The sequence below is a fragment of the Robbsia andropogonis genome, assembly GCF_000970345.1.
Taxonomy (GTDB): domain Bacteria; phylum Pseudomonadota; class Gammaproteobacteria; order Burkholderiales; family Burkholderiaceae; genus Robbsia; species Robbsia andropogonis.
Genome location: NZ_LAQU01000020.1, coordinates 1 through 97,935 on the forward strand (window position 1 = coordinate 1; position 97,935 = coordinate 97,935).

The window sequence follows — 97,935 nt, forward strand, 5'->3', positions numbered from 1 at the left end:
ACGTTTACTTGTAGATCGCCAGGGATCCTTGCGCCTTTACAGCACGCATGGATTCAGCGCCATCGCCACGCCGGACGGTCACACGCCCCCGGGCAACACCCATAATGCGCTCCACGCAGCTAATTTGTCCGCATACCGCATGCCGGCGTACGCTGGACTGCTTGAAGGCAGGCGAAGGATCCGATAACGTCGCGCCCATTCACCCAAGGCCTTTTCGCCGATTTTTGCGGCCGTGCCGCCGTTGAAACCGATGGTATGAAGAAGCGGTAGACTTGCCAGCAAGGCGTGCAAGTCATTGCTCATATGATTCCGGATCGCACTATCGAGACTGCCGTCGCGTTGCGCTTCGGCGATGACATCCCAGAGACCCACGCCATGGGCCAATACAGTGGCCAGGCGTTCGTCATACGGCAATGGCCGCAATGGTGAGCCAATCACATCGCCCAGCAAATCCCAAAACTGATTTCGCGGATGCGCGTAATACTGTGCCGCCGACAACGACATGACGCCGGGGAGACTGCCAAAAATCATGATGCGCGTCTGCGCATTGCAGACGGCGGGGAAACTTTGGAGGGGTGATGATGAGGAAGGATTCATTGAAAAGCAGGTACTTGCGAATGCTTGGGAGAGGTGCGACCTCCTTCGCCGCGGCCGCGCGCCTGCCGTCATCTACCGTCAGTGCGATCCAACAACGTCCAAAACGCTGGCAAAAAACACTCAGTGATGATCAATGGCGCGCCGTGCCGTTCGAAAACGGAACGACGTGCGACCAACGGCATACGGACATCCGCCGGCATCTCCAGCAGGCTGTCAGCGCCGGAACGATGCGCTTCCCGCGCTTCGCCGACGTTGCCCACCCTGGCGGCTATCCGCATGCGTTGACCCGCATATAACCGTAGCACGGGGTCGGAACCACGCGCCCGCATGCCGCCTGCCAGCGGCACTACCCGCGACGTCAACATCGATCGCCGCACCATCGGATCGCGATAAAGCAAAATGGCGAGCGGACGCGTCCGCAATGTTCGCATCGCTCGCCATATACCTCGGCTGTGTGCCAGTCCCGTCACGCTATGGGCGACGACGCACGGAATATCGTCAATCGCCAGCACGACCTCCCGCACCCACGCCATGCCGCGCGCCGGTGTGCCCAGCAGCGGTGCCTCATCGGCCCACGGGTTTTCACGCCGCTCTTTCAGCACCTGGACAGTGACCTGACAGGCTGGTGTCCCTGCGCGTTCAACCGTATCCATCCTCGCGATCGAACGCGCGAGATGCGAGGTCAGCGCCCCACCCGCCGTCAACCAGAGCCGCTGATCACGCGGCACGGACGCCGCAGGTGATACGCGCCACCGGCGGCGCTTGCCGCGCGCGACCGGATCATCGGTGCCGGACATCCGCCCCGCCCGTGCGCCCGCGCGCGTTGGCGCCCGGCGCGTGGATACCCGCGTTCGACGTCGTGCCTCCCGCAGCCCGGCTTCAGGCACGCCCGGCTGCGCCCAACAGCAGGGTGTTGGTCCGCCGGACATACGCCGCCGGGTCCTCGAGGCTACCGCCTTCCGCCAGCAACGCCTGGTCGAACAGCAGATGTACCCAGTCATCGATCTGCGGCGAATCAGACTGCAATTGCTTGACCAGCGGATGATCCGGGTTCAGTTCCAGGATCGGCTGCGCATCCGGCGCTTGCTGCCCGGCTTGCTTCAGCATACGTTGCAGATAGCCGCTCATTGCGCCATCGTCAGCCACCAGACAAGACGGTGAATCAGTCAGGCGGAACGTCAGACGCACGTCTTTCGCTTTGTCCTTCAGCAGCTCCTTGGCCTTTTCAACCAGAGGCTGCATGCTGTCGCCCACTTTCTCCTGCGCGGCCTTTTCTTCATCGTCCGGCGTCAGGTCCAGATCACCACGGGCCACGCTGCTCAACGGCTTGCCATCGAATTCGGTCAGGAAGGACAGCATCCATTCGTCAACCCGATCCGACAGCAGCAGCACTTCGATGCCCTTCTTGCGGAAAACTTCCAAATGCGGGCTGTTACGCGCGGCGCGCCAGCTGTCAGCGCTGACGTAGTAGATCTTCGTCTGCGTCTCCTTCATCCGCGATACGTAGTCGGCCAACGACACGTTTTGCTCGTCCGTATCGCCGTTCGTGCTGGCAAAGCGCAACAGCTTGGCAATCCGATCCTTGTTGCCGAAGTCCTCGCCCGCGCCTTCCTTCAACACCTGGCCGAATTCACTCCAGAATGTCTTGTACTTCTCGGCCTGGTTTTCCGCAAGATCCTCCAGCATCTGCAACGCACGCTTGCTGACCCCTTCGCGGATCGCTTTCACATCGCGGCTTTCCTGCAGGATCTCACGCGACACGTTCAGCGGCAGATCGCTCGAATCCACCACGCCGCGAATAAAGCGCAGGTAGGACGGCAGCAATTGCTCGGCATCGTCCATGATGAATACGCGCTTGACGTACAGCTTCAGGCCGCCACGCTGGTTGCGATCCCACAGGTCGAACGGCGCCTTGGCCGGGACATACAGCAACTGCGTGTACTCGCTGCGACCTTCGACACGGTTATGCGTCCACGCCAGCGGATCTTCCTGCGTATGCGCCAGATGCTTGTAGAAGCTTTTGTACTGCTCCTCGTCGATGTCGTTCTTCGAACGGGTCCACAGCGCGCTGGCCTGGTTCACCGTCTCGAACTCGTCCTTGACGACCATCTTGCCCGCCTCGGCATCCCACTCTTCCTTTTGCATCAGGATGGGAAGCGCGATGTGATCCGAGTACTTCTGGATGATCGACTTCAGCTTCCACGACGACAGCAGCTCATCTTCATCTTCACGCAAATGGAGCGTGATCTTCGTGCCGCGCGTCGGCTTGTCGATGTTGTCCACCGTGAACTCGCCGTCACCGGCGCTTTCCCACCGCACGCCCTCGGATGCCGGCAGGCCGGCACGGCGCGATTCCACGGTCATCTTGTCGGCGACGATAAAGCCCGAATAGAAGCCCACGCCGAATTGACCGATCAACGCTGCATCTTTCTGTTGATCACCGGACAGCTTGGAAAAGAATTCCTTCGTACCCGACTTGGCGATTGTACCGAGGTGCGCGATAGCGTCGTCGCGGCTCATGCCAATGCCGTTATCCTCGATCGAAATCGTGCGGGCTTCCGCATCATGCGTGACGCGAATTTTCAGATCGGGGTCATTCTCATAGAGCGACGCATCGGCAATCCCCTCGAAGCGCAGTTTGTCCGCCGCATCCGATGCGTTGGAGACCAGCTCGCGCAGAAAGATTTCCTTGTTGCTGTACAGCGAATGGATCATCAATTGCAGAAGTTGCTTCGTTTCTGCCTGAAAACTCATTGTTTGTTGCGTCATGCCAATTCCCGATGCAAAAGTGTCGTTCACGATCCCCAAAGCCTGCCGGCATGCCGGAAGGGCGGCGATGTCATCGCCGCCCTTCCAACCCAGGCGCCATGGGCCCCGATTGCTTTCCCGCCACGCTGCCGTGGCCGGAAACCGTAGTCCCTTCTATATCGGGGCGCGATCGACAAATTCAAGAGGGCGAATCGGGTGGCGCTGGCGCGCGCCCCGCCTGCGCGCCGCACCGTCGGCCCATTGGCCCGACCACCAGCCGTAGCCGACCTCCCACGGCAAGCAGCGGCGCCCAGGCGCCTACGGCGACCGCCACGATTCGATCACTGCCCGTGGCGCTGGATGTAATCGGTCAGAAAGAGGAGGAAATCCGGATGGGTGCTGCTGCAGATATTCAACCGCAAATAGGTCGACGGCGTTTGCGACGGCGAAAACAGCGCGCCCGGCGCCAACAGGAAACCGGCCTCGTGGGCGGCGGCAGCCATCGCGCTGCTGTCCGAATGCACATTTGCCCAGACGAACATTCCCGCCTCGGGTTCGCAGAGCAACGTCGCGCCAGCCTGCTTCAAGGCGGCAATCGCGGGCGCGCGGACGCCGTCCAGCTTGTGCCGCAGCCGCTCAACATGGCGTCGATAATGCCCCTCTGTCAACACACCGTAGATAATGCGCTCGCCCAGCTCTGGCGTGGTCAACGCGGCCAGCAGTTTCTGGTCGGAAATCCGCTTTGCCAGCACCGCGTCACACGCGACATAGCCGACCCGAAGGTTCGGTGCCAGTGTCTTGCTGAAACTCCCCGCGTAGATGACCCGCCGCAACTGGTCCAGGCTGGCCAGACGCACGGCCGGGTGGTTCGGTGGGCAAAGATCGCCATAGATATCGTCTTCTACGATGATGAAGTCATAACGCTCGGCAATCTGCAAGATCCGGTAGGCCTGCGCGGCACTCAAGGACGTGCCCGTGGGATTGTGCAGCACCGAATTGATCACCATCAGCTTAGGCCGCCACGTCTGCGCCAGCATTTCCAGCGCATCCAGATCGGGGCCGTTCGCGGTATAAGGCACGCCCAGCAAACGCGCGCCCTGCCCGACAATACGGCCAAACATCTGGAACCATGCCGGATCGCCAACCAGCACCGCATCGCCCGGTTGCAGATACAGACGCGATATCAGGTCGACCGCATTGGTAATTCCCGACAGCGTGACGATCTGCTCCGGTGTCGCCCCAATCTCGAGTCCCGCCAGGTGAATTTGCAATTGCTGCCGCAGCGGCAACGACCCCTGCGGCAATCCATATCGCAACAACGCACCGCCGTTCTGGCGGCCTATCCGCTTGACCGCCTGCGCCAGCATCTCGGCGTCGAGCCAGTCGGTTGGCAGAAAGCCTAGACCCGGCGCCTTTTCCGGCGCGGAGTTATGCATGATGTTGTTCAAAAGCCAGGGAACGTCGATTGCCGCCGCCGACGGCACCGTCGCCCCAGCCGATCGCGCGCGACTGCCAGAGGGCGTATTGGCGCTCCGTACTGTCGCACCCGGGGCGGCGCCCGAACCGTTCCTGACAGCCGCATTCATTGTCGCAGCCGACGGTCCCGTGCCCATGTGATATGCACTTCCAGGCTGTTCATTAAGGCGCTCCAGAACGTAGAAGCCTGAACCACGGCGCGCCTCCAGATACCCCTGACTGACCAGACGCTCGTACGCATCCACGACGGTCGCCGGGGACACCCCTTTTTCCGATGCAAGCCGGCGAATCGAGGGCATCCGCAACCCGGGCCGAAAGACACGCTCGTCGATACGACGTCGCGCCCACAGCACCAATTGTTCGACCAGCGTCAGTTGATCCGAGCCCATCGGCGACGGAATCTGTTCCAGAATTGTCGACACAGCGTGCTCTCCACGACAATCGCTTCAGTTGTTTATGCAACTGTATCATAAATTATCTATTCAACTGTATCGAGACTGTATTGGTACATTTGCTTAATATAATCCTCCAGACGCATCTGACCTTGCAACGGGGAGCCGACCATGTTTAAGATCCATCACTTCCGTTTTTCCGACGACACTGCCATCGCGCACACGACGACCGCGCGCACGACGCTCTCCGTCACGCGCGGCGTGTTGTGGGTCACAATGGAAGGTGATGCGACCGATTACTGGCTCGAGGCCGGCGCATCGCTCACAGTCCCGGCGGAACGACGGCTATGGCTGAGTGCGGACCATTTCCCCACCGTGCTGGAACTGGCGCAAACCCTGCCGCACCAGAAACGCGTCGGGCCGCGAGGCGATATCACGCTGATCGCCCGCCAATCCTGATCGACATCGACCTTCCCGCATGAAATCCAACGCTGCTACCACCATGTCATTGGAAAACACCGCCTCCGGCACACCGTCTTCCTTGGCAAGCGCCGCCACTGCCGCGCAACACTGGCCGCTGTCGCAACGCGCGCGCAACCTGACCAGTTCGGCGATCCGCGAGATCCTGAAAGTCACCGAGCGCCCTGAAATCATCTCGTTCGCCGGCGGCCTGCCCGCCCCGGCGACGTTTCCGGTGGAAGCCATGCGCGCCGCGGCGGAACGCGTCCTGACGAACGACGCGGTTGGTGCACTGCAGTACTCGCCGACCGAAGGCTATCGGCCATTGCGTGAATGGGTGGCGGCGCATCACTCGGGCAATGGCGTGACGATCCGGACGGAGCAGGTGCTGATCACCACCGGGTCGCAACAGGCACTCGACCTGATGGGCAAGATCATGCTCGATCCAGGCAGCCGCGCGCTCGTGGAGACACCGTCCTACCTGGGAGCGCTGCAGTCATTTTCGATGTTCGAGCCCACGTTCGTGTCCGTCCCATCCGATGACGACGGTCTGCAACCGGAGACACTGACCCCCGCGCTGACGCGGGAGGCACGGCTGCTCTATACACAGCCAAACTTCCAAAATCCCACGGCCCGCCGCATGCCTTTGGCGCGTCGTCTGGCATTGGCCGAATTCGCACGCCGCTGCGGTTTTCCGGTAATCGAGGATGACCCGTATGGCGAGCTGTATTACCGCGACGCGCCATTACCCACGTTGTTATCGATGGCACCCGACCACATCGTGCATTTCGGGACATTCTCGAAGGTGTTGGCGCCCGGCTTGCGCGTGGGGTATGTGATCGCGCCTGAACCGCTGCTGTTGAAACTGGTCCAGGCGAAGCAGGCGGCCGACTTGCACACGCCGATCCTGACACAGCGCATCGTCCATGAAGCGATAAAGGGCGACCTGCTGTCGCGCCACCTGCCCGATGTGCGGACGCTGTATCGCGGCCAGTGCGATGCGATGCTCTCCGCGCTTGAACGCGAGATGCCCGATGGTGTGCGCTGGAACGCACCGTCCGGCGGCATGTTCGTCTGGCTGACGCTTCCGGGCCATATCGATGCAACCGCCCTGCTGCAGTGCGCCATCGCGGAGCGTGTGGCCTTCGTGCCGGGCGAGCCGTTTTATGCGGACGGCCGCACCGATCCACTGGCGTCCCGCTCGATGCGCCTGTGTTTTTCGACGGTGCCGCCGGCGCGCATCGACGAAGGCATCGCTATACTAGGCCGCCTGATCGCCGGCTGGCCCAAACCCTAGTCGGCGCGGACCGCTTTATCAACTGGAGATCACGATGTCGCAATCCGCTGTCTATCAACGCCTTGACGCTGCCGGTATCACGCTACCAGCCGCAAATGCGCCGGCAGCCGCCTATGTGATGGCGGCGCAGTCCGGTAACCTGGTGCATGTCTCCGGGCACATCGCGCGCAAGGAGGGTCAACCGTGGGTTGGACGCCTTGGCGATTCATTGGACACGGCAACGGGCAAGGCCGCGGCACGCAGCGTTGCAATCGATCTGCTGGCAACGCTGCACGCACACACCGGTGACCTTGGCCGTGTTTCCCGGATCGTCAAACTGGTGAGCCTGGTGCATTCGGCGCCGACGTTTACAGAACAGCATCTCGTCACCAACGGAGCATCGGAATTGATGGTCGAAATATTCGGCGACCAGGGCAAGCATGCGCGTTCCGCATTCGGCGTCGCGCAGTTGCCATTCGGCGTATGCGTGGAAATCGAGATGATCGCCGAACTGACGGCCCCTTAGCAGTGCCTGCATACCCGACCGCTGATCGGGTATTTCGTCGCGCAATCACGACACCCTCGTCATCGCGCCACCCAATGCGCCGGCTTCGTCGGAGATCCAACCGGCGCAACGGCAATAGGCGCACCATGCGTACGCCGCGGCGGATGCCTAACAATCGAACGATTGTTTCGGTTCCATCGCCCCCTCTGCCGATGGAACCGATGCCTTTTCAACGCGGCGCGACGAGATGAATTCGCCGAGATCGGGCCAGACAATGATTACGCGTGCTTCATGCGTCGGTGCGCCGACTCCACGCGCATCCCGTTCGATTCCAAGACATTCTTCCGGGCGCGACGCGCAAAGCATCCGGCACGTCGCTATTGCCCCTATGAGGACTGTTCTGCCGGCCTTGTCTGGTCGGTCGAACACCTACGTGACGAACTCCTAAAATTTATAGGCTTGGGTTACTATCTCTCAGCCGTAGCCGCTGGCATTGGTCAATGGGACGCCATCACTCGATATGAGCGGACGTGCCTCGCATGTGTGGCGGCCATTGCTTTCGTTGTCTGTCATGGGCGCTACTGCGGCATCCTTCCTGGATGCGCTGGCGTTGCGGCACGGCACACGCCTTTGAACGATATATGACTCAGCTACTGCCGTCGGGGGATGGAGCAACACGGCCGTTCGATCCGCAAGATGATTATCGCGACTCCCGCAAATGGGCCTTGTTCGCCATTCCGGCGCTTGGACTCATTTTGCTGGCTATTCTGTGGACCGTGATCGGTACGCGGCTCTCGGTCGAGCATCGTACCGTAAGCGCCGATTCCGCGGCATCGGCCGATATCCTCGCTTCCGCGCTGGAACAGCATACGGTCAAGGCCATTCACCAGATCGATCAGATCACACGTTTCATTAAGTTCGAATACGAAAAAGACCCCGCGCATTTCAATCTGGATCTAGCATTCTCACAGGGTCTCGTACCGGCGGACGTACTGCTGCAGGTTTCCCTGGTTGGTGCCGACGGCAAGATGGTCGAAGCGGTGAGCACACGGCCTGGACAACGCGGTATCACCGTAACGTCTGGCGCGACGACCCCGGTGGATGTCTCTGACCGCCAACACTTCCGTTATCACACCGCGCATGACAGCGACGAGTTGTTTATCAGCAAGCCGGTGCTAGGGCGTGCATCAGGTCAATGGACGCTGCAATTCACACGGCGCCTGAACAGCCCCGGCGGCCAATTCGGCGGTATCGTCGTCGTGTCGGTCGACCCCCGCTATTTCACTTCGGATTTCTATAACACCGCGGCACTCGGCGACAACGGCGTTATCGCGGTGATAAGCGACGACGGCACTGTGCTGTCGCGGCAGACCGGCAGCCACGACCCCGAGCATCGATTCACCGCAGGCGTACGCTATCCGGAACCGCAGCATCTTGCGGGGGAGATCGACGATCCGATCGATAACGTGACACGGCAGGTTGCGTATCGGCATATCGCCGATTATCCGCTGGGAGTCATGGCAGGCCTCGCCGTCAGCGACGAATTGGCCGCGTTCAATCACACGCGCAACGTCTACCTGATGATGACGACTTTCATGTCGGTCGCCATCATCCTCTTTCTGTTCTATGTCTGGCTGCTGATGCGCAAGCTCATGCAACGCGAACGGGAGATGCGTCTGCTCGCCGAGACGGACATCCTAACCGGTCTGCCCAACCGTTATCAAAGCTTGCGCATCCTGCGACGGGAAGTACTGCCATTGGAGAACGTGGGCCGCATCGCACTGCTGATGGTCGGGCTGGACAACTTCAAGACCATCAACGACTCCCTGGGTCACGCCGCCGGTGATCAGGTCCTCATCAAGACCGCGGCGCGGCTGGGTGAACTGGCGGCACGCTTGAGCAGCGAGGCGCTAATCCTGGCGCGCAGCGGCGGCGATGCGTTCCTGATTGCCATAAAGGGACCATCGGTACGCGAGGAATCGGCACTGCTCGCCGAGGCGATCGCGGAGGCACTGCAACCGCCGTTCACGGTCCGCGGCATTCCGCTGGTCTTGAACGCCAGCGTGGGTATCGCGCTCTACATGGAAAATGGCGAGAACGAGGCCGATCTGCTGAAAAAAGCGGATCTCGCGATGTACAGTGCGAAGGAGGCTGGCAAGGCCTGCTATCAGTTTTACTCGCCTCACCTGGCACGTCGCGCGGACCGTTTGATGAAGTGGGAGCAACAACTGCGCGTGGCGTTGTCCCAGAAGCAGTTCTTTGTCGAATACCAACCGATCTACAACTTGCAGGATCGCCGCATCCGCGGTTTCGAGACGTTGCTGCGCTGGCACCATCCGGATCAGGGGCTGATTCTCGCCGGTGACTTCATTCCGATCGCGGAATCCACCGGCTTGATCTTGCCACTTGGCGACTTCGCCCTGGATGCGGCCTGCGGTCAGTTGGCGCTTTGGCGCGCAGAAGGATTCAATGCATTGACCTTGGCGGTCAATGTCTCGTCAGTGCAATTCTGGCGTGGCGACCTTGTTGACACGGTACGGCGCGCGCTCGACAAACACCTTGTTCCGCCGGAACAACTGGAACTGGAAATCACCGAAACGGCGATGATCGAGTATCCGGAGCTGGTGTCCGACAAGATCACCGCATTGAAGGCGCTCGGCGTACGAATCGCATTGGATGATTTCGGGACAGGCTATTCGTCCCTATCGTATTTGCATCGCTTCCCGGTGGATACGCTGAAAATCGATCGCTCATTCGTTCACGCCATTCCGAACGATCGCAGCGTCTGCTCGATGATCTCCGCCATCGTTGGTCTGGCGATGTCCCTCGGTCTGACGGTTGTCGTCGAAGGCATCGAGAACGACGAACAGGCGGAATGGTTGTCGCGTCTTGGGAACCTGGATGCGCAGGGCTTCCTGTTCTCGCGCCCGCTGCGTGCCGAAGCGGCGCTCGAAGCGCTGCGGAACGTGGGCGTGTCTGGCGCCGAGGCGACACTGCCGCCGAAGGACGCCCTCAACCCATAGGGCGCGCCCTTCTGTCGATCGCGACAGGACGCGTACGCTCCGGAGACATTACATACGGTGAGTGCCCGTTACACCAGCCCCATCACACCGAGGGCGATGGTGATAACGCCAAGCACCAGGTTGATACTGACCATGGTTCGAATCGTGACCAATGCTTTTGCGCCATCCTGCCATTTCTCCGCCTGCACCGCGCGCTGCAGACGCGGGAACATCGCAAACCGGATATGGCCGAAAATCAGCATCATGACCACGCCGGTGCCAGTCATGGCGTGTACCGGCCAAGGCGCCTGACCACCGCCGAAGCGTCCCATCAAATAGCCACCGGAAATCAGCAACAGGCCGATGCTGATACTGACCCAGGTAAAGAAACGCCGCAGCACCCCTTCCCATAGCGGCAACCGCATTTGCGGCGCGATTTCGCTGACCGCCGGACGCAGGCAGATGTGCGCGAAAAACATCCCCCCTACCCAGATGACAACCGCGATCAAATGCAGAAACAGCGCCACTTCCACGACATGATTCATCTCGACAACATCCTTTCCAGATAGCGTCCGCCCGATACGCGCGGCGAACGCCGGGAGATCGACTTCAGCGGATTGCCGGGCGCAAGCCCGTCGGCTTCAACCGATTTGCCGGCACCTTGCCGCGTTTCGCACGCTTGCCGCGGTGTGGATCGAGCGCATCGTTGTTCAATACCGCTTCCACCGGCTTGCCGCCGCGCTCCCCCTGCAGCACCAGGCCAACCGGCGTGAAGGCAACGCTTTGCAACAGTGACTGGCCGTCTTCCAGCGACATCAGCGTAACGCCACGGCCACCGGCCATGGTCTTCATTTCATCGATACCGAAAACCAGTAACCGACCGTCGCTGGCAAGACAGGCGACTTCCGTCGCGCCATCAAGCACCGGCGTAGGCATCAGCGGTACGGGTTGCGTATCGCCCTCGCCTTCGATCGTCATGAACGACTTCCCGCTACGATTCCGGCTGACAAGGTCACCCAGCTTCGACAGGAAACCATATCCGGCACTGGTTGCCAGCAACAGCAGACGCTCCGGCGCGGCGGCGTAGTAGTGCAGCAATCGCGTACCCGACTCCAGGTCGACCAGCGACGTCACCGGTACGCCATCACCCCGGCCACCCGGTAGACCCGCGACGGCGGTTGAATACACCCGGCCGTTATTGCCCCAGGCAATCAGGTTGTCGGTTGTACGGCATTCGAAGGCACCGTAGAGGGAGTCACCCGCCTTGAACGTGAACATCGCACTATCAAGGCCGTGGCCCTTCTGCGTCCGTACCCAACCACGTGCCGAGACGATGACCGTCACCGGTTCGTCAACCACGCGCGCTTCCGCGCTCGCACGCTTTTCCTGCTGGATCAGCGTACGGCGATCGTCGCCATATTGCTTTGCATCGGCCTCGATCTCCCGGATCATCAGACGACGCATGGCCGAGTCACTGCCGAGCAACTCCTCGAGCTTCTTCTTCTCGTCGGACAGCTCGGACAACTCGCGTTCGATCTTCAGGCGTTCCAGTCGCGCCAATTGGCGCAGCCGGATTTCCAGAATGTCCTCGGCCTGCCGATCGGTCAGCTTGAAACGGTCGATCAGGGCCGGCTTCGGTTCATCCGATTCGCGGATGGTCTGGATCACTTCATCGATATTCAGGAAGACGATCAAGCGTCCTTCCAGGATATGAATGCGATCATTGACCTTGCCCAGGCGATGCCGCGTACGACGGGTCATCGTCGCCTGGCGGAACGCCACCCATTCACCCAGGATCTCCGGCAACGCTTTTTGCCGCGGCCGGCCGTCTCCGCCGATCATCACCAGGTTGATCGCCGCATTCGACTCCATGCTGGTATGCGCCAGCAAGGTGTTGATGAACTCGGTTTGATCGATACGGCTCGACTTCGGCTCGAATACGAGCCGCACCGCCGCGTCCTTGCCGGATTCGTCGCGCACCGCGTCGAGCAGTCCGAGAATCGTCTGCTTGCCTGCAAGCTGCTCCGGTGTCAGCGCCTTCTTGCCCAGCTTGATCTTCGGATTGGTCAGGTCCTCGATTTCCTCGAGCACTTTCTGACCCGATGTGTTCGGCGGCAGCTCGGTCACCACCAGATTCCATTGCCCACGCGCCAGTTCTTCGATCTTCCAGCGTGCACGCACTTTCAGGGAGCCGCGACCGGTCTCGTAGGCCGCGGCGATTTCCGCAGGGCTCGAGATAATCTGACCACCGCCCGGGAAGTCCGGTCCGGGCATCAACGCCAGCAACTCGTCGAGCGCCATCTTCGGGTTACGAATCAAGGCCACCGCCGCGGCGGCCGTCTCGCGCAAATTATGCGACGGAATTTCAGTGGCCATGCCTACCGCGATACCGGACGCCCCGTTCAGCAATACGAACGGCAACCTCGCCGGCAATAGCCGCGGCTCCTGAAAGGATCCATCATAGTTCGGCATGAAATCGACGGTCCCCATATCGATTTCATCGAGCAACAGCTTCGCAATGGGTGTCAGGCGCGCCTCGGTGTATCGCATCGCCGCGGCGCCATCCCCATCCCGCGAGCCGAAATTACCCTGGCCGTCGATCAGCGGATAGCGCATCGAGAAACCCTGCGCCAAGCGCACCAATGCGTCATACGCGGATTGGTCGCCGTGCGGGTGGTATTTACCCAATACGTCGCCGACCACACGTGCCGATTTCACCGGCTTCGCGTCGGACGCCAGGCCCATTTCGCTCATTGCGTAAAGGATGCGGCGTTGTACCGGCTTCTGCCCATCGCAGACGTCGGGCAACGCGCGCCCTTTCACAACCGAGACCGCGTAATCCAGATACGCCCGTTCCGCGTAGACGCCCAGCGTCAACGCATCGCCATCCGGCGGGGGCGTCTCGATAGTGTCGTATTCCATGACCATGTCCTGCTTGCCTTAAATGTCCGCTTCGACTTCGTTGCCCTTCTCTTCCAACCAACTGCGGCGCGCGGCGGCTTCGCCCTTGCCCATCAGCATCGTCATCATCGTGACCGTGGTGTCGAAGTCGAATTCACCCAACGTAACCGGTGACAGGCGTCGGGTATCGGGATTCATCGTCGTATCCCACAATTGTTCGGGGCTCATTTCGCCCAGGCCCTTGAAGCGGCTGATGCTCCACTGGGTCTCACGCACGCCGTCCTTGCGCAGCTTGTCGAGGATCGACTCCAACTCGGCCTCGTCCAGCGCATAGAGCTTCTGCGCGGGACGCTTGCCGCGCGCCGGTGCATCCACGCGGAACAGCGGCGGCCGTGCCACGTAGATATGCTGCCGCGCGACCAGTTGCGGGAAATGCTTGAAGAACAATGTCAGCAGCAGTACCTGGATGTGCGAGCCGTCGACATCCGCATCAGACAGAATGCAGATCTTGCCGTAGCGGAGGTTCGACAGGTCGACCGGGTCGTTTGGCCCGTGCGGATCGACGCCAATCGCGACCGAGATATCGTGTACTTCGTTATTGCCGAACAGCCGGTCGCGCTCGGTTTCCCAGGTGTTCAGGACCTTGCCGCGCAACGGCAGAATCGCCTGGAATTCCTTCTCCCGCCCCATCTTGGCCGACCCGCCCGCGGAGTCACCCTCGACCAGGAACAGCTCGTTGCGGCTGAGATCGGTGGATTCGCAATCGGTCAGCTTGCCGGGCAACACCGCCACGCCGGAACTCTTGCGTTTTTCGATTTTCTGGCCGGCGCGGGTCCGCGCCTGCGCCTGCTTGATCACCAGGTCCGCCAGCTTCTTGCCATGCTCGACGTGCTGGTTCAACCACAACTCCAGCGCCGGCCGGGTGAAGGACGACACGAGTTTGACCGCGTCGCGACTGTTCAGGCGCTCCTTGATCTGGCCCTGGAACTGCGGGTCCAGCACTTTCGCCGAAAGTACATACGAAACACGAGAAAACACATCGTCAGCGAGTAGCTTGACGCCCTTCGGCAACAGGCCTCGCAGTTCGATGAAACTCCGCACCGCCTGGAACAGGCCGTCGCGCAGTCCGGATTCATGCGTACCGTGCGCCGGAGTGGGGATCAGGTTCACATACGATTCACGCAGTAGCGCGCCCTCTTCGGTCCATGCCACCACCCACGCCGCGCCTTCGCCCGGCGCGAAATTTTCTTCGCCGTTGCGGGCAGGATCGGCAAAACGCTCGCCCTCGAACAGCGGCACGAGCGGCTCCGCGCCGTTCAGGCCCTCGCTCAGGTATCCGCGCAGGCCGTCCTGATACTGCCAAACCTGGCGCTCTCCGGTCTTCTCGATCGTCAATTCGACTTCGACACCGGCGAGCAGCACCGCTTTCGAGCGCAGCAGGCGTTGCAATTCAGCTAGCGGCAGGGCGGGCGAGTCAAAGTACTTCCCATCGGGGATGACGGTGACACGGGTACCACTGCGCTTGTCGCCACGGTTGGCCGGACGAACGGTGAGCGCACGAGTAACCACTCCGTGCTCGAAACCGATATCGGCCACTTTGCCGTCCCGCCAGACGGTGACGTCAAGATGCGTGGACAGCGCGTTGGTGACCGATACGCCCACGCCGTGCAGGCCTCCGGAAAACGAGTACGCGCCACCGGACGCCTTGTCGAACTTGCCGCCCGCGTGCAAGCGCGTGAAAACGATCTCGATGACGCTGACGCCTTCCTCGGGATGGATGCCATGCGGGATGCCACGGCCCTCATCCTCGACGCTGATGGCGCCATTGGCATGCAGCGTCACGGAAATGCGCTTGCCGTTGCCACCGAGCGCTTCATCAGACGCGTTATCGATGACTTCCTGGATGATGTGCAGCGGATTTTCCGTCCGCGTGTACATGCCCGGCCGCTGCTTGACGGGCTCGAGGCCCTTCAGCACCTTGATCGAGGCTTCGCTATAGGCAGGATTCGTCGGTTTCTTGGACATGTGGTTCGAAATTCAGCATCGGGCCGGGCGCGTCTGACGACAGCCGTCCGGCCACAAAAAATACAAATGACGATGTCGCGCCAGGTAGTCGGCACGGGCATTTCCCCGTCCGTCCGCCCGTCACGGCCGACACATCGGATACGGACGCCGGTCCACGGGCAACCCGCAACCGGTGTTCAGACGCGAAAACAGGGCAGAAACCCCGATGGCCGCGCGTATTTTACTGTGTAGGACGATCGAGTGTACCTTGCGCGCGTGTAATTGGCCGCTTGGGAGGTCCCGGTCGGTGATACGGTACCGCACACCCGGCTCTCATCGCGAGGCACCGCCGCAAGAACGGCGCCCACCGCGCGACAAGACGGATGGCGGTTCGGCACACGCCGTTCCCTTCCGGTCAGCCTTCGCCGCGGGACTTCGCCTCCAGCGTTTCCCAGCGCTCCAGCGCGATCATCAGTTCGTCGTCGATTTCGGCGAATCGATCGGTCACCTTGGTGCCTTCGGCCGGATTATCGACGAAAATCTTGCCGTCCTCGATCAGTGCCGACAGGTGTTTCTGCTCTGTTTCGAGATCGGAGATTGTCGCCGGAAGCGTCTCCAGTTCGCGTTGTTCCTTGAAAGACAACTTGACCGGCTTGCCCTTCGGCACCGTGGGGATGGCCGTGGTGGAGCCGGCGGGCGCAGGCATGGAAGCAGCAGCGGGAGCATGAGCGCCGGACACGCTACTCGCGGACGCGTCCTGGCGCTTTGCGGCTTTGCCGCCAGCGGACCAGGGGGTGGCCGGCAAGGCATCGCCACTGGTATGTTGCGTGCGCGCCGACTGCGTCCGCCAATCGGAGAATCCCCCCACATACTCGCGCCACACGCCATTGCCTTCGAACGCAATGACCGACGTCACGACGTTATCCAGGAAGGTGCGGTCGTGGCTCACCAGCAGGACGGTGCCCGGGTAGTCCGCCAGCAGTTCCTCGAGCAGTTCCAGCGTGGGAATATCGAGGTCGTTGGTGGGTTCGTCGAGCACCAGCACATTCGATGGCCGCGCGAAAAGACGCGCCAGCAGCAGGCGATTGCGCTCACCGCCGGACAGCGACTTCACCGGGGAGCGGGCCCGCTCCGGGGAAAACAGGAAGTCCGCCAGATAGCTCATGACGTGCTTGCGGGCACCATTGATCTCGACCCAGTCCGAACCTGGGGCGATCGTGTCCGCGAGGCTCCGCTCCGGGTCCAGTTGCGCACGCATCTGGTCAAAATAGGCCACCTGGATATTCGATCCGGTCCGCAGCGAGCCGCTATCCGGTGCAATCTCACCGAGCATCAGCTTGATCAACGTGGTCTTGCCCGCGCCATTCGGACCGATCAGGCCGATCTTGTCGCCCCGCATCACGGTGGCGGTGAGCTTGTTGATCAGGGTCCAGCCTTCATAGCCCTTGGAGACATCGATCATTTCGGTAACGATCTTGCCCGAACGATCGGCTTGGCTGACGTCCAGTTTGACATTGCCCTGGACGTTTCGCCGCTCCGAGCGCTCGCCACGCATGGCTTCCAAGCGGGCGATACGGCCGACGCTTCGAGTCCGCCGCGCTTCCACGCCCTTACGAATCCAGACTTCCTCTTGTGCCAGCAATTTATCGAATTTGGCGTTTTCAATGCGCTCGGTCTCGAGTTGCTGTTCCTTGCGAATCTGATACGCCGCGAAATTGCCGGGATAGGACAGCAAGCGCCCGCGGTCGAGCTCGACGATACGGGTGGCAACAGTATCCAGGAACCGGCGATCGTGGGTGATGAACAGCAGGCTGGTGCGCAACGAGATCACCAGCGATTCGAGCCACCGGATGGCATCGAAATCGAGGTGGTTGGTCGGTTCATCAAGGAGCAGCAGGTCGGGGGCGCTGACCAGCGCCCGCGCGATGGCGACCCGCTTGCGCATGCCGCCGGACAAGTCATCCACGCGCATCGTCTCATCGAGACCCAGTTGTTCGAGCGTCGTTTCCACGCGATTGCGCCAAGACCACGCATCGGTCGCGTCGAGCGCGCCTTGCAGTTCGGTGAGGCGCGCCATCAGCGCATCGGAATCGCTGCCTTCCGCGCCCAGTTGGGACGAGACCTCGTCGTATTCAGCGAGAAGGCGCATGGCATCGGCGAGACCGGAGGCGACGGCCTCGAAGATCGTCTCACCTTCGGTGAACTCGGGCTCCTGGGCGACGAAAATCGTTTTCAGATTGGATTGACGCGAGACGAGTCCATCGTCCGGACGGCTCAGGCCCGCGACAATTTTGAGCAGTGAGGACTTGCCGGCGCCGTTCCGGCCAATCAGGCCAACGCGTTCACCCTGCTCGATAGAGAAATCGGCGTGGTCCAACAAAGCCACGTGACCGAACGCCAGTTGAGCGCCGGTAATGGAATACATCGACATGAGAAGGCTGTCCAGCAGCGGTTAGGCAGGATCAAGCGATCCCGGCATTATGACCGCCGCAAAAGGGGAAATCGGTTGGGCGCTATTGTACCGGCTGTGCGTAACACGGCTCGCGAAGTGCGGAAATGAGGCTGATCGGGCGGTGAATACGACTGAAAAGTCAGGCCTTAGTCGTTTTTTGGGGAATGGGCGGGTGCAGTCAGGAACGTGTCACACGCGGGGAAGGAGCGGGACGGAGGCGGCGGAGCGGCAAGCGGGGGGATTGGGTGATGGGTTCGAGGACGGCCCACAGCGAAGCGATGTTGCCGTAGTGGCAAACCGTTTTTCGCGCGCTTAACAAGCCGGGCGTCCGGCAGGTATCACTGGCGCCAAGCGTGCTCTTCGGTCGCGAATCAACCAAGCCGTGTCGGACAAATCAGGTGGATCAAACCTCGTTTTTGCGGGACATGACCGTGGTTAATGTCCGTTTCAAACGTACGTTGCGCCACGTCTCATGAAACAAGGTGACCACCGCCAGACCGAATACCGCCGCCCCACCCGCCAACCATTCAACGCCCATTTTCTTCCCCCGACCTTTGTCACGGAAAACAGATAACCCTATGACTACGTTAGCGCGAAAAAATTGAGGTTTGTATACAGCGGATATCAATTTTTCTCCACTACCGCCCCGGCGATGCGGCTGAACAACAGAGACCATGCTCACAGGATAGGGCAGAGGTGATTCTATGGGGGAAAAGAGGCTCGGCCGTTCGGCCGGTTCGCTCACATTCGCCTGCCAATACCCCCACCCGCCTGGAATGCCCCCTTCCCCTCTGCTATACTCTGCCTCCGCGTCTCCCCGTAGTTCAATGGATAGAACAAGTGCCTCCTAAGCGCTAGATACAGGTTCGATTCCTGTCGGGGGGACCATAGAACATTCCAGCGTGTTCCAAAGAGATACTTGAAACCCCCGACAAGCCTAGCTTCCGGGGGTTTTTTATTCCCGTATGTTCCAAAGACATCCATTTACAGCCGGGGGTATGTGGGGGTATTTTCAGGGGTAGCAGCCGTACCCCCATTTTGAGATACCCCCAGATGGCGCTCACTGACACCGCAGTTAAAAACACGAAGCCCGGCGATAAGCCAATCAAGCTGTTTGATGGTGGCGGCCTGTTCCTACTGGTAACCCCGGCTGGCGGCCGATTGTGGCGTCTCAAGTACCGGTTCGAGGGTAAGGAAAAGCTGCTGGCTATTGGCGCATATCCCGCTGTCACGCTGGCGGGCGCCAGAAAGGCGCGCGACGAGGCCCGAGAACTACTTGCCGCCGGAGCAGATCCGGGTGCAGCCAAGAAAGAGGACAAGCGTCTAGCCGCGTTGAACGTGGCCACCACGTTCGAGGCCGTCGCACGAGAGTGGTACGCTGGCCAGATCACGGGCTGGTCGGAGGACTACGGCTCGAAGGTGCTTACCTCGCTTGAGGTCGACGTGTTCCCGCCCCTTGGCGATCGACCGATTGCCGATATCGAGGCGCACCATCTGGTAGCTGTTTTACGAAAAGTCGAGGCGCGCGGCGTGCGCGAGACTGCAAAGCGCATCCTCCAGCGCTGCCGGGCCGTGTTCCAGTACGGGATCATGACCGGCCGATGCCCTCGCAATCCTGCCAGCGACATTGACTCCCGCGTCGTATTGAAGAAAGGGCCGGCCGTTCAGCACATGGCGCGCGTTAAGGCGGTCGAGCTTCCCCAATTGATGCGAGACATTGCCGCCTATGATGGGGAGGCTGTCACCCGATTGGCCCTGGAACTGATGGCGCTGACATTCGTCCGTACGACAGAGCTGATTGAGGCGACCTGGGACGAGTTCGATACCAAGAAAGCCGAGTGGCGCATACCCGCCGAGCGAATGAAAATGCGCACGCCGCACATTGTGCCGCTCAGCACTCAGGCGCTGGCTGTGATTGAGCAATTGCGCGCAATCAACGGCGACCGCCCTTTCGTATTCCAGAGCACGCAGGGCCGGAAGCCGATCAGCAACAACACGATGCTGTACGGGCTGTACCGCATGGGCTACAAGTCCCGGATGACCGGGCATGGTTTCCGGGGGCTCGCCGCCACTGCTCTGCGCGAGATGGGATACAGCCGAGATCTAGTCGACCGCCAGCTCGCGCACGCCGAGCGCAACCAGGTGACAGCCGCCTACGTCCATGCCGAGTATCTCCCCGAGCGGCGCCAGATGATGCAGCACTGGTCTGATTTCGTGGACGCCTCGCGCGCTGGCGCATCCATCGTGGTCGGTAAATTCGGCACCGCTGCCTGATTCTATTCTGCTACCGTTCACCTGTAGTTATATCCAGTACAATCCAGGGAGTTCCGACGCGGAACAACGGCTAAAAGGTCGCGCCTAGGCTGATCCCCGAAAACACGGTTCCCTTGCCGTGCTGGCACGACCCCACATTCGCAAGGGGCGTCTGAGGGGGCGTAGATGGGGACGCAAAAAAACGTCTGGGTAGTGCCGTATGCGAAACCGATTCCGGTATTGCAAGCAGCAAGGTTGCTCGCGGTAAATGGTAAAACAATGACGCAGGCGCTGGACGAAGTCCTGATCCGACGTCGAAATGACGAGAATCTGGCCGCCAAAGGGTTGGCGGTTCGTCGTCGGGCTGCTAAGAAAATCAAAAAGGTGGATCTGCCGCCCGATCCCGCCTACCAAGAGATGAAAGCGCTGCGGCGACGCCTGTTGCGTGAACATAGAACGAGATTGCGTGACAGTCTCATCCTCCGCGCTGACACATTTTCTGCATTGGTGGTCGTTTTGGAAACCAGGGGGTTGCCTGCTCACATTATTGACGAGCAACGGCTAGCCCAGATTGTCACTGGTAAAAGGTGGGATCTAATCCCCATGGTCATCGCAAATTTGGTGCAGAAAGACACCGACGTGGCCGAGAGCTTTCATGCGTTCGAGGACGCAGCAAAGGAAAGTGTTAAGTGGTGGGGGAAGCCGGGCTCATATACGAATGACGTCAAAATGAAGGTGCAGCACGCTAGATACGAGCGGCTACGCTACACGTTTCTTCATGCCGCCTCGGCTTATTCTCGCCGCCTTGCCGTACTGGAAAATTCACTCGATAAGTTGTCGTCGCTTTCCCTATCCGACCTGGAGGCGCTAGCGAGCGATGGCGACGACCTATCGACACGCATAGCTGCTATCAGCATGAAGATTTCAGACGAGATACGGCGGCGTGACGCCACGAACGGCGCGAGCGCGAAAGACAAGAAGCTTGATCCTGTTCGCGAATACGCCATAGACCTTGCAAAGCAAAAGAGCTACCCAAGTCGACGGCAAGCGGTTCTAGGAATTAAGGAAGATGTCTTGACGTTTGCCGCCACCATCGATGGCGTGAGTATGAGCCGCGATCAAGCTGAAACCACAATTGGCACATGGCTGAAGAAGGCTGGCTATACCCCGTCTGCTAGCAAACAGGGTACGTCTACCGCCTGACGTGGCACGCGTGCCAGCGGACGCGATATCTTTGATTTGTTCGGATTTTCAGAATGGCCTCACGTACTCCGGTGTGTTCCGGGGGATTTCAGTGAGACGCGAGAATGACCGAGCAAATCAACATGGCGCAGACGATCCTGCGCCGTCCGCAAGTCAAGACGGCCACCGGCCTTTCTACCTCCACCATTTACGATCGAATCAAACGCAAGACCTTTCCCGCGCCGATCCGGCTGGGCGTGCGCTCGGTAGGCTGGCGCGCAGGTGACATCGAAGCGTTCCTCGCCAGCCCATCTACCTACCGGGCTGAGGGATGATCATGAACCGCGATGCCCAACTGGCTGCAATCATGAAGGCCATCCCTGGTAACGAAAGCGTCGCGCAACGCGCCCGCCTTGTTACCGCCCTTCAAAAGCTAGGCCCTATCACCACGCTCGAAGCTCGCCGCCACCTCGACGTGCTAATGCCAGCCGCCCGTATACACGAGCTACGGCATGGCCAGGGAATGAACATCCTGACGCATCGGCTCTTGCGCGAGACGGAGGCCGGCAACCTGCATAGCGTCGGCGTGTATGCGTTGCATCCCGGCAAGTGGAGGGGCGCATGAGCGAAATCCTCTTGACGACCGTAAACCCAGTGGTCTATTCTGATTTCACGGTGCTCAAAACACCTCGACTAGCGGTCCAGCCACCCCGAAAGAATGTGGCTATAATTTCGCCCAATGGTTTTGCGCCTACGGGCGGGAGTGCGGCTAATACAAGACCCGTAAGGGGAATATGCCCGCCGTCTAGTCGCGGTTTTGAGCTCCCGCCCACCTTCCTCAAAAGAAGGCCGTCAGTCTCGACTAGGAGCAAAGCCATGCATGGCAAAGACCTCGCTCGTTCTGAGCAAACGCAATCCAAAAAGTTCTCGTATCCCAGTCTGCCCGAGGTAGCGAACGCTCAAGGCGTCTCGCGCTTTCTGGCCGACTCGACGGCTACCGCTGATATCCACGGCACGCCATCCATTGGCGATGTCATCAGCACGCACCAGGCCGGCCGCATTGGCACTGTCACGCGCGTCTATGGCGACAAGTCGGTCTCCGTCCGCTGGCACGACAAGCCCAGCGTCGCTGACGATCTCGGACATGAGCGTATCCCGCGCCGCTCGTTCTCGATTTTTGAGACAAGCGATATCCGGTCAATCTGCATCAAAGCAATCCGCGATGCCGCTCTAGCCCGCACTGACCACGAACTCCTCGACGTGGCCGGGGACGCCTTGATGCGCATTGCACGGCTGCAAGCTGCTGATTCGTCAGCAGAACGCGAAATTGCGTTTTGCGGCGTCTCCCGTTCGGAGGTGCGTCATGGATAACCAGAAAAATTTCCTAAACGAAGACTGGTCTCACTTCTCCAAAGCGGCCATCGAAGCGGCTGAGTGCGGCAATCTTTCCAACGCAGAGCCGCTGCTGCGGCAGCTGCATAAGATGGCGCTTGTCTCGTCGGGGGTCGGAGAACTTCTCGCTATGTATCAGGCGAACGCTGTTCGCGAAGACGCGTACGGGGAGCGTGACTCGGGCGATCCGATGGAACCTCCCGTCAGCCGTTTCACTATGTTGGCACTTATGAACGTCGCTGAGTACGCATGTCGATCTATGACATCAGACGTAGAGAGCTTGGCAAAGTGGGTCGATAGGCACGGTGTCAAGGTGCAGAAATGACGATCCCAAATCTCAAAGCCACCGACCTCAAGGCGCGCGTCAATCGGATGATCGAGCGGGAGCTGCAACGGTGCGAACGGGCCATGGGCCCGGCCGCATGGACACGGCACCGCGAATGGGTAACTGAACATGTCGTTTGCGGCGCGCGTGCGTGGCTGAACGAGCAAGCACGCAATGGAGCGCTATGAGCGATACCGACTACTTGAAGGACATTGACCTCGACGCGATTGCTGACGTGAACGAGCGGCAGAAAGTCGTCCGCAAAGCCCTGGCTGCGATAAAGCCGACCGCACCGGTTACGCAAACCTCTCGCGTGCTGCTGACGTGCGCCTCAGACGTCGTTCCAGAGGCGATATCGTGGCTTTGGCGATACTGGCTGCCAGCGGGGAAGCTGACGCTATTGGCTGGGTCTCCCGGCACCGGCAAGACCACCATCGCGCTGTCTCTGGCTGCGATGGTATCTAAGGGCAATGTATGGCCGGACGGCGCTCCGAACACCGGTGCCGGCACGGTGTTGATGTGGTCAAGCGAGGACAACCCCGCCGATACATTGGTACCGCGGCTGATCGCCGCCGGCGCTGACCTGAAACGCATTCACTTCATCAGCAACGTGGCCGGTCCGGAGGGCGAAATCCTGCCGTTTGACCCAGCGCGCGATATCGGTCTTCTTGGCGAGCGCCTGGCGCAGATGGGAGGCGCCACGCTTCTGATTCTGGACCCTATCGTCTCGGCGGTCGCCGGCGATGCGCACCGGGTCAACGATGTGCGCCGGGATCTGCAGGCCTTGGTCGACATGGCGGGCGCCTACCGATGCGCCGTGCTTGGCATCAGTCACTTCGCCAAGGGCGGAAAGGGGACGAGCCCGGCGGAGCGCGTTATCGGCTCTCAGGCGTTCGTCGCCCTCGCCCGAATGGTCTTGGTGGCCGCGAAGGATGATGCGGCAGAGCGGCGCATCCTGGCTCGCGCGAAGTCAAATATCGCGCCAGACGACGGCGGAATTTCCTACACGCTGGAGCAGGTAGACGCCAGTGGCATCGAGGCAAGCCGGGTTGTCTGGGGCGAGCTCGTCGAGGGCAGCGCGCGTGACATCCTGGGCGACGTCGAGGCGTTCGACGACGAAGAGAAAACAGACCAGGAAGAGGCGCAAGACTTTTTAGCGGGAATGCTCGCAGACGGACCAAAGAGAGCAAGCGAGCTAAAAAGGGATGCCGACGGCGCTGGCTTCCAATGGAAAACATTGCAGCGTGCGGCAACCCGTATGGGCGTCGACCGGCGGAAGATCGGCATGAAAGATGGCTGGGAGTGGGCGTTACCGAAGCGGACAGCGAACGAAGTGGACACGAAGATTCTCACTCCCGTGGCGATGTCCCCTTCGGGAATCGATGTCCCCTTCGGTAAAAATAAGGGCGTCGAAGGGGACATTTCTGCCGAAGATTCCGAAGAAGACATCGCCACGGGAGTGACATCTTCGGTGGAATCTTCAACATCTTCGCAGCTCGACAACGGTCAGGAGGTGTGACGTGTCAGCTCTAGATACGCTTGAGCGTTTGCACCGCGAAGGGTTTTCCATCCGCATAAAGGAGACCGGGGACACTTTGATAATCTCGCCGAGGGGAGTGCCACGCGACCTACTCGACCAGGTGCGCGCTGACAAGGAGGCAATCATCGACCTCCTGCAGCACCCGGAGCACCCGGAGAGCGGTGCCAGATTTATGCCTTGGTGCGCCCCCATGACGGTCGAAGAGTTTCACCGTCGACGCACTGAGCTACTTGATCTTATCGAGGAGATTGCCGGGTTGGAGGGTTGGGTAGACAACGATCTGTACGAAGTCCTGCGCCAGGCGATCGACGGCCCGGTGTCCGACCTGATGCCGAATCTCCACTACTTCCGCGAGCACGTCGTGCAGTCGCGGAACAGAGCCAATTCCCTTGACCGCTCTCACCGCAGGATATAGTTTGCGATGCCGTTTGGAGGTACACGTCGTCAATCAGCCCTGGCTCGGACTAGTTTTCTCAAAGAAATCGGCGGGATCACCTGAGAACCCTTTGATCCGAGCATAAAAATAAAACGCCATCGAGGTGGGAATGATTCGTCCTGGATGTGCCGCAATCATAGGATCGTTTTCAAGCAAGCCCATTGTGGCCAGACCAGTGATCGCTGCGCGCACATCAGCGGGTATCTTCAGCTCCATGACCTGCAATAAATCATCGACGGAATAACCAAGCGTTCGGTCCGCTGTGAGCGCCTCAATACCATCCAAAATTCTCACCTCGGCCATCACTTTTTCTAGCAGCAACGCCTGACCGCGGGTTAGCTGCCCCAACAATCGAATCAACGGCAAGTTCGTGTCATTTCCGCCCTCAGCGCTACAAGACGAAACTAGCAATCCGGACCAGAGCCCCTGCATCAAATCGTCATCCGCCCACGATCCGGCGTCCAACAATTGATATAAAACCCTTTCTTTTGCTATCGGCCTTCCGTCGATCGGAACAGGAAGGCGATCGCGACTTTTTTCGATGATCTTTGCCGCACGCTCCGCCCGCCAATCCTCGATTCGGTCACCCAGCAGCAGGCCGAATTGCCTGGTCGCAGGCCCCAGTAGCGTTTTCAAAATCGGGCCAACGTTTCTTATTGCTTCTGCCAAACCGCGCAAATCATTCGGATCAATCATTTCACCTCCTTCATCGACCTTAGCCACGCTAGTCTGCCATCAAAAATACCGACCGATTCGTCCGAAAACGACCGGTTTAGGACATACCTGGAAACAGGTGTACGAAAATTAGTGCAAAGCAGTTACGGACATGTTTAAATATTCGTACACCACTTTCGTACACCTTGTTAGGTATCTGACATGTCCCGCACCTTCATCTATGCCCGCGTCAGCACCGCGGACCAGACCACCGACAATCAGCTGCATGAGATAGAGGCCGCTGGGTTCTCCGTCGATAAGCGTCGCATCGTCACAGAGAGCATTAGCGGCTCCATCGCTGCAGCAGAGCGCGCGGGTTTCGCCAAGCTGCTCGACCGGCTCGAATCGGGCGATGTTCTGATCGTGACCAAGCTTGACCGGCTGGGGCGCAACGCCCTAGACGTGCGTTACACGATCGAGCGACTTGCAAGTATCGGCGTGCGCGTTCACTGCTTGGCACTCGGCGGCGTCGACCTGACCAGCGCCGCCGGCAAAATGACGATGCAGGTTTTGTGCGCGGTCGCTGAGTTTGAACGGGATTTGCTCATTGAGCGCACGCAGGCGGGATTGGCGCGCGCCAAGGCGCAGGGAAAGAAAATGGGGCGGCCTGGCGCCCTGACGATGGCTCAGAAAGTCGAGGTCACTGATCGCCTCGCCGCTGGCGTCACGGTGTCACAGATCGCCCGTGATTTCGGCACGACACGACAAACCATCATGCGCGCCAGGGACGCGAGCGAGGCACTTTGAGCGAATCAGACTATTCGAAGGTTGCCGCACTTCTGCTAACCGACAGCCTCTCCGACATGCTGAAGCGGGCCAACGACGGGGACGTCGGCGCCGCACAGGATGTTCTGTCCGTGATGGCCTATATCCTTGCCCCCTCGAACCCGCGCCCAATCCCTGATTTCGTCAGGCAGTATCTCTCCGATGCTCTTTACCGCGTTGCTCGCCGTCAATGTGACGCCGATACTGCCCTAAATCTCAAGCGCCCGGGCAGGCGTAAGCGGCCGCACATGGACAAGCGCCTCGCCGCTGATCTCGTGCGCCAGGGCGTGCAGAACGGCGCCGCGGTCGAGGAAGCGTGCTGGCAAGCCGCGGAGTTCATTAATGAGATAGCCGAACGAAACGCCCATATCGGTCGCTGGCATCGCTTCAACGGCGAAGTGATCCAGCCAGAAGCACTGATGACCTGGTACTACGAGATGAAGGACGAACTCGACGCCATCCATAGAGCCGCCGGCGAAGCCTGACATTTGCAAAACCCGCTTGGGTTACACAAATGACACCCCAGGCCACCCGCCCTATTCTTCGACAAATCAGCAGTCGAACGAGATAGGGGCAACACATGATCGGCGCAGCACTCGGCAACACCACACAGACTTGGCGCGTCGTCGACCGCGAGGGGAAAGTACATCACACGGGTCTGACGCATAACCAGGCGAATGCCATGCTCGATGCGATGGTGACGAGCGGGCCGTTCGCAGGCTTCCATACCAAACCGGATAACGAGCCGGCTCCCGAGATTCCGCCGCACGCCGCAGCGGCTATCAGAGAGGCGGCAGAGGCTGCCTTGTTGACCGCCATCGAGCCGGGTAGCGAGCGCGAAGCGCTGAAGCTGGCGATCGACCGGCATCAAACCGCATCAACCACGGAAGAGCAGATCCAGACTGCATTGAGTCGCGCGCGCGAACTTTTGACCGTGCGCCAATCAGAGCTGGATGCACTGACCAACGCTCGTGACAAGGCAATTGCGATCGACGGCGAACGATTGGCCCACGCGCTCCGGTCCGGCGAGGTGAGCGATGACCGTAGCAACGAGTTCAATCGCAGTGCCATCCTGGATGCTGAGGCACGACGCGACACTGCGCACGCCGCCGTCGATCACCTGGAAAAGGAATCGACCGCGTTCAAAAAGGAAATTGGCGAGGCTGAAGCGGCGCGCGGCGCGGCTATCAAGGCCATCATGCGCAGCGAGGCGGAAACACTCGCGGAATGGCTCTATGAGCTCAAGCAAGAGACTTCTCTCGTTCAGGCGCATATCTCCGCGCTTCGGTACCGCGGTGTCCCGATTTCCCAGAAGGCCACCAATGCGGTGAACGCGGCGCTGCAAATGGATGAGTCCGCCGCCGGTCGTAAATGGAGTGCTTTCAGCGACGCGCTCACCAACAATGCCAATGCGCAACTGGGGGCCCTGAAATGAGCAAAACGGTAAGCAAATTCACTTGCGACGCGTTAATCGTCAGCCCGTCGCAGAGCGCAACCTGCGCAGGTGCCAAACGAACAAGCAATGCAAAAACCGGCGACCGTGCGGCTTCAAATCACCCTGGCATTGCCAAAAATACCGTCACCGATCCGTACCCCAGCGGCAAGCCCGCACCGGCAGATTTGAACGAGATCCACCGGAAGTTCTGGGCTCGATAGTTTCTGGCGGACATAGCAGTACGCGGATTAGTCAGCGAGTGCCGCAGTCCGTAAAACCCTGACAACCGGCGGGCGCACTCCTCAAGCTCCTTGGTGCCGCGGCCGGTGTTTTTCCGAAGTGATGTGATCAGCGGATTAGTCGGTGAGTGCCGCTCGCAGAAAAAACCCCGACAGCCGGCAGGAGGCCTACTCAGCCATCGTGGCCGGCACCCCAAATTCAGAGGTAATCATGGCAGACGCACAGACCCTGTATCAGATCATCGACCCGCAAGGTCGCATTATCGTGAACTACATGCCGCACACGATCGCGTGGCAGATCGTACAGCTGTTGCAGCTGCATAGCCCAGTCAGCATCCGCTATATGCTCCAGGCAGTGCCGGCATGATTCGCTGATCCTGGTCTATCTGATATTCGCAGAAAACACGCTCTTTAGCTGAATTTAGATTGATAGCCGAGACAACGAACTAATGGAGTCAATATGGCCAACGGCTGGACACCGCAGCGGCGCGCAAAGCAAGCGGAAGCCATTAGAAGATGGAAACCATGGGAGCAATCGACAGGGCCAACAACCGACAATGGAAAGTCCGTGTCGTCATTGAACGCTATGCGGCGTGGTCGAGGCGATCCGCAATACCGGAAGGAGTTGGCCGAAGCTAAGCGACAGGTGCGCCGCATCATGGCGGCGCTGGACGAGGCTTACCCTCTAGGCGGCCGTACACGCAAGTGAGATTGCAAGGGGGTAGTAAAACGCCCCCCCCTTCAAACGGCAGCCAGCCCTAGCGACCCCGCATAACCCCGCAGATTCAATCCCATGAAAATGACCGAGATTCAGGTATTCGAGGCTTTTGCGCGTGCCGTGCAAGGCGAATCAGTGCGCTCTCTGGCGCGGGAGTATGGCGTCGATGAATCGAGTCTGCGGGAGCGCTTCAAGCGGGGAGGATCGACGCCCAAGGAGGTTCGGCGACTGACGTTTGACTGGTTCTATGCTCAGCGGCGGCTCGCGATGTTGAGCGAGGCTGAGCGTAAGCAGGTGGGGCACCTGATCGGCGTCGGGTGACCGCGCGTGGAAACACACCCCCATGCAAGGAGGTACTGATGGCCAGGTCTGGCGCCCAGGCCGGCCGTCTCCACCTGCCGTAGATGTGCGGACTTTTCCACCAACGGTGGATATTCACACCCTCAGTTTGAGGATGTGAGACTAAGCACCTATCGACTTTTCCTCCATTTGAGGAAATCTCTGCGGGGTCATAGCTGAACCCTGCGGCACATCGGCAATTTCTTGAGTCCATAAAACGCGCGGGCGGGCGTATAGAGACGACGGGGCGCACATCATCATTTGCGAGCAGTACGCGCGTGCGCGCGTAACGGGCGCTGGAGAGGCGATCCTGTTGACCACGATGCGGCGGCGGGTAGTATACGAATCGGTACAACAACCCTTTCTGCACATATGGTGACCCGATACGTCATCCACGTTGGCGACAAGACATCCACGGATGGAACGGTGCTGACCACCGAGCAACAATTGCACGGGGCCTTCGGTAAAGGGACCGCTTTAATTGGAGATCCGGTCTACTGCCCAGCCTGCAAGACAACCGGCCAGATCATCGCGAACGGCCCTCGCTTGCCGATGACCATATCAGGACGACAGATCGCGCTAAGTGGTGACCTGTGCCTGTGCAAATGCGCCAAGCTTCCCGAACTGGTGGCCGTTCACCAGAAATTGGCCGTCAAGGTTGGCGACAGCGCCGAGGCCGCGCCAGCCCCCGTCCAGCAGCTTGCGGCCCGTGGCGTGAGCGAGCAGCAAGAGGCCGAGTGTCATGCGCAATATGACGCGGACATGGTTAGCTGCCAAGCCTACCGTGCTATGTATGGCGGAAACGTTCGCGTCTATGCCCTGTGTAAGCAGCGCGCCTTTGAAAATTACCAACAATGCAGAGGTTATTGATATGCAGAAGCCAAGGCCATCCCAATGTGTAGTGGTGTTTTGGAACGATGACGAGCAGTCTTTTGTGTCGTATTCGTTAGACGCCAGCCGCGTGAAGCCATTAGTCGAAAACGCGCTCCCCCTGGAAGTCCATGTAGAGGATTTTGGCGGCGTGATCGATGATGAGTTTGCGCGGAAATTGGGAGGAGCCAATATCAAAGTTCTCGCTGCAACCAATCCGGCGATCAAGCCCCTCGATCAAATCACGACTCACCCGGACGCCTAGCGACTCGAAACGAGGGACGCACCATGCAAGTGAACCTAAACGACCTGATGGCCGCCTACGCAAGCCTGGCGCGACCGACTGGCTATTACGCTACGGCGCTACGGCACTTGATCGGTGAACGGGAAGCGACGCTACGGACCGAGATAGCGCGGCTGGCGGTGGAAGCATCGGCCTGCCAGCATTGGACGCCAGAGCATCGCGACCGGATGCTGCACTTTGCCGAGCATGGAGCGGCGGCGGATCTGGAGGCGACGTGGCGGTATCTGGCCAGGTGGGTGCACTAATAAGAAATGAGGAGCATATCGAATGTCGGACGCGTTATGGGGAACCCTAGCCGGCGGCGCAATTGGCATCGCGTCGTCGTTTGGCCTAGAGTGGTTCAAAGGGCGGAGAAAATCAAAGTCGCTCGCACTTTCGTTCCAGGGCTCGATGGGAGCAATCCAAGATATCGTCAGCGCACGCGACTATGCCAACGCTCTCATATCTCATGTTGCGGCAATTGATGCTGGCCAGCCCGCTCAGATATTTAAGCTTAGTGCCTCGAAAGATTACGTTGAGATCTATCGAGCGAATGTTGGAAAGCTTGGATCGCTCCATGGCAATCTACCTTTTCTCGTCCCACGGTATTACATTGTCGTGAACTCACTCCTAGAAGATGTCCAAGCACTTCACCGAGGCGATTGGAACGACCAAAATGCGGCCGCAATCCGTAATCTCTATGTAGGAATGATCGCTCTGCTAACAGAGCTCGGCTCGATATATGAGCGTGTTGAAGGCGAGATTGACCGCCACTATCGCGCGCCGGCCATTTGGCGGGATTGGATAGCATCGTTTCGATACAAATGAGTTTTCTAGGATCTGAGCCTCGTCTCTGCCATCGGAACCTTTATCTCCCCGATGTCACTCAGGTGCATAACTCTCGTTGAGACAGCGCCATGCGCCACGGCTGTGGAATCGTCGACCTCCCCGGTCCCCGATCTGTAGCGGTCGGCGGCGTGCGCTACCACTTCCCCGGCTCGATAGCGGCCGACACAACATTCATGCACGCGATGCAGAATGACGCGGTGCCGGACTACGCGGCGGCGTTGCTGAACGACTCTCGCTACTTCGCACGTCCTCGCGCAACGGACCATACCACCGTCTCACCGGCACAACGCTAGGACAAATTACCCAACACCGCCCCGCCTTCCGTCGGAGATGCACCAGCATGAGGCCAAGCAAGCATCATCTGGGGGTACTTTTGGGGGTACATTTTAAATCGCACCATCACACACTCATTAAAAATCAATGTATTGCATGATTAATGTGATAGCTGTCGGGGGACCAATCACTTCCCTTGGTTGGTCCCGAAACGTCCCTCTTTTTTCCAAATTTTCTCGCTTTTCAACAGCTTGCGGCTGCTTTTCAATTTAATCTCCTCCGCACACTCACACAGTTAAACCACTGTTTACGCTAATCTTTGCACCGGAATTGCACCGCGATTTGTACCAATAAGTTTCGGGGGACGGTGGCGACTTTTACTAGGCCGGCGAACGGCTGGCGCGTGCAGATACGGATCAAAAATCGCGCACAGAATATCAGCGAATCGGCGAACTTTCGGACTAAGGGTGAAGCTCAGGCGTGGGCGGTAAAGACGGAACATGCGCTGCGCTCGGACAGCCTCACACCACCCCCAGGAATACCAACCGCGAGCGATTAACGGCCACCAAGACATCGTCTTCGAGTTGACCAATCATCATGCCGATTTTTTCTCTACGCACGATGAAAATCTTGTCTACCGCGATTTGCGATTGCATGCGCAAGCTGCTTGCGTCCGATGGTTGCACAGTGACGCGCAGCAACGGCGCGTCAATAAGCTTGCTCTACAGGGCCATTACCGCGACACTTGGATGTCGCGCGAATAAATCAGATTGAATAGCTAGCGCTGGTCGTGCCTTATCAAAACACCCTTCCAACGCGACAGTAATGATACTGCCGCGCTTCATTCCCATTCGTCCTCAGAGGCGCTTTCGACGAACTCGGTCAATTCCTGTTCCGAAGTGCTGTGCGCAACCACCTGTGATTGCCGGATACATTCCTCGGCAAATCCCGCGGGTCGCGTGTCGGGTACCCAAATCTGGATCGGACGCAGCCCGAAGGCGCGAAGATTCCGACGATGCGCGCGTACACGGTCATTCAATGTTGTTAGCATGTGATTCCCCGTCACATGAAACGATTTTATGCCGTTTCCATGTAACGGGGCGGGTCCGCGTGGGTAAGTGTTGCAGGCCTAACGGGACACGACGCGCCCCGATCCGGGCAGTGGCGCCGACACTATTGACGACGAGAGCGTCCATAAGCGCGTTGACGTTGGAAATGCGTGGTGACCAAATCCCGCCGCGCGCGGTTCCTAAAGGTTAGTTAAAACTTGTGCCAAAAGAGGACTAGGGGCTTACGGCGAAGAAATTCCGAGCTCAGCCCGCTTGCGCGCTATTGCGGCTTCGATATCCTTCCAGAACGTCCTTAGAAACACTTTGCTGCAGAGATTCCCAAAAGAAGTTCTAACGAATTCGACGCTCGATTCCTGTCGTTTTCGTAGCCTCTCCGATATCTCTTTACGCAGCCACGTAGGGTCGAATCCAGTCCACACGCCAGCCGCCCCAAAAACGTTTCCGCCAACAACGGGCGCAACTTCCGAAAAAAAGATCTCCTTTAGCTGCATATCTGAATAACTTGGACAACTTTCTACGAGTGTGTGACCGATTGCGTCGTAATCCACTTCGTTATCTACAAAAGCCTCCGACATTGCATACCAACATACGAAACGTTCCTCAGAATCTAGTTGATCTGCCATTTCATGAACTCGCGTAATTCGTCCTGATACCACTCGTTGGTCCGTTCCCCGATTTCGGTCCCTATTGCACCACCGACCGAAATAAATACAAAAGCGCAAATAGGCTGACCCGGACCACAGAATACAGAAGCGGCACCCCCTAATAGGCCGCCTAACATAGCACCATCCATCCGCGCCGCTTGTCGATTTATTTCCCCAATCTTATCTTTCGCTGTTGCAATACTGTAGATCGACAAGATCGCGGTCATTGCTGTGAAGACTTTGCCTGCGGTAGCAAACTGGCGACAAAAATTAGAGAACTTGGCACTATCTCTTCCCGCAGCATCTATCACGGCATAATGTACTTTGCTTTTCTGCTCAGATGTTAGCTGCTTATACACACTAGGTGAATCGCCGCGGTCGATCGCGGTTGCTTGCGCGATTACAGCGGGAGGCTTTGCAGTCGGATTCTGCACTTGGATGCTGTATTTTTCGAGCAGGAATCGTTCACTCAGGCCTTCTTTTTTCTTTCTCTCCGCAATAGCAAGGCCCTGTGCGCTTGTGGCGGCCCGAGCTTCGGCCATAACCTGATTGCGCATAGTCTGCGCAAACGCTACCCCCTCCTGTAAGCCAACTCGCCCCGAACTCACCTCGGCGCGGACAAGCTTCGGGATCTCGCCAATCTGGCGCATATATTCACCTCTTACCTTGTTATCGGTAATCGAGTTGAGGGCGACCATTTCTGCCGCACTCTGGAAGTCTGCCAACGCTTGCTCAAGCACGCCTGTTAACTGATGTTGCTGATTCACAGCGTAGCTGTCGGAAAAGGTCGGGGGGTTTTGTGCAATCGCTTCGGTCATTGAATTCAGGTTGATAGATTAGCGATGAAGGCGTTCACCCAGAGGCCCGTTGCCTCCGTGACAGTATTGATCTCGACACGGTCACAAATGCGTCCAGAAGGCGCATGGAAGACAACTCGATTTTTTTCGTCGAAGGCTCCTTGTCTAACAGATCCGTCGTTGAAATAGGCAGTGCAGTTCAAACCGGATGTATCGGGCGCATCGGGAATATGGAAAGCGATGTAATCCCACATGCCCAGCGTCTTCGCGGCCGCGGCCGAAACACCTAGCGTCGAAGCACACTGAGCAAGCCCTTCGCCCTCTATCGTCATCGACATTAGCTGTTGAGAGGCTATCAATCGAGGTGGTGGATTGCAATTGCAAAGACAGACATCGCCTTCCAAGGCGACTTGCTTACCGCTAGGGTTCGTTTTGGGGAGGTACGGACCAACCGCGCCGATATGGCCGGTCGTCCGACATTTAGGGCACGCAACCGTCGCTCCATGAAAAGCCAGTTGCCGCTCGTTGATCTTCATAGTGGAATGTCCTTCAAGCACATGTCCACCATTGGTCGTAGAGTCTCCCTCTACTATCATCCGTCGTCGCATTAATTTACCCCTTTCGCTTTAGTCATTACCTATAACGCAGAGCCGTCGCTAATTCCACGAATGTTTTTACGGATAAATTCTAGAAATTCTTTACCGTCATCTCCGCAATTGCCAAGGCTCGCCGGCGCGTCTCTGGCGTGACGAAAATCGGCAGATACTCCCTCCCTGGATGAATCAATCCGCCACGCATCTTCTTGCCTATCAGGTCCGCGCGAAGTTGCACGCGTCCCGACACGGATTCGCGCTCTTCGTGTGATTTATCGAATAGCTTGAGCCGCTTCGCGACTTTGCTGACAAGTTTGTTCTTAAACGGCGCATTGATATCCACAACGAACCGGTTGGCACCACGACGTTCTTCGTCTCGAATGGCTTTCTCCTGGGGCAGCACAGCCGGTGAACTTTGGCTGCGGAAAGTACTAAGGGCTGGGTTCGCCGTTAATGTCTCGATCCCTTTGTGTGCGCGTAGGGACGGCCTCTTTATTTTCTGCCCTGCTCGCAACCGCGCCCAATAACCGACAGGCGGCATCGGCACACCAAGTTTTTAAAAATCTTCCTTAGGCCGTTGTCTGATAGTCCATATCGTTTAGCGACTATTATTACCGGGTCAGTCCAGACTTCCTCGTACAAAGACGCCCGCTTGACCGTGATCTCTTTGTTTGATTGCATATCCTCACAACACTCAAATTGACTGATCAAGAAGAATCAAAATACGGGAATCTGATCATTCAGAGAATTAATAAAACGACTATTCAAAACAGCCATTTTTTACCAATTCACTATTTACTTGATTCGGCATTCATATTGTGTTTAATTTGCAAACATTACAGAAAGTTGCCTAACAAGCACAATTAGACCACCAAGGGGAAGACGATGAAAGCACTGATCGGGATATCGCTACCGCTACTCGCCTCGTCTGCACATGCGCAGTATTACGGCCAGCAAAACAGCGGAAACGCCTGGGCGGCACTTCCTCGAACGACACGACAGTCAGCGGGTACACGCACTCCAACGGCACGTACGTTAATTCGTACCACCGAAGTTCACCTGACAGCACGCAATACAACAATTATTCCGCGTCCGAAACACGAACCCTTACGCGGGTGAGGCGGGACATCGGTAGCCGCAGTGGTGATACGGAAAGACTATATTTACACGGGAACTCTCGACACATGTCCAAGCAAGACCAATTTCTATGGGCAGTTCAGACGATTATGCTTTCAAACGCGATCAATCTGAGCCTCAACCCCGCGACAGCCGAGGAAAACCGACACATCTTTTCGGCAACGGGCGTCACCGGCACGTTGAGAGATGTTTTATGGGCCAGCGACCGGATCCCAGACGAAATGAGTGCGATCGACGCAGCGAACCAGTTTTGTGGATACATGCTGCCAAATCTACGCGAAGCGAACTCGAAAGTCCCCGCTTGGTTTGCACGTAGCTGAACTGTCCCAGGCAGAATGAATTTTACGCCCGAGATTTTTTATATCGTTCTGTCACGTAATCACTGAGCGAGATGGAAGCAATGCAACTCCGCGCTGGCACTTTGATGCCAAACACAGAAACTCCCGTTGGAGAGGGAATAAACGCAGCTACCCGTGCGATCATAATTGTCGATGGGGTTCAGTATGCAGCAATCGTTAAGCGAATACCCCTAAATGCGATCATTGCTGAGTGCTTTAGCGGAATGCTATTTCGTGCTTGGAACCTACCCTCTCCGGAACCCATTTTGCTGAGACACGGTAGCGATCTCTTATATGCCAGCATGGATGCTGGCTATCCCAATCTAAAGCAACGTCTCGGCTGGTCTGATGATTTACCGGCTGATCAAAAGGAAATTCTTGCAAAAATTTGCGCTTCCATAGTTTGTGGATGGGAGGATATTCCAACCGCGATGGCTGCTGACGAAGTAATAGCGAACGCCGACCGCAACTTAGGTAACTTCCTGTGGGATGGCATCGATCATTCGTACATAGATCACGAGCGCTCAATGGGTTTGTACCCCCAAAATGTCAATCTGATAGCGGAATTCTCTAAGCTGCTCGGACTAGCGGAGGATATGGAACGTAAAGGCGTTGCTGCGGCGTTCGCGTTAGATCAAACTGTCCTGCAAAATTTGCATCCGGCTCCGGGTATCAGCTTCACATCAAGCATCGAATATGTCCAAGATCGACTAAGAGGTTTGGCAGCGCGTATAATTGATCGTTTTCCCAAGCCAACCGATCTTCTTTCCGGAATTGCCCAATCATGACTGCGGAAACGCTTTCTCCAAACGCTTACTGGCGACCGGTATTTTGGGAGCCAGTTCTAGGAACGGGAGAAAGATTAATGATCGGCGCCGTAGTCGAATGGGATGGGGCCGTGCTCTGGCGCCGTTTCATACGTGATGATGTGCTCGACAGCCTATACGGGAAAGCATCGGTCGGCGCAAAAAATCTGATTAATACCGGATTGGAAACGCTCTCAGCCCTCGGCCCTGAAACATTGAAATCTGGTTCGATACCTAGCCTCTACGGGCTTCACGCAGGACCTCTTCGGCATACACACGCCTCGACTTTTGCGGATGCTCTTCGCACCGCGGCTCTGCTGTATTCGAGCCTCACAAATTTAGATAAGCTGGACGATCTATCGGCTGAGGATGCGCCAACACAGGACGAAGGAAATCAGCGATTCGCCACTGAGGTGCGCAGTAGAGTCATAGCTCAACGTCCCGATCTAGAACTCAATTTCGGACAGTCGGCTGTGCTTATCGAGGGCGGTGAAAGGACAAAGTTCGGCTATGTTAGTCCAAGATCAATCCTGCACTTCGGTGTTCTTTCTGCAGTTCGACAACCGGCGGGAGTGCGCGACGCTCGAGCGAAGTTGTGGGAAATGACCCGCGCAAAGGAATATTCGCAGATTCCATTTGCTGGCTTAATTTTCGGCGTGCCTAGCGAAGAGGATCCAACGCTATCTGGGCGACAAATTGACGCAATGCGGCGGAATATACGCGAGATTGAGCAAGAGGCGGACACGTATCACATGCGCTTTTTCCCTGTCGCCAGCGCACAACTAGGAGCGCAGAAAGTCATCGAATATGCGTGACGTTTCATGACAAAGGTCTAACGTATCACGATGTTGTAGGGGCATTTTTCGGGGCACAAATATAAAAATATCCCAAAAAACTCGAAATATAAGACTTTGTGAATTCTGTCGGGGGACCATAGATCATTCCAGCGTGTTCCAAAGAAATACGCGAAACCCCCGACAGGCCTAGCTTCCGAGGGGTTTTCATTCCCGTACGTTCCGGGAGTACCTGGGGGGTATTTTCAGGGGTGGGTTAGAGGTCTTCAAAATACCAAACTCACTTATTGCGACAGAACCCAATCAACGCAGTCCCGCCCGAGGGAGCCGTTTTGATTTGAGAAACGGCGCGCGGTGAACGCCGCGCCGATACGCCGATACGCCGGTAAATCAGACGTTTTCTGTTTCGGTCGATGTCGAGGCGTGTGACGCGGCGGGGGTCTACACTGCAGGCCACACGTTCGGCGTCCGACTGTTCTGGACGATCTCCGCCTGCATCGAGCGCATATCCTCCGGCATGACCTCCGCTTCGTAGCGACGGCCATCTGCTTCCGCCTTGTCCAGAACCGTCTCGAAATTCCCGCTCAACACCTTCGTCAGGATCTTCGGCGGCAGGTAGTCGAACAACCCGAGCTTGCCAGCGGGATCCATGCCGCCGCCCGGCCGATTCGCATACAAGTTGTATGTCGCCGAGATGGATTCCGGGTTGCGCGTCACCAGGGCATCGCTACCCATGATGAAGCGGTCCGGGTGTTTGCGAATGACCGTGGCCAGTCGTTCGATACGCGCCTTGCGCGCTGCTTCGTCGGCCGGTTTGCCCGGGTGATTGTCGGGCAACCGCGAGTGGGGTGAATAGTTTTCCGCGACGACGTCCCACGAAATATCCACCTTGTAATGGGGATGCTTGGTCATCATTGCGTCGATCCATTCTTCGTGATCGTCGCCCGGCGGCCCGTATTTCCCGAGGCCACCCACGTGCGCGTGGATAAAGGAGGTATTGCCGTGGCGTTCGACCATCGCCTCGATTCCCGCCCGATGCTCGCCCTGCCCCGGCATTCCTTCCTTGATACATCGCTCGGCGTCGCTGGAGTCGCAGTGCCATTCAAACGGCATGCCTGCGCGACCCAGGAAACGCAGTAAATCGTTCAACGGCGCTTCGGGACTGAAATCGATATGCTTGTAATTGACGTTCTGCTTGTCGACAAACTCCTTGTACGACGTGGCTTCCCCGACGATAAAAAAACGGTTGGGGAATTCTTTTTTGAGACGCAACACATAGTGCACGGAGTTCGCGTCCGCGAGATTGACGCCGGTGATGGACGGATAGATCCGCTTCGCTGCTTCTGGATGCTCGCGGGCGAGTTCCTCGTGCGCCTTCCCTACCTGCCAATCCACGCTTGTGTTGTAGGCTTGTACGCCCGTCGACGTGATTCGGTCGAAGGCTTCGCCAGTCATATCCTTCCCGCCGCGGTATTCCTCATTCATATAGTACGTGCTGGTGGCGATCTTTGGCTTGCCATCGGCATGCGTCGCACCGTGAGGCTGCGGTGCCGTGCTGTCCGAACCGACGGCCGCCGTTGAAGATGATCCTTCGCCTCCCGCGCCGTGGGCATGGTCATGCTCGTGATCATGGTTGCCACAAGGGTCGAGCAGCATGACCTTCCCGTGCACGATGACCGTGGGAATGGGGGCCCAGACGAATCGCTTGACGCCGGCCTTGTCGAAGTATTGCAGCTGCGAATAGGCGTTCTGCGCAAGCGTTTTCGTGAAATCCTCGATCTGCGTATGCGAATAGCCAGGGCCGATCGAATGATTGTGGATATCGTGGTGGGGGATGATGCCGGTCTGGACCTCGGCGCTGACGTAGCGCGGTTTCGGTGTCGCATCCGAGCCGCGCGCCTCGCCGCCGGCCTCGCTTTCTTCCCTGGCCTCGCGCGCTTCGGCTGCCGCGATCGAATGCTGTCGCTGGTGACGCACTCGAATCTGCTGCAATTGTTGCGCGCTGCGGTTCTGGCTGGATTGTGTCGCGCGCGCATAGCCGGGCAGGGCACTGGCGTCTCCGGTGCTGGCGCGGACGAATTGCCTGCGTTGCGTGCTCGTGCGATCCACGGACTGGCGTGCTGCGCTGTTGGTCGATGGCAGGCCTTGCAATGCTGCGGGCGGCGAGGGGCGTGCGTCGCGCGGCGCGGATTGGGTAACGCTGCCCGGTTCGGATGCGTTACCGCCCGGCAGCGGGTCGTGCCAGTCGGTCTGTACGCCTGTGTCTCTCACTTGCATGTCGTTTGATGGCATTTCGTTCGCCGACGTCGACAAGGGAACCACGGCGGTAGCGTACGCTCTGCGCGCTACCGCCAACCATGCCCGCGGCACGCGGTCAGCGTGCTCGGCGTGGAAGCGGTTCGTGATGCCGCGTCGTTCCTCCTTGAGATGTAGTCAATGTCCCCGCAGCGTAAGATGAACTTTGTGTTCGCTCTGTGACGAAACGAAGCCACTGCGTTTTTCGCGAAGCGGATTTGGCGGACGAGGTCCAGGTTCACGTCGTATTTAGGCGACTTTCGGATTAGACCAATCGTAAGCGCGAATTTCTCCCCACCTCGTATCTGATGTGATCGATTACGCGTCTCCCTGCCCCGCTGCAACTTTGCACGCTTTTTCCAGGACGGCTAACATGTTGTTCTCGCCCCTGAAAAATAAAAATCGAATGCCAAGCCTGATGCGTCTGACCTCTCGCACCGCCACCCTGCTGCTGTCCTGCGCCGCCCTGCTGCTCCCGATCGCTTCAGCACACGCCTTCGACCAACCGGCGCCGGTCGAAGGCGACTGGATCGCCGCCAGCTTCACCTTCCATGACGGTCAGACGCAAGACAAGCTGCGCCTGCACTACATCACCCTTGGCGAACCCAACAACCCGGCAGTGCTGGTCCTGCACGGCACCTATCAAACCGCGCAAGCCATGCTGTCCAAAGATTTCGGCGGCCAGCTGTTCGGACCCGGCCAGCCGCTGGACGCCAACAAATATTTCATCATCATTCCGGATGGCATCGGCGTAGGCAAATCCAGCAAGCCCTCGGATGGCCTGCGCGCCGCCTTCCCGCAATATGACTATGACGACATGGTAGTCGCGCAATACCGCATGCTCACCGAAGGCTTGGGCGTCAAACACCTGCGTCTGATCATCGGCAACTCGATGGGCGGCATGCAGACGTGGCTGTGGGGCGGCCACTATCCAGGCTTCGCCGACGGCCTGGTGCCGATGGCCTCGCAACCCACTGAAATGGCCAGCCGAAACTGGCTCATGCGCCGCATGCTGGTGGAATCGATCAAGCAGGACCCGGCCTGGAACAACGGCAACTACACCACGCAACCCCCATCGCTGCGCTTGGCCAACAACATGTTCATCTTCGCCACCACGGGCGGCACGCTGGGCTATCAGAAAATCGCGGGCACGCACGCCCAGGCCGACAAATTGGTGGACGAACGCCTGGCAGCGCCAGTGACGGCGGACGCCAACGACTTCATCTATCAATGGGGATCATCGGCAGACTACAACGCCATGCCGACGCTGACCAACATCAAGGTGCCGTTACTGGCGATCAACTCGGCCGACGACGAACGCAACCCGCCGCAAACGGGCGTACTGCAAGCCGCCATAAAGCATCTACCCAACGCGCGCGTGCTGCTGATCCCGGCCAGCGACAAGACGCGCGGCCACGGCACCACCGGCATGGCGAAGTTCTATGCACAGCAGTTGCAGCAATTCATCCAATCGCTGCCACGGCACTGACATGAAACCGCTTGCGATCTCCGGCAGCGCGCGACGACGCATTGGCGCCATGCCGACTAACCACAGCGTCGGTATCCACCGATAGCCGACCTGGCCAAAGTGGCAGCGATGAGCGAGAAAACGCTCCTGCGCAGGCTTCAGACAACGACAGGTAGGGTCACGAAATTTTCCGTTGAAGGTATCGATATACGCTTTCTCAACGGACTTGCCTGGTCGGATGAACGACAGCATAACGCCTGCTTCGTAAGCGCAGGCGTCAAGCACTTGCCCGCACGTTCCGGCCCGGTGTTTACGTTTATAGACAAGGTCAATCAGCGGATCTCGCACAACTGCGATTCGTTTGCGCTTACGTCGGCGAGTGCCCAAGCCAGCAAGGCTGTACTGCCGCCATATCTTCTTATGATTTGCAACCCAGCGTTCGTGCAGCCATCGCATTTTCCTTACGTTTTGCCATTTTTTTCCAAACGCATGCTGTTGCCGACATCGATAATCGAAAGTACTACGTAATGTGACGTAGTAAAAAAGAAATCCGCATCCACCGAAATCTGCTTTCGATAAAATTTGATGTCGGTGGATGGCATTTCCGCATCCACGACATACGGCACGCCACGCATGCCATCAAACACGCCATCCGTAGCGATTTAGCATACCAATCACTTTATTAGGATCGGAAATCAAAACCGCGATCGCCCCCTTACCGAATGAAAGGTTGCTTCCGGCAAACGTCTTTTGCATCGCACTGCATGACGAGATCAGGCATTCCCACGTTTGCCAATCAACTTGTCCACGCGACAAAGTTTTTTTAGACGAACTCATTATCCTCACATTTTGTAGCAAATTCGTATGAAAGGTTGCACCGCCACTGTCATCCGCAGGCTTATTCTTCGCGTTAGTACGCTCAGCAGCGAACAAAAGGCGCGATTCCGGCCTTCCAAAAACGACAATATCGAGACTCTCGGAGCAGCCCGTCATGACGACATCCCTTCACCGCGTCCGTGCAATTGCCATCGCGGCGTCCGCTTTCCTTGCTTTAGCGCCCCTTTCCAGCGAGGCACAACAGGTACCGTCGCCGGGATCGCCTGCGGCATCGGCGGGTGATCCGCCCTCCCGTGTCGCGCGTCTGAACTACTTCGCCGGGACGGTGACGCTGGAACCAGCAGGCTTAACCGAATGGTCCTATGCCGTGTTGAATCGCCCACTCACCACGGGCGATCAGTTGTGGGCCGATGCCAACGCCCGCGCAGAATTGCATACAGGTTCGACGGCATTACGACTGGATCATCAGACCGCGCTCGACATTGTGAATCTGAATGACACTATTACCCAATTGAAAGTGACACAAGGCACGCTGTCTGCACACGTTCGCGCGCTGCCCGCGGGTCAGAGCTTCGAGATCGATACGCCGAACGTCGCACTCGTCGCGACAACACCGGGTCTGTTCCGCATCGATGTCGCCGCCGACGGCAGTTCGACCACGGTGACGCTGCGCGCAGGCAATGCCACGTTGTATGGCGACGGTGGTTCATTCCAGATGCGCGCCGGTCAGCAAATCCAATTTGTCGGCACGGGCCTACAGCAACAAGCAGGCGGTGCGGCGCCAGGACTCGATGCGTTCGACCAATGGGTCGCCAGTCGCGATCGCGCGGAAGACGACTCGATCTCCGCGCGCTATGTATCGCGTGAGATACCGGGGTACGAAGACCTCGACGCCAATGGTACGTGGCGCAGTGATCCAACCTATGGCGAAGTGTGGGTACCCACCGTGGCAGTGACGGCCGGTTGGGCACCCTATCACGAAGGACACTGGGCGTGGATTGCGCCCTGGGGATGGACGTGGGTGGACGATGCGCCCTGGGGCTTCGCACCCTTCCATTACGGTCGTTGGGCCTATGTCAGCCATGCGTGGGCCTGGGTACCGGGACCGATCGTCGCTCAGCCGCCTGTCTATGCCCCGGCCTTGGTGGCCTTCGTGGGCGGCGGTAACGGCGGACCACGTTGGGGTGTCGATCTTGCAATTGGCGCAACCGTCGGCGCGGGCGTCGCTTGGTTCGCACTCGGACCCGGGGAGGCATGGCATCCGGCCTACCACTACAGTCCCGCCTATTACAATCGCATCAACAACGTGAACATTACCAATGTTCACAATACGACGATCGTCAATAACGTCACCAACATCCATAACACCTACATCAACCAGAGCGCGCCTGGTGCCATCACGGCGGTGCCCGCCAATGCCTTCTTGCGAGGTCAACCCGTGGCACAGGCCGCGCGTCCTTTCAATGCACAAATGCTGGCCCATGCACAGATTGGCGCCGGCGCCCCGGCCATCGCACCGGTTCAGCAGAGCTTTGCCGGCGCGCTGCGACCGGCAAACATCGGCGCACCAGCAGCGCTAGCACAGCGTCAGGTGGTAGCAACGCGCGCGCCGGTCGTCCCCGCAGCATTCCACGATACATTGGCGCAACGATTCGCGGCAAGCGGCGGCAAGGTGCCCGGAGCCGGTAATCCAGTAGTGCGTACGACTGCGCCAGCAGCGTTCGCCGCTCGCACGCCAGGCGCGGTGGCCACGCCTGCGGGATTTCGCGTCATCAATCGCGCACAAGTACACCCGGTGAGCGCACAAGGGGTGCCGGGCCACCATGTTGAAGCACCAGCAGCGCATTCCGCCGCGCCGGCTCAACCGCAGGTGCGCGCACCGGAACCACGAACCGTGCCGAATCCCGCAGCGCCTCGGCCGCAAAACGCCGAACCGCCGCACGCGATCCAGGCTCATGAAAACGGTGTACCCCATCCACGAGAAGCCGTCGAGCACGCGCAACCGGAGCAGCATGTAGTGGAGGCCCCGCACGCAGTGGAACAACACAGGCAAGTTGAACCGCACGCGCCAACACGCGTCGAAGCGCCGAATAATGAAAGATCCGTTGAGAAGCCGCATCCGGAAAGAGCAGCCGAACCACGCGAGGAGCCGCGCCCCGCACAGCAGCCGGCACACCCGCATGCAGAGGCGCAACACGCTCGGCCGCAGCCTCATGAGGCAGAGCACAAGCCAGGGAACGAACATCGAGAGGAGCATCGGAACTAAGCACGCTGCGGCCATGCCGAGCATGGCCGCAATGCAGCCTCAACTTCTTGCCCTGCCACAGCGCATCATTTCCCTGTTCGCCATGATGCTGGAATCAAGCCTACGCCTGGTATTGTACGGGCGGAGGCTCGGCAAACGCGTTCACGCGTGCGTGTCAGCTTAAAAAATCGCGACAGTCGAGCACCCTTCCACGAAACGAAAATCCAAGTCGGGCCGCTCCCTCGCAGTCGCTCAACCGGCGTATCCTATTTTCCTGCAACGGTGGCAACTAGTCCGCCGTAAATCTTGGTCGTGCCTCGCGTTCGAGATACCCCAGACAGAGCGACTCAAGTTGCCCGCGAAACGCGCGAATCATTGAGGGCTGTGGCTTCCCTTCAAGCAGCAACCGTATGGGACCAACCAAGGCTCCCATGAACATGAAAATGGTCATGGAAAGGTCGTCGAAATGCACATCGGAAGCCGTATTCAGCATAGCCTCTAGCGCCGCGCGGTTGCGTGCCTCGATTTCGCGAACGTATTCGCGCGAGTCGATTTCAAAGGCAACCGCGTATAAGGCACGCGATTCCTCCAGGCTCTCCGTCTTCGCTTTCACGAATGCGGCAATAACCTCCTTCACCATCATCGACAAACAAGCGTTATGCGCTGACGCCGCGGCGTCCTCGATAGCTCGCACCACCCTTTCCAGGTGTCGCTGCAGCACGGCAAAAAGAAGGGCCTGTTTTTGAGGAAAGTACTGGTAAAGCGTTCCGATTGATACGCCAGCTCGCTCTGCCACCCGAATCGTGGTAAGTCGCTGCAACCCGTCAACCAGCAAAACCTGAATAGTTGCATCGAAAATCGCGTCCACTGTCGCCTGAGAACGCGCCTGTTGCGGCTGTTTGCGGGCGTTCAGTCCCCGGCCGTTCTCTGTGGGCATATGCGAATTCACAATATGAATAATTATTCGTATTCTATCCGAACATCTTGTGTCTATAGAAATAAACAGCTGAAAGAAGGAGTGGATCAATGACTGACGTTACGCGGGCGGGTACTTTTCAACTTGGCGACCTTTCTGTTACACGCATGGGCTATGGCGCGATGCAGCTAGCCGGTCCTCACGTTTTCGGACCGCCAAAAGACAGGGCTGCCGCGATTTCCGTGCTACGTGCCGTGGTTGAAAGCGGAATCACGCATATCGACACGAGTGATTTTTATGGTCCTCACGTTACAAATCAGCTTATCCGCGAGGCGCTCCACCCCTATCCCGACGCGCTCACCATTGTCACGAAAGTAGGTGCTAGCAGGGGTAGCGATGCCTCGTGGAACGTCGCATCATCCGCGGCCGAATTGGAATCAGCCGTGTATGAGAACCTGCGCAATCTTGGTGTCGATGCACTTGGTGTAGTGAATTTTCGCGTGATGTTCGACGTCGCGGCACCCACCGAGGGCGATATCGAAGCGCCTTTGACCGCACTTGCGGAGTTGCAGATGAAAGGCTTGATTCGTCATATCGGGCTAAGTAATGTCACTGCAAAGCAGGTTGCCCAGGGACGCGCGATTACGCCCATTGTGTGCGTGCAGAACATGTACAACGTCGCCCATCGGAACGATGACGCGCTGATTGACAGCCTTGCAGAAGATGGCATCGCCTATGTCCCGTTTTTCCCGCTTGGCGGCTTCTCTCCTTTGCAAGCCGATGCGCTGATCCACGCCGCAGAGCAATGCGGCGCGGCACCGATGCAAGTAGCCCTTGCATGGTTATTACAGCGCTCGCCAAACATCCTTTTGATACCTGGAACATCGTCGACCAATCATCTGAAGCAGAACATCGACAGCGTGAATCTTCATCTGCCAGAAAATGTCTTGTCATCACTCGACAAAATCGCTTCTAGAAAAACGAAACACTAGGTTGGTCGTGTCTCGCGACAGACCTATCACCGACGATGCGCACTCAAACGCCCCCACCTACACGCGACGCGCCCACCTTCAGCGCCTTCTCGACAACCTTTTCGTCGCGGGACAACTGCACGCGCATGCTCCGTAAAAACTGTTTGGCGTTTTCAGACAGCGGACTTCCCGCACGAAAAACGAGGACGCTTGTAAAAACCGTTTCGACCTCGATTGGCTTGATCACCAGACCACGCGCCAGATAGTCGATCGCCACGATCGGATGCGCTATGCCTACGCCCACCCCGGCCAATGCCAGTTCGCAAACCGTATGTGAATAAGGCGTCTCCACGACCGGGCGCATCTTGATGTGCATCTCGTCGAGCCGCGCCTCGAGCCGGCGACGCATACTGTCCTCCGGGTTCAGCGCGATAAACGACAAGCCATTCAAATCACTGGTTCTAACACCCGGCGACTTCGCCAACGGGTGCTGGGCATTCATCACCGCCACACCGGGCATGTTGATGAAAGGAGAGTGCTCCAGGCCCGAAAATGACATTTCATCGGACATCAGGCCAAAGTCGGCTTGCCCGGCGCTGACCCGCTCATGTACTTCGCGTGAACTCATGATTTGCAGGGATATCTGCACCTGCCGCGCTTCGGCACCAAAATGCGAAATCACTCGGGGGATGAATCCCGTTCCCAGCGCGGGCAAAGAGGCAATAGCCAATCTCCCCAGGCCATATGTCCCCAAGCTACGGATACGGTGTTCGATGACCTCGAAGCCAACGAAATAGCGATCGACGTCATTCATCAACGCCAGTGCTTCCTGGGTTGGCAAGAGACGACCACGAACGCGCTCGAACAACCGCAGCTTCGCGCTTTCCTCCAATTTGCGAATCGATTGGCTAACGGCCGGCTGGGAAATATTTAGCAGACCCGCCGCCTTGCTGGTGCTGCCCGACGTCATGACGGCCCGAAAAACCTCGATTTCCCGTATTCCCATGTCTCACGCCCCATAACTTCTGCTTATAGACCTAATTATTTCCGGTGTTTCAGAAATCATACCAGCCGATAGACTGCATCTCAGAAAAAGTGCTCTCAACGTCGTTTTCGTAGATTCGATCATGAAACCCATTCAATCCACGCCTCAACCTTTTCGCAGCCTGTCGCCAGCGGTGGTGCGCGCCTCGACGGTCGTCTTCGATTCCCTGGATGATTTTGCGCGCCGCAAGGACAGACAGCCTGACGGCTTCAGTTATGGCATCACGGGAACCCCCACCGCGCGGGAACTGGAACACCGTATCGCGGAGCTTGAAGGCGGCGGGTATTGCATCGTCGTGCCCTCGGGCGCCTCGGCATTGATAACGACGGTGATGGGCTTCATACGCGGCGGTGATCATCTCTTGATTTCAGCATCTTGCTACGGCTCCCTGAAGACGTTCGCCGCGAAGTGGCTGGCACACTTCGGCGTGGAGGTGGAGCAATTCGATCCAACAATCGGTGCCGAGATCGACGCCTTGATCAAGCCGAATACCAAAATGATCTGCCTTGAGGCGCCCGGCACCGTAACGATGGAAGTCGCCGATATACCCGCCATCGCCGCCGTTGCGCGCCAGAAACAGGTGTTGACGATGATCGACAATACCTGGGCCAGTCCCCTAGCCTTCAGGCCACTCGATCTCGGCATCGATTTTTGCATACAGGCCGCCACGAAATATTTCGGCGGCCATTCGGATCTGCTCGTTGGCGCAATCACGGTGCGCGATTTTGCGCATTATGAGAGGCTCCGCGAAACGCAAAGCATTACCGGCCAACAGACCAGTCCTGACGACTGCTTCCTGGTGATGCGTGGGCTGGAAACGCTCAAAGTCCGTTTCGAAGCGCAGGCGAAGTCCGCGCTACACGTAGCGGAATGGCTTACCAAACACGATGCCGTCCAGGAAGTGCTGTTTCCCGCACTTCCTGGCAGCCGGGGGCACGCGCGGTGGAAACGTGACTTCTCCGGTCATGGCTGCTTGATGTCCGTCATCCTCCGTCCCGCAACAGACGCAGCGTATACCGCCTTCTTCGACACATTACGTTTGTTCGTGATAGGTGCGAGCTGGGGCGGCGTGCATAGCCTGGCCGCATTCTATCCGGCAGCGTTGCAACGTGACCGGGCATTCCCGCTAACTGATCAGCCCGTGGTCCGCATTTCCATCGGACTCGAAGACGCCGATGAACTGATCGCCGACCTGGATGCCGCATTGTCCGCATTCAACGCCGCGGTTTAACCGCATCCCGCATTTCCGCACACTGCCTCAGATGATGGAGTAGGAAGATGAATCGATCGTTTTTGTCGCCGGTTGCACCGACGTTTGCCCGTGCGGTGACTATTGGGGTCATGGCCGTCTCGGCGTGTCTCGCAAGCGCCGCGGCACACGCCGAGGACAGCCTCACGAAAATGCGTAACGCCGGCGTGATCCGCATTGCCAATACGCAAAGCACGCCCCCCTGGAGCATGCTCGGCGTGGACAACCGCCCCGAAGGATATGACGTCGCGGTGGCCCAAGAACTGGCAAAACGCCTCAAAATTGCCAAGGTAGTATTCGTGGCGGATTCTTTTAAAAACTTTGTCGAGGGTTTGAAGACGGGCAAATACGATCTCGTCATGAATGACCTGACGCCAACCGCTGAGCGTGAAAAGCAAATCGACTTCGCGGCACCATACGGCGTCGAACAATTCCGTATTTTCGTACGCAATGAGAGCCGCATCGCCTCTCGCGCCGACCTTGCAGGGAAAAGCGTTGGTGTTACGACCGGTTCCAGTAACGAAGCATGGGCGAAAGCGAACTTGAAAGACTCGACCATCAAGAGTTACGAGAATGGCGCACTCGTATTCAGCGACCTGGCAATTGGGCGAGTCGACTCGGTCATCATCTCCCATTTCGGCGGATTGAAGTATGCAAACGTCAACCATCTCCCTGTAAAGGAAGTGGGAGAGCCCTTGACGTATCAGCTATCCGCACCGGCACTGGCGAAAGGACAGCCTGAGCTGAAACAAGCGGTCACCTACGCAATCCAAAGCATGATCAACGATGGCACGCTCGCGAATATCTCGAAGCGCTGGGTCGGTGCAGACTACGACATGGTCAGCAGTATTGAGATCGCGAAGAAGGAACAGTAAATGTGGGCGTTACTCTCACGTGCTTGGCCGCTTCTTGAAACGGCTATTCCAACAACGTTGATGCTTGGGGCGAGTTCGTTCGTACTTGGCTCAATACTCGGCATCTTGATCGCACTCGCCCGAATTTCGTCCATTGCGGCGCTTCGCTGGTTGGGTTTTGCTTATGTCTCGATATTCCGTGGCACGCCGTTACTCGTGCAACTGTTATTGATCTACTTTGGCTTACCGAGTTTCGGTATCAACATGGACCCCATCCCGGCATCGATTACCGCACTGACGTTGTTCTCTGCCTCCTATCTCAGTGAAAACTTCAGAGCTGGTATCAACGCAGTCGATCCTGGGCAATGGGAAGCGGCACGATCGATGGGCATGGGGTACTGGCGCGCGATGTCGCGGATTATTTTGCCGCAGGGATTGCGGATCGCGGTACCGCCCGTCGGTAGTCGCCTGATCGCCTTGATGAAAGACACGTCCCTGGCGTCGACGATCACCGTGGTCGAAATAACCCGCGTCGCCGATCAGGTGGGAGCCGCCACATTTCGGTACATGGAGATGTTCCTGATCGTCGGGATCATTTACTGGATTATCAACCAAGTCCTGACGATCATCCAAGGTTTGGTAGAAATGCGTTTCTCGAGACACATGAAATGACGCCTATCCCATCGCAAGTCTCCGTCCGGGCAACCGGAATCGTAAAATCATTCGGTGCAAACCGGGTATTGCGTGGTATCGACTTCTTGGTGAACAAGGGCGAAGTGGTTGTCATCATGGGGCCGTCCGGCTCCGGAAAGACAACCTTGCTGCGGTCGTTGAACTTCCTCGATATGCCCGATAGCGGAACGGTCGAGATCTGCGGCATCCCTTTGACGATCAGGCCGGATGCGCACCTTTCACGTCGCGATCACAAACAGATTCAGGCAATGCGTCAAAAAAGCGCGATGGTTTTTCAATCGTTCAATCTGTTTCCCCATATGACCGCATTGGCCAATGTGATGGAAGGGCCGCGGTTCGTCAAAGGCATATCCCATTCGCGCGCGCAGGCGCTGGCACGGCAACAGTTGTCACGGGTGCGCATGCTCGATAAATCAGACGCCTATCCAGCGAAATTGTCCGGAGGACAAAAGCAACGGGTCGCCATTGCGCGTGCACTGGCCATGGAGCCGGAAGTGATCCTTTTCGACGAGCCGACGTCCGCGCTGGACCCGGCCCTTCGAGATGATGTCTTGCAGACCATGCGAGAGCTCGCCTCCGACGGGATGACCATGCTGGTGGTGACCCACGAAGTGAAATTTGCCCGTGATGTCGCCGATCGCATCGTTTTCATGCGTGACGGCGTTGTCCTATCCGACACGCCGCCCGAAACCTTTTTCCGTGACGATGCACCCGAAGAGGTTCGGCGCTTTTTGAGTCGCATTGGCGGCTAGGATAATGCCGGAGGAGACGGGCGGTGTGATTTCATTCCATAGCGGCTAACCGCCCCCGGACACAACGCCAGGGTTTGCTTCCACGACTGCCTGTGCGACACCATCGCGCAGTGCACGGCACGAACGGAACCACCGCCGATAACTTTATACGAAAACCATATAAAACCGCATCGACTCCGACTCTATACTCGTCAGATCCTGTCGGAGATCGCTGGATGAGCGCAAACCCCATTACCCTGCCTGAGCGTCAACCTATTGGCCATCGGGACCCGGTTGGCACAGCCGTGCAGCTGGCCAAATCGTTTGCCTTGCGCGCGGAAGCCCACGACCGTTCGGGTGTTGTCAATTCAGAAAGTCTCGATGTACTACGCTCGCACGGGCTAACGTCGCTCACGGTCCCCACTCGCCTGGGTGGTCCAGATATTCCCTTGCCGCAAGTCGTCGATGTCATCGGTACGATCGCTCAGGCCGATCCTGCAACGGCGTTGATTCTATCGATGCAGCTGTATCACAGTCGCGCGGTGGCACACTCAAGCACCTGGCCGCAAGCTGTCAAGGATGAGGTATTGCGCAGCGTCTTGCACGATGGCGCATTGATCAACGCATTACGGGTCGAACCAGAGTTAGGTAGTCCATCTCGTGGCGGCGTGCCGGCAACCACCGCTCACCGCACGCGCGACGGGTGGCGTCTGAGTGGCCGGAAACGCTATTCCACTGGATCGAGCCAATTGCGTTGGGGCATCGTCTGGGCGGCAACGGCCGACAACGAAACACAACGGGTTGGAGAATTTCTCGTGCCGCTCAATGCGGACGGCGTAAGCGTGGAAGAAACGTGGGACCATCTGGGATTGCGCGCCAGCGATAGTCACGACGTTATTTTCAAAGACGTCGCGCTCCCCACGCAATACGCGGTAGATATCCGTCCAAACGATGCGTGGAAAGGCAAGGACGTACCACTCAATGCTTGGCTGCCGATTCTTCTGGCCGCGCTTTACGATGGCGTTGCACGCTCGGCAAATGCCTGGCTGCTGCGCTGGATCGCATCACGTACGCCTTCGAGCCTCGGCACCTCGCTATCCGCGGTACCACGTATCCGACAGGCCGTAGGCGAAATTGCGGGCCTTCTCGAAACCAACGCCTTGCTGCTCTGGCAGGCAAAGCATCAATACGACGTTCATTTATACGAAGACCGTGTCCGGCACGCCAATGACAATACATTTGGCCCGCCATCGGTGTCTTTCGGTCTGGTGAAATACACAGTGACACAAAATGCCATTGCCGCCATCAACAAGGCTGTGGAAATAAGCGGGAACCACGCGTTGTCACGGCATAACCCTCTCGAACGGCACTTTCGCGACGTGTTGTGCAGCCGCATACATCATCCCCAAAATGATCTCATTCTGGATGGTGCCGGTACGCACGCACTCGACGCGCAGAAAACGCAATCGTCGTGAGATAAAGATCTGGCTCGTTGTCAATGAACGTGTCGACGTCATGCCTGCCATGGAGAAAACATTCATGATTCGTCGCGCTGCCTTCCCTGTTCTGTTGTCGTGGTTCCTCGCGACAGCGCCGTTACAAGCGGCGGAAACAGGGCCTTCGTCAAGCGCCTCGGTCACGCCGCAACGCGGCGGCACCGTGACGTTCGCCACGGCGTCACAACCGACCGCACTCGTATCTTTCCTTGAAACCAAGACCGACGATCGCGATATCAGCACAAAGATCACGGAAGGGCTGCTGCGCTATGACCCCCATTTTGTTGCGCAACCGCTGCTGGCGCAATCCTGGGAAATCAGTGCGGACGGCTTGCGCTACACCTTTCATCTGCGACCCAACGTCCGGTTCAGTGATGGTGAAGCGCTCACCTCGGAAGACGTCAAATTCTCCATCCTGCAGCAAAAGCAGCGCGGTCCGCGTGGCCGGATCACGTTCGCGAATGTGACGACGGTAGAAACACCGGATCCCTTGACGGCTGTTCTCGTATTAACAAAGCCGGCACCGTACCTGATCAAGGCGCTATCGTCGGCTGAAACACCCATCGTGCCGCGGCATCGCTATCCTAACCCCGATGATCCATTGTCGAGCCCGAATACAAACGCACCTATCGGCACCGGCCCATATATCCTCGTCAATTGGAAGCGTGGGGATTGCATCGAGTTGCGCCGCAACCCGCATTACTGGCGTACAGGTCACCCGTACCTTGATCGGATCATCATCAAGATCATTCCCGATGCGAGTGCGATCGCGACGACGCTGGAATCGGGGGGCGCCGATATCGCTGAAAACGTGGCGCTGCCCGACCTGGATCGCCTCGGGAAAAATCCGGCATTGCGGGTGGATAGTACGACCGATGCATATCTCAATAATGCATCGTTTCTCGAGTTCAACGTTGAAAACCCCATTCTGGCGAAACCTGAAGTCCGCCACGCCATTGCTCAAGCCGTCAATCGCGACTTGATTGTGAAGGTCGTACTTTTTGGTCGTGCGCAGCGTATCGACTCGCCGGTACCGAAGGTACTGCAATCGTATTACGATGACAGCACTTTCCACTATCCGTTCGATATCGACGCCGCCAACCGTCTGCTGGATCAGGCCGGCTATCCGCGCAAGGCCAATGGCGAACGCTTATCGCTACGGATCACCTATATCCCCGGTATCAACTTTGCCCATACCGCTGATTTTCTCCGATCGTCGTTGAAACGAATCGGCATTGCCGCGACGATCATTGGCGGCGATCTGCCCACTTATTTAAAGCACGTGTACACAACACGCGATTTCGATTTGAACATCAATGGTCTGGGACGACTGTACGACCCCAGCGTCGGCGTGCAACGCATCTACTGGTCTGATGGCGTCCCCCATCCCTTGATCTGGGTCAATGCCTCGCATTGCCAGAATGACGAGGTCGATCGTCTGTTCAGCGAAGCCGCCGAGGCCGTCGATGACAACAAGCGTGCCGCCAATTTCCGCGAGATTCAACGAATTGTCGGCAGCGATTTGCCCGTACTACCACTGGCAAGTGTACCCACCTTGACCGTGAGCAGAACGTACTTGCACGACTGGGTCAATAGTGTGGATGTTTTGTCCGGCGATGCATCCGATGCATGGATCGACGCAAAGAAATAACGTCTTGTCCGCCCACGTGACTCGCTACCCAAAGGAGCGCCAGCAATGAACGACCGTCTTGAAATTGCGATCCCGCGTGACACTGGCAATGTGTCGGCGTTGGACGCAAGCACCAAAACACTACCGGTTTTTGCCGATGGCACGACCCGACCGCACGCACGTGATCCGCGCTTGATTTATGCCGGCGCGCACGAGCAAGCGCGCGCGTTGGCCGGTGGCGAAGTCAGCGCTGAAGCACTGCTAGAACAAATATTGGCGCGGATCGATCGACTCGATCCGACGCTGAATGCCGTGGTCTTTATCGATGAGGCCGGTGCTCGCGCGGCCGCCAAGGCGGCCGACACAGCATTGCAGCAAGGCGTCCGCTTGCCCCTGCTGGGCGTCCCGGTCACGGTGAAGGAATCCTTCGATGTCGAGGGCTGGCCGACGACCGTCGGTGATGTGCGCTATCAGGATAATCTCGCTGTACAAGACGCGCCCGCTGTCGCTGCCCTGCGTGCGGCCGGTGCCATCTTGATCGGCAAGACCAATGTGCCGTTGGGGCTGGCCGACCTGCAAAGTTTCAATGAGATTTACGGCTTGACGCGCAATCCGTGGGACTTGTCTCGCACGCCTGGTGGCTCGTCGGGTGGCTCCGCCACCGCCCTCGCCGCGGGATTTTCCTCACTTGAACTCGGTACCGATATCGGTGGTTCAATTCGCATCCCGGCGCACTTCACCGGCGTGTTTGGCCACAAGCCGAGTCAGGGCCTGATCTCGCTACGCGGCACCGGCGTACCGCAAGGTCGTCACGCGACCCGTGATCTGGTTGTGGCGGGTCCGCTGGCACGCACCGCCGCCGATCTCGAATTGGCGCTCGATCTGCTAGTGAACCAGGACCCTGTCGAGAAGAAAGCATGGCGCGTGTCGTTACCGCCGGCACGTCATGCAAAGCTCGCCGATTTTCGCGTACTGCTATTGGCACAGTGGCCGGGCACGGACGCGAGTATCAGCGAACAGGAGGTGATAAAGCGTACGGCTCGAAATCTGCGGGCGCATCATGTTACGGTCTTCACGCCCGAGACTTTGGCGCGCGCCGCGCCAGATGCCGTGCTGCCTGATCTCGTTGCGGCGCATGCGCTTTATCGCGGGCTCCTGGGCGCATCGCTCGCAAGCCCGCCCCCTCTCGATGCAAGCGCGGCAGCACGCCTTGCGGCGCTGGCTGACAATGACGCCAGCGCCGACGCGACATGGTTACGTTCGTTTTCGATCAGCCACCGCGACTGGCTCTTGCAGCACGAAGCGCGTCTTGCCCTGCGCGCGCAGTGGGAAAAGCTATTTAACCATATCGACGTCGTTCTGACGCCGGTCGCCCCATTGCCCGCTTTCGCGCATAATGCGGCATCGGAAAAGGATGCGCGACGGTTTCCCGTTTCCTACGAAGACGGTGAACGGGAGCTGTATTTCCGCGAGCTATTTCACTGGGCTGGTCTGCCAGTCGTACCGGGGTTGCCTGCCACGAGTTTTCCAGTCGGGCTTGACGCCTCAGGTTTGCCAATTGGCGCGCAAGTCGTAGGTGCCTATCTAGAAGACCGCACGCCTCTCGCATTCGCTCGCCTTTATGAAGCGGCTTTCGGCGGCTTTATACCGCCTTCCGGCTATTAAAAACCCGCGCAAAGCCACCCCTTGGTCCGAGCCGCTTATACCTTGCACGCCGAAGCACGCGTGTTCGTAAAATGGCGCTCGGAGACGCGCGGTAGTGTCGTCCATGACCGACGCCATCAGTATCACGTCGACGCTCAATACACCTGCTTCATCCCCTCCGACGGCATCGCGTAGTTGTCCTTGAGCGCGGTCGCACAGGACACATAGCCGTAATTGGCAACGCGGTTATCCCGCGTTAGCACGACAAAAAATGGCGTTGTCGCCCCTTTGTCTGTCAACAGGGTGTAGTTCAGGCACACGCCTCCATTCTGCGGAACCTTCACTTCGCTATTCGGCTGCCCGCCCGCCGCAACGACCGATGCGCGCGTTGCGCCTGCGGTTAGAACGGCACGCACAACTGGAACCGAATCGTATTTGAAAATCTCGAATCCACTACAGCCCGACAAGGTTAAACATGTCGCTAGCAATATCGCGGTAATGCCTATGTTTTATTTTCCATTTCTTAATGGTTCCTAAGATGACGAATGCTGGCAACACGGTTAGACACTGACAGCGGATAATTTCCGTATTCGCGACAGCTGAGAAGCTTAACTGTGACACACACGTCAATCTGGACCTACGGGATCAATCCCAGTTTTTCGGAATCTAGCGCGCTGCTTCGTCCACTGGAAAGCAGTACGAACTGTGCCGCCAAAGTCGGCATCGGAGAAGTCTCGCTCAACGCAGCGACCATCAAGTTCCGTAGTCTTAAATCGCGCAAAGTATTACGAATCCGCACACTAATCGAAAAGAACTTGCCTGTCATTGGTAAAAGGCGAGGTGCAGATTTCCGGTCGGGACGCATGCCCCGCCCCGCACTGCGGGTGATGCAAATACTTTGTTACGATATGCATAGTGCAAGCGAAAACAGATCAAACCGCCGCATAGTCACCGAACCCATCCGGCCATTGCGTCAGCACGCGATAGCCGTCATCGGTTACCGCGACCATATGCTCCCATTGCGCGGAGAGGCTGCGGTCGCGCGTGACCACGGTCCAACCATCGGCCAATTGCCGCACGGCCGCCTGTCCCGCGTTGATCATTGGTTCAATCGTGAAAATCATGCCGGGCTTCAGCGTCGCCCCTTCGCCGGGGCGGCCGTAATGCAATACTTGCGGCGCATCGTGGTAGACCTTGCCGATCCCGTGCCCACAATACTCCCGCACTACGCTGAATCCCGCGGCATGCGCCACGGATTGAATCGCGTACCCCACGTCACCTAACGTCGCGCCCGGCCGCACGGCGCGAATGCCGGCACACATGGCATCGTAAGTCGTGCGGACCAAGCGGATTGCCGCGGCGCTCGGTGTGCCGACGCAATACATCCGGCTCGTATCTCCGAACCATCCATCCTTGATCACCGCCACGTCGATGTTGATGATGTCGCCATCCCGCAGCGGCTTTGGTGACGGAATGCCGTGACACACTTCGTGATTAACGGCAACGCAGACCGTTTTTGGATAGCCGTGGTAGCCCACATTGGCAGGCACGACGCCCAACTCGTCAACGATGTATTCGTGGCAGCGCCTGTCCAGCTTGTCCGTGGTCACACCCGGCTGCACATGCGGCGCGATCATCCGCAAGACATCCGCCGCAAGTGCGCCCGCCGTTGCCGCCTGAGCAATCTCCGCCTCGGAGCGTAGCGTGATTTTCTTATTTTCTCTCATGCCGCGCTCTCCGTCGCTCTTTGCTGGCTATCAGTGTTTACGGCATTCAATACAACGCCGCCGCGCTGAGCGTGTTCACCTTCAAACTGCACCAACGCCGGTCCCGTGCCATCAGCATCCGCCTGGATCAATATCCTGCAAATCTCCCCGTAAGCCAGCGACGGATACAACTCCGATAGCATCCCAACCCGCATCCAATGCTCCGCCTGCGCGTTGATCGATCGACTCAATGCACCGCTCGTCGCGCGCAGGTTTGCGTGCATGACATCGGATATCTTGATAATTCCCATGATGTGCCGTGATATACGAAATGTAGTCACTTCATATACTACCAACAATGCACCCCGCCGTCACGTGTGAAGACAGGTTTGCCCTGCGCCACGCCGTTGCCGAACGCCGACAATCCATTTGCTTTTAGACACGCCCCCCCTTCCGGATCATCCATCGGCGCCCCATCCGACTAACAATTGCCCGCGCAGCCTGGGCTCACGCGTCCCGGCACGCACCGTGCTTTAGTGCGTTTCGTCCACCGATCGAAAGCGGCCTTGCGCCGCGCGATCATTGCCAGGATTTCTCCTAGAATGCATGTGATGGCCCGCTGGTCACGCGCCCAGCTTCCCTCTCTCCTTAAAAAGACATAAAAACATGCGGTTTCAGCACGGGTACCAGTGGCAGGCGGCAACGCCTGGATTGAAGAAATTGTCTGATCTGTATGGCCGCTTTTGCCTGTTGCTGGCGGCGGCCACGCTGTTGGCATTAGCGGGGTGTGCCACGACACGGCCCGCTGCGTCGAGCTTCGTGCGTCAGCCATCGCAGGCGTTACCCGCGAGCACGCCCACGCCGCTGTCGGCCTCGTTTGCCGCCGCGCGCGCGGCGCATCCGGGAGAGTCCGGTTTCCATTTGCTGGTGCAAGGCCGGGAAGCACTGGCGGTGCGTATTTCGCTGGCCCGGTCGGCCACCCGGACACTCGACATTCAGTACTACATCGCCAACGAGGACAACACCGGCAAGTTGCTGCTCGAAGCGGCAGTCCGGGCAGCGGAGCGCGGCGTCCGGGTGCGCATGCTCCTGGACGATATGAATTTCAAGGATATCGACTCGATCATGGCGGTGATGAATTCGACACCGAATATCGAGATCCGCGTCTTCAACCCATTCGCGACGGCGAACGAAGGTGCACTGACGCGAATGGGCAACGTCGTGACGCACCTGGATACGCTGACCCGCCGAATGCATAACAAAGCGATGATCGCCGACAATCAGGCAGCCATCACCGGCGGGCGCAATGTTGGCGACGAATACTTCGACGCCAGTCCGTCCATTACGTTCCGCGATATCGACATCCTGTCCGTCGGGCCCATCGTGCCGGACATCTCGCGCAGTTTCGATGTGTTCTGGAATAGCGAGGAAAGCTATCCGCTGAAAGCGTTGAACAGACAGCACTTCCGGGCCGCGAAAATCGCCAAGGTGCGTGCTGAACTCCGCCGGCATTGGGACGAGATGTCGGCCATGACCGACGGCGCCAATCTCGACGAGCCGCCATTGGCGCGGCAGATTCGCACCGGGCAGATACCGTTGGTCTGGGCCAAGGCAACGTTCTATGCGGACACGCCACGCAAGATCACTACCCCGACCGATGACTACGTCAGCCCGCCGATCAGTCGCATCGGACAACTGGCTGATCAGTCGAAAAAGAGTTTCCTCATTATCTCGCCCTATTTTGTCCCGCATAACGGCAGCATCGATAAGTTGGGCGATATGGTGGCGCGCGGTGTCCAAGTATCGGTGCTGACCAATTCCCTGGCGGCAACCGATGCACCGGCCGTACAGGCCGGCTATGCCCCGGCACGTGTGCCGCTGTTGAAGAGAGGCGTCGCCCTGTACGAATTCAAACCGATTGCCGGGGAGCGCAAGCCCGGGCTGATCGGCTCGCATTCGCGTGCCAGTCTGCACGCGAAAGCCTATGTGTTCGATGATCAGATTCTGTTTATCGGCTCACCGAATCTCGATCCCCGATCCGCCGGCTTGAACACGGAAATGGCGCTTGAAGTGGACAGTCCGGTACTGGCGGAACAGGTGACGGCATTGTTCCGCGAAGCAGCGTCGCCCGATGAGAGTTACCATGTCACGCTGGCCGATCGCGACGCCTTGGCGCAGACCGGTGCGTCCGGCTCGCCACCCTCGCCCCTGGTATGGACCACGCGCGAGCACGGTCAGGTAGTGACGTACAACTTCGATCCCGATGCCGGGCTATGGCGTAACGTACTGACCGGCATCTTTTTCATCTTGCCGTTGAAAAACCAGTTGTAAGAAGCGAACGACCGCGCGCGACACGGTTCTCGGGCTGGCAAATCCCCGATGCGCCCCCAGCCAAGAGGGATATGCCGATGACCTGCCCCCGCCGCGCGCCCTGACAAACGTCCCGAGGCGCCGCTCCCCACTGCGGCAGCCCGACGACCGGTCGCACGACGGCGCATTCTGGAGTTCACGATGACAGCAGACGCGCAGCATTCCTCGTCCCGCCACGCCGACCATCACGGTGCGGTCCGCATGGAACGCGACACCTTTGGCGAAATTGCCGTTCCATCCGCCAAACTGTGGGGAGCGCAAACGCAGCGCTCGCTACAGAATTTCAAGATATCGACCGAGAAACAATCGCCGGAGATGATTCATGCGCTGGCGATCGTCAAGCGCGCCGCCGCCGCGGTCAATCAACAGCTCGGTGTTCTGCCCGAGGATCGGGCACAGGCGATCATCGCCGCAGCCGATGAGGTGATCGACGGCAAACATCCGGACGAATTTCCGCTTGCGGTCTGGCAGACCGGCTCCGGTACGCAGACGAATATGAACCTCAACGAGGTGCTGGCGAACCGGGCCAGCGAGTTGCTGGGCGGCGAGCGCGGTGAAGCGCGCAAAGTCCATCCGAACGATGACGTCAACCGCGGCCAGTCGTCCAATGACGTATTCCCCACCGCGATGCACATCGCCGCCGCCTACGCGATCCACCATACCTTGCTACCGGCGCTGTCCCTGCTCCGCGATACATTGCAAGCAAAATCGAAGGCGTTCGACGATATCGTCAAGATCGGCCGGACCCACTTGCAAGATGCCACACCGTTGACACTGGGCCAGGAATTTTCCGGCTACGTCGCGCAGTTGAACCAGGCAATCAAACACGCGCAAGCCGCGCAGCCGCATCTCTATGAACTCGCACTAGGCGGCACCGCCGTGGGCACCGGTTTGAACGCGCATCCGGAATTCGCGGTCAAGGTGGCGGCGGAAATCGCCCGGTTGACGAAACTGCCCTTCATCACCGCGCCGAACAAATTCGAAGTGATGGCGGCGGCGGATGCGTTGGTGCATGCGCATGGTGCGCTGAAGACCGTGGCGGCAGGCTTGATGAAAATCACCAACGATATCCGTTGGCTCGCCAGTGGTCCGCGCTGCGGACTCGGCGAACTGTCGATACCGGAAAACGAACCGGGGAGCTCGATCATGCCGGGCAAGGTCAATCCGACACAATCGGAAGCCGTGACCATGCTGTGCTGCCAGGTATTCGGCAACGACGTCGCGGTCAATTTCGGCGGTGCCAGCGGCAACTTCGAATTGAATGTGTTCCGCCCGATGATCGCCCATAACGTGCTGCAATCGGTGCGCCTGCTGGCCGATGGCGCACGCAGCTTCAACGACAACTGTGCCGTTGGTATCGAACCGAACCGCGAACGCATCACCACCTTGATGAACGAATCACTGATGTTGGTGACGGCGCTGAATCCGCATATCGGCTATGACAAAGCGGCACAAATTGCAAAGAAAGCGCATAAGGATGGGTCGACGTTGAAAGCGGCCGCACTGGCACTCGGCCACGTGACTGACGCGCAATTCGACGAATGGGTCAAACCGGAAGAGATGGTGGGCAAGCGCTGAAACAGCGATGCTTTACCGGGCGAATGCCCGCTTGAAAAAACGGAACGGCCCTGATGGGCCGTTCTTTTTGCGGGCGTGGCAAAAGCAAACTGTCAGCGGCTACGGAACGAGACGCCCTGGTCGATCGTGCCGTACATCGAAATACCGTTTGCGCTTCCCGCACTCCCTCCGCTGCCTCCGGCGCAACCGCCGAGCACCAGACTCGCCGCACACACCATGGCAATCGGCATCCAGGCCAACAATGGCGCGCCACGCCGGCGCGGCGGTGCCGTCGTGGCCACGCAATCAGATGGCAATGGGCGCGGCGATATGCGGGTGCGGATCATAATCGGCGATCTCAAAATCTTCGAAGCGATAGTCGAACATCGACGCCGGCCTGCGGTGGATCTTCAATGCCGGTAACGCACGTGGTGCACGCGTCAATTGCAGCGCGGCCTGCTCGACATGATTCGAATAAAGATGGGCATCGCCAATCGAGTGGATGATCTCACCCGGCTCCAATCCCACCTGCTGCGCCAGCATATGCGTCAAGAACGCCACCGACGCGCAGTTATATGGCACGCCCAGGAACCAGTCGCCGGAACGCTGTGTCAGCATGCAGCTCAGGCGGCCATTGGTCACATTGAACTGATACATCACATGACACGGCGGCAGCGCCATCCGTCCCGCCGCCGCGTTCTCCACCGGGGAACGCGACTCGTCCGGCAGGAATGACACGTTCCATGCATTCAGGATATGGCGGCGGCTATTCGGTTTCTTGATCAAGGAATCGACAAGCGCTGAAATCTGGTCCGTTGACGTGCCGTCCGGATTGGGCCACTTGCGCCACTGCGCGCCATAGACCGGACCCAGCTCTCCTTCCGGCGTCGCCCATTCGTCCCAGATGGTGACCTTGTTCTCGTGCAAGTAGCGCAGATTGGTGTCGCCGCGCAGAAACCACAGCAATTCATGCAGGATCGACCGTATATGCAGTTTCTTCGTCGTCAGCAAGGGAAAACCGTCGGCAAGGTCATGCCGGTACATCACGCCGAAAATCGAGCGCGTGCCGGTGCCGGTGCGATCGCCCTTGACGTGCCCCTGTTCGAGGAGCTGCCGCAGAACGGCGAGATACTGCTGGTCCATGCGCGAACACTCGTAGAGAATTGACTGACCCGCGTATTTTACTCCGCCTTATCCAGACGAGACAGATTCCGGCAGATCCGGAAGATGCCGCGACAGCGACAGCGACAGCGATACAATGTCGGGCCAACGACCTGACAGGTCGATGTATCGATCTGTCGACGTGCCCGCTTCCACCCGACGTCACCATGACCCAGCCGACCCCTGCAGCACAGCCGCTGTCCCAACCGCCATTGACGCTCATTGTCGCGCGCGCGCGCAACGGTGTGATCGGACGCGACAACCAGTTGCCGTGGCACCTGCCGGAAGACCTGGCGTATTTCAAGAAAACGACGATGGGCGCGCCGGTCGTCATGGGCCGCAAGACACACGAGTCGATCAGACGACCGCTGCCGGGACGTCGAAATGTCGTGGTCACCCGCGACCCCGCACGCGAATTTGCCGGATGCGACGCGGTGAACAGCCTGGAAGCAGCGCTGCAAGCGTGTGCGTCGGACGGCGTGCCGGAGGTGTTCCTGATCGGCGGCGCGCAGTTGTACAGGGAAGGGATGAGTCTGGCGCAGCGGTTGCTGATTACCGAGGTGGATGCCGATGTCGAGGGCGATGCGTTCTTTGCCGCCCCCGATCCGACGATCTGGGTAGAAACTGCCCGGGAAAGCCATCCGCCGATGACACGCGAGAACGGCACGGCGCGCCTGGGTTATGCATTTGTCGAATACCGCCGCCGTTAAGCAGTGGCGGTTTCGACCAGCATGGACAACCGCATCGCCTGACGCCCCACCACGTCGCCAGACGCAATGATGCGAGTCACGCCACCATCATCACACCGCCCGCTCATGCCTTCCCGGCGATCGTCATCCGTTCAATGAGGATCGACCCACAGGTCTTATTGCCGCGAACCAATTCATCGGCACCCACGGCCACGACGTGGCGCAGCATCTCTCCGAGATTACCGGCAATCGTGATTTCCTCTACCGGATACCGGATCTTGCCGTTTTCCACCCAGAACCCCGATGCGCCGCGTGAATAATCGCCCGTGATCAGATTCACGCCTTGTCCCATCAGATCCGTCACGAACAAACCGGTATCGAGCTTGCGCAGCATCGCATCCAGGTCATCGCCCGGATCGGTCAGCTTGCTGACGATCTTCAAGTTGTGCGCGCCGCCAGCGTTACCAGTGGTGGGCATGCCGAGCTTACGCGCCGAGTACGTCGACAGAAAATACCCTCGCAGCACGCCTTCCTCGACGAACGCGCGCTTGCTCACGCGCACCCCCTCGTCGTCGAACGGTGCACTGCCCATCGCGCCAGGCACGAACGGGTCTTCGATAATGCTCATATGATCCGCCAACACCGGGCGATCGAGACTGTCGACAAGAAACGATGCTTTCCGGTACAACGCCCCGCCGCCAACGGCCTGCGTCAGAGACGCGATCAACCCCATCGCGATCGGCGCTTCGAACAGCACCGGCGCCTTGCATGTATCAATCGGCCGGGCGCCCAGGCGGGACAAGGCACGCTCGGCGGCATAGCGACCGATTTTCTCGGCCGAGCTCAACAGCTTGGCGTCGCGCTTGACCGAATGCCAGTCATCGCGCTGCATCTGCCCATTCAAGCCGGCAATTGGTGCGCACGAAACGAAATGCCGCGAGACCGGGTAGCCACCGATGAAACCACGGCTGGTGGCCAGGACGAATTGCGAATGTTGCGCCGCGACCGTCGCGCCGTCGGAATTCTCGATATGCGGATCGGTCTCGAACGCCGCCTGCTCGGCACGTTGGGCGATCTCCACGGCGGTTTCCGCATCGAGGTCCCACGGGTGGAATAGATCGAGGTCACGCGGAGACCGTTCGAGCAGCGCTTCCTCGGCCAAGCCGGCGCAGTCGTCTTCGGCGGTAAATCGCGCGATATTGTATGCCGCCGCCACCGTGTCACGCAGTGCCTTCGGCGTGAAATCCGAGGTACTCGCATTACCGCGTCGATTGCCGATGAACACGGTCACGCCGACGGACTTGTCGCGATTGTGCTCGATGGTCTCTACCTGATCGCGCCGTACGCTGACGGAGAGGCCATCGCTTTCCGAGATCTCGGTGGCGGCATCGGTGCCACCGATTTCCTTCGCGTACTTCAGGATATCGCTGGCGATCTCCTTCAACTGGTCCTGCGAATGGGGAAACAAACGCGAGGTCTTGGACGTATGAGCTGCGGGCATGGGTTGACGTATCTCCTCGGAAGCCTGGATAGAGGCCAGGCGGCCATCGCCCGATCATATCAAACCCTGCCAACACGCACAGCGGCCCGCTGGGTCTGTACAATTCGCGCATGACTCGCAAACGAAACGCCAGCCGCGCAGGGGAAGCCGGCCGGCCCAATGAACTCCCCGAAAGCCCGCTGGGACCTGATGGTGAACCGGTCTACGACCGGCCCAGTAAATCACAGCGCAAACGCGACACCGCAGCGCTCCAGGTGCTGGGCAAGGAACTAGCGGAACTGCCCAAGGAGGCCTTCCGCAAATTGCCGCTGCCTGAAGCCCTGTTTGACGCCCTCACCGAGACGCGCCGGATCACCGACCACGAAGGTCGTCGACGGCAGCTTCAGTTCGTCGGCAAGGTGATGCGCCGCCTGGACGACGCCGACGTGACCGCGTTGCGGCAAACGCTCGACAAGATCCGCGGCATCAGCCGTGCGGAAACGGTGAAACTGCACGCTATCGAGCGGTGGCGCGACGTACTGCTCGAATCCGATGACGCGCTGACTGATTTCCTGCAACGCTACCCGGAAGCGGACGTCCAGCAAGGCCGAACCCTGATTCGCAACGCTCGCCGGGAAAGCCAGCGTGAGGGGTCGCCGCGCTATTACCGCGAATTGTTCCAATGGGTAAAGGCGGCCAGCACCGTGGCCAGCGCCGAATCCGGAGACGAGGACGGTGGCGACGAAGAAGACGAGGACCACGATGACGACATCGATCACCCCGCCTGAAACGCCTGATGCACCCCGTGCGGCACACGCAGGCACCGGTGAATCGCCTACACGCACCGCACGGGGCCATCCCGATGAAGTCGTGATCGGGTTGGTCTCCATCAGCGATCGCGCGAGCGCCGGTACCTATCAGGACGCCGGCATACCGGCATTGGCACAGTGGCTCGAAACGGCACTGACCAGCCCGTTCCGGATCGAGACACGGTTGATCCCCGATGAAGCCGCCAATATTTCAGCAACGCTCGTCGAACTGGTCGACCACGTGGGGTGCGACCTCGTGCTGACCACTGGCGGCACGGGCCCATCACGCCGCGATGTCACACCTGAGGCCACACTTTCGGTGGGGACAAAGACGATGCCTGGATTTGGCGAGCAGATGCGACAAATCAGCCTGGCCTTTGTTCCCACCGCGATCCTGTCACGTCAAGTCGCGGTGATTCGAGAAACGCCGACGCATGCCGCGTTGATCATCAACCTGCCCGGTCAGCCCAAATCGATCAAGGAAACGCTGGAAGGCCTGCGGCAGGAGGATGGGACATTGCGCGTGCCAGGGATTTTTGCGGCCGTGCCCTATTGCGTGGATTTGATCGGCGGCCCCTACATCGAAACCGATCCCGCCATCGTCGATGCTTTCCGGCCCAAATCGGCGCGACGCCCGCAGCCTGGGGCATGAGGGTCGCGCGACGCTGACCGACGCACCGGCGGTACTGGCACGATCGGCCGATGCGGTGCGCGTGGACGCTTACGCTTTATCGGCGTCGGAACGGATGAAATGCTCGCGGTAATATTTCAATTCGTCAATCGATTCGACGATATCGGCGAGTGCCGTATGTTGCGCCCGCTTTTGGAAACCCTTCATCAGGTCAGGACGCCAACGGCGCATCAGCTCCTTCAGCGTACTGACGTCGAGGTTGCGATAATGGAAAAACGCTTCCAGTTCCGGCATCCAACGCGCCATGAAACGGCGATCCTGGCAGATCGAATTGCCGCACATCGGCGATTTGCCGGGGGGAACGTATTGTCCGAGGAAGGTGCGCAATTGCGCGACCGCGTCCGCCTCCGTCACCGTCGAGGCCTTAACCCGATCGATCAGACCCGAACGACCATGCGTATTCTTGTTCCAGTCATCCATGGCGTCCAAGGCAGCATCGGATTGATGGATGGCCAAGACAGGGCCTTCGACCATCACCTGCAGTTGAGGATCGGTGACCACCACGGCGACTTCGATGATGCGGTCGGTATCCGGCTGCAGGCCGGTCATTTCCATGTCCACCCAGACGAGGTTGAATTCACTGCGAGGGAGGACGGCAGGCGCGGACGGCGACGATACGACGGGCGTTTCAGACGAAGGAACGGACATGACGGCGACAGTAGCGAAGAAACGATAATTCCCGCATAGTGCCATACGGTCTCCGATATGCCCACCTCCGCCCTGTAAAACACGCGGCCGGCAGCCGCGATGGGGTGCTTCAGCGCACGATGCTGCGTACTTAGCCGGACGTCTTACCATGTTCTCGATTCTGTTCGCCATTGCACTGGCCGCGATGGTCGCCACCAAGCTGTGGCTCGGCATGCGCCAGATCCGCCATGTCGCCGCGCACCGCGCCAGCGTCCCGACGCGTTTCGCTGATACGATCCCGCTCCACGCACATCAACGTGCCGCCGACTACACCGTTGCCCTCGCGAAACTGAGCGCCGCGGAGGTGGTCACTGGCGCCGTGGTGCTGGCGTTGCTGACCCTGGGCGGCGGCACCGGTGCATTGGATAGGCTGCTGACCGCTTGGCTGGGAGACGGCATGCTGCAGCAGGTCCTGCTGATCGCCGTAGTGGTGGGGATAACCAGCCTAGTCGATCTGCCCTTCGACTACCTCCGACATTTCGTCGTGGAGGAGCGCTTTGGTTTCAACAAGATGACACCGGGCGTGTTTTTCGCCGATCTCGCGAAATCCACCGCTATTGGCGCGGTGCTCGGTCTGCCCCTGCTGCTTGTCGTGTTATGGCTGATGGCGCGCGCCGGCGCGCTGTGGTGGCTATACGCATGGGCCGTGTGGGTCGGATTCAACGTGCTCGTGCTGGTGCTCTATCCCACGTGGATCGCACCGCTCTTCAACAAATTCCAGCCACTCGACGACGACGGGCTCCGGACGCGGATCGAAGCATTGCTGCAACGTTGCGGCTTTGCGGCAAAGGGCCTGTTCGTCATGGACGGCAGTCGCCGATCGGCGCACGGCAATGCCTATTTCACCGGTTTTGGTGCGGCCAAGCGCATTGTCTTCTTCGACACGCTGATCTCGCGCCTGTCCGGCGACGAAATAGAGGCGGTGCTGGCGCACGAACTGGGACATTTCAAGCGTCGCCATGTGATCAAGCGGATGGTGGCAACGTTCGGCATCAGCCTGGCCCTGCTCGCCTTGCTCGGCTGGTTGATGCAACAAAGCTGGTTCTATACGGAAATGCAGGTGCACCCGGACGGTGCCGGCACGAACAACGCCGGCCTGGCGCTGCTGCTGTTCTTCCTGATCGCACCGGTTTTCCTGTTCTTCGCCGGGCCGATCAGTGCGCTGACGTCGCGCAAGCACGAATTCGAGGCCGATGCATTCGCCGCCGATCAGACGCGGGCGCAAGACCTCGTCAATGCGCTGGTGAAGCTGTACCAGGACAACGCGTCGACGTTGACACCTGATCCGGTATATTCGGCATTTTATTATTCTCACCCCCCCGCATCGCAGCGCATCGATCGCCTGCTGCAGTTGGAAGGTATTCGTGGCGCAACCTAAGCAAGCTCCTGCCCGCGCGGCAGACCCGGACATGTTCGAAGGGACGGTAATCGCCGCGCACGGCCGACACTACGTCGTGACACCGGATGACGGCAGCCCGCTGATGCAATGTTTTCCACGCGGCAAGAAAAGCGACGTCGCCGTCAACGATCGTGTCAGCGTGGCGCGGCAGTCCGCGGACCAGGGTGTCATCGATGCAGTGCTGCCGCGCCGCAACCTGCTGTACCGCTCCGACCAATACAAGTCGAAGCTGTTCGCGGCGAATCTCGACCAGATTGCGATCGTCGTCGCCACCGAACCGCATTTCAGCGAGGACCTGCTCGGCCGCGCCCTGGTGGCAGCTGATGCACACGGTCTTAGTGCCTGCATCATCCTCAACAAAGTGGATGTCACCGATGCGCTGGCCCACGCGCGCGGTCGACTGGCGCCGTATGCCGCGTTGGGCTACCCGGTTCATGCGTTGTCGGCCGGGGCCGATCCGCAGGGCGCGCGCGCCACGCTGGCGCCGGCGCTGAGCGGCCGTACGACGTTGCTGCTGGGTCAGTCGGGAATGGGGAAATCGACGCTGATCAATGTACTGGTACCAGGTGCCGAAGCGGCAACGCGCGAAATCTCCGCGGCATTGCATGCAGGCAAGCACACGACGACCTTCACACGTCGCTACGCCTTGCCATCAGTCGATGAAAACAGCGCGCCTGGCGCCCTGCTTGACTCGCCCGGTTTTCAGGAGTTTGGCCTGCACCACTTGACGGAAGGCACGCTGGAGCGGGCCTTCCCCGACTTCCGGCCGCTGCTGGGCAAATGCCGATTCTATAATTGCCGTCACCTGCACGAACCGGGTTGCGCGATTCTCGAAGCGCTTGGCGACGGTCGAATCACACCGAACCGGCATGCGCTGTACGCCCAATTGGTACACGAGACCAATCAGGTCGTGCGCTGATTCCTTCCTCGTGCGCGCCGCACGACGACACCATCACGCCAGCCACACCGACAGCGTCACCATCAACAACAGAATCATCCACAGGATGACCGCACGCCAGACCAGCCCGACCGCCGAACGGAGCGTTCTCGGTGTGCAATCATCCCCTACCGGCAGCGGCGCGGGGCGGTTGTAAGGATCAAGCATCGTATCGAACGTGCCGAACGACTCCGTCGCCGTTTGCTCCGCTTGGGGCTCCACCAGGCGCGCGCCCAGCGCGCCGCTCCCCGCCGCCAGCAGCACCCCCTCGTTCGTATCCGCCCACACACCACCGTAATGGCGCCAGGCATAAACCGCGTCCTCGAAATTACCCACGATGGCAAAACCCAGCGCGGTCAGACGTGCCGGAATCCAGTCGATATAGAAGAATGCGCGGCGTGCGAAGTTGGCGAAGGCCGGACTGTGCTCGGCCGAAGGCTCAGTCCACGTTGCCGCCAGATGCGAGGCGATGCGATAGCACACTGCACCCGCCGGACCGATCGGAATCAGAAACCAGAAAAACACGCCGAACACATGCCGATGGGAAGCGATCACCGCATAGACGAGCGTGTTACGCACGATCTCACTGACCGGCATGTCTCGCGTTTCAATGCCGGTCCAGGTCTGCAACAACTCACGTGCGAGCGGCACATCGTCGTTATTGAGCGCAACCTGGATATCGGTGAAGTAATGGCTGAACTGCCTGAATCCAAGCGTCAGATACAGCACGGCCACGTTCCAGGCGAAAGCCAGCACAAAGCTGACATGCCACAGTAAATAATAGATGACGCCAACCCCTACCGTCCAAGGCAGGACGACGCCCAACCACGCCAACACGCCGTGCTTGCCGCGTCCACCATCCATGCCGCGGCCAGTGCGTTCGGCGTGTCGCCGCAGCAATCGCGAGACGACGTTGTTCGAGTCGAGCGCGCGAAGCTGCTCGAGGATCAAGGCGAGAAGTACAGAAAAGAAAGTCATGCGATCGGCTGCACAAAGCAAAAGACGGAACACACGGAACAGCATTGGCATACGGATACGGCAAGCACCGTTTACACCTCGCCATCCGAGGAACACGTTACCAATGTGCTTGTAACAATAACATCAAATGTAACGCTCGAAGACGTCAATTACATTGGGCCGAAAGGAAGTGGTAGAGGTTTCGCAACATACCTGCCGTGGCGCCCCAGATGAAGTGCTCTCCATGCCCATCGACGCGTGGATAGGGCATGGAAAAGAAACGGCGCGCCGTAGGTGCTGCAACGTCGGCGCCTGCTGCCGCAAGCGGATCTGTCATTGTCCTGGGCAACGCGAAAGACGACGCTATCCCGTCTCGACGAGAAAACAATGGTGATGCTTCTTGCCGGCTCGTCGGTGGGGGGCTCTGCGGCTGGTAAAGGCGAATCTGGTGATGCAGAGGGTTCATCAAGAACGCCAATGGCACCTCGAAGCATTCGGCTACTTCCCGCTCGGCTGGCTTGACGTCGAATGGCGGATGCACTAGAGCAACAACCGGCGTCACGGCGTAGCCGGTGCCAGTTATGTATTCCGGCATGCAACCCAGCAGTTCGACATGGCGGGCCGCGAGCCCGATCTCTTCCCATGCTTCGCGCAACGCCGTGGCGACGACATCGCGGTCCTCAGGATCACACCGTCCGCCTGGAAACGAGATCTGTCCAGCGTGATCGGTCAGGTGCGCCGCGCGCTGTGTCAGTAATACGGTAAGCTCTTCCGGCCGCGTCACCAATGACACCAGCACAGCGGCCGGCCGCAACGATGCATGCAGGCTCGACTCGCGACCCTGCGGCTCCAACTGCTCCGGAACCCATTGCAATGTATCGGCAATGGCAAAACGTCGGCGCAATGCGTCGGCGGTCATCACCTCGGCGGGCAACGGCGCCAGGTCCACCGGGGGTGCCTCTATCGGTAGCACGGCGGGATCGAACAGCGGGCGGTCTGGCATCGGTGCGGATTCCTGTTGTTCTGTACGACCATATTGCGGTGCGAACACCAAAAGCACAAAGGCACCCGAAGGTGCCTTTGTCAACAACCGATACTGCATGCCGGCCCCGTGCAAGCATCGCGATCAAACGCGCCACCGCACGGAGCCCCCCGGGAATCGCATCCCAGGGTACCGTGGCTTACTCTGCCGCGGCTGCCGGCTGTTCCTTGCGGACCAGCTTTTCCTTGATACGCGCCTTCTTGCCGGACAGTGCGCGCAGGTAGTACAGCTTCGCACGACGCACGTCACCGCGACGCTTGACTTCGATGCTGGCCAACTGCGGCGAGTACGTCTGGAAGGTACGCTCGACGCCTTCACCCGACGAGATCTTACGAACGATGAACGACGAATTCAGACCACGGTTACGCTTGGCGATGACCACGCCTTCGTAAGCCTGAACACGCTTACGCGTACCTTCAACCACGTTCACGTTGACGACGACCGTGTCACCCGGCGCAAATTCCGGAATGGTCTTATCGCCCAAAGCGCGTGCGATTTCTTCTTTTTCGAGTTGTTCGATCAGATTCATGATTACTCCTGAAACCATCTTGCCGACGTTGTATACCGCGCTGATGCACGAGGCCTCGGCAGAGGATGGGGAAACCGGCAGGAAATCATTCCTGCCGCCGTAGTCCGGCCCTATCGCGCCCGTCGTGTCATTGGCTTGAAACCAATCGTTCACGCCGGGTCCGATGAAGCCGGATTGGCGAGCCAGGCCTCATCGGCCTTGCTCAACAATCCATCGCGACGGGCCGCATCGATAAGATCCGGGCGGCGTGCCCGGGTTTTCGATAAAGACCGCTGGCGACGCCACGCGACAATCTGCGCGTGGTGACCGCCCAACAACACATCCGGCACCCGCACCCCTTCGTATTCCTCAGGGCGCGTGTAGTGCGGACAATCCAGCAAACCATCGACAAAGCTATCCTGCACCGCCGATTGGGCATCCCCCAGCACACCGGGCAGCAGACGAATCACCGCATCCATCAATGCCATTGCAGGTAGTTCGCCGCCCGACAGCACGAAGTCACCAACACTGATTTCCTCGTCGACACATCGGTCCAACAACCGCTGGTCCACCGCTTCATACCGGCCGCACAGCAACACCAGACCCGACTCCGCCGCCAGCGACGTGACCCGCTTGTGGGTCAACGGCGCGCCTTGTGGCGAGAGCATCACCACGCGCGGCACGGGGCGCCCCTCCGCCTGCTGCGCGGCTTTCGCCGCCGTAATCGCGGCATCAAGCGGCCGGGCCAGCATTACCATGCCGGGGCCGCCGCCATAAGGCCGGTCATCCACGGTGCGATGCGAGTCGACCGTGAAATCGCGCGGATTCCACGTGTGCAACGCATAGCGCCCCTGCTTGACCGCCCGGGATGTCACGCCCCAATCGGTCAAGGCCCGAAACATCTCCGGGAACAGTGTCAGCACGTCGAACCGCATGCTCGTCTCCGCCGGTCGCCCCCGATCCCCTGACGAGGTTCCAGGCGTACCGTGCTGCCGGGTATCAATAATCGACATCCCAGTCGACGACAATCCGCTTGCCTGGCAGGTCGACTTCCCGCAGGTACGCATCGACGAACGGGATCAGCCGTTCGCGCTCGACCGTCTGGCCGTTGGCTTCCTGCGAGTCATACGCCACCCGCAAAACCGAATGCGCACCGTTGTCCATCAGGTCGCAAACCCGGCCCAACGCCGTCCCGGCCGGATTCACCACCGCCAGGCCGAGTAAGTCGACCCAGTAATACTCGCCGTCAGGCAGCGCCGGAAAGTCCGCGCGGCGTACCAGCACCGCGGTTCCCTTCAACGCCAATGCCGCATCGCGATCGTCGCAACCAGCGATCGAAACCGCGACCGCACCGCTGTGCACCTTGGCACCCCGCACCGCCGTACGTCGCGGCGCCGACTCGCGTGGACCGCGCAACCACCAATATTTGGCGTTCAACATCGCGGCGTCGCCATCAGCGGCGCCAGCGTGCGGGAAAACCTTGACCTGACCGCGTACCCCGTACGCCTGGCCAATCACCCCTACCTCGATGAGGTCGTTCGGGAGAACAACCGGCTCAACGGGCACCGCATCGGCCTGTGCGACAACCTCGACATCGGCCTCGCGATGCTCATCGGCGGCCTTTTCCGTCGCCCCCCCCTTTGGGGCGCGCGGGCGGAAAGCGCCGAAGCCCGGCGCATTCGATCCTAACGACGTCAAACCTGCTCGCCTTTAAGCTGCTGCCGGCGCTGCCGCGACGGTCGCCTTGGCGGCTTCCTTCGCCAGACGCGCGACTGCGGGCGACAACTGTGCGCCGGTACCAACCCAGTACGTCAGGCGATCTTGCGCGATACGCAAGGTTTCGCCCTTTTGCGCGACCGGATTGTAGAAACCGATACGCTCGATGAAACGGCCATCGCGGCGATTACGCGAATCGGTCGCAACGATGTTGTAAAACGGGCGCTTCTTCGCGCCACCGCGGGACAGGCGGATGATGACCATACTGAATTCCTAGAAATCTGGTGTGTGTGCAGCGTGAAACACGCGATTATAGCGGGAATTTCGCTAGCTACCAAACACTTAGTGTGATGTCGGCGCTGTCGGGCCAGGTCGCGACCGCCGCCGCCAGCCTGCATGGCACCGTACGATTGGCGTCGTCACAACGAAATGTTGCGGCGGTGACACATGTCTCATGGCGATTCCGGCGATCCGCGGCATCAGTCGCCGATCCCCACTGACCAGGCGGAACGCGCCGGCCGAACGACCGATGCCGTACCGAGGACTTGCGAAAAATACTGTATACCCATACAGTACTCAAAAGGCCGCGACATATTGCTGGCGCATTGTTGCATGTCTTTCAACACGGATGCGCTGCAACCAGCCTGGGACATGCCGCCGACCACTGGTATCCCAGGGTGGCATCGCGTTATCACGTACCGGCGCCTTACCATCACCGATATATCAGACATGCCTCATCGCCCCGCGCATATGACGCCGCCCCGCTCAAATGCCATCCGGTACGACACCGAGGCGGGCCGGGAGACGGCCGAAGACGATATCGGTCGCGCCGTACCGACTGGGCGCGCGAATGCGGCTCACGCCATTGCGTCGCATGGCGGCACGGGGGGCACGCCTTTCCATCCAGACAGAGGCAACACGATAGCGCGTGGGCGAGGCGCCGTCAGTAACCCGGTGCCGCGATTTCAGGGTTGGTCACGCGAGGCGGATGCGCACTGTCGGCACGATGACGAGGGTCGTCCGTGGGACGCGGCCGAAGGCGGCATCGACGACGACGCTGCCCATGACACCCGGTCGGCGCACGTTTCGTCAACCGACCATCATGACCGCGGTGGTGCACCACAGGACGGTGACAATGACATCAAGCATGTTCGCGACACCGCAAATGCTTCTCGTGAAAAGCCGATGATCCGGTTGCACACGATGGTGACCACGGAAACGGCGCGCACCATCATCGCCCGCAACACCTCTCCCGACGTGCCATTCGATCGCTCACTGAATGCCTATCGTGGTTGCGAGCACGGCTGTGTCTACTGTTTCGCCCGCCCCACGCACGCCTACCTCGATTTGTCACCGGGCATCGACTTCGAAACCAAGCTCTACGTGAAAACGAACGCGGTCGAGAAACTACGCGAAGCCTTCGATAAGCCCGGCTATCGCGCCGATGTGCTGGCGCTCGGGGCCAACACCGACCCCTATCAACCGATCGAGCGCACCTACCGCATCACGCGCGAAGTACTGGCGCTGGCCGAGGCTTATCGGCATCCCATCGCGATCACGACGAAATCCGCATTGGTGGTTCGAGACGCCGACATTCTCGAGCGGATGGCGCGACAGGGACTGGTGCGGGTGTTTATGTCCGTAGGCACGCTTGACGCGGAGATTGCGCGGAAACTCGAACCACGCGCCAGCACGCCGTCACGTCGCATCGAGGCCATTCGCCAGTTGCACGCGCGTGGCATTCCCTGCGGTGTCGTGGTGGCGCCGGTGATTCCCGCGCTGACCGATTTCGATGTCGAACATGTCATCCAGGAGGCGGCGCGTGCCGGTGCGCAGCATGCCGGCTATGTCATGTTGCGGCTGCCACTGGAAGTGCGGGATCTGTTTATCGCCTGGCTTGAAACGCACTACCCGGATCGTCGTCGACACGTATTGAGTCTCATCGAGCAGATGCGCGACGGACGGCATAACGATGCGACCTTCGGTCAGCGAATGCGTGGTACCGGGTTGTTCGCCGAACTACTGGCCCAACGTTTCAATATGGCTTGCCGTCGCCATGGTGTGAATGTGTCGCGGCCACCGTTGCGCTGTGATCTGTTTGCCGGCAGTCCCGCACGACTCGACGCACTGGCACGGCAGGAAAAACACCAGCGCCCTATCCGAAAGCAAACGCAAGCAAACGCGACCGCGATCGCCCCGTTGGTCCATCCTCAGATGAACCTGTTTTGAAGACACCGTGCAGGCGATCCGGCGCTTACTCGGATCGCTCGGCGATGGGAATGACAAGCGTCTCCTTGACCTCTTCCATCACGACATAGCTCTTTGATTGCGTCGCGCCCGGCAGTTGCAGCAATACATTGCCGAGTATCTTCCGGTAATCGGCCATTTCGCCTATGCGCGCTTTGATCAGGTAGTCGAAATCGCCGGACACCAGGTGGCATTCGAGCACTTCCGGCACCTTCATCACCTCGCGCCGGAACTTCTCGAACATATTGCCGTTCTTGTGGTCCAACGTGATCTCGACGAACACCAGTAGCGACGCACCGAGTTGCGCCGGGTCCACGCGCGCGAAGTAACCAATGATCACGCCATCGCGCTCCATCCGCTTGACGCGTTCGATACACGGCGTGATCGACAGTCCGACCTGCTCCGCCAGGTCCTTCATAGCCATGCGCCCGTCTTCCTGCAGCAACGTCAGAATACGTCGATCGATCCGATCGAGTGTACGAACGGCTTTATGTTGGGTACGCATGGGCGGTGTCGGAATGCGAAGAGCGGGAATGCGCGAATAATTGCTGAAAACCGGCAACTATTCAATAACAAAATCCGTGAATCTAGAAATAGTATAGCGACAATTACTAATGAATCGCCATGCCCCTCGACGTCCGCAGGGCATGCGGAAGATCTCCAACGGATGCCGCGATGAAAATCATCGTTCTTGGCGCGGGTGTCATCGGGACAACCAGCGCGTACTACCTGGCCCGCGCCGGCCACGACGTCACGGTCATCGACCGTCAACCCGGCCCGGCGCTGGAAACCAGTTTCGCCAATGCCGGTCAGATTTCCCCAGGCTATGCGTCCCCTTGGGCGGCGCCCGGCGTGCCACTGAAGGCGATTAAATGGATGTTCGCCAAGCATCCGCCACTGACCATCCGCCCGGACGGTACCGCCGCCCAATTGCGCTGGATGTGGCACATGCTGACGCAGTGCACGGCCGATCGTTACGCCGTGAACAAAGGCCGCATGGTCCGCCTGGCGGAGTACAGCCGGGACTGCATCCGCGCATTGCGTGACGAGACGGGAATCCAGTACGAGGGTCGCCAGGGCGGCACGTTGCAGTTGTTCCGCACACAGGCGCAGTTCGACGGTGCGGCGAAAGACATTCAAGTCTTGCGCGACGCGGGTGTCCCTTTCGAATTGCTCGAAGGCACCGCACTGGCGCAAGCCGAACCTGCGTTAGCGGCGGCCATCGGCAAGTTGACGGGCGGCTTGCGTTTGCCAAAAGATGAAACAGGCGATTGCCAGTTATTCACGACCCGCCTTGCCAGCATGTGCGAAGCGCACGGCGTGACGTTTCGCTATGACACACCCATCGAGGCCCTGGCGCTCGCCGGCGATACGGCGATCGGCGTGCAATGCGGGAACGAACTGGTGCGTGCCGACAAGATCGTCGTGGCGCTGGGCGCGTTTTCCACCGGCTTCATGCGTGGTCTCGTCAACGTGCCGGTGTATCCGCTGAAAGGCTATTCGATCACCGTGCCGATCACCAACGCCGCGCACGCGCCGGTATCGACGGTGCTGGACGAAACCTACAAAATCGCCATCACCCGTTTCGACGACCGTATCCGGGTAGGTGGCATGGCGGAGATTGTCGGTTATGACCGCACGTTGCGGCCGGCACGGCGCGCCACGCTGGAGATGTGCGTGAACGACCTGTTCCCCGGCGCCGGCAATACCGCTGAAGCCAGTTTCTGGACAGGTTTGCGGCCCATGACGCCGGACGGTACCCCCATCGTCGGCGCGACACCGGTACGCAACCTCTTCCTGAACACCGGACACGGGACGCTCGGATGGACGATGTCGTGCGGCTCGGCACAATTGCTCGCCGACCTGATCAGCGGGAAAACGCCGGAAATCGCCTCCGACGACCTCTCGATCTTCCGTTACTTGCGCGAACCCGCCCCACCGCGTCCCCGGCCTGCTTTCGCCTGACGTCTTTCGCCGGCGGCCTGGGCAGCCCTTCGCGACGGACCGCGGCAGGACACGGGCTGCGATCCGGTTTTCGCCTGGTCGATCAAAGCCAGTCGTCCGGCAAAGCGTAGATACCTTGATCGCCTCGCGTACTGACGATGGCGATCCGCCACGCGGATGTCCGGGGCATGACCTGTTCGGCAAAGCAACGCGCCAGCGCGCGCTTCGTCTCGGCAAATGCCGGCCCCACGTCGAACGCCAGCGGCGCGTCCCGTCCTGTATCTGACTTCTCGGCACCGTCCATGAAGCCATCGTCGAGGCCCGCGGCAAGCAATGCGGCACGCGCCAATTGCCATCCCGACAATGTCACGCCCGCGAGTTGCAGATAAGCGACGCTTCCCGCATAGGCGGCGGCAGGATCCGTCTGCGCGGCATTGACGATGAATTCGACAACGGCGGCATAGGCGTCGCGTGCCTGCGACAACTGCGCGGCAATCGACGACCACGCCGCGGCGGCCGCACCGGCATCGCGGCCGCCGGCAGCATGCAGCGCCGTAATGCAAGCATCGATGCACGACAGCCAGTGCCCGGCCGCGGCGCCCTCGTCCCGTACGGTCTTCCGGCCAACGAGGTCGTTTGCCTGGATTGCGGTGGTTCCTTCATAAATCGGCAGAATGCGGGCATCTCGCAGATATTGCGCAGCGCCCGTCTCCTCGATAAAACCCATCCCACCGTGTACCTGGATACCAATATTGGCCACCTCCACGGCCATCTCGGTGGACCAGCCCTTGATGATCGGCACCAGATAATCGTATTGCACCTGCGCGGCCTGACGCACGCCCGCATCAGGATTATGCTCGGCGTGGTCGCCTCGGCTGGCGGCAAACACCGCCAATGCACGCGCCGCTTCGGTCATCGCGCGCATGGTCGCCACGCTGCGTCGCACATCCGGGTGCGCGATGATGGTCCGCTGCGTGGCGGCTGCGTGGCGCGTATCGGTCGCCGCGGCGCGCGAATCCGGCGCAGCCGCCTTCGACGCATCATCGGCGGGTGTCTCCACCGGCTGCCCCTGTACGCGCTGCATTGCATACGCGCGCGCCGCCTGTGTCGCGCGGTCAGCCAGGCCGATGCCCTGCACCCCTACGCCAAACCGGGCCGCGTTCATCATGATGAACATCGTCTGCAACCCGTGGTTCGGCTTGCCCAGCATTTCCCCCCATGCACCGCCGTGATCACCAAACTGCAGCACTGCCGTCGGGCTGCCGTGAATGCCGAGCTTATGCTCGATCGACACGCAACGCACATCGTTACGCACACCATCGCCGAGTGCCATGGCACTGGCCGGTTCCGCGTTGATCACCGCTTCGTCCGCGGTAAGCAGGAACTTGGGCACGAGAAAAAGCGATAAGCCTTTCACGCCGGGCGGAGCATCGGGAAGGCGCGCCAACACGAGATGGACGATGTTCTCGGCCATGTCATGGTCACCGTACGTGATAAAGATTTTCGTACCGAACAGTCGATAACTACCATCTTCCCGCGGCTCGGCACGGGTCCGCACTCGCGCCAGGTCGGAGCCGGCCTGCGGCTCGGTCAGGTTCATCGTACCCGCCCAGGTACCCGCCACCAGCGGCGGCAAATAGCGCGCCTGCTGATCTTCGCTGCCGGCCGCCAGCAACGCTTCGATTGCCCCGTCGGTCAACAGCGGACACAAGGCAAATGACAGGTTTGCGGCGTTCCACATCTCAAGGCAAGCGGTGGCAAGCACGCGCGGCATGCCTTGGCCACCAAATTTCTCCGGATGACGCAGGCCCTGCCAACCGCTTTCCGAAAATTGCGTAAACGCCTCACTGAATCCAGGCGACACCTTGACGCGATCACCCTGAACAACGGGTGGTGTGCGATCACCGACGGTATTCAACGGCGCCAATACGCCATTGGCGAAACGCGCCGCCTCGTCCAACACCGCGGCGGCGGTATCCGGCGTAGCTTCCCCGAATCCCGGCAAGCGGGCAATGCGTTCCAGGCCGCCCACACGCGTCATCAGGAACAACATTTCTTCTACCGGCGCCTGATACTCCATGCTTCGTCTCCTTCAAAAATAAAAAAAGGGACCCATACGGGCCCCTTCGTCTTTTTATTGTTGTTGTCCGTGGTGACGGCCCAGCCACACCCGAACCACCATCGTCGACGTTACAGCGCCTTGACCAAGGCCGGTACTGCTTCGAACAAATCGGCGGTCAGACCGTAGTCGGCCACGCCAAAAATCGGCGCTTCCGGGTCTTTGTTGATCGCGACGATCACCTTCGAATCCTTCATCCCGGCCAAATGCTGGATCGCACCGGAGATGCCCACGGCAACATACAACTGCGGCGCGACGATCTTCCCGGTCTGGCCCACCTGCGAGTCGTTCGGTGCAAAACCCGAGTCCACCGCCGCACGCGATGCGCCCAGTGCCGCGCCCAACTTGTCGGCCAATGGTTCCAGCACGCTATGGTAGTTCTCGGCGCTGCCCATCCCCCGGCCACCCGACACGACGATCTGCGCCGATGTCAGTTCCGGGCGCTCAAGCTTCGTCAACTCACGGCCAACGAATTGCGACACGCCGGCATCACCGCCGGCGGCGATGTTTTCCACCGTGGCGGTACCACCGTCCGCTGCGGCCGCGTCGAAGCCCGTACCACGGACCGTAATGACCTTGACCGCATCAGCAACCTGCACCGTCGCGATAGCCGCGCCGGCGTAAATCGGGCGCTCGAACGTATCGGCGCTGACAACCGCCGTGATGTCAGACACCTGTGCCACGTCCAGCTTCGCGGCGATACGCGGCCCGATGTTCTTGCCATACGCCGTGGCCGGCAGCACGATATGCGAATACGCCCCGGCAATGCCCAGCACCGTCTTCTCGACGTTTTCGGCAAGGCCGTCCTTTAGCGAGGTATCGTCGGCCAACAGCACCTTCGCCACCCCGGCAATCTTCGCCGCCGCATCGGCCGCAGCGCGCGCATCGGCACCCGCCACCAGCAGATGGATATCGCCACCGCCGGCCTGTGCGATCTGCTGTGCCGCCGTCACGGCGTTCAGCGTCGCGCTTTTAATGTCACGATTGTCGTGTTCCGCGATCAACAGAATCGTCATGATTACAACACCTTCGCTTCGTTCTTCAGTTTATCGACCAACGCGGCGACGTCGGGTACCGTGACCCCGGCCTTGCGTTGCGGCGGCTCGGATACCTTCAGCGTCTTCAGGCGCGGCGCGACATCCACGCCCAGCGCATCCGGTGTCACCGTCTCGAGCGGCTTCTTCTTCGCCTTCATGATGTTGGGCAAGGTGACGTAGCGCGGCTCGTTCAAGCGCAGGTCCGTCGTCACCACCGCCGGCAGTGACAGCGACAGCGTTTCCGCGCCACCGTCCACTTCCCGCGCGACCGTCACGCGACCATCGGCCACGGTGACCTTCGACGCGAACGTCGCCTGCGGCAGGTTCGCCAGCGCCGCCAGCATCTGGCCGGTCTGGTTCGAATCGTCATCGATCGCCTGCTTGCCCAGAATCACCAACTGCGGCTGTTCCTTGTCGACCAGCGCCTTCAGGATCTTGGCGACAGCCAGCGGCTGCAATTCCTCGGTCGATTCCACCAGGATCGCGCGGTCCGCGCCGATCGCCAACGCGGTGCGCAGCGTTTCTTGCGACTGGGTCACACCACACGACACGGCGACGATCTCGGTAACCACGCCGGCTTCCTTCAATCGGACCGCTTCCTCGATGGCAATTTCGTCGAATGGATTCATCGACATCTTCACATTGGCAATGTCGACACCCGTGCCATCGGACTTCACACGCACCTTGACGTTGTAGTCGACCACGCGCTTGACGGGCACCAAGATTTTCATGCAGACGCTCCTCGGCTCAGAACAATCACGAACGATCGTTCTATTCTATATGGGAAAACTTCGAAAATTCTACCGCCGTCACTGATACTGCACTCTAGTGAGGGGATTTACTACGGAATAAGACTGCCGCACCCATCGGGCGATCACCGGTCACGGTCACGCATCCCACGGCGGAAACCCACGCCAGGCGGGCTTTCCAGTGCTATTCGCGACATTACCACGCGGTGATGACGGAGCCCTTGAACGTGGTTGTCACGAATTGTTTCACTCCCGGCGACCGGTAAGCCTTTACCAACTTCGCGACCCACGGCTTATCCTTGTCCTGCGCGCGCACGACCAGCACGTTCGCATACGGGCCGGTTGGCGGGTCCAGCTCGATCGCATCCCTTGCCGGCGACAAGCCTGCTTCCAGCGCGAAGTTTGTGTTGATCGCGGCAATATCCACGTCATCCAGCGAATGCGGGATCTGCGCGGCGTCCAATTCAACGAATTTCAGCTTTTTCGGATTCTCGGCCACATCGATCGATGTCGCGGACAGGCCCGCCCCCGCACGCAGCTTGATCAGTCCCGCCTTTTGCAGCAGCAGGTAGGCCCGACCACCGTTGGTCGGATCATTCGGCAAGGCGACGCGCGCGCCCGACTTCAACTCGGAGAGCGATTTGATCTTGCGCGAATAAATGCCCATCGGAAAATTAATCGTCTGCGCCACGCTGACCAGCTTGTAACCGCGGTCGCGTACTTGCGCGTCCAGGTACGGCTGGTGCTGATAGCTGTTTGCATCGATATCACCGGCCGCCAGCGCCGCGTTCGGCTGTACGTAATCGCTGAATTCGATGATCTTCAGATTCAAGCCTTCATGGGCGGCTACTTTCTTGACCTGCTCCATGATCTGCGCGTGTGGTCCCGCCGTGACACCAATTTTAATGGTCTCATCAGCTGCCATGGCGTGCAGTGCGGCGGTGGACAATGCCATCGCTGAAACAGTGGTCGCGATCAACTTGCAGAGAGAACGGCGTTGCATGGGCGGTTTGCCTCGTATGGGTAATGGATTACTTATGGCTCAAGCGGCGCACCAGCCAGTCACCGGCGGACTGCACCAGTTGCACGAAGACGATCAGAATCAGCACCACCGCCACCATCACGTCCGGCTGGAAGCGTTGATAGCCATAGCGGATACCCAGGTCACCGAGCCCTCCCCCCCCAATCGCGCCGGCCATCGCGGAATAGCCCACCAGGCTGACGAAGGTGATCGTCAGACCCGCGATCACGCCAGGCCAGGCCTCAGGTAACAGCACCTTTGTCACGATCTGCCAGTTGGATGCCCCCATCGACTGTGCCGCCTCGATCAGGCCCCGGTCGACTTCACGCAATGCCGTCTCCACCAGACGCGCGACAAAAGGCGCCGCCGCGATCGTCAACGGCACGATGGCCGCCGCGGTCCCGATCGATGTCCCGACGATCAGGCGCGTGAACGGGATCACCGCCACCAGCAGGATGATGAATGGCGTACTGCGAACGGCATTGACGATGACACCGAGCACGCCATTGACAGCGGCATTCGACAACACACCCTGGCGGTCGGTCAGATACAGCACAATGCCGATGGGCACGCCCACCGCGGCACCGATCACGCCGGAAATACCGACCATGAACAACGTTTCCCAGAACGACGAGAGGAACAGGTCATACATTTGGCTAAGCATGCGACAACTCCTCGACGATCACGCCGCGTGTCCGCAGCGACGCCATCGCTTCGGCCACGGTTCCCGGTGCACCGCTGGCCAGCACCGCCAGCGAACCGAATGCCTGGCCCTGGATCTCGGCGACCTGACCGTGCAGGATCGTGATATCGATCGCGAAGCGACGAATGGTTTCCGAAATCACAGGCTCACCCACGCCGTCGCCGGAAAAAGCCAGGCGGAACAGGTGATCGCGACCCGCCACCAGTTTTTCGCCGATACGTGCCTTCAGTCCCGGCGGCAGTTCTTGCGCAATCACGTCTCCGATCATCGCGCGTGTGACTTCGTGGTGCGGCTGCAGGAACACGTCGATGACCCGGCCGCTCTCCACGACGCGGCCCGCGTCGAGTACGGCGACGCGGTCGCAGATATGCCGGATCACTTCCATCTGGTGCGTGATCAGGACAATGGTCAGTCCCAGTTCCTTGTTGATCTTGCGCAGCAGGTCGAGAATCGAGCGCGTCGTCTCGGGATCGAGCGCAGACGTCGCCTCATCACAAAGCAGCACCTTCGGTTGACTCGCCAACGCGCGCGCAATGCCCACGCGCTGCTTCTGACCACCACTGATCCGTGAGGGATAGCGGTCGCGATGACCGTTCAGCCCGACCAGTTCGAGCAACGGCGTGACCGTCTTTTCGATTTGCGCTTTCGAGATGCCGGCCAATTCCAGCGGCAGTGCCACATTCCCGTAGACGGTTCGCGAGGACAGCAGGTTGAAATGCTGGAAGATCATGCCGATGTCGCGACGCGCGGCACGTAACGCATCCGGCGACAACGCAGTCAAGTCACGCCCGGCAACGACGACCCGTCCTTCGGTGGGCCGTGTCAGCAGGTTCATCGTCCGCACCAACGTGCTCTTGCCGGCACCGCTGCGGCCGATGATGCCGAACACTTCGCCGGCTGCAATCTTCAGGTTGATGGCGCGCAACGCCTCCACCGGGCCTTTTGAGCCGGGAAAGCGTTGCGTCAAGTCCGATATGTCGATCATGAAACGGTCTGTTGGCGACACCGGCAAGGCTTCACGCACCGCGTGCCACCCGGCGTGGCACCGGAGCGTATTGGTGCATGGGGTTGGTGTCATGCAGGATTGGCACAGGCGGCGGCAGGGACCGACGAAGTCCATGCCAGCCTGTAAAAGACCCGCATTCTACCTTGCGCAAACCTGACCGATCAGAAACGTTCGCCATCAGCATATAAGCAAAAACTATGAACCGAGACAATTTGACGCTGCAATCCGGACCTTATCGGCGGGCCATACCCCGGGAACCCGTCTATAGATTGGCCATTGCCCTGAGATGAGCGACCACGCTACGCCCCAACGCCGAAAAAGCATAGCCACCCTCGAGCACGCTCACGATGCGGCCGGCAGCATATTGCATGGCGATGTCGCGGACTTTTTCGGTCACCCAGGCGTAGTCGGCCTCCACCAGCGCCAGCCCGCCCATCTCATCCTCCCGATGGGCATCGAAACCGGCGGAGACAAACACCATTTCCGGTGCAAAAGCCTGCAGTCTGGGCAGCCAGTGCGTCTGCACGGCGTCACGGAACGCCGCCCCATCGGCGCCGGCGGACAACGGCGCGTTGACGATGTTCGAGGCCGGTCCGGGCACGCCGCAGTGAGGATAGAAAGGATGCCGGAAGGTACTGCACATCAACACGCGGTCGTCGCCGGCAAAGATCGACTCGGTGCCGTTGCCGTGGTGCACATCGAAATCGATGATGGCGACCCGTTGCAAACCTCGTTCCGCCAATGCGTGGAGTACGGCAACGGCCACGTTATTGATCAGACAAAACCCCATCGCCTGATTGCGGGTGGCGTGGTGTCCTGGTGGGCGGACGCTGCAAAAGGCGTTGTCGAACCGGCCATCGAGGACCGCATCGGTCGCGGCCACCGCCGCGCCCGCCGCCCGAAGCGCGGCCTGCCAGGAACCCGGACTGACGACGGTATCGCCATCCAGGTAGGCGAACGTCCCATCCATGGCGGACCGAGGTGACGTTTTCCGTGCGCCGTCCCCTGCTGCCGCCGATGATGGCCCCTGCGGCGTGGCCGACAGCGATGCCACGCACGCGGCAATCCGATCGAGATAGTCGGCGTCGTGGGCGCGCAGCAAGCTGGCGCGATCCGCAAGCGGTGCGCTTTGCGGCAGCCACCACGCGTCGAGCCGTGCCGCGATGACCTGGTCATCGATTGCATGCAGCCGTTCCGGACATTCGGGGTGTCCGGCATCCGTCTGGTGCCGGAGGCAGTCGGGATGCGAAAAGAAAGCGCTGGGCATTGCGGTCTCCAGGGGGCGCGGCCGGTCCATGGCCGGGCACACTCGATGTCGTACGTTATACTCCCAAACAACACCGCAACGATACATGACCATGATCTTGACGTTTCACCGCGGGTTGAGGACCTTCGCGCGCACAACTGCGCCCTGTTCCTCTGGCCGATTTTCCTTGACCGCGATGCGCCTGATGCTGACATGCGGCGTAGCGGCGCTGAGCTTTGCCGGCGCAGCCGCGCATGCGCAAGGCGCACCGGAGGCCACACCGGCGAATGGCCAGATGTTCGAAGAGGAAATCGTCCCGCAACGGTTTGAAAACGACCCGCAAGTCAACGCGTTCATCGACGACCTGGTCGCCCGCTACGATTTCGATCCGGCTGTGTTGCACCAGATCTTCAACCAGGTCAGCTATTCCGCCAGCGCCGTCAAGCTCGTCACGCCCTCGCCAAACCCATCGGCGAAGAACTGGAGCGTCTACCAGCGCCGATTCATCGAACCGATTCGCATCAACGGCGGTGTGAAGTTCTGGCAGGCAAACCGCCAGTGGCTCGACAAAGCGAGTGCACAGTACGGTGTGCCACCGGAAGTAATCGTCGCGATCATCGGCGTGGAAACGCTGTATGGCAAATACATGGGCAACTTTCGCGTACTCGATGCGCTGACGACCTTGGCATTCGACTATCCGAACACGCCGAATCGCAACGACCGGATGCAGATGTTCCGTAAGAATCTGGCGGACCTGCTGATCTGGACACGCGATCAAAATATCGATCCCGCGTCGGTCCAGGGATCGTACGCGGGCGCCATCGGTATTCCGCAATTCATGCCTTCCAGCATTTCGCAATATGCGGTGGACTTTGACAACTCGAACTCGATCGATCTGCGCAGCAGCGCCGCGGACGCGATCGGCAGCGTTGCGAATTACCTGAAGCAAAATGGGTGGGAAAGTGGTCAGCCGGTCATGTGGCGCATCGGCGCGGATGCAGGCAGTCAGGGCATCGCGCAAGCTGCTGCCGACGGGAAGCCGGAACCGCATTGGGCGCTGGGACAACTGACGAAAGCGGGCATGCTGCTCGATGAACCGGACGTTGACATCAACGCGATGCAAGGCACGCCGGTGACGGTCGTCGACCTTCCGACGCCAGGTCAGGCCACGCAATACGCGCTGGGCCTGAACAACTTCTATGTCATCACACGCTACAACCGCAGTTTCTTCTACGCGACGTCGGTCTACCAATTGGCGCAAGCGATCAAGGCGAAGATGCTGGCGAGCGGCGGTTGATCCTTGTGCCATCGCGCCGCCCGCGTATTGGCGGCAAGCGGTGGCGCGTGGATCAGGCAGGAAATACGCCGGTGGACAAGTAACGATCACCGCGGTCGCAGACGATGAACACGATGGTCGCATTGTCAAGCTCGCGCGCCAGCTTCAGCGCGATATGCGCGGTCCCGCCGCTCGAGATACCCGCGAATATGCCCTCGACCGATGCCATCTTGCGCGTCATCGTCTCGGCCTCCACCTGCGATACCGACTCAACCCGATCGACCCGCGCGCGGTCGAAAATCGTCGGCATATACGCTTCGGGCCATTTCCGGATGCCCGGAATACGCGATCCTTCCGCCGGCTGCGCGCCAACAATCTGGATACCATCGTTCTTTTCCTTCAAGAATCGTGATGTCCCCATGATGGTGCCGGTGGTACCCATCGACGACACGAAATGGGTGATGCGCCCTTCGGTGTCGCGCCAGATCTCGGGACCCGTGCCCTCGTAATGGGCGACCGGATTATCCGGATTACCGAATTGGTCCAGGATCACGCCCTTCCCTTCGCGCTGCATCTTCTCCGCTAGATCACGAGCGTATTCCATGCCCCCGCTGACAGGCGTCAACTGGATCTCCGCACCATACGCGGCCATGCTCTGGCGCCGTTCGATCGAAAGATCTTCCGGCATGATCAGGATCATCTTGTAGCCACGCAATGCCGCGGCCATCGCCAACGCGATACCGGTGTTGCCACTCGTCGCTTCGATCAACGTGTCGCCCGGCTTGATGGTGCCGCGCGCCTCCGCCTTCTTGATCATCGACAATGCCGGTCGGTCCTTCACCGATCCCGCCGGATTATTGCCTTCCAGCTTTGCCAACACGACATTGCCGCGCGCGCGTATCTCGTCGTCGACCAGCCGCACCAATTGCACCAGCGGCGTATTGCCGATCGTATCTTCAATCGTTTTGTAGGCCATCATCACGCTCAAATTAGTCCTTGCCACCGTGCGACGATTGTAGCCGATTGAGTCTCGGTCGACCGGCGGCGCGACGCGCCCATAAAAAAAGCGCGATCGGTTGGCTAGACCAATCACGCTTTTTTCCTATTCCTGACAGGCAATCCCCTGCCAGGAATAGGGAGATAGGGTGCTAAGACCCAAGTGGCGTCAACACGCCACCTGATTGTTTAGCCGTTCGGGATATCAATCGAATGTCGCGCCGGACTCCGCAATGCGGTTGACCATCTTATCGCCGATTCCACGTACACGCGTCATATCCTGGGCGTCGGCGAAGCGTTGCTTCTCCCGCTCTGAAATGATGGCCTGCGCCAATTTCGGGCCAATGCCGGTAACGTGCTTGGCAATATCCTCCGGACTGGCCGTATTCATATTCACGGCCCAGGCCATGGACGCGGTGGATGCAAACACTACGGCGGCGGCCAGCAGTTTTTTCAACATGGACTTTTCCTCGTGTAAAGAACGCAGATTTCAGCGCTGGATTAGCGATTAGTCTGCATTTCTAACTTTACAGAGCGTGGAGTGAGGCCTAAAGCTAACTAAAAAGCATAGGAATTGATAACACATGCATCGCAAAAAAGCATCGTCACCGCATGATGATCATGCGACAAGGAACCGTCGAAGAAACGCTGAAGGACCGCGCGTCTTTGGGGCTGCGCCGCGAAGGCGATACGCGAGGGGGGAGAATGAAGACATGTGTGACAATGCACACTAGACGATGTGCTGCTGAAAAAAGGCAGCGCATGGCATAACCGCGAGCATCGCGCGCGGGAGAAGCGCGCTTGTGCTGACAAGACAACGAAGTGCCTTACTTGACCGTGGCCGACAACCATTCTACATACCGGGAGACACCCTGCTCCACGGTCAGGAATGGCTGATCGTACCCCGAACCCCGCAATGCACCGATGTCAGCCTGCGTGAAGCATTGATATTTACCACGCAATGCGTCCGGGAAGGCGACATACTCAAGCAAGCCAGCGCTGACCAGCTCTTCGAGGCTCATCGGAGCATGGCCGTCCTTGGCGCGAAGCGTATTCACGACCGTTCGCGCGATATCGTTGAACGGCTGAGCCGCGCCGGTGCCAAGGTTGAAAATCCCCGACTTCGACGGATTATCGAAGAAGAACAGATTGACCTTGGCCACATCTTCCACCGACACGAAGTCGCGTGTCTGTTCGCCGGCTGCATAGCCGTTGTACTCACCGAACAGGCGAACCGAGCCATTTGCACGGAACTCGTTGTAATTGTGGAAGGCCACCGACGCCATGCGCCCCTTGTGCGACTCACGCGGCCCGTAGACATTGAAATAGCGGAAACCGGCAATCTGGCTTTGTGCCTGCGGCAGTTTCTGGCGCACGATCTGGTCGAACAGGAATTTCGAATAGCCATACACATTCAGCGGCTTCTCAAACTCGCGCGATTCGACGAAAGTCGTCGAGGCGCCATAGGTCGCGGCCGACGATGCATACAGAAAGGACACGCGCTGCGTCAGGCATGCGTCGAGCAGTGCACGCGAATAACGGAAATTGTTTTCCATCATGTAGCGACCGTCGGTTTCCATCGTATCCGAACAGGCACCTTCGTGGAAAATCGCGCGAACCTTGCCGAACTCGCCTTTCGCGAAGCGCGCCACGAAATCCTGCTTGTCAAGATAGTCGCTTATTTCGCAATCGACGAGATTATGAAATTTATCGGCACGGGTCAGGTTGTCCACCGCGATGATGTCGCGTTCACCGCGCGCATTCAGCGCCTTGACGATATTGGCGCCAACAAAACCGGCCGCACCGGTGACGATCAAAGTCATGGGAATTCGCGCTCAGAAAAGACAAAAATATCAGACTGGAAACAATTCGTCGTACTCGACGGTCGCCGTACCCAGCTTGCCGACGACGATGCCGCCCGCACGGTTCGCCATCCGTACCGCCTCGACCAATGGCAAGCCGGCACCCAGCATCACCGCGAGCGTGGCGATCACCGTGTCGCCGGCACCGGAAACATCATACACTTCGCGCGCTTGCGCCGGCACGGAGACCGGCGGCTGCGCGGTGAACAGCGTCATGCCATCTTCCGAGCGGGTGAGCAACAACGCGTCCAGCGCGAGGTCGGCACGCAACGCGTCGACCTTTGCGAGCAATTCCGCTTCGGACGACCAACCGCCCACCACCTGTTGCAGCTCGGCGCGATTTGGCGTCAGCAGCGTGGCACCGCGATAGCGCGCCCAGTCGCTTCCCTTCGGGTCGACCAGCACGGCCTTCCCCGCCGCGCGCGCGCGGCGGATCATTTCGCCGACGTGCGTGAGACCGCCCTTCGCATAATCGGACAGCACTACGACACCGGTATTCCCCAGCAATGCGTCGAAACGATCAAGGCACGCCAGCAGCACCTCATGCCCCGGACTGCTCTCGAAATCGACACGCAGCAACTGCTGCTGCCGGGCGAGAACACGCAGCTTAATGGTCGTCGGCAAGGCGGCATCACGTTCGATATGCGCGGTGACCTTGCTCTCGGCCAGTAATTCGATGATGCGCTGACCGGGCTCGTCATTGCCGATCACGCATAGCAGCCCGCCTTGGGCGCCGAGGGCCGCAACATTGCGCGCCACGTTTGCCGCGCCGCCGAGCCGTTCCTCGATGCGCTGCGCCAACACCACCGGAACCGGGGCTTCCGGGGAAATACGGTTGACGTCGCCAAACCAATAACGATCCAGCATGACATCGCCAACCACCAATACCGACGCGCGCGCCAGGGTCTCGCGGGTTGCCGAGACCGTGTCCGATGGCGCGGGCGCGTCGGACGACGTGACGGCGCTTTCGGTCAGGACCGCCGCCGCATTGGGCGAATCAAGGCGCACCGGGCGGTCGCCAGGCACGGACAACGAAGAAGACGTAGTAGAGGACATCGACAAACAATCCGATCAGGGATGGTCAGCGGCCAGCGCTTCAAGCGCTACCGGCAAGCGACTCGGAACGCCGCGGCACATAACTTTCCCAGTGACTGCACCCGGGGCATTGCCAATAAAACAGGCGCGCGCGGAAACCGCAATTGCCGCAAGTGTAACGCGGGAGATTGCGCGTACGTTGCTTGATCAGGTTTCGCATCAACGTCAGCTCTTTCGCGCGAGCCGGATCGCTGGTGACAATCTGCGCATCAAGCAGCAACAGCGTGGCGGCGGCGCTCGGTGACTGCTCCATCTGGCGCAGAGCCAGCGCATGCGCCTCTTCCACCCCACCGGTCGCCATGACATGTTTGTATGCGGTATCGAGCAAATCCACACTTGGATGCGCATCGAGATACCCCACCAGACGACGCGCGCCTTCGGCGGCACGGTCAGCCGCGCCATAGGCCTTCATCATCGGCTCCGCGACCAGCGGCAGGTATACCGGGTCTTGTGCCTCCACGCGGCTGTAGCAGTCGATGGCGTCGTCGGTACGGCCCTCGGCGGCCGCCAGATCCCCTAGAAGAATGGTTGCCCGGACGTTCGCGGGGTTCACATCGAGCGCCTGCCCCAAAGCCTCGCGCGCCGCGTCGCGCTGGCCACGTTGCAACGCCTCGAACGCAATCTCGCAATGGAACTGGGAAATTTCTCTTTTCAGTGACGGCACGCCCGACGCCTCGAGCGCGTGCGCGGCCGTGATCGACCGGCGCCATTCCTTTTCGATCTGGAAAATCGTCAGCAGCGCCTTTTCCGCCTCCGTGCGGTAGAGACCGGCGTCGATCTGGCCGAAGGTCTGTTCCGCACGGTCCAGCAACCCTGCCTTCAGGAAGTCCTGCCCCAATTCATACAGCGCGTGGTCGCGCTCATTGACCGGGAGATCTTGGCGATTCAGCAGATTCTGATGCACGCGAATCGCGCGCTCCGTTTCGCCGCGCCGACGAAACAAGCTGCCCAACGCAAAGTGCAGTTCGGTGGTTTCCGGGTCCAGCTTGACGACCTCGATAAATGCATCGATCGCCTTGTCCGGTTGTTCGTTCAACAGGAAATTCAGGCCGCGGAAGTAAGATCGCGGCAAATTAGCTGCATCAGACAACAAATGCTTCAAATCGAAGCGGGCAGCGCCCCATCCCAGAAAGAACATCGCGGGGATGACCAGCAGCCACCAGAAATCAAGATCCATATCTCAGACTGTCATCAAATGATCGGCGGCATGGGCGGCACGTCGTGCGGTACCTGAACCGTACTGGTCTGCTGCTCGCGGAGCGTCTTTACCTCGCGACGTAGCCGCGACAGCTCGCGTCCTCGCCGCATCAGTCCCGGCAACGCGGCGAGCACACCAGCCAATGCCCCCACGACGAAGAACAGCAGGCCCACCACGATCATCGGCGCGTTCCAGACATAGCCCGCCAGCAGATTCAGTTGGACATCCTGCAGATTCCCGAGCGCCAGGACCAGGAACACCACGAAAATGATGAGTCGAATCAGCCAGACGATGAACTTCATATACCCGCGCCCTCGAAGGTGAGTCAGTGTGACGTCGTTATTGTAAAGGAAGCGGCCCGCGGAGGGCCTGGAATGATGGCCAGCCCTGCGCGCAAACGCATCGCTCCAAAACAAAGAGGCGCCCGAAGGCGCCTCTTTGGCTCGCTCCCACCAGCGTCAAGTGTTACCGGCGGAGACTAAGGAACAGCTATCGGCGGGTTCGCGTCAGATGCCGCACCGCCGTCCGGCCGTGTCGCGTATTACATCGCACCTGCTCAAGCAACATGCGGTAAAAACACAATCGAAGCAGTTAACTCAAACCTCGTCGTCGTCTTTCGACGCCTTCAAAGGCTGATCGGCACCCCTATCCACGCGCTCGCGCAACTCTTTACCAGGCTTGAAGTGGGGGACGAATTTCTCCGGCACCAGCACTTTCTCACCCGACTTCGGATTGCGACCTTCACGCGAGGGCCGGCGATTCAACGCAAAGCTGCCAAATCCGCGAATTTCGATACGATGTCCGCTCGCCAACGCGTCGGACATCGCATCAAGCATCGTCTTCACCGCGAAGTCCGCATCCTTGACGACAAGTTGCGGAAAACGCGACGCCAACTGGATCACCAACTCCGATCTCGTCATTCCCTACTTTACCCCGTTCGCTGAGTCGCTTGATGGCTATGGTGCTGCTTTACTGACCCTGGCCGTCCAGCTTGGCCTTGAGCAACGCACCCAGATTCGTCGTACCAGCAACCGAGCTGTCCGCTTGGAACTTCTGGACCGCTTCCTGTTGCTCGGCCGAATCCTTCGCCTTCACGGACAGGCTGATACCACGCGACTTGCGATCGACGTTGATGATGACCGCCGTCACTTCCTCGCCTTCCTTCAACACGTTGCGCGCATCTTCCACACGGTCTTGCGAGATTTCCGAAGCACGCAGGTAACCTTCAACTTCCGCCGACAACAGCACGACAGCACCCTTCGGGTCCACTGCCTTCACGGTGCCCTTGACCAGGGAACCCTTGTCGTTCATTGCCACGAAGTTGCTGAACGGGTCGCCTTCCATCTGCTTGATGCCCAGCGAGATCCGCTCCTTGTCCACGTCGATACCCAGCACGATCGCGTCCACTTCGTCGCCCTTCTTGTACTTGCGAACCGCTTCCTCGCCGCTCTCGTTCCAGGACAGGTCGGACAGGTGGACCAAGCCATCGATGCCGCCCGGCAGACCGATGAACACGCCGAAGTCGGTGATCGACTTGATCGCGCCATGCAGACGGTCGCCCTTCTTGTAGTTGCGGCTGAAGTCGTCCCACGGGTTCGGCTTGCATTGCTTCATGCCGAGGCTGATACGACGACGGTCTTCGTCGATCTCCAGCACCATGACTTCGACTTCGTCGCCCAACTGCACAACCTTGTTCGGCGCGACGTTCTTGTTGGTCCAGTCCATTTCGGACACGTGAACCAAGCCTTCGATACCCGTTTCGATCTCAACGAATGCACCGTATTCGGTGATGTTCGTAACCTTGCCGAACAGACGCGTGTTCGACGGGTAGCGACGGGAAATACCTTCCCACGGATCATCGCCCAGTTGCTTCATGCCCAGCGAAACACGGTTCTTCTCTTGGTCGAACTTCAGGACCTTGGCCGTGACGTCTTGACCGACCGACAGCACTTCGCTCGGGTGACGCACACGGCGCCACGCGATGTCGGTGATGTGCAGCAGGCCGTCGATACCGCCCAGATCCACGAATGCGCCGTAGTCGGTGATGTTCTTGACCACGCCGTTGACGATCGCGCCTTCCTTCAGCGTTTGCAGCAGCTTCGCGCGCTCTTCGCCTTGCGTCGCTTCCACGACGGCACGGCGCGACACCACGACGTTGTTACGCTTGCGATCCAGCTTGATGACGCGGAATTCCAGCGTCTTGCCTTCATAGGCCGTCGTGTCCTTGACCGGACGCGTGTCGACCAACGAACCCGGCAGGAACGCGCGGATGCCGTTGATCATCACCGTCATACCGCCCTTCACCTTGCCGGTGACCGTGCCGGCAACGATCTCGTCGTTGTCCAGCGCCTTTTCCAGGCCCAGCCACGATGCCAGGCGCTTCGCCTTGTCGCGCGACAGGATCGTGTCGCCATAGCCGTTTTCCAGCGCATCGATCGCGACCGAGACGAAATCGCCCAGCATCACTTCGACTTCGCCTGCGTCGTTATGGAACTCTTCGATCGGGATGTACGCTTCGGACTTCAGGCCGGCGTTCACCACAACAAAGTTGTGGTCAATACGGACGACTTCGGCCGAGATCACTTCGCCGGCGCGCATGTCCTGCTTGGTCAAGGACTCTTCGAACAGGGCGGCGAAGGATTCGGTGTTGGGGGTTGCGGTTTGGAGGTCGGACATAAAATGGTTTGACACCCCGGTTTTTGCCGCTACGTGCGGATCATGACGACCGGGATAAGGGCCATCCAATCCTGACACGGGCTTACAGCGACATCGTGACGCGGGGGGGTTAAAGGTTAAAAACAAGTGACCGGCCTATGCCGGTGTTTCCAGGTACGACTGACTGCACTTTTACCTCGGGTTCAGCCGGCGCAAGCCGCCTTGAACCAATTCAGCACCCGCTGGACCGCTTCATCGATACCCATTGACGAGGTATCCAGCAAATGCGCATCAGGCGCGGGCCTCAACGGCGCGACGATACGGTGCATGTCGCGCGCGTCGCGCTCCCGCAAATCCTTTAGCAGGTCATCTATGTTAACAGAAAAGCCTTTGTTGTTCAATTGTTTATATCGACGTTCGGCACGGGCCTCGACGCTGGCGGTCAAGAAGATCTTCACACCCGCCTCTGGAAAGATCACCGTGCCCATGTCGCGACCGTCGGCAACCAATCCCGGTGCGGTGCAAAACGCGCGTTGACGCGTTACCAACGCCTCGCGAACCGGGCCGTGAACGGCAATACTGGACGCCCGCACACCAATCGCTTCCGCGCGAAGCGCGTCGGCAACGTCGCTTCCATCCAACAGAATCTCACTATCGGTAAAACGGATAGGCAGATTTTCCGCGATCCGCACCAATGCGGCGACGTCGTCCACCGCCACGTTGCCGCGCACGCTTTGCAAGGCAACCAGCCGGTATAGCGCGCCGCTGTCGAGCAGATGGAAACCGAGCGCCGCGGCAACCCTGGCCGCCACGGTGCCCTTGCCGGACGCGGTAGGCCCGTCGATCGTGATCACCGGCACGCCCGCCGCATCGTCCGGTCCGCGTTGTGTTCCGTTCATGCGACCACCACCTTGGCAAATCGGTCGAAGTAGTCCGGGAAGGTCTTCGCGACGCAGTCCGGGTCGTTGATGGTAACGCTGACACCCAGCAGGCTTACGAGCGAGAAACACATGGCCATCCGGTGGTCGTCGTACGTATCGATGGCCGCCCCATCCAGCAAGCGTTCAGGCGGGATCACACGCAGCCAGTCCTGGCCTTCCTCCACCGCCGCGCCCACCTTGCGCAGTTCGCACGCCATCGCGGCGATGCGATCGGTTTCCTTCACGCGCCAACTGCCGATGTTGCGCAGCGTCGATGGCCCGCGCGCATGCAACGCCGCAACCGCCAACGTCATTGCGGCATCGGGAATCAAGTTGCAGTCCATGTCGATCGGTTCCAGCAGACCGTCATCGGACGATACACCGCGAACCTCGATCCAGGTGTCGCCCATCATGACGTTCGCGCCCATTTGCGTCAGCGCATCGGCAAAGCGGACATCGCCCTGAATGCTCTCGCGGCCCACGCCTTCCACTCGCACCGGCCCGCCACCGAGCGCACCGGCCGCCAGAAAATACGACGCCGACGACGCGTCCCCTTCCACGTCATAGATGCCGGGGGAGTGAAAACGGCTGGCCGCGCGCACGCCAAACCCGGACCAGCCGTCGCGCGTCACCGTCACACCGAATCGCGCCATCATCCCCGTGGTGATTTCCACGTACGGTTTCGAGATCAACTCACCGTCGACAAATACCCGGACGGTCTCGTCCGATGCCGCCTGTTCGGACAACCGCGGCAGCGACAACAGTAAGGCCGTCAGGAATTGGCTCGATACGTCACCTCGAACGCGAATCTCACGGGTCGTGCCGGCACCCGCAAGATCGCCCGGGCGGATATGCAGCGGCGGAAAGCCCGGAGTGCCGAGATAATCGATTGCCGCACCGACGCCGACCAGACCCTCGACAAGATCGCCGATGGGGCGTTCGTGCATCCGCTTGATGCCGCTGACGCGATAGTCGCCGCCGTTCAACGCCAACGCCGCGGTGAGCGGACGGACGGCAGTTCCGGCATTGCCGACGAAGATATCGGCGTCGCGAACAGGGAATCCGGCCGGATTGCCCTGAACGACAATCGCATCACCCTCGTGGCGCCAGACGATGCCAAGCACACGCAAGGCTTGGAGCATCACGCGGGTATCGTCCGAATCCAGCAGATTACGCAGGCGCGTCTCACCATCCGCCAACGCCGCCATCAGTAATGCGCGGTTAGAGATGCTCTTCGAGCCGGGCAAGACCACGCTGCCCCGCGCTGCCGATGCGGGGCCCAGTACTAGCTGCTTCATGTTCTCTCTACGATACTTGACGGGCAGGCAAGCCTGCCACGTGAGGGTTATGGGTTCTTGGCGGGCGTCTGATCCCCGCGCATCGTCCATGCCGCGCGGGCGTCCCGCGCCCGTTCGAACAACGCTTGGGTCTGCGCCGTCGCACCGGAATCGATCGCGGCGCGCAAGCGAGCCAATACGGACGAATAGGCATCGATCTCCGCGAGGATCGCGTCGCGATTTGCCACACAGATATCGCGCCACATGTCGGGGCTTGATGCGGCAATCCGCGAAAAATCGCGAAAACCGGTGCCGGCGAGCGCGAAACGCTGCGCCGGGTCCGTGGTTTCCAGCATATGCGTGATGTAGGCAAAAGCAAGAAGATGCGGCAAATGACTGACACTGGCGAACACCGCGTCGTGGGTGGCCGCGGGCATCGTATGCACCCGTGCGCCAATTGCCCGCCACAAAGCGGTGACGACATCGGTTGGTCCGGCGTGCTGTCCGTCGATTGGACAGAGGATCACGTCACGCCCGACAAAAAGATCCGCCCTGCTTGCCTCGACACCACTGCTGGCCGCTCCGGCAATCGGATGTCCGGCGACGAACCGTCCGACCAGCGGACCGAGTGTCGCCGCCGCCGCCGCGCAGATATCCTGCTTGGTGCTCCCGACATCGGTCAGCACCGCGTCCGCACGCATCATGGCGGCGATGCATCGGAGTAATCCCACACTGGCCGCCACCGGCATGCACAAGACGATCACGTCCGCCTGCCCGACTTGCTTCGACAGCGACGTGCCCTCGGCCGCGGTGATCGCGGGCGGCGCGTTGTCAGCGGCCGCGCGGCCGCCTGTCGACGACGTGACGCCCGGCGCGGCCGCTGACGATGCGCCATCGAAGACAACGCCTTCATCGATGACGCCTAATGCACACGCACGGGCCAGCGCCGCCGGGTCGCGATCGACACCGACGATCCGTCCCGCGCCGCGAATCTGTCCCTGCCGGTGCGCGTCGCGCGCGGCGCGCGCCAAGGAACCGCCGATCAAACCGACGCCACACACAAGCAGCGTGTCGAAACGGGCGATATCGGTATCGTGCTGGTTACTCACTCCTGGCGCCTATTTCGACCGCGGATAGGAACCCACGATCCGCACGAATGCGGCCTGGTCCGTCAGCGCGTGCAACGCATCGGCAACC

Annotated in this window: 101 protein-coding genes and 1 tRNA gene; 50 read left to right on the forward strand and 52 right to left on the reverse strand. The window is 59.5% G+C overall.

All coding sequences use genetic code 11. The features are described from left to right. Positions 1–78: 78 nt before the first annotated feature. The 4 genes from WM40_RS17200 to WM40_RS17215 form a co-directional block, all read right to left on the reverse strand. Positions 79–597 carry a DNA-deoxyinosine glycosylase gene (locus WM40_RS17200; RefSeq protein WP_024901539.1) on the reverse strand — a complete coding sequence of 173 codons (519 nt, stop codon included), beginning with the start codon at positions 595–597 and terminating at the stop codon, positions 79–81. 68 nt (positions 598–665) lie between these two features. Beyond that, positions 666–1,484, reverse strand: coding sequence for a chorismate--pyruvate lyase family protein (locus WM40_RS17205; RefSeq protein WP_024901540.1), 819 nt, complete (start codon positions 1,482–1,484; stop codon positions 666–668). Next, positions 1,477–3,366, reverse strand: a complete 1,890-nt coding sequence (gene htpG / locus WM40_RS17210) for a molecular chaperone HtpG (RefSeq protein WP_046153481.1) — start codon at positions 3,364–3,366, stop codon at positions 1,477–1,479. Before htpG ends, WM40_RS17205 begins: the two co-directional genes overlap by 8 nt. Positions 3,367–3,686: 320 nt before the next feature. Next, a complete protein-coding gene (locus WM40_RS17215; RefSeq protein WP_036006851.1) occupies positions 3,687–5,243 on the reverse strand; it encodes an aminotransferase-like domain-containing protein in 1,557 nt (518 codons plus the stop codon). 141 nt (positions 5,244–5,384) lie between these two features. Here WM40_RS17215 and WM40_RS28035 point away from each other — a divergent pair, with 141 nt between their 5' ends. From WM40_RS28035 to WM40_RS17240, 4 genes are all read left to right on the forward strand, one after another. Continuing rightward, positions 5,385–5,672 carry a DUF2917 domain-containing protein gene (locus WM40_RS28035; protein ID WP_024901542.1) on the forward strand — a complete coding sequence of 96 codons (288 nt, stop codon included), beginning with the start codon at positions 5,385–5,387 and terminating at the stop codon, positions 5,670–5,672. Between the two features lie 43 nt (positions 5,673–5,715). After that, positions 5,716–6,969, forward strand: a complete 1,254-nt coding sequence (locus tag WM40_RS17225) for an aminotransferase-like domain-containing protein (RefSeq protein WP_201779145.1) — start codon at positions 5,716–5,718, stop codon at positions 6,967–6,969. A 34-nt stretch (positions 6,970–7,003) separates the two neighbouring features. After that, positions 7,004–7,474 (forward strand): RidA family protein, encoded by a 471-nt coding sequence (locus WM40_RS17230; protein WP_024901544.1) that lies wholly within the window; start codon positions 7,004–7,006, stop codon positions 7,472–7,474. A gap of 620 nt (positions 7,475–8,094) precedes the next feature. Then, positions 8,095–10,476, forward strand: a complete 2,382-nt coding sequence (locus WM40_RS17240) for a bifunctional diguanylate cyclase/phosphodiesterase (RefSeq protein WP_082102904.1) — start codon at positions 8,095–8,097, stop codon at positions 10,474–10,476. A gap of 68 nt (positions 10,477–10,544) precedes the next feature. On the opposite strand, the gene WM40_RS17245 is transcribed toward WM40_RS17240, so the two are convergent. The 5 genes from WM40_RS17245 to WM40_RS30205 form a co-directional block, all read right to left on the reverse strand. Beyond that, on the reverse strand, positions 10,545–11,000 hold the full coding sequence (locus WM40_RS17245) for a CopD family protein (RefSeq protein WP_024901547.1): 456 nt from the start codon (positions 10,998–11,000) through the stop codon (positions 10,545–10,547). Between the two features lie 64 nt (positions 11,001–11,064). Continuing rightward, entirely contained in the window at positions 11,065–13,377 is a 2,313-nt protein-coding gene (gene parC, locus WM40_RS17250; protein WP_046153529.1) for a DNA topoisomerase IV subunit A, read from the reverse strand. Positions 13,378–13,395: 18 nt separating this feature from the next. Further along, positions 13,396–15,381: a DNA topoisomerase IV subunit B gene (locus WM40_RS17255; RefSeq protein WP_046153482.1), complete on the reverse strand. Its 1,986-nt coding sequence runs from the start codon at positions 15,379–15,381 to the stop codon at positions 13,396–13,398. Positions 15,382–15,775: 394 nt separating this feature from the next. Next, positions 15,776–17,791, reverse strand: a complete 2,016-nt coding sequence (locus WM40_RS17260) for an ATP-binding cassette domain-containing protein (protein WP_046153483.1) — start codon at positions 17,789–17,791, stop codon at positions 15,776–15,778. 424 nt (positions 17,792–18,215) lie between these two features. Next, positions 18,216–18,488, reverse strand: a complete 273-nt coding sequence (locus WM40_RS30205) for a hypothetical protein (protein ID WP_157685831.1) — start codon at positions 18,486–18,488, stop codon at positions 18,216–18,218. 137 nt (positions 18,489–18,625) lie between these two features. On the opposite strand from WM40_RS30205, the gene WM40_RS17265 reads away from it, so the two are divergent. The 10 genes from WM40_RS17265 (at position 18,626) to WM40_RS28045 (ending at position 24,919) form a co-directional block, all read left to right on the forward strand. Then, positions 18,626–18,700 (forward strand) — tRNA-Arg (locus tag WM40_RS17265). Between the two features lie 165 nt (positions 18,701–18,865). Continuing rightward, positions 18,866–20,086 carry a tyrosine-type recombinase/integrase gene (locus WM40_RS17270; RefSeq protein WP_046153484.1) on the forward strand — a complete coding sequence of 407 codons (1,221 nt, stop codon included), beginning with the start codon at positions 18,866–18,868 and terminating at the stop codon, positions 20,084–20,086. Between the two features lie 165 nt (positions 20,087–20,251). Then, positions 20,252–21,268, forward strand: a complete 1,017-nt coding sequence (locus WM40_RS28040; RefSeq protein ID WP_052738383.1) for a hypothetical protein — start codon at positions 20,252–20,254, stop codon at positions 21,266–21,268. 104 nt (positions 21,269–21,372) lie between these two features. Beyond that, a complete protein-coding gene (locus WM40_RS17280) occupies positions 21,373–21,582 on the forward strand; it encodes a helix-turn-helix transcriptional regulator (RefSeq protein WP_046153485.1) in 210 nt (69 codons plus the stop codon). Between the two features lie 2 nt (positions 21,583–21,584). Beyond that, positions 21,585–21,872 (forward strand): helix-turn-helix domain-containing protein, encoded by a 288-nt coding sequence (locus WM40_RS17285; RefSeq protein WP_046153530.1) that lies wholly within the window; start codon positions 21,585–21,587, stop codon positions 21,870–21,872. 251 nt (positions 21,873–22,123) lie between these two features. After that, on the forward strand, positions 22,124–22,618 hold the full coding sequence (locus WM40_RS17290) for a hypothetical protein (RefSeq protein ID WP_046153486.1): 495 nt from the start codon (positions 22,124–22,126) through the stop codon (positions 22,616–22,618). Beyond that, on the forward strand, positions 22,611–22,964 hold the full coding sequence (locus WM40_RS17295) for a hypothetical protein (RefSeq protein WP_046153487.1): 354 nt from the start codon (positions 22,611–22,613) through the stop codon (positions 22,962–22,964). Before WM40_RS17290 ends, WM40_RS17295 begins: the two co-directional genes overlap by 8 nt. Continuing rightward, a complete protein-coding gene (locus WM40_RS17300; protein ID WP_046153488.1) occupies positions 22,961–23,152 on the forward strand; it encodes a hypothetical protein in 192 nt (63 codons plus the stop codon). Before WM40_RS17295 ends, WM40_RS17300 begins: the two co-directional genes overlap by 4 nt. After that, positions 23,149–24,483: an AAA family ATPase gene (locus WM40_RS17305; protein ID WP_082102893.1), complete on the forward strand. Its 1,335-nt coding sequence runs from the start codon at positions 23,149–23,151 to the stop codon at positions 24,481–24,483. The genes WM40_RS17300 and WM40_RS17305 overlap by 4 nt, the downstream gene beginning before the upstream one ends. 1 nt (position 24,484) lies before the next feature. Continuing rightward, positions 24,485–24,919, forward strand: a complete 435-nt coding sequence (locus tag WM40_RS28045) for a hypothetical protein (protein ID WP_157685832.1) — start codon at positions 24,485–24,487, stop codon at positions 24,917–24,919. 33 nt (positions 24,920–24,952) lie between these two features. Here the strand turns inward: WM40_RS28045 and WM40_RS17315 are convergent, their stop codons facing one another. Further along, the gene (locus WM40_RS17315; RefSeq protein WP_157685833.1) at positions 24,953–25,636 is read right to left on the reverse strand and encodes an Abi-alpha family protein; all 684 of its coding nucleotides are present in this window, start codon (positions 25,634–25,636) and stop codon (positions 24,953–24,955) included. A 180-nt stretch (positions 25,637–25,816) separates the two neighbouring features. On the opposite strand from WM40_RS17315, the gene WM40_RS17320 reads away from it, so the two are divergent. The 12 genes from WM40_RS17320 to WM40_RS17365 all read left to right on the forward strand — a co-directional run bounded on the left by WM40_RS17320 (position 25,817) and on the right by WM40_RS17365 (position 31,445). After that, positions 25,817–26,401: a recombinase family protein gene (locus tag WM40_RS17320; protein WP_046153490.1), complete on the forward strand. Its 585-nt coding sequence runs from the start codon at positions 25,817–25,819 to the stop codon at positions 26,399–26,401. Continuing rightward, positions 26,398–26,904: a hypothetical protein gene (locus WM40_RS17325; RefSeq protein ID WP_157685834.1), complete on the forward strand. Its 507-nt coding sequence runs from the start codon at positions 26,398–26,400 to the stop codon at positions 26,902–26,904. Before WM40_RS17320 ends, WM40_RS17325 begins: the two co-directional genes overlap by 4 nt. Positions 26,905–27,101: 197 nt before the next feature. Further along, positions 27,102–27,854 (forward strand): hypothetical protein, encoded by a 753-nt coding sequence (locus WM40_RS17330; protein ID WP_157685835.1) that lies wholly within the window; start codon positions 27,102–27,104, stop codon positions 27,852–27,854. Then, entirely contained in the window at positions 27,851–28,075 is a 225-nt protein-coding gene (locus tag WM40_RS17335; RefSeq protein WP_046153493.1) for a hypothetical protein, read from the forward strand. Before WM40_RS17330 ends, WM40_RS17335 begins: the two co-directional genes overlap by 4 nt. Before the next feature lie 229 nt (positions 28,076–28,304). Then, entirely contained in the window at positions 28,305–28,460 is a 156-nt protein-coding gene (locus WM40_RS30210) for a hypothetical protein (protein WP_157685836.1), read from the forward strand. A gap of 93 nt (positions 28,461–28,553) precedes the next feature. After that, positions 28,554–28,802, forward strand: coding sequence for a hypothetical protein (locus WM40_RS28865; RefSeq protein ID WP_082102896.1), 249 nt, complete (start codon positions 28,554–28,556; stop codon positions 28,800–28,802). 84 nt (positions 28,803–28,886) lie between these two features. Beyond that, positions 28,887–29,132, forward strand: coding sequence for a helix-turn-helix domain-containing protein (locus WM40_RS17340; protein WP_046153494.1), 246 nt, complete (start codon positions 28,887–28,889; stop codon positions 29,130–29,132). Positions 29,133–29,522: 390 nt separating this feature from the next. Beyond that, on the forward strand, positions 29,523–30,020 hold the full coding sequence (locus WM40_RS31535) for a PAAR domain-containing protein (RefSeq protein ID WP_269083095.1): 498 nt from the start codon (positions 29,523–29,525) through the stop codon (positions 30,018–30,020). Next, entirely contained in the window at positions 29,989–30,285 is a 297-nt protein-coding gene (locus tag WM40_RS17350; protein ID WP_157685837.1) for a hypothetical protein, read from the forward strand. The genes WM40_RS31535 and WM40_RS17350 overlap by 32 nt, the downstream gene beginning before the upstream one ends. 23 nt (positions 30,286–30,308) lie before the next feature. After that, positions 30,309–30,569 (forward strand): hypothetical protein, encoded by a 261-nt coding sequence (locus WM40_RS17355; protein ID WP_046153496.1) that lies wholly within the window; start codon positions 30,309–30,311, stop codon positions 30,567–30,569. A gap of 22 nt (positions 30,570–30,591) precedes the next feature. Beyond that, a complete protein-coding gene (locus WM40_RS17360) occupies positions 30,592–31,131 on the forward strand; it encodes a hypothetical protein (protein ID WP_024901573.1) in 540 nt (179 codons plus the stop codon). A gap of 89 nt (positions 31,132–31,220) precedes the next feature. Beyond that, complete coding sequence (locus WM40_RS17365; RefSeq protein ID WP_046153497.1) at positions 31,221–31,445, forward strand: hypothetical protein; 225 nt, start codon at positions 31,221–31,223, stop codon at positions 31,443–31,445. A 501-nt stretch (positions 31,446–31,946) separates the two neighbouring features. Here WM40_RS17365 and WM40_RS31540 read toward each other — a convergent pair. The 6 genes from WM40_RS31540 to WM40_RS17395 form a co-directional block, all read right to left on the reverse strand. Then, positions 31,947–32,126 carry a type II toxin-antitoxin system PemK/MazF family toxin gene (locus tag WM40_RS31540; protein ID WP_269083096.1) on the reverse strand — a complete coding sequence of 60 codons (180 nt, stop codon included), beginning with the start codon at positions 32,124–32,126 and terminating at the stop codon, positions 31,947–31,949. Positions 32,127–32,266: 140 nt separating this feature from the next. After that, complete coding sequence (locus WM40_RS17375; protein WP_046153498.1) at positions 32,267–32,476, reverse strand: antitoxin MazE family protein; 210 nt, start codon at positions 32,474–32,476, stop codon at positions 32,267–32,269. A 240-nt stretch (positions 32,477–32,716) separates the two neighbouring features. Beyond that, complete coding sequence (locus WM40_RS32760) at positions 32,717–33,118, reverse strand: DUF7079 family protein (RefSeq protein WP_046153499.1); 402 nt, start codon at positions 33,116–33,118, stop codon at positions 32,717–32,719. Beyond that, the gene (locus WM40_RS17385) at positions 33,103–33,957 is read right to left on the reverse strand and encodes a hypothetical protein (RefSeq protein WP_046153500.1); all 855 of its coding nucleotides are present in this window, start codon (positions 33,955–33,957) and stop codon (positions 33,103–33,105) included. Before WM40_RS17385 ends, WM40_RS32760 begins: the two co-directional genes overlap by 16 nt. A gap of 5 nt (positions 33,958–33,962) precedes the next feature. Continuing rightward, a complete protein-coding gene (locus WM40_RS28870; protein ID WP_082102898.1) occupies positions 33,963–34,544 on the reverse strand; it encodes a PAAR domain-containing protein in 582 nt (193 codons plus the stop codon). Positions 34,545–34,623: 79 nt separating this feature from the next. After that, positions 34,624–34,932 carry a hypothetical protein gene (locus WM40_RS17395; protein ID WP_046153502.1) on the reverse strand — a complete coding sequence of 103 codons (309 nt, stop codon included), beginning with the start codon at positions 34,930–34,932 and terminating at the stop codon, positions 34,624–34,626. A 781-nt stretch (positions 34,933–35,713) separates the two neighbouring features. On the opposite strand from WM40_RS17395, the gene WM40_RS17400 reads away from it, so the two are divergent. The 3 genes from WM40_RS17400 to WM40_RS17410 all read left to right on the forward strand — a co-directional run bounded on the left by WM40_RS17400 (position 35,714) and on the right by WM40_RS17410 (position 37,625). Beyond that, positions 35,714–35,986: a hypothetical protein gene (locus WM40_RS17400; protein WP_046153503.1), complete on the forward strand. Its 273-nt coding sequence runs from the start codon at positions 35,714–35,716 to the stop codon at positions 35,984–35,986. Between the two features lie 71 nt (positions 35,987–36,057). Then, on the forward strand, positions 36,058–36,792 hold the full coding sequence (locus tag WM40_RS17405; protein ID WP_046153504.1) for a hypothetical protein: 735 nt from the start codon (positions 36,058–36,060) through the stop codon (positions 36,790–36,792). A 77-nt stretch (positions 36,793–36,869) separates the two neighbouring features. Then, on the forward strand, positions 36,870–37,625 hold the full coding sequence (locus WM40_RS17410; RefSeq protein WP_046153505.1) for a hypothetical protein: 756 nt from the start codon (positions 36,870–36,872) through the stop codon (positions 37,623–37,625). A 420-nt stretch (positions 37,626–38,045) separates the two neighbouring features. Here WM40_RS17410 and WM40_RS17415 read toward each other — a convergent pair whose 3' ends face one another. Beyond that, on the reverse strand, positions 38,046–39,896 hold the full coding sequence (locus tag WM40_RS17415) for an amidohydrolase family protein (protein ID WP_162199091.1): 1,851 nt from the start codon (positions 39,894–39,896) through the stop codon (positions 38,046–38,048). A 421-nt stretch (positions 39,897–40,317) separates the two neighbouring features. Here WM40_RS17415 and WM40_RS17420 point away from each other — a divergent pair, with 421 nt between their 5' ends. Beyond that, positions 40,318–41,388 (forward strand): alpha/beta fold hydrolase, encoded by a 1,071-nt coding sequence (locus WM40_RS17420; RefSeq protein ID WP_036006939.1) that lies wholly within the window; start codon positions 40,318–40,320, stop codon positions 41,386–41,388. Between the two features lie 108 nt (positions 41,389–41,496). Further along, entirely contained in the window at positions 41,497–41,895 is a 399-nt protein-coding gene (locus WM40_RS32115) for a hypothetical protein (protein WP_157684900.1), read from the forward strand. 111 nt (positions 41,896–42,006) lie between these two features. Here WM40_RS32115 and WM40_RS30220 read toward each other — a convergent pair whose 3' ends face one another. Then, positions 42,007–42,360, reverse strand: a complete 354-nt coding sequence (locus tag WM40_RS30220; RefSeq protein ID WP_024901578.1) for a hypothetical protein — start codon at positions 42,358–42,360, stop codon at positions 42,007–42,009. Here WM40_RS30220 and WM40_RS17430 point away from each other — a divergent pair. Beyond that, entirely contained in the window at positions 42,359–44,470 is a 2,112-nt protein-coding gene (locus WM40_RS17430) for a DUF6600 domain-containing protein (protein ID WP_052738385.1), read from the forward strand. The genes WM40_RS30220 and WM40_RS17430 overlap by 2 nt on opposite strands. Before the next feature lie 268 nt (positions 44,471–44,738). On the opposite strand, the gene WM40_RS17435 is transcribed toward WM40_RS17430, so the two are convergent. Beyond that, positions 44,739–45,317 carry a TetR/AcrR family transcriptional regulator gene (locus WM40_RS17435; protein WP_236693572.1) on the reverse strand — a complete coding sequence of 193 codons (579 nt, stop codon included), beginning with the start codon at positions 45,315–45,317 and terminating at the stop codon, positions 44,739–44,741. A gap of 158 nt (positions 45,318–45,475) precedes the next feature. On the opposite strand from WM40_RS17435, the gene WM40_RS17440 reads away from it, so the two are divergent. After that, positions 45,476–46,357, forward strand: a complete 882-nt coding sequence (locus tag WM40_RS17440) for an aldo/keto reductase family oxidoreductase (RefSeq protein ID WP_046153508.1) — start codon at positions 45,476–45,478, stop codon at positions 46,355–46,357. Between the two features lie 43 nt (positions 46,358–46,400). On the opposite strand, the gene WM40_RS17445 is transcribed toward WM40_RS17440, so the two are convergent. Next, positions 46,401–47,342, reverse strand: coding sequence for a LysR substrate-binding domain-containing protein (locus WM40_RS17445; RefSeq protein WP_024901582.1), 942 nt, complete (start codon positions 47,340–47,342; stop codon positions 46,401–46,403). 121 nt (positions 47,343–47,463) lie between these two features. On the opposite strand from WM40_RS17445, the gene metC reads away from it, so the two are divergent. The 7 genes from metC (at position 47,464) to WM40_RS17480 (ending at position 55,699) form a co-directional block, all read left to right on the forward strand. After that, on the forward strand, positions 47,464–48,612 hold the full coding sequence (gene metC / locus WM40_RS17450; RefSeq protein ID WP_046153509.1) for a cystathionine beta-lyase: 1,149 nt from the start codon (positions 47,464–47,466) through the stop codon (positions 48,610–48,612). A gap of 47 nt (positions 48,613–48,659) precedes the next feature. Beyond that, on the forward strand, positions 48,660–49,505 hold the full coding sequence (locus tag WM40_RS17455) for a transporter substrate-binding domain-containing protein (protein ID WP_046153510.1): 846 nt from the start codon (positions 48,660–48,662) through the stop codon (positions 49,503–49,505). After that, positions 49,506–50,156 (forward strand): amino acid ABC transporter permease, encoded by a 651-nt coding sequence (locus WM40_RS17460; protein ID WP_024901585.1) that lies wholly within the window; start codon positions 49,506–49,508, stop codon positions 50,154–50,156. Next, positions 50,153–50,929: an amino acid ABC transporter ATP-binding protein gene (locus WM40_RS17465; protein WP_046153511.1), complete on the forward strand. Its 777-nt coding sequence runs from the start codon at positions 50,153–50,155 to the stop codon at positions 50,927–50,929. The genes WM40_RS17460 and WM40_RS17465 overlap by 4 nt, the downstream gene beginning before the upstream one ends. A 215-nt stretch (positions 50,930–51,144) precedes the next feature. Then, on the forward strand, positions 51,145–52,383 hold the full coding sequence (locus WM40_RS17470) for an acyl-CoA dehydrogenase family protein (RefSeq protein ID WP_024901587.1): 1,239 nt from the start codon (positions 51,145–51,147) through the stop codon (positions 52,381–52,383). Then, on the forward strand, positions 52,319–54,055 hold the full coding sequence (locus WM40_RS17475) for an ABC transporter substrate-binding protein (protein WP_236693573.1): 1,737 nt from the start codon (positions 52,319–52,321) through the stop codon (positions 54,053–54,055). Before WM40_RS17470 ends, WM40_RS17475 begins: the two co-directional genes overlap by 65 nt. Positions 54,056–54,100: 45 nt before the next feature. Then, a complete protein-coding gene (locus tag WM40_RS17480; RefSeq protein WP_082102900.1) occupies positions 54,101–55,699 on the forward strand; it encodes an amidase in 1,599 nt (532 codons plus the stop codon). A gap of 134 nt (positions 55,700–55,833) precedes the next feature. On the opposite strand, the gene WM40_RS17485 is transcribed toward WM40_RS17480, so the two are convergent. The 3 genes from WM40_RS17485 to WM40_RS17495 all read right to left on the reverse strand — a co-directional run bounded on the left by WM40_RS17485 (position 55,834) and on the right by WM40_RS17495 (position 57,695). After that, positions 55,834–56,094, reverse strand: a complete 261-nt coding sequence (locus tag WM40_RS17485; protein WP_157685840.1) for a hypothetical protein — start codon at positions 56,092–56,094, stop codon at positions 55,834–55,836. 516 nt (positions 56,095–56,610) lie between these two features. Then, on the reverse strand, positions 56,611–57,405 hold the full coding sequence (gene map / locus WM40_RS17490; RefSeq protein ID WP_046153513.1) for a type I methionyl aminopeptidase: 795 nt from the start codon (positions 57,403–57,405) through the stop codon (positions 56,611–56,613). Next, on the reverse strand, positions 57,402–57,695 hold the full coding sequence (locus WM40_RS17495; RefSeq protein WP_024901593.1) for a ParD-like family protein: 294 nt from the start codon (positions 57,693–57,695) through the stop codon (positions 57,402–57,404). Before WM40_RS17495 ends, map begins: the two co-directional genes overlap by 4 nt. A 355-nt stretch (positions 57,696–58,050) precedes the next feature. Here WM40_RS17495 and WM40_RS17500 point away from each other — a divergent pair, with 355 nt between their 5' ends. Next, on the forward strand, positions 58,051–59,715 hold the full coding sequence (locus tag WM40_RS17500; RefSeq protein WP_024901594.1) for a phospholipase D family protein: 1,665 nt from the start codon (positions 58,051–58,053) through the stop codon (positions 59,713–59,715). Positions 59,716–59,895: 180 nt separating this feature from the next. Continuing rightward, the gene (gene fumC / locus WM40_RS17505) at positions 59,896–61,332 is read left to right on the forward strand and encodes a class II fumarate hydratase (RefSeq protein WP_236693574.1); all 1,437 of its coding nucleotides are present in this window, start codon (positions 59,896–59,898) and stop codon (positions 61,330–61,332) included. Positions 61,333–61,424: 92 nt separating this feature from the next. Here fumC and WM40_RS17510 read toward each other — a convergent pair whose 3' ends face one another. Both WM40_RS17510 and WM40_RS17515 read right to left on the reverse strand, forming a co-directional pair. Beyond that, positions 61,425–61,658, reverse strand: a complete 234-nt coding sequence (locus WM40_RS17510) for a hypothetical protein (protein ID WP_046153514.1) — start codon at positions 61,656–61,658, stop codon at positions 61,425–61,427. Further along, positions 61,618–62,454 carry a thymidylate synthase gene (locus tag WM40_RS17515; protein ID WP_046153515.1) on the reverse strand — a complete coding sequence of 279 codons (837 nt, stop codon included), beginning with the start codon at positions 62,452–62,454 and terminating at the stop codon, positions 61,618–61,620. The genes WM40_RS17510 and WM40_RS17515 overlap by 41 nt, the downstream gene beginning before the upstream one ends. A 185-nt stretch (positions 62,455–62,639) precedes the next feature. On the opposite strand from WM40_RS17515, the gene WM40_RS17520 reads away from it, so the two are divergent. Further along, entirely contained in the window at positions 62,640–63,182 is a 543-nt protein-coding gene (locus WM40_RS17520; protein ID WP_024901597.1) for a dihydrofolate reductase, read from the forward strand. 103 nt (positions 63,183–63,285) lie between these two features. Here WM40_RS17520 and pmbA read toward each other — a convergent pair whose 3' ends face one another. Next, complete coding sequence (pmbA, locus tag WM40_RS17525) at positions 63,286–64,662, reverse strand: metalloprotease PmbA (RefSeq protein ID WP_046153516.1); 1,377 nt, start codon at positions 64,660–64,662, stop codon at positions 63,286–63,288. Between the two features lie 110 nt (positions 64,663–64,772). On the opposite strand from pmbA, the gene yjgA reads away from it, so the two are divergent. Together yjgA and mog are read left to right on the forward strand one after the other, a co-directional pair. Next, positions 64,773–65,429 (forward strand): ribosome biogenesis factor YjgA, encoded by a 657-nt coding sequence (gene yjgA / locus WM40_RS17530; protein WP_024901599.1) that lies wholly within the window; start codon positions 64,773–64,775, stop codon positions 65,427–65,429. Next, positions 65,404–66,102 carry a molybdopterin adenylyltransferase gene (mog, locus tag WM40_RS17535; protein ID WP_082102902.1) on the forward strand — a complete coding sequence of 233 codons (699 nt, stop codon included), beginning with the start codon at positions 65,404–65,406 and terminating at the stop codon, positions 66,100–66,102. The genes yjgA and mog overlap by 26 nt, the downstream gene beginning before the upstream one ends. Before the next feature lie 69 nt (positions 66,103–66,171). Here the strand turns inward: mog and orn are convergent, their stop codons facing one another. After that, positions 66,172–66,789 carry an oligoribonuclease gene (orn, locus tag WM40_RS17540; protein WP_036006997.1) on the reverse strand — a complete coding sequence of 206 codons (618 nt, stop codon included), beginning with the start codon at positions 66,787–66,789 and terminating at the stop codon, positions 66,172–66,174. A 148-nt stretch (positions 66,790–66,937) separates the two neighbouring features. Here orn and WM40_RS17545 point away from each other — a divergent pair, with 148 nt between their 5' ends. Both WM40_RS17545 and rsgA read left to right on the forward strand, forming a co-directional pair. After that, positions 66,938–68,206, forward strand: coding sequence for a M48 family metallopeptidase (locus tag WM40_RS17545; RefSeq protein ID WP_046153517.1), 1,269 nt, complete (start codon positions 66,938–66,940; stop codon positions 68,204–68,206). Between the two features lie 31 nt (positions 68,207–68,237). Continuing rightward, positions 68,238–69,146, forward strand: a complete 909-nt coding sequence (gene rsgA, locus WM40_RS17550; protein ID WP_096335507.1) for a ribosome small subunit-dependent GTPase A — start codon at positions 68,238–68,240, stop codon at positions 69,144–69,146. A 33-nt stretch (positions 69,147–69,179) separates the two neighbouring features. On the opposite strand, the gene WM40_RS17555 is transcribed toward rsgA, so the two are convergent. From WM40_RS17555 to rpsP, 6 genes are all read right to left on the reverse strand, one after another. Then, positions 69,180–70,142: a CobD/CbiB family protein gene (locus WM40_RS17555; RefSeq protein WP_046153539.1), complete on the reverse strand. Its 963-nt coding sequence runs from the start codon at positions 70,140–70,142 to the stop codon at positions 69,180–69,182. A gap of 145 nt (positions 70,143–70,287) precedes the next feature. Continuing rightward, complete coding sequence (locus tag WM40_RS17560) at positions 70,288–71,124, reverse strand: NUDIX hydrolase (protein ID WP_046153540.1); 837 nt, start codon at positions 71,122–71,124, stop codon at positions 70,288–70,290. Between the two features lie 178 nt (positions 71,125–71,302). Beyond that, entirely contained in the window at positions 71,303–71,692 is a 390-nt protein-coding gene (gene rplS / locus WM40_RS17565; protein ID WP_024901605.1) for a 50S ribosomal protein L19, read from the reverse strand. 149 nt (positions 71,693–71,841) lie between these two features. After that, on the reverse strand, positions 71,842–72,606 hold the full coding sequence (trmD, locus tag WM40_RS17570) for a tRNA (guanosine(37)-N1)-methyltransferase TrmD (RefSeq protein ID WP_024901606.1): 765 nt from the start codon (positions 72,604–72,606) through the stop codon (positions 71,842–71,844). Positions 72,607–72,670: 64 nt separating this feature from the next. Next, positions 72,671–73,369 carry a ribosome maturation factor RimM gene (rimM, locus tag WM40_RS17575; protein ID WP_046153518.1) on the reverse strand — a complete coding sequence of 233 codons (699 nt, stop codon included), beginning with the start codon at positions 73,367–73,369 and terminating at the stop codon, positions 72,671–72,673. A gap of 12 nt (positions 73,370–73,381) precedes the next feature. Further along, positions 73,382–73,651, reverse strand: a complete 270-nt coding sequence (gene rpsP / locus WM40_RS17580) for a 30S ribosomal protein S16 (protein ID WP_024901608.1) — start codon at positions 73,649–73,651, stop codon at positions 73,382–73,384. A 348-nt stretch (positions 73,652–73,999) separates the two neighbouring features. Between rpsP and WM40_RS17585 the strand changes: the two genes are divergently transcribed. Then, positions 74,000–75,616, forward strand: coding sequence for a PA0069 family radical SAM protein (locus tag WM40_RS17585; protein WP_236693575.1), 1,617 nt, complete (start codon positions 74,000–74,002; stop codon positions 75,614–75,616). A 25-nt stretch (positions 75,617–75,641) separates the two neighbouring features. Here WM40_RS17585 and WM40_RS17590 read toward each other — a convergent pair whose 3' ends face one another. Next, positions 75,642–76,139 carry an Lrp/AsnC ligand binding domain-containing protein gene (locus WM40_RS17590; protein ID WP_024901610.1) on the reverse strand — a complete coding sequence of 166 codons (498 nt, stop codon included), beginning with the start codon at positions 76,137–76,139 and terminating at the stop codon, positions 75,642–75,644. Positions 76,140–76,309: 170 nt separating this feature from the next. Between WM40_RS17590 and WM40_RS17595 the strand changes: the two genes are divergently transcribed. Then, positions 76,310–77,599, forward strand: coding sequence for a D-amino acid dehydrogenase (locus WM40_RS17595; protein WP_046153519.1), 1,290 nt, complete (start codon positions 76,310–76,312; stop codon positions 77,597–77,599). An 82-nt stretch (positions 77,600–77,681) separates the two neighbouring features. On the opposite strand, the gene WM40_RS17600 is transcribed toward WM40_RS17595, so the two are convergent. From WM40_RS17600 to WM40_RS17630, 7 genes are all read right to left on the reverse strand, one after another. Further along, complete coding sequence (locus WM40_RS17600; protein WP_024901612.1) at positions 77,682–79,658, reverse strand: acyl-CoA dehydrogenase; 1,977 nt, start codon at positions 79,656–79,658, stop codon at positions 77,682–77,684. 110 nt (positions 79,659–79,768) lie between these two features. Then, positions 79,769–80,713: an electron transfer flavoprotein subunit alpha/FixB family protein gene (locus WM40_RS17605; RefSeq protein WP_046153520.1), complete on the reverse strand. Its 945-nt coding sequence runs from the start codon at positions 80,711–80,713 to the stop codon at positions 79,769–79,771. A 2-nt stretch (positions 80,714–80,715) separates the two neighbouring features. Continuing rightward, positions 80,716–81,465: an electron transfer flavoprotein subunit beta/FixA family protein gene (locus WM40_RS17610; protein ID WP_024901614.1), complete on the reverse strand. Its 750-nt coding sequence runs from the start codon at positions 81,463–81,465 to the stop codon at positions 80,716–80,718. Positions 81,466–81,679: 214 nt separating this feature from the next. Continuing rightward, positions 81,680–82,486 carry a MetQ/NlpA family ABC transporter substrate-binding protein gene (locus WM40_RS17615; RefSeq protein ID WP_046153521.1) on the reverse strand — a complete coding sequence of 269 codons (807 nt, stop codon included), beginning with the start codon at positions 82,484–82,486 and terminating at the stop codon, positions 81,680–81,682. Positions 82,487–82,514: 28 nt separating this feature from the next. Continuing rightward, positions 82,515–83,168 carry a methionine ABC transporter permease gene (locus tag WM40_RS17620; protein WP_024901616.1) on the reverse strand — a complete coding sequence of 218 codons (654 nt, stop codon included), beginning with the start codon at positions 83,166–83,168 and terminating at the stop codon, positions 82,515–82,517. After that, positions 83,161–84,192: a methionine ABC transporter ATP-binding protein gene (locus tag WM40_RS17625; protein WP_024901617.1), complete on the reverse strand. Its 1,032-nt coding sequence runs from the start codon at positions 84,190–84,192 to the stop codon at positions 83,161–83,163. Before WM40_RS17625 ends, WM40_RS17620 begins: the two co-directional genes overlap by 8 nt. A 283-nt stretch (positions 84,193–84,475) precedes the next feature. Continuing rightward, on the reverse strand, positions 84,476–85,480 hold the full coding sequence (locus tag WM40_RS17630) for a histone deacetylase family protein (RefSeq protein WP_046153542.1): 1,005 nt from the start codon (positions 85,478–85,480) through the stop codon (positions 84,476–84,478). A gap of 175 nt (positions 85,481–85,655) precedes the next feature. Here WM40_RS17630 and mltB point away from each other — a divergent pair, with 175 nt between their 5' ends. Next, a complete protein-coding gene (mltB, locus tag WM40_RS17635; protein WP_046153522.1) occupies positions 85,656–86,756 on the forward strand; it encodes a lytic murein transglycosylase B in 1,101 nt (366 codons plus the stop codon). Positions 86,757–86,808: 52 nt separating this feature from the next. Here the strand turns inward: mltB and cysM are convergent, their stop codons facing one another. The 11 genes from cysM to WM40_RS17690 form a co-directional block, all read right to left on the reverse strand. After that, entirely contained in the window at positions 86,809–87,711 is a 903-nt protein-coding gene (gene cysM / locus WM40_RS17640; RefSeq protein WP_024901619.1) for a cysteine synthase CysM, read from the reverse strand. A 225-nt stretch (positions 87,712–87,936) separates the two neighbouring features. Beyond that, positions 87,937–88,191: a ComEA family DNA-binding protein gene (locus WM40_RS17645; protein WP_024901620.1), complete on the reverse strand. Its 255-nt coding sequence runs from the start codon at positions 88,189–88,191 to the stop codon at positions 87,937–87,939. A gap of 367 nt (positions 88,192–88,558) precedes the next feature. After that, on the reverse strand, positions 88,559–89,554 hold the full coding sequence (gene rfaD / locus WM40_RS17650) for an ADP-glyceromanno-heptose 6-epimerase (RefSeq protein WP_024901621.1): 996 nt from the start codon (positions 89,552–89,554) through the stop codon (positions 88,559–88,561). A gap of 30 nt (positions 89,555–89,584) precedes the next feature. Beyond that, complete coding sequence (gene rfaE1 / locus WM40_RS17655; RefSeq protein ID WP_081764730.1) at positions 89,585–90,649, reverse strand: D-glycero-beta-D-manno-heptose-7-phosphate kinase; 1,065 nt, start codon at positions 90,647–90,649, stop codon at positions 89,585–89,587. A gap of 40 nt (positions 90,650–90,689) precedes the next feature. Further along, positions 90,690–91,865, reverse strand: a complete 1,176-nt coding sequence (gene lapB / locus WM40_RS17660) for a lipopolysaccharide assembly protein LapB (protein WP_046153523.1) — start codon at positions 91,863–91,865, stop codon at positions 90,690–90,692. Between the two features lie 14 nt (positions 91,866–91,879). Continuing rightward, positions 91,880–92,188: a LapA family protein gene (locus WM40_RS17665; RefSeq protein ID WP_024901624.1), complete on the reverse strand. Its 309-nt coding sequence runs from the start codon at positions 92,186–92,188 to the stop codon at positions 91,880–91,882. A 294-nt stretch (positions 92,189–92,482) separates the two neighbouring features. Then, positions 92,483–92,806, reverse strand: coding sequence for an integration host factor subunit beta (locus tag WM40_RS17670; protein ID WP_024901625.1), 324 nt, complete (start codon positions 92,804–92,806; stop codon positions 92,483–92,485). A gap of 49 nt (positions 92,807–92,855) precedes the next feature. After that, entirely contained in the window at positions 92,856–94,562 is a 1,707-nt protein-coding gene (gene rpsA, locus WM40_RS17675; protein WP_024901626.1) for a 30S ribosomal protein S1, read from the reverse strand. A gap of 182 nt (positions 94,563–94,744) precedes the next feature. Next, entirely contained in the window at positions 94,745–95,440 is a 696-nt protein-coding gene (gene cmk, locus WM40_RS17680; RefSeq protein ID WP_046153524.1) for a (d)CMP kinase, read from the reverse strand. Further along, positions 95,437–96,759: a 3-phosphoshikimate 1-carboxyvinyltransferase gene (gene aroA / locus WM40_RS17685; RefSeq protein WP_024901628.1), complete on the reverse strand. Its 1,323-nt coding sequence runs from the start codon at positions 96,757–96,759 to the stop codon at positions 95,437–95,439. Before aroA ends, cmk begins: the two co-directional genes overlap by 4 nt. 47 nt (positions 96,760–96,806) lie before the next feature. After that, positions 96,807–97,847, reverse strand: a complete 1,041-nt coding sequence (locus tag WM40_RS17690; RefSeq protein WP_046153525.1) for a prephenate dehydrogenase — start codon at positions 97,845–97,847, stop codon at positions 96,807–96,809. Between the last annotated feature and the right edge of the window lie 88 nt (positions 97,848–97,935).

What these genes read in the sequence shown, in the direction of transcription:
- WM40_RS17365 (WP_046153497.1), top strand. Translation starts at nt 31,221, where the DNA reads ATGCGCCACGGCTGTGGAATCGTCGACCTCCCCGGTCCCCGATCTGTA.
- WM40_RS17420 (WP_036006939.1), top strand. Translation starts at nt 40,318, where the DNA reads ATGCGTCTGACCTCTCGCACCGCCACCCTGCTGCTGTCCTGCGCCGCC.
- aroA (WP_024901628.1), bottom strand. Translation starts at nt 96,759, where the DNA reads ATGAAGCAGCTAGTACTGGGCCCCGCATCGGCAGCGCGGGGCAGCGTG.
- WM40_RS17625 (WP_024901617.1), bottom strand. Translation starts at nt 84,192, where the DNA reads ATGATCGACATATCGGACTTGACGCAACGCTTTCCCGGCTCAAAAGGC.
- WM40_RS17295 (WP_046153487.1), top strand. Translation starts at nt 22,611, where the DNA reads ATGGATAACCAGAAAAATTTCCTAAACGAAGACTGGTCTCACTTCTCC.
- WM40_RS17280 (WP_046153485.1), top strand. Translation starts at nt 21,373, where the DNA reads ATGACCGAGCAAATCAACATGGCGCAGACGATCCTGCGCCGTCCGCAA.
- WM40_RS17465 (WP_046153511.1), top strand. Translation starts at nt 50,153, where the DNA reads ATGACGCCTATCCCATCGCAAGTCTCCGTCCGGGCAACCGGAATCGTA.
- rsgA (WP_096335507.1), top strand. Translation starts at nt 68,238, where the DNA reads ATGTTCGAAGGGACGGTAATCGCCGCGCACGGCCGACACTACGTCGTG.
- WM40_RS31535 (WP_269083095.1), top strand. Translation starts at nt 29,523, where the DNA reads ATGGTGACCCGATACGTCATCCACGTTGGCGACAAGACATCCACGGAT.
- rplS (WP_024901605.1), bottom strand. Translation starts at nt 71,692, where the DNA reads ATGAATCTGATCGAACAACTCGAAAAAGAAGAAATCGCACGCGCTTTG.
- WM40_RS17455 (WP_046153510.1), top strand. Translation starts at nt 48,660, where the DNA reads ATGAATCGATCGTTTTTGTCGCCGGTTGCACCGACGTTTGCCCGTGCG.
- WM40_RS17260 (WP_046153483.1), bottom strand. Translation starts at nt 17,791, where the DNA reads ATGTCGATGTATTCCATTACCGGCGCTCAACTGGCGTTCGGTCACGTG.
- WM40_RS17270 (WP_046153484.1), top strand. Translation starts at nt 18,866, where the DNA reads ATGGCGCTCACTGACACCGCAGTTAAAAACACGAAGCCCGGCGATAAG.
- WM40_RS30210 (WP_157685836.1), top strand. Translation starts at nt 28,305, where the DNA reads ATGGCAGACGCACAGACCCTGTATCAGATCATCGACCCGCAAGGTCGC.
- WM40_RS17620 (WP_024901616.1), bottom strand. Translation starts at nt 83,168, where the DNA reads ATGCTTAGCCAAATGTATGACCTGTTCCTCTCGTCGTTCTGGGAAACG.
- WM40_RS32760 (WP_046153499.1), bottom strand. Translation starts at nt 33,118, where the DNA reads ATGGCAGATCAACTAGATTCTGAGGAACGTTTCGTATGTTGGTATGCA.
- WM40_RS17240 (WP_082102904.1), top strand. Translation starts at nt 8,095, where the DNA reads ATGACTCAGCTACTGCCGTCGGGGGATGGAGCAACACGGCCGTTCGAT.
- WM40_RS17610 (WP_024901614.1), bottom strand. Translation starts at nt 81,465, where the DNA reads ATGAAAATCTTGGTGCCCGTCAAGCGCGTGGTCGACTACAACGTCAAG.
- WM40_RS17515 (WP_046153515.1), bottom strand. Translation starts at nt 62,454, where the DNA reads ATGGACCAGCAGTATCTCGCCGTTCTGCGGCAGCTCCTCGAACAGGGG.
- rpsA (WP_024901626.1), bottom strand. Translation starts at nt 94,562, where the DNA reads ATGTCCGACCTCCAAACCGCAACCCCCAACACCGAATCCTTCGCCGCC.
- WM40_RS28870 (WP_082102898.1), bottom strand. Translation starts at nt 34,544, where the DNA reads ATGCGACGACGGATGATAGTAGAGGGAGACTCTACGACCAATGGTGGA.
- WM40_RS17445 (WP_024901582.1), bottom strand. Translation starts at nt 47,342, where the DNA reads ATGGGAATACGGGAAATCGAGGTTTTTCGGGCCGTCATGACGTCGGGC.
- WM40_RS17590 (WP_024901610.1), bottom strand. Translation starts at nt 76,139, where the DNA reads ATGCGTACCCAACATAAAGCCGTTCGTACACTCGATCGGATCGATCGA.
- WM40_RS17480 (WP_082102900.1), top strand. Translation starts at nt 54,101, where the DNA reads ATGAACGACCGTCTTGAAATTGCGATCCCGCGTGACACTGGCAATGTG.
- rpsP (WP_024901608.1), bottom strand. Translation starts at nt 73,651, where the DNA reads ATGGTCATCATCCGCCTGTCCCGCGGTGGCGCGAAGAAGCGCCCGTTT.
- metC (WP_046153509.1), top strand. Translation starts at nt 47,464, where the DNA reads ATGAAACCCATTCAATCCACGCCTCAACCTTTTCGCAGCCTGTCGCCA.
- WM40_RS17315 (WP_157685833.1), bottom strand. Translation starts at nt 25,636, where the DNA reads ATGATTGATCCGAATGATTTGCGCGGTTTGGCAGAAGCAATAAGAAAC.
- rfaE1 (WP_081764730.1), bottom strand. Translation starts at nt 90,649, where the DNA reads ATGTCCTCTACTACGTCTTCTTCGTTGTCCGTGCCTGGCGACCGCCCG.
- WM40_RS17520 (WP_024901597.1), top strand. Translation starts at nt 62,640, where the DNA reads ATGACCCAGCCGACCCCTGCAGCACAGCCGCTGTCCCAACCGCCATTG.
- WM40_RS28035 (WP_024901542.1), top strand. Translation starts at nt 5,385, where the DNA reads ATGTTTAAGATCCATCACTTCCGTTTTTCCGACGACACTGCCATCGCG.
- trmD (WP_024901606.1), bottom strand. Translation starts at nt 72,606, where the DNA reads ATGCGGTTCGACGTGCTGACACTGTTCCCGGAGATGTTTCGGGCCTTG.
- cmk (WP_046153524.1), bottom strand. Translation starts at nt 95,440, where the DNA reads ATGAACGGAACACAACGCGGACCGGACGATGCGGCGGGCGTGCCGGTG.
- WM40_RS17440 (WP_046153508.1), top strand. Translation starts at nt 45,476, where the DNA reads ATGACTGACGTTACGCGGGCGGGTACTTTTCAACTTGGCGACCTTTCT.
- WM40_RS30220 (WP_024901578.1), bottom strand. Translation starts at nt 42,360, where the DNA reads ATGACGGGCTGCTCCGAGAGTCTCGATATTGTCGTTTTTGGAAGGCCG.
- WM40_RS17330 (WP_157685835.1), top strand. Translation starts at nt 27,102, where the DNA reads ATGCTCGATGCGATGGTGACGAGCGGGCCGTTCGCAGGCTTCCATACC.
- map (WP_046153513.1), bottom strand. Translation starts at nt 57,405, where the DNA reads ATGAGAGAAAATAAGAAAATCACGCTACGCTCCGAGGCGGAGATTGCT.
- WM40_RS17305 (WP_082102893.1), top strand. Translation starts at nt 23,149, where the DNA reads ATGAGCGATACCGACTACTTGAAGGACATTGACCTCGACGCGATTGCT.
- WM40_RS17630 (WP_046153542.1), bottom strand. Translation starts at nt 85,480, where the DNA reads ATGCCCAGCGCTTTCTTTTCGCATCCCGACTGCCTCCGGCACCAGACG.
- WM40_RS17460 (WP_024901585.1), top strand. Translation starts at nt 49,506, where the DNA reads ATGTGGGCGTTACTCTCACGTGCTTGGCCGCTTCTTGAAACGGCTATT.
- lapB (WP_046153523.1), bottom strand. Translation starts at nt 91,865, where the DNA reads ATGGATCTTGATTTCTGGTGGCTGCTGGTCATCCCCGCGATGTTCTTT.
- pmbA (WP_046153516.1), bottom strand. Translation starts at nt 64,662, where the DNA reads ATGCCCGCAGCTCATACGTCCAAGACCTCGCGTTTGTTTCCCCATTCG.
- WM40_RS17360 (WP_024901573.1), top strand. Translation starts at nt 30,592, where the DNA reads ATGTCGGACGCGTTATGGGGAACCCTAGCCGGCGGCGCAATTGGCATC.
- WM40_RS17600 (WP_024901612.1), bottom strand. Translation starts at nt 79,658, where the DNA reads ATGGAGTATCAGGCGCCGGTAGAAGAAATGTTGTTCCTGATGACGCGT.
- WM40_RS17405 (WP_046153504.1), top strand. Translation starts at nt 36,058, where the DNA reads ATGGAAGCAATGCAACTCCGCGCTGGCACTTTGATGCCAAACACAGAA.
- WM40_RS17560 (WP_046153540.1), bottom strand. Translation starts at nt 71,124, where the DNA reads ATGCCAGACCGCCCGCTGTTCGATCCCGCCGTGCTACCGATAGAGGCA.
- WM40_RS17335 (WP_046153493.1), top strand. Translation starts at nt 27,851, where the DNA reads ATGAGCAAAACGGTAAGCAAATTCACTTGCGACGCGTTAATCGTCAGC.
- WM40_RS17555 (WP_046153539.1), bottom strand. Translation starts at nt 70,142, where the DNA reads ATGACTTTCTTTTCTGTACTTCTCGCCTTGATCCTCGAGCAGCTTCGC.
- WM40_RS17665 (WP_024901624.1), bottom strand. Translation starts at nt 92,188, where the DNA reads ATGAAGTTCATCGTCTGGCTGATTCGACTCATCATTTTCGTGGTGTTC.
- htpG (WP_046153481.1), bottom strand. Translation starts at nt 3,366, where the DNA reads ATGACGCAACAAACAATGAGTTTTCAGGCAGAAACGAAGCAACTTCTG.
- WM40_RS17430 (WP_052738385.1), top strand. Translation starts at nt 42,359, where the DNA reads ATGACGACATCCCTTCACCGCGTCCGTGCAATTGCCATCGCGGCGTCC.
- WM40_RS32115 (WP_157684900.1), top strand. Translation starts at nt 41,497, where the DNA reads ATGAGCGAGAAAACGCTCCTGCGCAGGCTTCAGACAACGACAGGTAGG.
- WM40_RS17290 (WP_046153486.1), top strand. Translation starts at nt 22,124, where the DNA reads ATGCATGGCAAAGACCTCGCTCGTTCTGAGCAAACGCAATCCAAAAAG.
- WM40_RS17285 (WP_046153530.1), top strand. Translation starts at nt 21,585, where the DNA reads ATGAACCGCGATGCCCAACTGGCTGCAATCATGAAGGCCATCCCTGGT.
- WM40_RS17355 (WP_046153496.1), top strand. Translation starts at nt 30,309, where the DNA reads ATGCAAGTGAACCTAAACGACCTGATGGCCGCCTACGCAAGCCTGGCG.
- WM40_RS17545 (WP_046153517.1), top strand. Translation starts at nt 66,938, where the DNA reads ATGTTCTCGATTCTGTTCGCCATTGCACTGGCCGCGATGGTCGCCACC.
- parC (WP_046153529.1), bottom strand. Translation starts at nt 13,377, where the DNA reads ATGGAATACGACACTATCGAGACGCCCCCGCCGGATGGCGATGCGTTG.
- WM40_RS17385 (WP_046153500.1), bottom strand. Translation starts at nt 33,957, where the DNA reads ATGACCGAAGCGATTGCACAAAACCCCCCGACCTTTTCCGACAGCTAC.
- WM40_RS17340 (WP_046153494.1), top strand. Translation starts at nt 28,887, where the DNA reads ATGAAAATGACCGAGATTCAGGTATTCGAGGCTTTTGCGCGTGCCGTG.
- WM40_RS28865 (WP_082102896.1), top strand. Translation starts at nt 28,554, where the DNA reads ATGGCCAACGGCTGGACACCGCAGCGGCGCGCAAAGCAAGCGGAAGCC.
- WM40_RS17595 (WP_046153519.1), top strand. Translation starts at nt 76,310, where the DNA reads ATGAAAATCATCGTTCTTGGCGCGGGTGTCATCGGGACAACCAGCGCG.
- WM40_RS17245 (WP_024901547.1), bottom strand. Translation starts at nt 11,000, where the DNA reads ATGAATCATGTCGTGGAAGTGGCGCTGTTTCTGCATTTGATCGCGGTT.
- WM40_RS17585 (WP_236693575.1), top strand. Translation starts at nt 74,000, where the DNA reads ATGTCTTTCAACACGGATGCGCTGCAACCAGCCTGGGACATGCCGCCG.
- WM40_RS30205 (WP_157685831.1), bottom strand. Translation starts at nt 18,488, where the DNA reads ATGGTCTCTGTTGTTCAGCCGCATCGCCGGGGCGGTAGTGGAGAAAAA.
- WM40_RS17470 (WP_024901587.1), top strand. Translation starts at nt 51,145, where the DNA reads ATGAGCGCAAACCCCATTACCCTGCCTGAGCGTCAACCTATTGGCCAT.
- WM40_RS17200 (WP_024901539.1), bottom strand. Translation starts at nt 597, where the DNA reads ATGAATCCTTCCTCATCATCACCCCTCCAAAGTTTCCCCGCCGTCTGC.
- rfaD (WP_024901621.1), bottom strand. Translation starts at nt 89,554, where the DNA reads ATGACTTTGATCGTCACCGGTGCGGCCGGTTTTGTTGGCGCCAATATC.
- WM40_RS17410 (WP_046153505.1), top strand. Translation starts at nt 36,870, where the DNA reads ATGATCGGCGCCGTAGTCGAATGGGATGGGGCCGTGCTCTGGCGCCGT.
- fumC (WP_236693574.1), top strand. Translation starts at nt 59,896, where the DNA reads ATGACAGCAGACGCGCAGCATTCCTCGTCCCGCCACGCCGACCATCAC.
- WM40_RS17475 (WP_236693573.1), top strand. Translation starts at nt 52,319, where the DNA reads ATGATCTCATTCTGGATGGTGCCGGTACGCACGCACTCGACGCGCAGA.
- WM40_RS28040 (WP_052738383.1), top strand. Translation starts at nt 20,252, where the DNA reads ATGGGGACGCAAAAAAACGTCTGGGTAGTGCCGTATGCGAAACCGATT.
- WM40_RS17615 (WP_046153521.1), bottom strand. Translation starts at nt 82,486, where the DNA reads ATGCAACGCCGTTCTCTCTGCAAGTTGATCGCGACCACTGTTTCAGCG.
- WM40_RS17670 (WP_024901625.1), bottom strand. Translation starts at nt 92,806, where the DNA reads ATGACGAGATCGGAGTTGGTGATCCAGTTGGCGTCGCGTTTTCCGCAA.
- WM40_RS17645 (WP_024901620.1), bottom strand. Translation starts at nt 88,191, where the DNA reads ATGTTGAAAAAACTGCTGGCCGCCGCCGTAGTGTTTGCATCCACCGCG.
- WM40_RS17510 (WP_046153514.1), bottom strand. Translation starts at nt 61,658, where the DNA reads ATGATCCGCACCCGCATATCGCCGCGCCCATTGCCATCTGATTGCGTG.
- WM40_RS17255 (WP_046153482.1), bottom strand. Translation starts at nt 15,381, where the DNA reads ATGTCCAAGAAACCGACGAATCCTGCCTATAGCGAAGCCTCGATCAAG.
- orn (WP_036006997.1), bottom strand. Translation starts at nt 66,789, where the DNA reads ATGTCCGTTCCTTCGTCTGAAACGCCCGTCGTATCGTCGCCGTCCGCG.
- WM40_RS17230 (WP_024901544.1), top strand. Translation starts at nt 7,004, where the DNA reads ATGTCGCAATCCGCTGTCTATCAACGCCTTGACGCTGCCGGTATCACG.
- WM40_RS17375 (WP_046153498.1), bottom strand. Translation starts at nt 32,476, where the DNA reads ATGCTAACAACATTGAATGACCGTGTACGCGCGCATCGTCGGAATCTT.
- WM40_RS17495 (WP_024901593.1), bottom strand. Translation starts at nt 57,695, where the DNA reads ATGGGAATTATCAAGATATCCGATGTCATGCACGCAAACCTGCGCGCG.
- cysM (WP_024901619.1), bottom strand. Translation starts at nt 87,711, where the DNA reads ATGGCCTACAAAACGATTGAAGATACGATCGGCAATACGCCGCTGGTG.
- WM40_RS17605 (WP_046153520.1), bottom strand. Translation starts at nt 80,713, where the DNA reads ATGACGATTCTGTTGATCGCGGAACACGACAATCGTGACATTAAAAGC.
- WM40_RS17300 (WP_046153488.1), top strand. Translation starts at nt 22,961, where the DNA reads ATGACGATCCCAAATCTCAAAGCCACCGACCTCAAGGCGCGCGTCAAT.
- mog (WP_082102902.1), top strand. Translation starts at nt 65,404, where the DNA reads ATGACGACATCGATCACCCCGCCTGAAACGCCTGATGCACCCCGTGCG.
- WM40_RS17225 (WP_201779145.1), top strand. Translation starts at nt 5,716, where the DNA reads ATGTCATTGGAAAACACCGCCTCCGGCACACCGTCTTCCTTGGCAAGC.
- WM40_RS17320 (WP_046153490.1), top strand. Translation starts at nt 25,817, where the DNA reads ATGTCCCGCACCTTCATCTATGCCCGCGTCAGCACCGCGGACCAGACC.
- WM40_RS17400 (WP_046153503.1), top strand. Translation starts at nt 35,714, where the DNA reads ATGTCCAAGCAAGACCAATTTCTATGGGCAGTTCAGACGATTATGCTT.
- WM40_RS17500 (WP_024901594.1), top strand. Translation starts at nt 58,051, where the DNA reads ATGCGGTTTCAGCACGGGTACCAGTGGCAGGCGGCAACGCCTGGATTG.
- WM40_RS17415 (WP_162199091.1), bottom strand. Translation starts at nt 39,896, where the DNA reads ATGCCATCAAACGACATGCAAGTGAGAGACACAGGCGTACAGACCGAC.
- mltB (WP_046153522.1), top strand. Translation starts at nt 85,656, where the DNA reads ATGCGCCTGATGCTGACATGCGGCGTAGCGGCGCTGAGCTTTGCCGGC.
- yjgA (WP_024901599.1), top strand. Translation starts at nt 64,773, where the DNA reads ATGACTCGCAAACGAAACGCCAGCCGCGCAGGGGAAGCCGGCCGGCCC.